Origin of the sequence: Gordonia sp. LUNF6 (assembly GCF_047041125.1) — a bacterium.
GTDB classification, from domain to species: Bacteria; Actinomycetota; Actinomycetes; order Mycobacteriales; family Mycobacteriaceae; genus Gordonia; species Gordonia sihwensis.
This window is the reverse complement of the sequence record NZ_CP178181.1, coordinates 967,014-1,082,356: the sequence shown is the minus strand read 5'-3', so window position 1 is coordinate 1,082,356 and position 115,343 is coordinate 967,014. Positions and strand designations below refer to the sequence as shown.

The window sequence follows — 115,343 nt, the reverse complement described above, 5'->3', positions numbered from 1 at the left end:
GCACCGCCAGGTTCCGCGAGTTGACGACGAGTGCCGGCAGCAGCACCGCCATCGCGGCGGCCAGCGGCACCAGTTGCGGCCAGGAGGCGTCGGCGAGGCTTCCGGTGAGCCACTGCAACGCGGCCGCCACATCCCACTGCGATGCCTTGGCCAGCACGTACGAGACGAGGCTGCTGAGCATCGCCGCCACGCCGATGCCGATGAGGATCAGGCGTGTTCCGGCGAACCCTCCGGCGATCGACAACCCGTACACCGCCCCCACGGTGAGCAGTGCACCGACCAGCGCGGCCACCGACACCGCCGGTCCGGTGAGTCCGAAGACCACGATCGCGCCGACCGCCGACGCCGACGCACCCCAGGAGATCCCGATGATGTCGGGCGAGGCGAGCGGATTGCGCAGCAGAGACTGAAAAGTCACCCCGGCCAGACCGAAGGCGGCGCCGGTGAGCAACGCCGTCGCCGCTCGGGGAAGTCGCAGCTCGCCGACGGTGAACGAGGCGCCCGGAACCGTCTGCCCGCTCAGCACGCGCAGGACGTCGCCGAGCGGATAGAAGGTCTTGCCGACCATCAGACTGACGAACAACAGCCCGATCACAGTAAGAGCCAACACCCCGGTCACGAGCCGGGCGCGCCGAACCCGTGCACGACGGCCGGCGAAGAGGTCGAAGGCGGGAGATTCCGTCGCGGCGGTCACAGCGCACGCACCCGCTGACGACGAACTATCCAGATGAACACGGGCGCTCCGATGAGCGCCGTCACCACGCCGACGTCCACCTCGCTCGGTCGGGCCACGAGCCGGCCGACGACGTCCGACAGCACCAGCAGCCCGGCGCCGGCGAGTGCGGAGAAGGGCAACAGCCATCGGTGGTCGGCGCCGATTGACGCGCGGCATGCGTGAGGCACGAGCAGGCCGACGAATGCGATCGGACCGGCGATGGCGGTGGCCGCACCCGCGAGCACGACCGCCGCGATCCCGGTCACCAGACGAGTGCGGAACACGTTCTCCCCCAACGCTGTCGCGACATCGTCGCCGAGTGACAGAGAATTCATCCCGCGAGCGCATCCGAGCATCACGATCGCCCCCGCCGCGAGGAAGGGCGCGACCACACCGATGCGGTGCCAGTCCGCGCCTCCGACGCCGCCGACCTGCCAGTGCTGGAACTTCTGCATCACGTCGACGCGAGGGAGCAGGACTGCGCTGATGAGGCAGGTCAGCGCGGCGGCGGTGGCCGCGCCGGAGAGGGCGAGCTTCAGCGGCGTCGCACCGCCGAAGCCCATGGAACCGACCGCGTAGACGAAGACCGCGGTGGCGAACGCTCCCGCGATCGCCACGGCGATGTACCAGTAGGGGTCGGACATCCCGAAGGCCACGATGCCGGTGACGACGGCGAGCGAGGCGCCCGTGGAGATCCCGAGGATGCCGGGATCGGCCACCGGATTGCGAGTCACGGCCTGCATACCCGCGCCCGAGAGAGCGAGGGCCGCGCCGACCAGCATCGCCAATACGGTGCGCGGAATCCGTTTGAGCACCGCGGCTTCGGCGATGCCGTCCGATCCGCCGGTGAGCGCGCCCCAGATCTCTGCTGGACTCACCGCGCGTACACCGAAGGCCACCGAGACACCGAACAGGATGACGAGGAGGAGCGCGCCCGCGATCAGACTCCCGATTCGCACCCCGACGCCGCGAGCCGCCGATCGGTCCGGGACAGTGTCCCGTCGGGTGGGCGCGACCGCGGTCACTTGTCGGTCAGTCCCGCGGCCAGAGTGGAGAAGTAGTCGTCGATGCCCCACGGGATCGACAGCGGCGACGGATTCGCCATGGCGGCCAGCGGGGTCGCGTCCTTCAAGATCGCGACGTGCCCGGCAGCGATCGCGGGGATCTTCGACAGCAGCGGGTCGGCCTTCAGCCGCGCGACCGTGGAGTCGTCGCCGTAAGTCACGACCAAATCGACGTCACGGAACCGTTCGGCCTGCTCGGCACTCTCCTCGACGTAGAACTCGTCGGTCCCCGCGCTCTTCGCGGCCACCTCCGCCGGCGGCGCCATTCCGACGCTGTCGAGGAAGCCCTGCCGAGTGTCGTGCGTCGTGTAGAAGCCGATCTTGCTCAGATCGGTCGGGTCGAGGTACGCGAACATCACCTTGCGCCCCTTGAGCTCGGGATGCTTGTCGAGGGAGCCGATCACCTGACCGGTGAGCTTCTCGATCAACCGATCCCCCTCTGCTTGGAGCCCGATCGCTTTGGAGTTCATGCGGACCATGTCCTGCCAGGACGTGCCCCACGCGGTCTTCGGGTAGGCCACCACGGGTGCGATCTTCGAGAGCTTGTCGTACTCCTCCTTCGAGAGCCCCGAGTACGAGGCGAGGATGACGTCGGGCCGCGTGTCGGCGACCGCCTCGTAGTCGATGCCGTCGGTTTCGTCGAACAATTCCGGCGTCGGTGCACCGAGTCGCTTGAGTTCGTCCTCCACCCACGGCAGCACACCGTTGCCGTTATCGTCGCCCCACGCCGCCTTGCTCATGCCTACCGGGACCACGCCCAGCGCCAACGGCACCTCGTGATTGGCCCACGCGACGGTCGCCACACGCTCCGGCTTGCTCTCGATGGTCGTGGTTCCGTACACGTGCTCCACCGTCACCGGGAATCCTGCGCCCCCGGCACCCGATGATCCCGCCCCGTCGCCGGAGGAAGAACAGGCCGCCAGCGAGACGGTGAGGGCGGTCGCGAGAACGAGGCCGAGCAGTCGGCGAGGTGACATCAGCAGCACTTCCGAATTGTCGAATTAGGTCAGCCTATTATTGGCTAGGCTTCCCTAATGTAACAGGCCCGGTCGTTGGCTCAGAACAGGCCCGTGACCCGCGACACTCGGGTTAAGGTCCATCCGAACGCCCCGTCAATTCGCATGTCTCACGACCGAATGGGAGCCCACCGAGATGATGAAATTCCTGCAGAACCTCGGCAAATCGATCATGCTGCCGGTGGCCGTCCTGCCGGTGGCGGCGATCCTCGTCGGTATCGCCAACTGGATCATCGGTATCAACGACGACAAGCCGAACGTCGTCACCTCGTTCCTGCAGACCGCGGGCCTTGCGGTGCTTTCGAACATGGCTCTGCTGTTCGCGGTCGGCGTGTCGATCGGTATGGCCCGCAAGTCCGACGGCACGTCGGCGCTCGCCGGTCTGGTGTCGTGGCTGGTCGTCACCAGTCTGCTGGCGCCCACGTCGGTGATGACACTCCTCGGCCGCGGGTACACGACGTCGATCGCCGAAGAGGGCGCGACCATCACCGAGGGCCAGAAGCTCATCATGGAGAACGGCCATCTGGCGATCCAGACCCCGGACGTCAACGAGGCCTTCGCACCCGGAGCGTTCCAGAACGCGTTCATCGGCATCCTGTGCGGCATCATCGGTGCGCTCTGTTACAACCGCTTCAAGGACGTCAAGCTGCCCGACGCGCTGTCGTTCTTCTCCGGCCGCCGGTCGGTGGCCATCGTGACGGCGGGAGTCTCCCTGATCGTCGCGCTCATCCTGCTGTTCATCTGGCCGCTCGTCTACAGCGGCCTCGTCTGGTTCGGTGAGCACATCGTCGATCTCGGCGCCGTCGGCACCGGGCTCTACGGCTTCTTCAACCGGTTGCTGATTCCGTTCGGACTGCACCACGCTCTGAACTCGGTGTTCTGGTTCGACGTAGCGGGGATCAACGACCTGAACAACTTCCTCTCGGGTGAGGGCACGTTCGGCGTGACCGGTCAGTACATGACCGGGTTCTTCCCGATCATGATGTTCGGCCTTCCGGGCGCCGCGCTCGCGATGTACACCACCGCGAAGACGACGCGGAAGAAGATCGCCTACGGCATCCTGCTCTCCGGCGCGGTCTCGTCGTTCTTCGTCGGCGTCACCGAACCGCTCGAGTTCGCCTTCATGTTCCTGGCTCCCTTCCTCTTCGTGATCCATGCGGTCTTCATGGGCATCTCGATGGCGATCTGCCAGCTTCTTCCGGTCCGAATGGGCTTCGGCTTCTCCGGCGGCTTCGTCGACTTGGTGCTGAACTGGAAGAACCCGATGGCCGAGAATCCCTGGATCATCATCGTGCTGGGCATCGGTTGGTTCTTCGTCTACTTCCTGGTGTTCCGGTGGGTGATCCTCAAGTTCCAGCTCAAGACGCCTGGGCGCGAGGACGACGAACCCGTCGACGCCGATGACGAGGGAGGCGTCTCAGCCGGGTTCATCGGCACCGCGGCCAAGTTCATCGACGCTCTCGGCGGCAAGGCCAACATCCTCGAACTCGACAACTGCGCCACCCGTCTGCGCATGGAGATCGACGACACGGGCAAGGTCGACGATTCCGCGCTCAAACGGGCCGGAGCTGCCGGCACCATGAAGCCCGGCGGCCATTCGGTGCAGGTCATCTATGGACTCAACGTCCAGTTCGTCAAGGACGCGATGGAGAAGATCATGTCCGGCGAGGTGGATCCGACGGCGGTCGAAGCCGCGGTGGACGCAGTGGACGAGGCCGAGGCTGCCGTCGCCGAGGCGGAGGCCGAGGAGGGTGCCGCGCACGACGGCTCGACCGCCGTCCTGACGAAACCGGCAGCGAAGGTCATCACTCTGCAGCGCCCGCTCCAGGGGTACGCGGTCGACCTCTCGGAGGTCCCGGACAAGACCTTCTCCAGCGGCATGATGGGGCCGGGCGCGGCCGTCGTCCCCACGTCGGGCGAAGTGGTGGCCCCCGCAGATGCGACCGTCGTGACGGTGTTTCCCACCGGTCATGCCATCGGACTCCGACTAGAGGACGGCACGGAGGTGCTGATTCACGTCGGCCTCGACACCGTGAAACTCAAAGGCGACGGGTTCGAACCACTCGTGAAGGCCGGCGACACGGTCAGCGCCGGACAGCCGATTCTCAACGTCGATCTGGCCAAGATCCAAGCCGCGGGCTTCGCCACCGTGACCCCGGTGGTCGTCATGAACGACAAGTCCGCGACCGTCGAACTGACCTGACGGAGACCGCCGCGCGTGCTGGAATCATGCGCGGCGGCGGGTGCAGGTTCTGAGCTTGTCCGGCGTGGTGGATGGTGTTCAGGCGCCAGGGGTGGTCGGTGGTGGCTGGTCGCCAGGCCATGCGTCCGGCATCGGGCCCATCCGGGAGGATGATGGTCTCCCACTGTCCGCGTTTGGTGCCGACGGCGCGGTTGTGGCGCCCGCACGCGGCGCCGAGAGCATCGATGTCGGTGCGCCCGGCCGGGGTGACCCAGTCCGGTGCGTGATGGGCCTGGGTTTGCGCGAACGGGCGGTCGCAGCCGGGTGCGGTGCAGCCGCGGTCGCGGGCGAACAACGCCAACCGCTGCGCCTTACTCGCACACCGCGCACCGCGGCCTTGGTAGAGGACTTCGCTGGTGTGATTCCGGAAGACGGCCAGGTGCGGCACGGCGTCGGCGGCGAGCCGGACGAGTTCGCCGATCGGGATGCGGGTGCCGGTGGCAGTCAGGGCGATTCCGGCGTGGGCGGCGAGTTCTTGATCGGTAACGGTGATGACCAACTCGGCTGGTATCCGGTTCGGTGCTCCGAGTCCGCCGTGGGCGAGAACGTAATCACACAGGGCCAGCAACGCATCGTGTGTGCGCTGAGCGGCACTGCGCAGATCCCGACCCCGCGCCGCCGCCAAAGCCTCGGCGTCAATGCCGTCGGCGTCAATGGTTCCAGTGGGTGAGTCGGGGTCGGCGGGATTGTTCATCCCGGGCGCGGCCCAGGCGGTCAAGATCACCTCGAACTTCGCCCGCAACTCCGGAGTAATCGCGCCACGGACTCTGCTCATCAACTGGCGGTCTTGCGGGAGGATGGTGATTCCGCGTTGGCGTTGCCGGTCGACGTGATCACTCTCCTGCCCGTCCGGATCCAGATGGGCGAGCAGGCGGTCACCGACCTTGCCCAGATCATCGGGGTTCAGTCCGGCCGCTGCGTCGGCCAACTCCGCCTCGGCACGCGCTTTGACCTCCGGCGAGATGCAGCCCGGTACTTTCGCCAGCACCGCGGAGATCACCAACGCGTGTTCGGCGCCGACAGTCCCGGCCGCCACCGCTGCGGCGGTCGCAGGCTTCCGCGGAGGCAGAGTCTGCCCTTGAAAGTTGGAGAACTCACCGATCGCCTCGGCCATCCGCAGCCGTCGGCCCGCCTCGCGGGTTCCCAGCCGCAGCCCTTGCGAGAGGTACTGGTGCGGATTCAGATAGCCCGCGGTGCGGTGCGCGTTGCGATCGGAGACCTCCACCAGCAGCGCAGCGGAGACGCCGTCCCAGCGGCGCCGAATCCGTTCGGCGATCTGCGTGTGCGCCAACAGGTCCGGTTCGGTCTCCGGCGACAGGGAGGTCTCGGCGAGTTTGACCGCCGCGGCATCGATCAACGCCAACAACTCTGAAGGCCGGTCCGGCAGCGCGAGACCAGTGACACCTGTAACGATCGAAGCGCTCATCGCTGCCACCTCCCCCGAGTGTTTCAGCTGGTCAAGCCGTCTTTACCTGACTAACTGAAAGCTATCACCCGGGCGTGACAGAGATCACTGACGGCCGGCACGACTCACCTTCGCGACTTCGCCGCCTCGACGAACCTGCTGATCGCGGCCAGATCCTTGACGCCCGGCGCGGACTCGACGCCACTGGACACATCGACACCCCACGGGTGCGCTTGAGCGATCGCGTCCGCGACGTTGTCCGGAGTGAGTCCGCCCGCGAGCAGCCACTGGCCCGACAGTCCGCGGTCAGTGAGCATCGACAGATCCCAGCGCTCCCCCGACCCCGGCTTCGGCGCATCGAGAAGCAGCCGCTCCTCCCCGTACGCTCCGACCGTCAACGGCGGCTCGTGCACCAGCGATGTCGCGCGCCAGATCCGGCCGATCCCTTCCGCCGCCGCACGAAAGTCCGCTTCTCCGTAGCGACGCCCGTGCAGTTGCAGAACGTCGAAGCCGAGGTCGACGGCCAGGGCCGCGGCATCGACCGCGGGCTTGTCGTTGACGACGAGAACGATGTCCAGGCCGGGCCCTCCCGCGCTTCGTCCAGCGCGCACCACCGCGCGCGCCCGGTCGCGATCGACGGCACGGGGACTCGTCTCGTTCATCACCACACCGATCGCATCGGCTCCGGCCGAGACCGCCGCACCGACAGCATCCTCCGACGTCAGGCCGCACACCTTCACGTACATGCCGTCCATGCTAGCCACCGGGCGATTAGGTGACCGGCCGGTAACCCGTGCTACAGTGCGATAGAAATAAGCGATCGCTTAGAAATTTCCCGGCGGAGCGGAGGTCAACCATGGCGAAGCACTCGGCCGTCGACCCCGACGAACCGACGACCAAGTCCGAGCAGACGCGCAAGCGTCTCCGCGAGGGCGCGATGGCGTCCTTCTCCGAACTCGGTTTCCACGGCACGGGAACCCGGCACATCGCGACTGCCGCGGGAATGAGTCCCGCCGCGGTCTACGTGCACTACAGCTCGAAAGAGGAACTGCTCTTCGAGATCTCGCTCGCCGGCCACGAGGCGATCCTCCGGATAGTGCGCGATGCCGCGGCGGGCACGGACGATCCCGTCGAGCAGTTGCGCCGCTTCATTCGCGAGTTCGCGATGTACCACGCCGACCGGCACGTGAGCGCCCGCGTGGTGAACTACGAGCTCCGCGCACTCGAGCCCGACCACCGTGCGCAGATCGTCGACCTGCGCAAGCAGATCGAAGACGTGCTCGCGGCGATCCTCCACCGCGGCATCGACCAGGGAGTCTTCGACACTCCCGATCCGCGGATGGCGGCAGTTGCGATCGTCGGCAGCAGCGTCGACGTGGCCCGTTGGTTCCGCGACGGCGGCACCTGGTCGACGACCCAGGTGGCCGACTTCTACGCGGACGCCGCACTCCGCATAGCCGGAGCCAAGTCCTGAAACACCCGCAGCCCTACCCGCTGTGACCCATCGAAGAAGGAGGTGGCGCGATGCGCCGCGAAATCTACACCGAGGACCATGAAGCTTTCCGGGAGACGATCCGGGCGTTCATCGAATCCGAGATCGTGCCCGTCTACGACGAGTGGCTCGAGAACGGCATCGTGCCGCGCGACTTCTACCTGAAGATCGGCGAGCTCGGCGTCTTCGGCATCGAGGTGCCCGAGGAGTACGGCGGCGCGGGCGTGGACTCGTACAAGTACGAGGCCGTCCTGACCGAGGAGATGGCCCGCGCCGGCGTCAGCCTCGGCGGCTCCGCGGCACACATCCCGCTGTGTCTCCCTTACCTCCTCAAGCACGCCAACGAGGAGCAGAAGAAGCGCTGGCTGCCCGGCATGGCGTCCGGCGAGACCATGTTCGCCATCGCGATGACCGAGCCCGGCACCGGCTCCGACCTCGCGGGTATGCGCACCACCGCGAAGCTCTCCGAGGACGGCAGCCACTACGTCCTCAACGGCGCCAAGACCTTCATCACCGGCGGCGTCAACGCCGACCGCGTGATCGTCTGCGCACGCACCTCGGCTCCGAGCGAGACCGATCGCCGCTTCGGCATCACCCTCCTGGTCGTCGACACCAAGTCGGAGGGCTACGCCGTCGGACGCAAGCTCGACAAGCTGGGTCTGCGCACCTCCGACACCGCGGAGCTGTCGTTCACCGACGTCAAGGTCCCCGTGGAGGACCTCCTCGGCGAGGAGAACCAGGGCTTCTACTACCTCGGACAGCACCTGCCGCGCGAGCGCCTCTCGATCGCCGTCGGCGCGTACGCGCAGGGTGCGGCGGCGATCCGCTTCGCCAAGGAGTACACGCAGGAGCGTCAGGTGTTCGGCAAGCCCGTCGCCGCGTTCCAGAACACCAAGTTCGAGCTGGCCGCGTGCAAAGCGAAGGTCGACGCGATGGAAGCGGTCGTCGACCGCGCACTCGAGGCCTACGACAAGAACGAGCTGACCGCCGCCGATGCCGCGTCCGCGAAGCTGTTCTGCACCGAAGCCGCGGCCGACGTGATCGACCGCTGCCTGCAGCTGCACGGCGGCTACGGCTACATGAACGAGTACCCGATCGCCCGCCTGTACGCCGACAACCGAGTCAACCGGATCTACGGCGGTACGAGCGAGGTCATGCGCTCGATCATCGCCAAGGACATGGGTCTGTAAGGGGACATCCGACCTCCGACGCTCTAGTCTCGGGCGCGTGAGCCATCGACTGCCCGAGCCGGAGCCGAGAGACGACCCACCGCCGCGTGCGGAGCGACGCCGAAAGGCCGACGTTCCGCACGCGGCGGCGCATTCCGGCCATTCGCACGGCCATCATCACGGCGGCGGCGACCTCCCGGGCCAGCTGACTCGCTACGCGAAACCGGTGGTGATCGGACTGCTGTCCGTCGCCGCACTCGCCGTCGGCATCGGGATGATCGTGCTGTGGCCGGGCCACGCCGACCGCCCGATTCCCATGCAGTTCCGATCCGCCACGGGCGGTCCGATCCAGGTGTCCGATGCCGAGGTGATCTCGCAGATCAAGGCCGACTGCTCGTCACCGGCGACGGGCGTGGCGTCCGCGGAGTTCCCCACCGTCCCGACCACCGGTGGCCCGTGCCGGGCGTCGATCCTCAAGCTGACGTCGGGCCCTGACTCCGGGCGCTACACGGTCCTGATGATCGCGACGAACGCCGCTCAGTCTGCGGACGTCCCCGGTGCGCCGGCGGCCGACCCAGCCACCGCAGACGAACCACAGCCCGGGCAGCCCACGCTTGAGAAGGGCGACGCGATCCGCGTCAGTGCGATGCCTGGCCCGGACGGCCGCGCCCGCTACGGCTTCTACGACTACCAGCGGGGAACCGGCATCATCGTCTGGGCCATCGCCTTCGTGCTCGCGATCATCGCCGTCGCGACGTGGCGCGGCGCCCGCGCGATCGTCGGTCTGATCGTGGCCTTCGTGGTCCTCGGCTTCTTCACTCTGCCATCGATCCTCGACGGGCATTCCGTGGTCGGCGTGGCGGTGGTCTCGGCGGCCGCGATCCTGTTCGCCGTCCTCTATCTCGCGCACGGCTTCAATCTGCGGACCAGTTCGGCTCTGCTCGGCACGCTGGCCTCACTCGTCCTCGCGACCGTCCTGAGCCGTCTGGCGATATCGACGATGAGTCTCACCGGACTGTCTGCCGAATCAACCGCCAATCTGCAGTTCTACCAGGGCACCATCTCCCTCAACGGACTGCTGCTGGCCGGATTCGTGATCGGCACCATCGGAGTCCTCAACGACGTGACGATCACCCAGGCGTCGGCGACCTTCGAGCTCGCCGCGATTCCGGGACAGACCCGCCTCGGCGCATTCCGCTCGGCGATGCGCGTCGGGCGGGACCACATCGCCTCGACGGTGTACACGCTCGTCTTCGCCTATGCGGGCAGCGCCCTGCCCCTGCTCCTGTTGTTCTCGGTGGCGGCTCAGCCCTTCAGCTCACTGATCACCAGCGAGGAAGTCGCGATCGAACTGGCGCGCGCCTTCGTCGGCGGCATCGCTCTCGCGGGCAGCGTGCCGCTCACCACCGCGATCGCCGCCGCACTTGTGAGGCCGGGCGCACAGGCAACGGAGAAGTGAACGAGTTCACCTTGCACGGAAAGTGGTACTGACTAACAATCGTTAGCATGTCATCGATTCTCTACCGCGTCGGACGGTTCTCATTCCGGCACAAATGGTGGGTGCTCGCCACCTGGGTGGCCGCGCTTGTGATCGTCGCGGGAGCCGTCGGCGCACTGCAGCCGAAGTTCGCGCAGGACTTCGACCTGCCGGGCACGGACGGCGGCGTCGCGATGGAGCAGCTGCAGGAGAACTTCCCCGCGCAGAACAAGCAGCAGGAGGAACCGTCGACGATCGTCGTCGTCGCGGCGGACGACGGTCTCGCCCGCCATGCCGACGAGATTCAGTCGCTGGTCGCCGACCTCAAGACGCTCGACGAGGTTGACGCCGGGACGGTCTTCGACCCGCTCGCCGTCGCGGCCGCTAAACCGGAGATGGCCTCCGCCGTCATCGGCGACGGCGGCAAGATCGGGCTGATCAGCGTTCACCAGAAGATCAATCTGATGGACGTGGACGTCGCGACCAAGAATCAGCTGCTCGACGTGCTGGAGAAGCATCGCGGCGACGGCCTGAAGGTCGAGGCCACCGGCGGCGTCATGTCGGCGCAGGAGCCCGCGGGCAAGGCCGAGCTGATCGGCTTCGCCATCGCCTTCGTCATCATGATCATCGCCTTCGGCGCGCTCATCGCGGCCTTCATCCCGTTGGTGACCGGCATCGTCGGCGTCGGACTCACGATGATGCTGGTGACTCTCTCAGCCGAGGTCCTCTCCATCAATCAGGCCGCCACGGCGATCATCACCATGCTCGGAATCGCGGTCTCGATCGACTACGCACTGTTCATCGTCTCGCGCTACCGGTCCGAAGCCGCGCGAGGCGGTGACCGAGCCGACGCCGCGGGCCGCGCCGTCGGCACCGCCGGATCTGCGGTCGTCTTCGCCGGCCTGACGGTGATCATCGCGGTGGCCGCCCTGATGGTCATCGGTATCCCGATCATCACCCAGATGGGCCTCGGCGCGGCCGTGGCCATCCTCGTCGCCGTCCTGGCCGCGCTGACCTTCATTCCGGCGCTGCTGGGCGCCTTCGGTCGCTTCGCCTTCACACCCCGGATTCCGTGGATCAGGCACGCCGAGGAATCGAAGGACTCCGACTCCCTCGGAGTCAAGTTCGGCCGGACTCTGGTCAACAAGCCGATTCCGTTCGTCGTCGCCGGCCTCGCGATTCTGATCGTCGCGGCCATCCCGATCAAGAACATGACCCTCGGTATGGACACCGTCACCGACGACCAGGTGGCCGGACAGGAGTTGATGGCGAAGGGCTTCGGCGCCGGTGTCGCAGGTCCGCTGGTGGTGGTGATGCACACCGACGAGGGCACCATCGACGCGGCGGCGAACACCGCCGTCGCCAAGATCAAGGCGCTGCCCGGCGTCGCGGCGCCGGAAATGGTGTCCTGGACCGGCAATGGCCCGTCCCCGCAGAACCCGAACGCGGGCGCGGATTCGGCGATGATCATCGTCACGCCGCTCAGTTCGCCGTCCTCGCCGCAGACCCACGACCTGGTCGAGGCCATCCGCGACACCTCCGGGGCGGTCGAGGCACAGGGAGCGGAGATTCATGTCGGCGGCCAGACGGCGATCATGTCCGATCTCTCGGCGAAGCTCGACAAGGCACTGATCCCCTACCTCGTCGTCGTGGTGGGTCTGGCCTTCCTGATCATGATCGGGGTCTTCCGCTCCATCTGGGTTCCGCTGATCGGCACCATCGGTTTCGTGTTCTCGATGCTGGCGACGTTCGGCATCACCACGGCCATCTTCACCGACGGCACCTTCGGCCTGATCGACCACACCAAGCCGCTGCTGTCGTTCCTGCCGATCTTCCTGATCGGCGTCGTCTTCGGCCTCGCGATGGACTACCAGGTGTTCCTGGTGACCCGCATGCGTGAAGAGTTCATTCACGGCATGAGCGCGAAGGACGCGATCGTCGCCGGCTACCGCCACGGCGCCCGCGTGGTGGTGTCCGCCGCAGTCATCATGATCAGCGTCTTCGCCGCGTTCATGCTGTCGCCGGACACGACCGCCAAGATGATGGGCTTCGCCCTCGCGATCGCCGTCTTCTTCGACGCCTTCCTCGTCCGAATGGTCATCGTTCCGGGCCTGCTGGCGTTGCTCGGCAACCGCGCGTGGGGTCTGCCCCGCTGGCTCGACAAGCTGGTCCTCAACTTCGACATCGAAGGCGAGAAGGTCCGCGACCGCGGCCTGCCCTCGACCGAGACACCGGTGGCGGTGGGCGGCAACAGCCCCGAGCCGAGCCCGAGCGGGACGGCATAGAGTACGGACATGAACGACAATCCGACCGCCGCGGCCCCGAGGACCTCCTCGGGGCCGCGGCCCGGTTTACGCGAACGCCAGAAGGCCCGGACTCGGGCCGACATCCGGGCGGCAGCACTCGAGCTCTTCGACCGGAACGGCTACGAGGCGACCACCGTCGCGCAGATCGCCGAGGCGGCTAATGTCTCGCACACCACGTTCTTCCGCTACTTCCAGTCGAAGGAACAGGTCATCATCAGCGACGACCTGGATGACGAGCGCGACGCGATCCTCCAGGAGATCCCCGCCGGTCTGAGCCACTTCGGTCTCGTCCGCGAACTCATCACGCGGATGTACCGGATCGCGGAGAAGGACGAGTGGGCGGCCAATCTCGAACGGCTCCGGATTCTGCACAGCGAGCCGAGCCTGCGCGCGACGTACCAGTTCGAGTCCGACCGCGTGATCTCAGCGGCGACCGACTACTTCGCCGACTATCTCGGCGTCGCGCACGACGATTTCCGGCTCCGCGTGTTCGTCTCCGCAGTCTCCGGAGTGATGTTCCATCTCACCGACATCACCCGCACCGGCCTGGCCTCACTCGACGAATGCCTCGCAGCCCTCGACCTGATGGAGCAGGGGCTGCCGGTCTGACGGGTCGGCTGTGGGTCGGCTGATGGGGCACCGGCTACCCGGTGCGGTCGGCGCCCCGCTCGAGACCGGTATCTCGGCCGCGTCCGCAGTACGCTGAATCCGTGGGTGGCGTGATGGGTGCGATCGGACACTACTGGTGGTTGATCTTCGTCTTCGGCGGAACGATCGGCGGTGCCGTACGTGCGCTCGGGGCATGGAACGAGCGTCGCGCCGAGCGACGGCTCGAGCGCTACCGCCTGCGGCAGGAGGCCAAGGTCGCGCTCGCCCGGGCCCAGAGCCGGGCCCGGGTGGATGCCGAATCGCTCGAGCGCGATCTGCGTCGCGCGGTCACCGAGCACCAGACCACCGACGATCGATGGTTCGGGTACGAGACGGATCTGGCGACCATCCTCGACTACCCGATGCTCGTCGACCTGCGCGAACCGCTGACCGCGGAGTTCCATCGCGCGCGCAGCCGCGCCGAACTGCTGCGTCCGTCTCCCGACGACACCTCACCCGAGGCCGTCGAACGCTATCGCGACGCCGTCCACGATTACGCGACAGCACTCGACGTGGCCGAGAAGGAGGCGCGCAGGCGCAGGCGCGGCGATTTCAATCCGGCCGAGCAGGAACGTCTCGCCCGTGCCCAGCGGCTGCTGAATCTGGCGGGCGACGAGGCTGCGAGTCCGCAGGAACGACAGCAGGCTTATGCTCGGGCGCGGCGGGAACTCGACGGGCTGATCGACCTCCCCGCGGCCGGCGCCGCGGAATTGGAGCAGCGGCTGCGCGTCGCATTGGAGGGACCGGCCCGCCCCGACAGTTGAGGACGCCGATGACCAGTGCTGACCGATCCGATTCGACCATCGGGCCGTATCGGCTCGTCCGACTCCTCGGCCGCGGCGGGATGGGCGAGGTGTACGAGGCGATCGACACTGTCAAGGACCGGACGGTGGCACTCAAACTCCTACCTCCCGGCCTCGCCGGCGACGACGCCTTCCGAGCGCGCTTCATGCGCGAATCACAGACCGTCGCCAGGCTGAACGACCCGCACATCATTCCGATCCACGACTTCGGTGAGATCGACGGTCGGCTCTTCCTCGACATGCGGATCGTGCACGGTCGCCACCTCCGCGCGCGGATCGACGACGGTCTGCGCGATCCCGGCCTGGCCGTCCATGTGATCGAACAGGTCGCTGCGGCGCTCGACGCCGCACACGCCTCCGGTCTGCTGCATCGAGACGTGAAGCCCGAGAACATCCTGCTCGACGGCCGGGACTTCGCGTACCTCGCCGATTTCGGACTCGCCCAAGCCGCCGGTCAGACTCGTCTCACGTCGACGGGAATGGCGATCGGTTCGTTCGCATACATGGCGCCCGAACGGTTCGGCTCCGAGACTCCGGTCAGCCCGCGCAGCGACGTGTACGCCTTGGCATGTGTCCTGTACGAGTGCCTCACCGGTTCCACGCCCTATCCGTCGACGAGCATCGAACAGGTCATCGCCGGCCACCTGAGCCGTCCGGTGCCACCGACGGGCACACCGTTCGACGCCGTCATCGCCGCGGGCACCGCCAAAGACCCGGCCGACCGAATCGCGTCCGCGGGTGCGTTCGCCGCTGCCGCCCGAGCGGCCCTGACCGGGCAGCGCCCCGCGGCGCCGATCCCCGCGGCACCGATTCCCGCGGCACCCATTCCCGCGCACGCGCCGACAATGGTCGCTCCGAAACCGGTGCCGACACCGACGACCGCACCGCGATCGAACCGCGCCCGAAACGGCGTCATCGCCGCCGGCGTGGCCGCCGTGGTCCTCCTCGCCGCTGGGACGATCGCCTGGCTCTACTCGTCTGGAACCGGCGGTCCCGATACGGCCGCGGCGACCAGCACCCTCAAGCCCGCGCCGGTCACCCAGACTGCGACGGTCGGAGGCACGGGGACGGTCGGAGGCACGGGGACGGTCGACGGCACGGGCGATCGATCGGAGTCCACACTGACCGAATCGGCTCACGCGGAGCCGACGCCGGTCGACGAAGTCAGTCCCGTCCCCGGCCTCGGCGCCGGAGATCTGGGCCTGCCGACACCCATCAGCCGGCCGTCGTGCAACGGGCAGGCCGTCACCGTCGTCTACAACGCGGTCACGCCGGGTGCATATGCGGCTGAGATCGCCGCGGCGCTCGCCCGGTACCCGGGTGCCTCCTATCTGCGTACCGATCACTCCTGCGCATCGCTCAAACAGTCAGAGAACGGGAACCCCGTCTACGCCGTCTACTACCCCGGTTCGTCACCGGCCGCCGCATGCGCCACCACCTCGCGCCTGCGCGGCGGAGCATACACGCGACGTCTCGATGACGTGACGCCCGTCGGTACCGACATCTGCTGAGGAGTCAGCGCGTCACCGATTCACCGGAACCCGCCACGACCTGCGGCGATGCACACCGGCCCGACTCGAGTCGCCGACCGGTCGAAGGCGTTCACCTTGAGGCGTTACCATCCTGCTGTGCTGGAAGATCTCAACAAGAAGGCCAAGAAGGCCGGACTCCACGTCGCCGACGCGAAGAAACGTGACCGTTACAGCATCCGAAAGGTCAAGAACGGCAAGCTCGTGGCCAAGAATGTCGACGCCGAGGAAGCTCTCCGAGTCATCAAGCAGTACAAGTGAATCCGATGTTGCACGCCGTCCGTAGCGCCCTGTTGAATCCGCCGCAGACCCTCGATGAACTCCGGCACATGCTCGGTGGGCGGCAGCGCGACCTGCACGGCGCCACCGTCGTCATCACCGGCGCTTCCTCCGGGATCGGTGAATCCGCGGCGCGGCTGTTCGCAGCGCGCGGCGCCACGGTGATCACCGTCGCACGACGGCCCGATGCTCTCGACGCGGTATGCGACTCCATCACCGTCGACGGCGGCACGGCCTTCCCGGTCACCGCGGACCTCTCGGATCCCGACGACGCCAAACGCCTCGCCGACGAGATCCTCGCGCGGTTCGGCGTCCCCGACATCCTCATCAACAACGCGGGGCGCTCCATCCGCCGATCAGCCCTCGACACGGTGGAGCGCTTCCACGACTACCAGCGCACGATGGCCCTCAACTACTTCGGGCCGGTCCAACTCGTTCTCGGTCTGCTGCCCGCGATGGTCGAGGCCGGGCGCGGACACATCATCAACGTCGTCACCTGGGGTGTCAGTGCCGGCGCGATGCCCAAGTTCAGCGCGTACCACGCGTCGAAGGCCGCGCTGGCCGCCTTCGGCCGGTCGCTCGACGCCGAGTGCCGGGGCACCGGAGTGGCTGTCACCAATGCCGGTTTCCCGCTCGTCCGCACTCCGATGATCGCACCGACCGCCGACTACGCCGACGCCCCCGCTCTGACCAGCGATGAGGCAGCGGCCTGGCTGATCCGCGCCGCCGACACCCGGCCCGCGGAACTCTATCCCCGGTACGCCCTGGTGCTGCGCGCCGTGGCCGCCGTGTCACCGCGGCTGGCCGGTCGGCTGACCGCCGGTCTCGGAATCTGACGGCTCGCGCGGCCCGCGTCGGTCAGTCGGGCGGCGTCCGGCCCTCGGGACGGTGCGCTGCGATCCACTCGGTCACATCGCGCAGAACGGCGTCGTGCTCGGGCTCGTTGAAGATCTCGTGTGCGAGTCCGTCGTAGATCTTCACTGTGACGTCGCCGCCGGCGAGCCTCCCGACCATTCGGGTACCCTCCGGATTCGCGAGCCTGTCGCCGCCGCCGTGCAGCGCGAGCGTCGGCGTCGTCAGACTCGGCAACCGATCCGGGAATGTGGCCATCGTCGAGATGAGGGCGCCCCCGAGACCCGCCGGGATCTTCCCGTGCCATACCAGCGGATCGGCCTCATACGCTGCGACCACATTCGGATCGCGGCTGACCGCCGACGCGGGCAGTGCGGTAGCCGGCAGTCGCGGCACCAGCCTGCCGATCACCGGGGCCAGCCTGACCATGAAGCCGGGGAGATCGTCGCCCGGCACGAGTGCGGCCCCCGACAGCACCAGCCCGTCCAGAACGCCGGGATGCTCGAGCGCGTAGTCGAGTGCGATCGCGCCGCCCATGCTGTGCCCGATCAGGAAGGTGGGGCCGTCGCCGCGGTCGGTCTGCTCGATGACCGTGTGCAGGTCGCTGGTGAAGTCGCGGAAGTCCGTCACCCCGAGCCGTCTCCCGCCCGATCTGCCGTGTCCCGCATGATCGGGAGCGACGACCACGTAGCCGAGGTCGGTGAGCCTTTGCGCGACGTGCCGATAACGTCCGGCGTGCTCCCCGAGACCGTGCGAGATGATGACGACGCCCACCGCCCCGGACTCGGGACGATGGACGTCGTAGACGATCGAGACGCCGTGGACGCCTGCCACGGACAGCGTTTGAGATCTCACTCCATCATTCTGCGTTACGCCGAGTGCCGACCGCGAGCTTTCCGTTCTCGAACAGCAGCGGATACAGCACGCCGCCGATCAGGCCGCCGATCAGCGGAAACACGAAGAACGCCCACAGCTGGCCGGGCGCGCCGTCGCCGTTGAAGAACGCCACACCCATCGACCGCGCGGGATTCACCGAGGTATTCGAGATCGGGATCGAGATCAAGTGGATCAGGGTCAGCGTGAGGCCGATCGCCAACGGGCCGAAGCCCTTCGGCGCGCGACCGTCGGTGGCGCCCAGGATGACGATGATGAAGAAGGCGGTGAGCAGCACCTCCGCGATCGCGACCGCGGCCAGAGAGTAGCCGCCGGGAGAGTGATCGCCGAAGCCGTTCGCCGCCATGTTTCCGGTCGCGTCCCAGCCGGGCTTGCCCTGTGCGATACCGAATATCGCGGCACCCGCGATCAGACCGCCGACGAGCTGCGAGATCCAGTATCCGGGGACGTCGCGCCACGGAAGTCGCCCGCCGACTGCGGCCCCGAGAGTGACGGCGGGGTTGAAGTGCCCGCCGGAGATGTGACCCACCGCGTACGCCATGGTGACGACCGTGAGACCGAAGGCCAGTGCGACGCCGAGGAAGCCGACGCCGACCTGGATCTGCATCACGTCGCCGCTGTCGTTGGTGGCGTCCGCGACCTGTTTTGCGGCGAATACCGCGGTACCCGCGCCGCCGAATACGAGCCAGAATGTTCCGAACAGTTCAGCCAGCCATTTGGCCGGAGTGGAGACGGATTCCGTCATAGGGCCCTCCTCGTTCGATGTCCCCTTGTCGGGCGACACTACGAGATCTCGGCCACAATCGGACGAATCGTGTTTCAGCTGAGACCAATTCGCGATGCGATGCCCCGGCCCATCGCCTCGATCGTGTGCCCCGCGTTCTCGATCATCTCGATCGGCCGGAACGCCGGTTCCGCCACGGCGACGATGGTCTCGACACGTCCGACGACCTTCTCCAATCGCACCACCACGGCGGCCATCCGGCCGACGGTCTCGTCGACCTTCGAGAGGGTGGTGTTGAGCTCGTCGAGGGTCACGTTGAGCTTCTCGATCGTGGAGTCCAGACCGTCGATCGTCTTGCCCATCGAGCCGAGCACCGGCCCGACATCGCCGAGGATGCCCTCTACCTGATCCACCGTCTGATCTGCGTTGAGAGCGGCCTGAGCCAACTTCCGCAGGCGCTGACGATCTCCGCCGCGGGACGGGCGGTCGACGATCGGATTGATAGCCATGACTGCGAGTATGACGGGTTCTTCGCGGAGATGGAACAAATCTCGGCACGATGGCGTTTCAGATGAGTGAAGTCGTTCAAATCTGAACTACTCATCCGATCAGGAGGACGCCATGCCCGCCGTCACCGCAGACACCTCGACCCTGCCTCGACTCTCGGAGACCACACCGACCAGCACCGACCGCACCGTCACCGGCATCACCACCGGCCCCCGCGGCTACGAGGGCGAGGGCTTCCCGGTGGTCCGCGCCTTCGCCGGAGTGCCCGCGCATCGCCTCGACCCGTTCGTTCACATGGACCAGATGGGCGAGGTGGAGTACGAGCCGGGCGAGCCGCGCGGCACCGACTGGCATCCGCATCGGGGATTCGAGACGGTCACCTACATGATCGACGGCCGTTTCCAGCACCAGGATTCCACCGGTGGCGGCGGGCTGATCGAGAACGGCGCCACCCAGTGGATGACGGCGGGCTCGGGCATCCTTCACATCGAGACCCCACCGGCGGAGCTGGTCGAGTCCGGCGGTGCCTTCCACGGCATCCAGCTCTGGGTGAACCTACCCGCAGCCGACAAGTTCCTGACCCCGCAATACCAGAACCTCGAGGGCGGACAAGTCGAGTTGCTCGCCTCCTCGGACGGCGGCGCACTGGTGCGCATCATCGCCGGCGAGATCGACGGCCACCACGGTCCCGGGTCCACCCACACACCGATCACCTTCGCCCACGCAACCGTCCAGCCCGGGGCTCGGCTGTCGGTGCCCTGGCGCACCGACTTCAACGCGCTCGTCTATGTTCTCTCCGGGCGCGGTCGGGTCGGCGCCGAACAACGCCCCATCGAGGGCGGACAACTCGCGGTGCTCGGCGCCGGCGATCGGATCGCCGTCTCAGCGGACGCCGCTCAGGACTCGAACCGCCCCGCTCTGGAGGTCCTGCTGCTCGGCGGTCGCCCCATCCGCGAACCCGTCGTCCAATACGGACCGTTCGTCATGAACACCCGGCAGCAACTGATCGAGGCGATGGAGGACTACCGGGCCGGACGATTCGGCCTCATTCCGCCGAACGCCCTGATGCCGCACGTCGCACGATGACCGATCCAGCCGCCCGGGCGGCGTGGCGACTGTTCATCGAGAACTCCGCTCGACTGCAGACCGAACTCGACCGGCGACTGCGATCGTCCGCGGGCATGTGTCTGGCCGACTATCACGTGCTGCTCCTGCTGCACGAATCTCCCGACCGCCGACTGCGGATGAACGAACTCGGTCGGCGCATGGTGTTCTCCGCGTCGCGGCTGTCGTATCAGGTGGACGTCCTCTGCCGTCGCGGCTGGCTGCGCCGGGAGAACGCCGCCGAAGACCGTCGCGGCAGCTATGCGGTCCTCACCGAGGACGGTGCCGCGGTATTCGAGGCCGCGGCCCGCGTCCACGCGGCCGACGTCGACGAACTGTTCTTCCATGCCATCGGCGACGGCGACGCCGCCGCGCTCGCCGGTGTGATGCGCCGTCTCGCCGACCACCTCGACCGAAATGAGAACCGATGACTGTCACCGTGATCCCCGCCGCCGATCGCCATTTCTGGTCCAACGAATGGCTCAGCTCCCGGCAGTCGTTCCCGGGAACGGGCAACTTCGACATCTTCGCGAACGCACACGGCGTGCTCGCGATGCACAACGACGACGTCGTGGATCCCGGCGAAGGGCTCGACGCCCATCATCACCAGAACATGGAGATCGTGACCTGGGTGGTCGAAGGCTCGCTCATCCATCGGGATTCGCACGGTCACACGGTCACTCTCGAAGCGGGTCAGGCCGGAGCCATGACGGCCGGGCGGGGCATCACCCACTCCGAGCGCAACGCCGCCTCGCGCGCGTCGGGGCGACGCCTGCGGGTGATCCAGATGTGGGTGCCACCGCATGCCGCTGAACTGGAACCCGACCACGGCTACCGCGACTTCGGCTCCCGGCTTGCCGCGGGCGACCCGGTGGTCGTGGCGTCCGGACGACCGCAGCACGCCGGATCCGACGCGTTGACGATCGCCAACAGGTACGCCGCCCTGCACGTCGCGCGCCCGCGTCCGGGACGGGCGATCACCCTGCCGGCCGCCCCGTTCGCCCACCTGTTCGTCGTGCGCGGCGAGGTCTCCACGAGCAGCCGCGAGCTCCCCCGGGCCCCGATCGCCGAAGGCGACGCCGTGCGGTTCACCGACGGCGGCGAGGTCACGCTGGAAGCGAGCACCGACGCCGAGATCCTGTACTGGGAGATGCACGCGAGCTTCGACGCGGCTCGTCCGGCGTGAGAACGGCCCGCGTGCCATCCTGGAGGACATGAGCCTCGTGGACCTCACCCCGGAAACTCTGGCCTCCCGCGTCGACGACCTGATGGATCGCGCTCGCGCCGACCTGGCGCAACTGGTCGCGTTCCCCTCGATCCACATCGATCCCGCTCGCGCCGATGCGAGCCGGGCCAGCGCCGAATGGGTGGCGCGGGCTTTCTCCGAGCTCGGCTTCGACACCGAGGTCATTGTGACCTCCGACGGCTCGCCCGCCATCGTCGGTCATCGCGCCGGCCCCGCAGGCAGTCCCACGGTAGCCCTCTACAGCCATCACGACGTCCAGCCCGCGGGCGATGAATCCTTGTGGCGGACAAAGCCTTTCGAACTCGTCGAGGACGGTGGACGGTGGTACGGGCGCGGCAGCGCCGATTGCAAGGGAAACGTGGTGGCTCACCTCACCGCGCTGCGCGCCCTCGGCGACGGGGCCGCGTGCAACGTGCGGTTGATCATCGAGGGCTCGGAGGAGGCCGGGGGCGAGGGACTCGATGAACTCGTCCGCACCCGCCCGGACCTGTTCGACGCCGACCTGATTCTGATCGGCGACACCGGGAACATCGCTGTCGGTGTCCCGACCCTCACCACCAGCCTGCGCGGCGTCGTGAACGTGAAGGTGACCGTCTCCGCCCTGGAGAACGGCGTCCACTCCGGAGCTGCGGGCGGCCCCGCGCCCGACGCGATGGCGGCGCTCGTCGCCGGACTCGCGTCGCTGCGCAACGCTGCGGGCGACACCACGATCGACGGTCTGCGCAGCGACCAGAAGTGGGAGGGCTTCGCATTCACTCCCGAGCAGTTCCAGGAGACCGTCGGCGCACTGCCCGGCACCGAGGTCCTCGGCAGCGGCACGCCTGCCGACATGGCGTGGGCCCGCCCCGCGGTCACCGTGATCGGGCTCGACGCTCCGAGCACGGACGAGTGCGCTGCGGCGATCATGCCGACCGCCGCGGCGATGCTCAACCTGCGCGTGCCGCCCGGCACCGATCCGCGGGAGTCGTACGAGTTGCTCGTCGCTCATCTGCGCAAGCACATCCCGTGGGGTGTGCGCGTGGAGTTCGAACCGGACGCCTTCGGGGGTCCGTTCTCCGCCGATCCGACCGGTCCGGGCTACCGGCAACTCATCGATGCGATGTCGACCGCGTACGACGGTCTGCCGGTGCAGTTCTCCGGTCAGGGCGGATCGATTCCGCTGTGCACGGTGCTCGCCGAAACGGTGCCGCGCGCAGAGATCGCGCTGCTCGGAGTCGAGGAACCGATGTGTGCGATCCACGCTCCCAACGAGAGCGTCGACCCCGGCGAGATCCGTCGCACGGCCCTCACTGAGGCGATTCTCTTGAGTTCGTTCGGTCGCTGAGCCGCCCGGGGACACGCCGGGGACGCAGCCGGGTTCAGCGCACCGGATTCGCAGCCGGCGGGCACTGCCCGGCCGGCATGTTCTTCAGGTTTCGCTGCACCCAGTCGCCCAGGCGAGTCAGCATGGCGGCACCGTCCTCGAAACGTCCGCTCGCGGGGACGGCCACCAGGCTCACGCCGACCCGGCCACGAGGCGTGGTCGCGACCGCGAGTTGCCGCACGACGTACTTGCCGGTCGCGTCCGACACCGGGCCCCAGCCGCCCTTCACTGCCGTCTGAACGCCCTTCTTCCCGTTCGCCAGCCCCCACCGCTGATTCGGTCCCACCGAACTCATATAGGCGAGGAGCGGATCTGATCCGGCCAGGCAGGGCAGATTCGCCGCGAACACCGATTGATCGGTGGTCGCCCACTGGGTGGCGCCGGGATAGCTCGCGGGGCGGCTCAGCTCGGACGAGATCCGCGTCCGAGAGTCACCGCCCTCGCGCAAGACCGCACTGACGGCGTCGATCGCCTGTCGCGTCGAGCCGAGTGAGTCCCAGATCGCCTCGGCCGAAGCGTTATCCGAGTCTCGGATCGACTTGGTCTCCATCGGCTCGAGGCCGGCGACGTGGGCCCGTTCCGCGGCCACCGCAACCGGCGCCTTCAGCGTCGACCACGCCCGCGCCGTCCGCACCGTTCCGAAGAACAGCGGCTCACCGGTTCCCGTCGCGGTGACGGCGAGACCCACGCGCCCAGGATTCGCCTTGACGATGCTCTTGCTGAGCTTGTCGAAGCTCTTACCCAGGTCGACCGGCGGCGGCGGACTCGGAATCCCCGGAATCGCGGGCAACGGCGGAAGCACATTCGGCAACGGCAGCGGCGGTGCGGCCTGCGCCACCCCGCTACCCGCGGCCGTCACCGCAACCGCCGCGCAGACTGCCGCACACCATCGAACCATTCGCAACACAAGCACCTCTTGCAACATTGACAACTTCAGTCACATTAGTGCAGGGCAATCGCCACCGACAGCGTCGTACCGCAGACGCAATCGCAGCGTTGCGGACGTGTTACCGGGGCGGCGGTGTCAGACGGCGGAAGTCACGAGGGGCACCGTCCACCGGGCAGCGCCCCGAGGTGCTTCGAGAGCCACTGGGCGACACCGTCGAGCACCTGGGTTCCGGGCTCCATCGATCCCGCCGACGTCTGGGTGCTCATCGCGACCCCGACCTGCCGGCCGTCGCGCAGCGTGAGCAGACCGATCTGGCGGACCAGGTAGCCGCCGGAGACACTCGGTCCCCAGCCGCCCTTCACCGCGGTCTGGCGGCCCGGTACGGACTCGAGCCCCCATTGCTGGTTACCGGCGACGTTCCGCATCAACGAGACGATCCGCCCGGTGTCGGGCAGGCACGGCAGATGCGCCGAGAACACCGCCGCATCCGCCAGACGCCACGTGGTCTGCCCGAAGACCGTGAACTCCGGGCGCAACCGGCGCGAGGGCACCGTGGTGTGTTCGTCGCCCCCTTCGCGCAGTACGCGCGTCACGGCCGCCGCGGCCTCCGCCGGCGACCCCAGCGACGCCCACAGGGATTCAGCGGCGGCGTTGTCGGAGGCCACGATCGCGGCCGTCTCGGCGTCACTCGGCCCGTTCTTCCGCTGCGCGGCAACAGCCAGAGGCACCTTGATCGTCGACCACGCGACCTGCGGTGACTGGTCACCGAAGGTCATCGCCGCACCGCCGCCGACCGGAACGAGAGCGAGCCCCACGGGAGCGGCCAGCGTCTTGGCCATCGCGTCGAAGCTCGCGGTCAACGCCGCATCGGTCGTCGCCGCCTCGGTGCGCGACGCCGGGCCGACCGGGTCGGACGACGCAACCGGTGAGCCCGCGGTCTCGGTCACCACGACGGTGGCCACCGCGTGTCCGTCGCCGTCGGACGTCCCGCACGCCGCGGTCGGGACCAGGCACGCCACCGCAGCCGCCACCGCGGCCGCCCGGCGTACCGCGGTCCGCCTCGTCACCGTGATCCGCCGAGTCAGAAGATCACCACCACTGCGTTGTTGCCTCCGCGGCACACCACTACTCCATCCTCTGGATTGCACGACATCGTGTAGCTGCGACCGGTCACCGGGCTGTCCGCCACCACGGTGCGAGCCTGTCCCTTCGGCCCGGCCGCGAGATAGGCCGACTTCACGTTGAACGCGAACTCACAGCTGGTGACGCTCGAGGCGACGCCCACCTCCGAATCGCAGTTCGTGGTACCCGGCGGAGGGGTGGCCGCGACAGTGGTCGGCGGCACGGTGGTGGTGATGGTGGTCGACGACGGTGTCGCGGTCGTGCCGGCGCCGCCGGAGTCACGGAAACCGAACCAGTAGACACCCAGACCGATCAACGCCAGCACCAGCAGACCGATCAGCGCCCCGAGCACGACGGGCAGCGCGCGACCGTCGCCGTTCGGCTGCGGCGGATAGTACTGCTGGGGTTGGGAGAACTGGGGCTGCGCGAACTGGGGCTGGGAGAACTGGGGCTCCGGGTAGGCCTGCGATTCCGGCAGCGGCGCCGTCTGCGGGCGGGCCCCGAGGACCGTCGGATCGTAGGCTCGAGGACCCGTCTGCACGGACGTGGTCGGCGCGGACGCACTGTCCGGCCAATGCCCCTCGAGCGCGGCCCGAGCGGCCGCGGCCATCTGTCCCGCCGAACCGAATCGCGCTGCGGGATCCTTCGCCAGACCCCGAACCACCACGGCGTCGAGCTGCGGCGACACCGAAGGCGCCGACTGCCGGGGCGAGGGCACCTCGTTCATCACGGTGGCCCGCACGATCTGGCTGACCGTGGCCCCCGGGAACGGCGGCTTGCCGGTGAGTGTCTCGAAGAGCACCGCGGCGAGCGAGTACACATCCGACATCGCACCGGACGGAACACCGTCGAGTTGCTCCGGCGCCATGTACGCGAGCGATCCGATCGCGGTCCCGGCCTGAGTGAGCCGCGTGTCCGCCGCCTGATGCGCGATGCCGAAGTCGACGAGGTAGGCGAAGTCGGTGGCCGTGACGAGGATGTTCTCCGGCTTCACATCGCGGTGCACCAGTCCGACCGAGTGAGCGGCGTCGAGCGCCTCGGCGATCTGCGAGATCAGCCCCACCGCGTCGGCGGGCGCCATCGGGCCGGTCCGACGCAGCCGTGACCGCAGATCCTCGCCGTCGACGAGCCGCATGTCCAGGTAGAGGACGCCGTCGATGGCACCGTAGTCGTGAATCGGAATGATGTGCGGCTCGCCGAGCCGTGCGACGGCCTGCGCCTCACGCCGGAAGCGCTCCTCGTACGTCTCGTCGCCCGCGAAACGCTCGTGCAGCAGCTTCACCGCCACCTCGCGGTCACGCACCGTGTCGTACGCCCGGTACACCTCGCCCATGCCGCCGTACCCGAGAAGAGCGTCGAGCCGGTAGGGCCCGAACTGCGTGCCGACCCGAGAACCCTGTTGTGCCATGCGGACCATCCTTCCTCATCCCTCCGACAGGGCGTGCCGGGAAGGTCCGGATCTCAGTGAGAGGGCCTCCACGCCGACATGCCGAGGAAGACCATCACCAGTTGTTTCTCGGCGCGTTCGACCAGCGCGCGCTCGGTGGACTCCCGGCCGTCGCCGTCGAGAAGCTCGGCCACCGTGGTCATCATGATCGTGACGATCAGATCGGCGGCGACTTCGAGATCGTCCACGCCCCAATCGGCGAGCGCGGGAACACGGGCCAGGTCGATCGCCAGTTCACGCGAGAACAAGCGCAGCTCGGTCGCGATCGCCCGGCGCACCTCGGCGACGCCGCCGTGGCGTTCACGCACCAGGAAGCGGAACTGCGCCTCGTCGCCGTGGACCTTCTTCAGCAGGGTCGACAGCGACTCGCGCGCGGTCGGCATGCCTCGCCCGGCCAGATCCCGTCTCGCCTCCCGCAAGGCGCCGCGCAGCACCCGCATGGCGTCTTCGACGAGTGTCACGCCGAGGTCTTCCATCGACGCGAAATGCCGATAGAACGCGGTGGGGACGATGCCCGCCCCGCGCGCCACCTCGCGCAGGCTGATGCTTCCGAAAGAACGGTCGTCCACCAAGTCGATCGTGGTGTCGAGCAGCGCCTGCCTGGTCTGCTCCTTCTTCTCCGCACGACTGCCCCCGGACCCCGGCCGCGACCGCTTCGCGCGCACCTTGCGCGGCGTCGTGCCTGGTGAGTCGGGAGAGGAAGTCACAAACCCGAGTCTAGGCGGTCGGGATCGGCGCCCGGTCCCGCGGTGGGCGAGCGCACGTGACGGCAGACACACCGGCAATGCCTTGACACCCCGGCGCGGTCATATGTCATGCTCGTTTGTGTACAGACGTTCACTGAAAGTGAACGACGATCCTCAAAGGAGGAACGATGGCCAGCAAGATCGCCCGCCTCGTCGAGACGATTGTCGAGGCGACCGCCACCCCGTACCCCGTCGATCGTTACCTGGAACTGATCGATCCGATGATCACCTGGCGCGACACACGCGCCAAGGTCACCGACGTCCGCCTGCAGACCGACCGATCGGTCACCCTCACCCTGCGCCCCACCCGCCAGTGGTCAGGCCATCGCGCAGGGCAGTACATCGAGGTCAGCGTCGTAGTCGACGGCGTCCGCCACCGTCGGTTCTTCTCCCCGGCCAACGCCGAGCAGAAGGCCTCGGAGATCGAGTTGACCGTGACCGCGCACTCCGGCGGCTTCATCTCCCGCTACCTGCGCGAGCAGACCCGCCCCGGGACGGTCCTCACCCTGAGTTCGGCCACCGGAGAGTTCGTCCTCCCCGACGTCCGCCCCGACCGGACCGTGCTCGTCAGCGGCGGCAGCGGGATTACACCTGTCCTCTCAATGCTGCGCACACTGATTGTCGAAGGACACGACCGCCCGGTCACCTTCGTGCACTATGCGCGCACACCGGAGGACGTTCCCTACCGCGCGGAACTCGACGCGCTCGATCGCACCCTGAACCACGTTGACGTGCGACTTCACTACACCCGCACGGATACTCCCGAGCACTTCCACGACGACCACTTGGACGGCGTCGCCGACGTCGACGGTGCACAGGTGTTCCTGTGCGGACCCCCGGCCCTGATGAACGCGGTTCGCGAGTACGCGGACCGGCGCGACCTGGCCGACCGACTGCACACCGAAGCATTCACCGTCGACACCTCGCCGGTGCTCGACCCCGACCAGCCGATCACCGGCGACGTCACTTACACCGCGTCGGACGTCACCACACCGAACGACGGTCGCACGCTGCTCGAACAGGCCGAAGCGGCCGGGCTGCGTCCCGAATACGGATGCCGCATGGGCATCTGCTTCTCCTGCACCAAGGTCCGCAAGACCGGGTGCACCCGAAACATCCTGACCGGAGAGCTCGACTCCGAGCCCGATCAGCACATCCAGATCTGTGTCAACGCCCCCGTCGGCGACGTGGAAATCGAGGTTTAGCAGCAATGGCCATCAATATCAGCGACTACTTCCGCACCGAGACCGCCCCGGCGGCGGGCACCCGAGTCGACCTCAGCTACGAGCAGGTGGAGCAGTTGGGCCGGGAGCTCGACGAACTCCGCGCACGTATCGTGGCCGACCTCGGCGAGTCCGACCGCGAGTACATCTACTCGATCATTCGCGCGCAGCGGAAGCTCGAGTTCGCCGGCCGCGCGGCGATGTTCGTTCCGTTCCTTCCGCCGGTATGGCTCGCCGGCGTCGCGTCGCTCGGGATCGCGAAGATCCTGGACAACATGGAGATCGGCCACAACGTGATGCACGGCCAGTACGACTGGATGCGGGAGGACACCTACAACTCGCGCGAATTCGACTGGGACAACGTCTGCCCCGGTGACCAGTGGAAGCACAGCCACAACTACCTGCACCACACCTTCACCAATGTGCTCGGCGAGGACCGCGACATCGGCTACGGAATCCTCCGCATGGCACGCGACCAGAAGTGGCACCCGTACTTCCTCGGGAACCTCGCCTACGCCACCGCGCTGATGGTGCTGTTCGAGTGGGGTGTGATGCTCCACGATCTCGAGGCCGAGAACGTCATCCAGGGCAAACGCAAGTGGAGCGACGTCAAGGGGCTGCTGGGCGGAATGTGGCGCAAGGCACGCAAGCAGGTCGCCAAGGACTACATTCTCTGGCCCGCGCTCACCGGACCGTTCTTCGTCTCCACCCTGGTCGGCAACGCCGGCGCCAACCTGGTCCGCAACATCTGGGCGTACTCGATCATCTTCTGCGGTCACTTCCCCACCGGCGCTCAGACCTTCACCGCTGAGGAATGCGTCGACGAGACCAAGGGCCAGTGGTACGTGCGGCAGATGCTCGGGTCGGCCAACATCACCGGCGGCCGGCTCTTCCACATCATGAGCGGCAACCTCTCCCACCAGATCGAGCACCACCTGTTCCCCGACGTCCCGGCCAACCGCTACCCGGAGATGGCGGTCGAGGTCCGCGCGATCTGCGAGAAGTACGGTCTGCCGTACAACACCGGTCCGCTCCGCAAGCAGCTCGGCTCCACGTGGATGAAGATCGCGAAGCTGTCGCTGCCGAACTGGATGACCCGCGACGACAACGACATCGTGGTCAACATCGAGCGTTCGAAGGCCGTCGACGCCGCCTGAGGGTCGGACACGCCTAAGATCGTCCCGTCGACGGTGCACCGAGGGCAATATGCCCTCGGTGCACCGTCTGCCGGACGTTTTCGGTCGCCGGCGGATACATTCGGCGCATCCCCACCGGCCGTGACCGGTGTCCTCCGACAGTCAGGACTCTCCCGTGGCACTCACCGAATTGACCTTCACCTCCCACAACGGGCGCGACACCGTGCACGGCTGGATGTACCGGCCCACCAGACCGGCCCGGGCCGTCGTCCAGCTGATCCACGGTCTCGGTGAGCACTCCCGCCGGTATCTGCATCTGATCGGCCGGCTCCTCGATGCCGGATTCGCAGTGGTCGCCGACGACCACGCCGGACACGGCAAGACCGCGATGGAGTCGGGGTTCTGGGTCGACACCGGCGACGACGGGGCCGCGACCGCCGTCGCCGACGAGCTCACGCTCATGGACATCGCACGCGCCGAGTATCCGGACCTGCCGCACGCGGTGTTCGGCCATTCGTGGGGATCGATGATCGCCCGCGGTCTGGCCGCACAGCGCGGCGACGATCTCGACGCCCTGATCCTCTGCGGCATCGCCGCGCAGATCAGGGGTATCGAGACCGTGGTCGATCGCGGGGCGCTCGCCGCCGAGCCCGACCGCAGCGCCGCCGCCTCCCCGGAGATCGTCGGCGCCGTGTTCGACGGATTCGTCTCCCGTTACGGCGACGGAGCCGGTCCCACCGACTGGGTGGCCCGCGACCCCGACGTGGTGCGCGATCACTCGGTGGACCCGTTCAACAATTTCGGCGCGCCCATGAGTGTCCGGTTCCTGCAGGGATTCATCGACCTCTACGACCAGGTGAACAGCGACGAGTGGTATCCGCAGATCCGCCGCGACCTCCCCGTCTTGATCCTCGCGGGCGACCAGGACCCCGTCACCGACTACGGTGAGGGCGCCTATCACGTCGCCAACCGGCTCGTCGCGACCGGCCACGCCGACGTGCGCACCCGCGTCTACACCGGCTTCCGCCACGAGGTGCACAACGAGCCGGAGATCCGCGACGAGGTCGAAGGCGAGATCGTGGCATTCGTCGAGAAGTCGCTTCGGCGGTGAGGCTTACCATTGGTCTTCAGCAGGGCACCGGCAGGAGGGACGAGAAGTGGTCGGACGTGCAGAACGGAACAAGGATCTGATCCAGGAGGTGGTCGAGAGCGCCGCGCATCGGGTCGGCAACATCACGTCGATCATCACCACCGCCGTCGCCGACGTCGCGCGAGAGATCGGCGAGTTGGTCACCGACGGGTTCGAGATGCGCGAGGCGGCCAAAACCGCACGGAACGACTCCGAACCGGAGGCGAAGCCGAAGACCCCACCGGAGGAACTCGACTCGCTGAACGGCTACGACGACGACACGGACGAGGATGCGGACGCCGACGACGGCGGCTCCGGTCGAGAGGACCACTGAGCGACATCGTGCCCGACCAGTATCAAGTGCTCCGGGACGTCTTCGGCTACTCGGAGTTCCGCGGCGACCAGGAGCAGATCGTCTCGCACGTGATCGGCGGAGGCGACGCCGTCGTGCTCATGCCGACCGGCGGCGGCAAGAGCCTCTGCTATCAGGTGCCCGCGCTCGTCCGTGAGGGATGCGCCGTCGTCGTCTCGCCGTTGATCGCGCTCATGGCCGACCAGGTGGGAGCTCTGCGCCAACTGGGCGTCCGCGCCGCCTACCTGAACTCCACTCAGCTCCCCGAAGAGCGAGCGGAAGTCGAAAGAGCATTCCTCGCAGGCGAACTCGACCTGATCTACGTCGCCCCCGAACGGCTGAGCCAACGGGGGACTCGCGAGTTCCTGGCGCGCGGCACGCTGTCGCTGATCGCGATCGACGAGGCGCACTGCGTCTCGCAGTGGGGCCACGACTTCCGGCCGGACTATCTGGCGCTGGGAGAGCTGGCGGACATCTGGCCGGACGTTCCGCGAATCGCGCTCACCGCGACCGCCACCCGCCGCACGCACGAAGAGCTCACCGCTCGGCTGCACCTGGAGGGCGCTCGCCACTTCGTCTCGAGCTTCGACCGGCCCAACATCACCTACCGCATCGAGCCCAAGGCGCAAGCCAACAGGCAACTGCTGGAGTTCATCCGAACGGAAGGCGTCGTCGACGGCGAGCCCGCGACCGGCATCGTCTACGCGCTGAGCCGCAACAGCGTGGAGAAGATCGCCGAGTTCCTCCGCGCGAACGGCGTCGACGCGGTGCCGTACCACGCGGGACTCGACCGCCGGGTGCGCGAGGACACGCTGCACCGGTTCCTGCGCGAGGACGGGATCGTGGTGGTCGCGACGATCGCGTTCGGCATGGGCATCGACAAACCCGATGTGCGCTTCGTGGCGCACGTCGATCTTCCGAAGAGCATCGAGGGTTACTACCAGGAGACCGGACGCGCCGGCCGCGACGGCCTGCCGTCGGTGGCGTGGATGGCCTACGGGCTCGCCGACGTCATGAACCAGCGGCGCCTGATCGACCAGTCCGACGGCGACGCCGCACGGCGCCGGGTGCAGTCGCAGCTGCTCGACGCGATGCTGGCTCTGTGCGAGACGGCGACGTGCCGGAGGCAGCAGTTGCTGGGGTACTTCGACCAGCGGATCGAACCCTGCGGCAACTGCGACACCTGTCTGAACCCGCCGAAGACCTGGGACGGCACGGTGCCGGCGCAGAAGCTCCTGTCGACCATCTTCCGGCTCGACCGCGACTTCAACCGGTCGGCCTATGGCGCCGGTCATCTCATCGACATCCTGCTGGGTGTGGACAACGCTCGTATCCAGCAGCAGGGCCACGATCGCCTCACCACCTACGGCATCGGCACCGAACTCGACGCCGGCGGATGGCGAAGCGTGGTCCGCCAGCTGGTGGCTCTCGGAATCATCGCTCCGCAGGGCGATTACGGAGTGCTGCGCCTCACCGAGAAGGCCGCCCCCGTTCTGCGCGGCGAGACCACGGTGATGCTCCGCGAGGACACGAAGGCTCCGGCACGCTCCCGGAAAGCCGCACGCTCGAGCGCACCGGACCTGCCGGACGCCGATCGCGGACTCTTCGAGGCACTGCGCCGCTGGCGCTCGTCCGTCGCGAAGGACGCGGGGCTGCCCGCCTACACGGTGCTCGGAAACAAGACCCTCGAAGAGCTCGCACGTGCGAAACCGTCCAATCACGAAGAGCTGCTGGCGATCTCCGGTATCGGGCAGAGCAAGCTCGAGAAGTACGGCGACCAGGTCCTGGAGGTCCTGGTCGATTTCGAGTCCGCGTAGCGGTCAGTTGACCGCAGTGCTGAGATCAGTACCGTCACTGCCGTCCTCCGGCGATGTTCCCTCGCCGGTCGACATACGTACTGATCTTTGCAGCATCGCGCGGTGCTTCGCCGAGCATGCCCGGTGCCGGTCCCTGGCGGTGACGGCTTTGATGTCGGCGAGGACCGCGTCCCAGCCGTAGAGCACGTCGTCGTAGGTCAGGCGCAGCGTGAGCCACCCGTCCACCAGAGCGCGGCGGTCGCGGCGGCGGTCGTTCGCGTACCCAGTCCGCGTGGTGTGGTGCAACACGCTGTCGCACTCGATCAACAGTCTCCCGATCCGCAGATCCGCCCATCCGACGCTCTCCACGTACGGCTGGACCGTCACATCGAACCCCGCCGACCGCAGCCGGACGCGGGCGATGCTCTCCGTCCCGGACTGCGCCCGCCGATCAGTCTTCGCTATCCGCCGTTCCACCGTCCGCCCGGCTCCGCGCAGCTCGGATCGAAGATCCGCACGCGTCTTACCCGTGAGATTCAGGTACGAGTCACCGACCGCGATCCATTCCTCGTCGGAGAGGCAGCGTGCGGCGTACGCCAACGCGACGGGAACCGGATCGACAGCCCGCGTCGCCGTCCGCAGTGAGCCACCGAAAGGCCGGCAGGCGAGCACTCCACCGTCACGGACCGCCGCAGCCGCCCTCTCGTCGTGAGCCGGGAGCGCGAACCACCCAGCCCGCAGACGCACCAGCGATCCCCCGCGTACCGGTTCCGGCACGCGCCGTCGTCGAGCCACGACCGCGCCGCAGGCCTTCGGCTCACGGTGAGTCAAAATCTTGGATCCGAAGTCCACCGGTCTTATCGTGAAGCGTCATCGCTTGATTGGAGTACCCGTGACCGACTCAGACGTCTTCACCCAGGTCGATTCGTCGATCGCCGTCGCGGAGACGCCGTCGTGGCACCGCGGTGTGTTCGACTTCCCCAACCCGGTCAACGACTACGCGGCACGCTCGACCGCCGGTCTCGTCATCGCGCTCGCGATCGTGGCCATCGCCGTCGATAAGCCTTGGCTGTACGGGCTCCTGGCCCTCGGTTTCGCCCTGCGGGTCGCGGGCGGCCCGCGGTACTCGCCGTTCGGCAGGCTCGCCGTGCATGTCATCGTGCCGCGCATCTGGAAACGCACGAAGATGGTTCCCGGACCGCCCAAGCGGTTCGCTCAGACCATCGGCCTGGTCTTCTCCGGCTGCGCGTTCGTACTGTCAGCGGCCGGTTTCGGTCTCGCGGCACAGATCGTCGTCGGGCTGTTGATCGTGGCGGCGTTCCTCGAGTTCGCCTTCGGTCTCTGCCTCGGCTGCATCGGATTCGGACTGCTCCAGCGCGCCGGAATCATTCCGGACAGCGTCTGCGAGGCCTGCAACGACTTCGGCCGCAATCGGGCCTAGAGGCGGGGTTCTGGAGCCGCCTCCCTCAGCGAGCGGCCAGACCCAACGCGATCCCGTCCAGGATGTCGTGCTCCGAGACCACCATCTCGGTGATGGCGGCACGGTCGGCCAACTGTCGCGCCAGCTCACGGGTCACGAGCGCGCCGCCGCCGATGACGTCGGCACGCCCCGGATGCATCGGTCCGAGCGCCAGCCGCTCCTCGCGTGTCATCGCGACGATGCGTCCGCAGAGAACGTGAAGTTCCGCCAGCGGGATCCGCGAGTGGTGGATCACCTCGGGGTCGTACTCGGTGAGACCGGCGTGAAGAGCCGCGAACGTCGTCAACGTTCCGGCGACCCCCACCCACGTGCGCGCGGGGCCGACATCGACCGCGGCGAACGCCTTTGAGAGTTCCTCCGCCGCGATCGCCGCGGCACGGGCGCGCTCGTCCAGGGTCGGCGGATCGGACGCGAGTGCTCGTTCGGTGAGTCGCACGCAGCCGATGTCGGCGGAGTATGCGCCGGCCACGACCGCCTGCCCTCGCGACACCGAGCCGACGACGACTTCGGTGCTGCCCCCGCCGAGGTCGGTGACCACGAAGGGTCCGTCCGCCGGGTCCAGACCGCCGACGGCGCCCCGGAACGACAGCCGTGCCTCCTCGTCACCGGAGATCACTTCGGCCACCGCGCCCTGCTGCACCTTGCCGAGCAGTTCGGCCGTCATCGCGAAGAACTCGTCGCGGTTGCCCGCGTCCCGCGTCGCGGACGTCGCGACCATGCGGACTCGCTCCACCCCGGCCGCGACCATCGCCTCGACGTAACCCGCCAGCGCCGCGCGGGTGCGCTCGATCGCCTCGTCGGCGAACTGGCCGGTCGCGTCGACGCCCTGCCCCAACCGCACCACCAGCATGTCGCGCCGGACGTCGGAGAGCGCTCCGTTCTCGTCGACGTCGGCGATCAGCAGCCGGATCGAGTTGGTGCCGCAGTCGACGGCGGCCACCCGGGTCACGCGCCGGCCTCGTCGGAATCCGGTGCGTGCAACGGCCAGTCGGCGGGCACGGCGATGCCGCGGAGCTTCTCGATGTCGGCGAGCAGTGCGACGGCCTCGTCGCCCAGCGGGTTGACGCCCGGCCCCTTGGCCAGTGAATGCGCCACCAGCACGTGCAGGCACTTCACCCGATCGGGCATGCCGCCGCCGGCGAAGTCGGTGCCGAGCGATTCGATCGCGTCACGCTCGGCGAGGTAGCTCTCGTACGCCGCGCGGTAACCGGCAGCGAGGTCGGCGTCCTCGGCCAGCCGCGAGGTCATCTCGCGCATCACGCCACCCGACTCCAGACGGCTGCAGGCCCCCGTCAACCGCGGGTCGGTCAGATAGTAGAGCGTCGGAAAGGGGGTGCCGTCGGGCAACCGGGGTGCCGTCTTCACGACCGCGGGCTGACCGTCCGGAGTGCGGTAACTGATCTCCAGCACCCCGCGCGGCTCACGTCCCAACTGCTTCGCGACCAGTTGCAGGTCGGCTTCGGTGATGCTCACTTACCCTCGGGTCTCCGGCGGCGTCGACACCGCATCCATCAGATTCTCGTACCACGGCGTGGCTTTGCGTTGACGCTCCGCCGCCTGCTCCGCCTCTTGCTGCTGGCGCGTCGGGTTGATGATGACGATCGGCTTCTCGCCCTTCGGCACGTACTGCAGACGCTGCCGCGCCTGCGCCTCGATGTACGCCGGATCGCTCTGCTGCGCCAGCTTGTCCTTGTACTGCTGGGTCTCCCGCCGCAGCTGCGCATTCGACTCCTGCAGCTGGTTGAACTCGTTGCGCTGGGCGATGTAGGTCCGCACCGGGACGGCGAGCGTCAGCATCAGGAAGATCGCCATGCCGACTGCGATGCCGACTGTCGTCACGCTGACGCCGCGACGCTGCGCGAACAGGACGAGCCGGGACGGCGACGCCGGGAGGTCCCCGGACGCATTGCCGCGAGGACGCTCCGAGGTGCGACGACGGCGAGCGCCGGCATGGGAGGCGCCTACCGACGCGCCGCCGAGATCAGCACGCGGATCGCCGTCACCGGCCGACTCGCGGGGCGCGGTCGGCCGGGGCGGAACAGCAGAGTCGCGAGACCGGGTGCGCCGCTGGTCGGGACGCGATCGACGCGACGAACTCGCCGGCCGATCGGATCGCCCGCGACTGCTGCGCCGGCGGGCGGCGCCACCGCTCCCCCCGCTCCCGGTCTCGCCTTCTGCCATACCTACTAGCTAATCACGCACCGAACGAAAAGCGCGGGAACGCCAGGTCACCGGCGTAGCGCGCGGCGTCGCCGAGGCCCTCTTCGATACGCAGCAACTGGTTGTACTTGGCGACGCGCTCGCTGCGTGCCGGCGCACCGGTCTTGATCTGGCCCGAGCTGCACGCGACCGCCAGATCGGCGATGGTGGTGTCCTCGGTCTCGCCCGATCGGTGGCTCATCATGGTCTTGTAGCCGCTGTTGTGCGCCAGCGCGACCGCGTCGAGAGTCTCGGTGAGCGTGCCGATCTGGTTGACCTTCACCAGGAGTGCGTTGGCGATCCCCTTGCTGATGCCCTCTTCGAGGCGCTCCGGGTTGGTGACGAACAGATCGTCGCCCACCAGCTGCACCTTGTCGCCGATGGACTCGGTGAGCGACGCCCATCCGGTCCAGTCGTCCTCGGCGAGGCCGTCTTCGATGGACACGATCGGGAAGTCGGTGACCAGCTTCTCGTAGAACGCGATCATCTCGTCGGCGGACTGCGCCTTGCCCTGGAACTGGTAGGCACCGTCGCGGTAGAACTCGGTCGACGCCGAGTCGAGCGCGATGACGATGTCGCTGCCGAACTTGTAGCCGGCCTTCTCGACGGCCTCGGCGATCACGCTGATCGCGGCCTCGGTGTTGGGCAGATCCGGAGCGAAGCCGCCCTCGTCGCCCAGCGCGGTGCTCATGCCCTGCTTGTGCAGGACCGACTTGAGCGAGTGGTACACCTCGGCACCCCAGCGGAGCGACTCGGCGAACGTGGCCGCACCCGTCGGCGCGATCATGAACTCCTGGAAGTCGATGCCGTTGTCGGCGTGCGCACCGCCGTTGATGATGTTCATCATCGGGACCGGCAGGATGTGAGCGTTCGGCCCGCCGACGTAGCGGAACAGCGGCAGACCGGCCGACTCGGCCGCGGCCTTGGCGACCGCCAGCGACACGCCGAGCAGAGCGTTGGCGCCGAGGCGCGACTTGTCGGGGGTGCCGTCCAGATCGACGAGGGTCTGGTCGAGGACACGCTGATCGTCGGCCTCGATACCGATGACCTCGGGGGCGATATCGCCCAGGACTGCCTCGACGGCCTTCTTGACGCCCTTGCCGAGGTAGCGGTCGCCACCATCGCGCAGCTCGACGGCCTCGTGCTCACCGGTCGAGGCACCCGAGGGAACCGCTGCCCGCGAGAAGGTGCCGTCGTCCAGGACGACCTCGACCTCGACGGTCGGGTTGCCGCGGGAGTCGAGGATCTCGCGCGCGCCTACCTGCTCGATAATTGCCACTTGTCAGCCCCAATTCGATGTTCGATGTCGTCGGGTCGGCGGAGACGCCGACAGATTCCGAGGTCCAGGATAAACGCAGATCAGTAGCGGATGTTCACGGAGTACGCGTTCGCGTAGTTGCGCACCTTCAACACGTACTCGTCGTGATTGTTATAGGCGTGCACGGCCGCTTCCCAGCCTTCGGGCGTGGTCATGTCGCCGCCCGCGTACACGCAGAGATACCGCGCCGCCGACAGCGCCGCGTCGTCGATGTTGTCCGGGTCGGCCGCGCCGTCGCCATTCGCGTCCACTCCGTAGCGCATCCACGTCTCGGGAATGAACTGGAACGGTCCCATCGCGCGGTCGTAGGTCGTGTCTCCGTCGAGCCGCCCTTTGTCGGTGTCACGGATCACCCGGTTGCCCTTGGTGCCGTCGAGAGCGGGACCGCGGATCTCCGGGCGGACGTCGCCGTTGGGTGCGACGGTGGCGCCCCCGTGCCTGCCGTGCTTGGTCTCCACCGCGGCGATCCCGGCAAGCGTGGTCCAGCCGATCCCGCACTCGGGATGCTGTTGACGCTGGATTTCGGCGGCGTTGCCGTACGCCTCCAGAGCGGTCAGCGGAATGGCCGTCGCATCGGAGATGGGTGTGGCCCACTCACGCATCTTGTCCGCGGTGCGGCCGGGCGAGTTGATGTCGATGTAGGGCTGCTGGGTTCCGACCCCGGGCGGCAGCCCGTCGGGGATGTCCGGACGGTCCCACGGCATCCGGATCCCGCACGACGACAGCGAGACCGCGACGGCGACCGCGATGGGAGCGACCCACCACCGGCGCCGATTGGTCGTCACCGATCGCACAACTCGGGTCACAGGTCCTCATCTCTCGTCACTGCACTGGATCTCTCGTCACTGCACTCGATCGCACCGGCTCGCCGGAACGGCCGGGGTCACGGCGCGCACAAGCCTCGCACACCACCAGACCAACTCCGAAAACGCCGCGGGAGTTCCCGCCGCTGATCCGGTTTACGCATTTCCGGCGTCGATGCAGCTAGAGGACGAATCCGATTAGGAGAGGCTCACCCAACGTGGGTTATCCTTACCGGGTTGTCCGGCCAACCTGACCGGCGGCGCACGGCGGAAGGAAAAGACGGTGACGATGCTCATCGCACAGGGCGCCCCCTCGGTGGTGACCCAGATGGTCGGGAGCGGTCTGATCGGTGTGCGCGAGGGGCTGGAAGCCGGGATCGTCGTCATGGTCCTCATCGCTTTCGCGGTGAAGTCCGATCGCCGCGACTCGCTCAAGTGGATCTGGCTCGGCGTCGCCGCGGCGCTCACGATGATGATCGCCACGTTCCTCATCATTCAGTTCGGTTCGTCGACGATCTCCTCCCTGGGCGCCGAACTGCTCGCGGGGATCGCGTCCCTGGTCGCCGTCGCCATCGTCACGTTCATGGTTCTGTGGATGCGCAAAGCCGCCGCACATATATCGGGCGATCTGAAGTCGGGGCTGACCAACGCTCTGGCGGTCGGCGGCGCCGCTGTCTTCGGACTGGCCTTCCTGGCCGTCGGACGCGAGGGCTTCGAGACCGCCCTGCTGATGGTCGGGTACGCCGAGAGCGTCTCCGGCGGGGTGTGGCCGCTTGTCGGTCTGTTGCTCGGCATGCTCGTCGCGGTGGTTCTGACGTGGCTGTTGTACAAGGGCGCCATCGCGATCGACTTCGCCAGATTCTTCACCTACACCGGCTACTTCCTGATCGTCGTCGCCGCGGGCATCCTCGCCTACGGTGTCGGTGCGCTTCAGGTGTACGGCTGGCTGCCCGGCCTCGGCGAAATCGCCTTCGACATCTCGTCCTGGTACGACCAGAGCGCCTGGTACGGCGTGATCCTGGCCGGCATCTTCAACTTCCGTCCGGAGCCCACCGTCCTGCAGGTCATCGCCTGGGCCGGATACATCATCGTCGTGGGCGGGCTGTTCTACGCCCGCGGACGGTCGTCGACGCGCAGACCCGAGGCTGCCCCCGCCACGCTGGAAGAGGCCTCATAAGCCGCATCGCCCGGGCGCACTCCCGTCTTCCCCACCACGCCGACTCCGACTCACCGCGTGGACACCGTGAAAGGAACACCATGGTCAAGCTCTCCCCCGTTCTGCGGAACGTCGTCGTGCTCGGCGCTGTGGCCGCCACGCCACTGGCACTGGCCGCATGCGAGGCGAAATCGTCCGGCGACGGCGCGGTGACTGTGACCTCGTCCAACGACGGCTGCGAACTGTCGACCACCGATCTGCAGACCGGCACCGCGAACTTCGAGATCAGCAACGCCGGATCCAAGGTCACCGAGTTCTACGTCTACGGCAAGAACAATCGCGTCCTCGCCGAGGTGGAGAACATCGGTCCGGGCCTCAAGGGCAAGCTCAGCGTGGAGTTCAGCGAGCCGGGGACCTACACCGTCGCGTGCAAACCGGGCATGGTCGGAACCGGCATCCGACAGAAGATCGAAGTGACCGGCGAGACCAAGCAGAAGAGCCAGGCTCCGGCCGATGTCGAGGCCGCCAAGCAGCGCTACCTCGAGTACGTCCGCGGCCAGCTCAACGGATTGGTCGCACAGGTGCAGACCTTCACCGGCGACGTCAAGAGCGGCGATCTGGATGCGGCTCGCAACGGCTTCGGCCTGGTTCGCACGTTCTACGAGCGCATCGAGCCGGTCGCCGAGTCGTTCCCCGACCTCGACCCCAAGATCGACATGCGCTGGGACGACACCGAGGACGGCAAGCAGGAGTTCACCGGATTCCACCGCATCGAGCGCTTCCTCTTCCCTCCGAAGGCCGATGAGGTCGGCGAAGCCGAGGGTCAGGTGGCGCCCGCGGACGCCGCCGCCGCGAAGACCGCCGATTCCAAGGCCGCCATCGACAAGGCCGCCGATCAGCTCCTGACCGACGTGACACAACTGCGCGACGAGGTCTCCGCCCCCGGTTTCGAGTTCGAGACGCAGATGTTCGTCCACGGCCCGCAGGCGCTGATCGACGAGATCGCCAAGACAAAGGTGGCCGGCGAGGAGGATCGCTACAGCCACACCGACCTGTGGGACATCGCCGCCAACATCGACGGCTCCGAGACGCTGATCGCGGAACTGCAGCCGATGATCTCGGCGCGCGACCCGAAGCTGATGGACAAGATCACCGCTCAGTTCGCCGACGTCCGGTCGTTCATCGACCAGTTCCGCGAGGGCGACGGCTACGCCTCGTACGACAAGGTGTCGCCGGCACAGCGCAAGGAGTTGTCGGACAAGGTGGACGCCCTCTCGGCGACTCTGTCGCAGGTGCCCGGCCTGGTTCTGCAGAAGTGAGCGGGAATACGAAGTGAGTGACAGCGAAGCGCAGCCGACCGGAGACCCTGAGGCTGGTCGAGTGCCCGATGCGAGCGAAGCGAGCAACGGGCGTATCGAGACCCCCGCACCCGACGCACCCAAGCCCGGTGTGTCCCGCCGCACCGTGCTCGGTGCCGCGGGGGTCGGCATCGCAGCCGGTCTCGCCGGCGGAGCCGCGATCGGCGCGACCGTCGGAGGTCGTGGCGACTCCGAGCCCGACCGCGTCGTCGCATTCCGCGGCGAGAGGCAGGCCGGCATCGTCACCGAGGCTCAGGACCGCCTGCACTTCGCCGCCTTCGACGTCATCACCGACTCGCGTGAAGCGCTGGTCGACATGTTGAAGAAGTGGACTGTCGCGGCCGAGCGGATGACGCGCGGTGAGGAGACCGTTCCCGGCGGTGCCACCGGCATGGGCGAGTATCACCCGCCCGCCGACACCGGCGAGGCACTGGGCCTGTCGCCCGCACACCTCACCCTCACCATCGGCTTCGGCCCCGGACTGTTCGGGCCGAGCGCCTCCGACCCCGGCCGCAAGGACCGGTTCGGCATCGCCGACCGCAAGCCCGCGGCCCTCGCCGACCTGCCGGCGTTCGCGCAGGAGAAGATCGAGCCCTCGCGCTCGTTCGGCGACATCTGCATCCAGGCGTGCGCCGACGATCCGCAGGTCGCGGTCCATGCCGTCCGCAACCTCGCGCGTATCGGCGTCGGCGTCGTCTCCGTCCGGTGGTCGCAGCTCGGTTTCGGTCGCACGTCGTCCACGACCCGCTCGCAGGAGACGCCGCGCAACATGTTCGGTTTCAAGGACGGCACCGCCAACATCCGGGCCGAGGACACCGAGACCCTCGATAAATGGGTGTGGGTGGCTCCCGGCGACAACCCGCCGGCGGCACAGTGGATGACCGGCGGCACCTATCTCGTCGCACGGCGCATCCGGATGGACATCGAACCCTGGGACCGAGCGAATCTGAAGGAGCAGGAGGACATCATCGGCCGGACCAAGCAGTCCGGCGCGCCGCTCAGCGGCGAGGACGAGTTCGACGAGCCCGATTTCCAGATCACCTCATACGGCACGCCGATCATTCCGCTGACCTCCCACGTCCGTCTCGCTCACCCCGACATGAACAACGGTGCGCAGATCCTGCGGCGCGGATACAACTTCACCGACGGCTCGGACGGTTTCGGCCATCTCGACGCGGGACTCTTCTTCGTCGCCTTCAACCGCGACAGCTTCAAGCAGTTCGTGCCGATGCAGCACCAGTTGTCACGCAAGGACGCGATGACCGAATATCTGATACCGAACGGTTCGGCGATCTTCGCCGTCCCGCCGGGGCTGCGTCCCGGTGAATACTGGGGACAACGTCTGTTCGAGAAGTAGCAGCGTCCCCGGACAATCGTAAGGACCTCACCGCCGTGCCCACGACCATGGACCGGATCAGATCACTCGGAACCGCGTACACGCGCGTCCGTCGGACGTCTCGATTCGGCTGGGTGCTGCGGTACCTCACCATCGCGGTCGGCTTTCTGGTCACCGCCGCCGGGGTCATCACGATCCCGTATCCGGGGCCCGGATGGGCCATCGTCTTCCTCGGACTGCTCATTCTGTCGCAGGAACTGGAATGGGCGGCACGCCTGCGCAAGTGGATCATGTCCAGACTCAACTCGATGTACTCCGATTACATCGACGGCAATCGGCTGGCGCAGTTCGCGCTCGCCGTCGGTACGTGCGCCATCGTCTTGCTGACACTGTGGGTGACGGGGGCACTCGACTTGGCGCAGGGCTGGGTCGGCCTCGACTACGGCTGGCTCGACTCGCCGCTGGGCTGACGGGTTGAGCTGACGGGTTGCGCTCACGGGTTGAGCCGCCGGTCGTGTGATCGATCGACGCCTCGCCCGGCCGGGGCGACTTCGATCATCGGTGGCCCTCCCGGGTGCGAGGATCGACGGGTGAACGAGACCTCACCCGCCGCCGGCCGATCGACCTCCAGGCTGCGCGCCGTGGTCAGCGCACTCATGATCGTCGTCGCCTTGATCCTCGCGCCCGTCGCCTCCGTCGGGACATGGGTACGCCTGCAGCTCGTCGACAGCGACCAGTTCGTCGCGACCTTCGCCCCGCTCGCGGACGATCCGGCGGTCCAGAACTTCGTCGCCGACCAGATCACCGATCAGATCAACCAGCAGGTCGATTTCGACCAGATCATCGGTCAGGCCTTCGACGGAATCTCCGAGTCCGGACTTCCGCCGCGGGCCGCTGCTGCCATCTCGTCTCTCCGGGGGCCCGCCGTCGCCGGCATCCAGTCGCTCGTCGCGTCGACGGCCCAGCGGCTGGTGGCCTCCGATCAGTTCGCCGATCTCTGGGCGCAGAGTCTGCGCGTCACCCACAGACAGGCGACGGCGCTGCTCAAGGATCAGCCCGACGCGGCGCTGGCGCTCTCCGACAGCGGCACCCTGAGCCTGCAGCTCGCCCCGCTGGTCGACGCGGTGAAGCAGCGTCTATCCGCCCGCGGCCTCGACTTCGTGAACCGGATCCCGGTGACGAACCGATCAGTCACGATCCTCCACTCGGACTCGTTGGGTCTGGCGCGCGTCTCGTACCGGGTGGCCGTGATCGGCGGACTCTGGCTGTCGTGGGTGGCGGTCGGACTGCTCGTCGGCGGGATCCTGGTAGCCAACCGCCGGCGACGGGCGACGGTCGCGTCGTCGTTGGCCGCGGCCGTCATCTTCGCACTGATGTCGATTGGCGTCTGGATCGGTGGAAACGTCTTCGTCTTCTCGATGAGCCCGAATCCGTTGCCGAGCGCTGTCGCGCACGCGATCTTCGACCAGGTGACCGCGATGATGGCGTCGACGCTGCGGGCCCTCACCTTCCTCGGGCTGCTGATCGCGGTGGTCGGCTGGTTCGCCGGCCCGGCGCGGCCCGCCCGCGCCGTGCGGTCGGTCCTCGACTCGGGGTTCACTGGTCTGCGTGGCGCGCTGGACCGCGCCGGCGGCGACACCCGTGGCTTCGGCCGAGCCGTCGACAAGTACCGCGCCGTGATCTACTGGATCGCCCTCGCACTCGGCATGGCCGCCTTGTTCGCCTCGCGGCCGGTGACATTCACCGCGATGGCCTGGCTGGTAGTCGCGCTGGTCGTCGTGGCAGTGGGTGTCGAGGTGGTCCGGAGACCGGAGGTGGGTGAGGGCGGCGTCACGTCTGAGCCGCCAGAAACCAGTTTGCCCGCAGCGACTCCTTCACCGACCGACCTCGGGTAGTCGCTAACAGCGCAAACCGGGGTGTTCGTGAGAAATGTCGGTGGCGGATGCAACACTGTGCGAGTGGAAGAAGGCATCTACGAACAGCTGGTAACCCAAGAGCTCCACGCTGAACTCGAGTCCAGCGGACGGCGTTACGAAACAGCCCGCATCGATGCTGTCGACGAACCGCATCTACTCGCTCGGCACGTGAGCGACGTAGTCTACCGGCATCTCACCGCGATCAAAGATCGATCGGACCGGTTGAATGCCGCCAACGACGTCATCCGTCGTCTCGACTCCGAGAGCGCCGCTGTTGAGGAGCCTGCACGTCAGCTCCTCCGCATTTACCAATCAGAGCATCCCGGCCTAACAAACCGAGCTTCAATTCGCCCCACAACTCCTTTGTCCGAAGCTGCGCTCCTCACCAACGCTAGCGGCGAGCCTTCGATCGGGCATGAGCTCCCAGCCGAACTTGCGTCGGCAGATTCGGTCGACCTAGTCTGCGCGTTCATCCGTTGGAGCGGCGTCCGTTTGCTCGAAGCTCAACTCGCGACGCTCGCTGACACTGGTAAACCATTCCGGGTCATCACAACGACGTATCTGGGTTCCACCGAAAGAGAGACCCTCGACCGACTCGTGCGCAATTACGGGGCGCAAGTCCGCGTGCAATATGACAATCTCCGAACCCGCCTCCACGCGAAAGCGTGGTTGTTCCGCCGCCATTCGGGTTACGATACCGCATACATCGGTTCTTCGAATCTCTCCAATGCCGCGATGATTGACGGCGTCGAATGGAACGTGCGACTGTCGCGAGTCACCACCCCTGCCTTAATCGACAAGTTCACATCGACATTCGAGACCTATTGGAACAGTGACCCTTCGTTCGAATCCTATGATCCGGATCGAGACAGAGATCGCCTAGACGACGCCCTCGCAGTGGCTTCGGGTAATCGAAGGCACCGTTCGCTAACTCTGAGTACTTCAAGACTCGAAGTGAGGCCGTACCCATACCAGCAAATCATGCTCGAGGAGTTGCAGGCGGAGCGTGACGTACATGGCCGACACCGAAATCTGATTGTAGCGGCGACAGGAACCGGCAAGACCGTTCTTGCAGCTCTGGACTATCGCCGCATCGCTCACGCAGCCGAACACCGCCCACGGCTACTATTCGTAGCGCACCGTGAGGAGATTCTCAATCAGGCACTCAGGACCTTCCAAGAGGTGTTAACCGACCCAAATTTCGGCGAGTTGTATGTCGCCGGAGCTCGCCCAGAGCGATGGGATCACGTTTTCGCGAGCGTACAGTCGCTCAGTAGTTACGTCACCGAAATTCCTGCGAACCACTTCGAAGTGGTAATTATAGATGAGTTTCATCACGCTTCGGCACGTACATATCGACAGATAGTCGATCACCTGCAGCCCAATGAGATGGTGGCACTCACTGCTACCCCAGAGCGCGCCGACGGTATCGATGTTCGCCAGTTCTTCGATGGTCGCATCGCATCTGAACTTCGATTGTGGGATGCACTCGAGGCCGAGCTGCTGTGCCCATTTCACTACTTTGGAATTGCCGACGGTACCGACCTATCCCGACTCAGCTGGAAGAGAGGAGGTTACGAAACAGCAGAACTTGAGACGTTGTATACCGGGGATGATGCGCGTGCACGGATCGTGCTCAACGCAGTACGCGATAAGATCGTCGCACCGCTCAACATGCGTGCACTGGGATTTTGCGTGAGGCGGTGTCAACTCGTGGAAGCAACGTTGTCCTTCAGTAGGCGTTCGAAGACTTCCCGTGGAGTGTAGAAGCCCAGGCACTGCCGTGGCCGCTCGTTGAGCTCGCGGGCGATCGCTTCGAGGTACAGCTGATCGGATGGGATTTCGGTGCCCTTGGGCAGGTACTCGCGGATCAGGCCGTTGGTGTTCTCATTCGTCGGGCGTTCCCATGGCGAGCGGGGATGAGCGAAGTAGATCGGCAACTCGGCGGCCACGGTGACGCTGGCGTGCTCGGCCATCTCGGTGCCTTGATCCCACGTCAGGCCCTGTCGCATGAACTCCGGCAGTCCTCGCAGGTGATCGATCAGCACATCAGCAACGCCGGGTGCTTTCTTCCCGTCCGGCAGACCCAGGATCAGCGTGTACCGGCTGGTGCGCTCGACCAAGGTCACCGCCGCGGACTGGCCGGCCTTCCCGACGATCAGATCTCCTTCCCACCAGCCCGGCACCCGCCGATCGGCCGCGGTCTCGGGGCGGTCGTCGATGCTGACCATGCCCACGATCCGCGCCGACCGCTCACCGACTGACTTGCGGGGTTTACGCGCGGTGCGCTTGGACTGCAACAGGATGCCCTGAGCAGCCAACTCTCCCTTCGGAAGAGCATAAATCCACCGATAGATCGACTCGTGTGACACGCGGCGGCCCTGCGCGTTCGGTGAACCCGTCATGGGATCCACTGTGGGGTCTTGGGCCTCGAGCTTCAACCTCCCCGCGATCTGGCGCGGCGTCCGCGACCTGCGCAGGTCGGACCGTACCCGGTCGGCGAGCACCGAGTCAGCATCGATCGCCCTCGTCTGCGGACGGGCCCGCCGTGCGCGGGCGTGCTTGTCGGCGTGCACCACCTGATACGCGCCCGTCTTGGTGGCATTGCGTTTGATCTCGCGAGACACCACCGACTTGTCGCGCCCGATCTGCTCGGCGATCGCCGTGACCGTCATCCCCGCACGCCGTCCGACCGCGATCTCCGTCCGGTCCGCCACCGTCAACATCATCCGTCCCAGCCCCACCCAGGGTCTCCTACCGCGCTACCCGCAACCCCTCGTGGCCTGCAGTGTTGCTACGACGGTATGACACCGCCTGAGCGTTCGCCATGCCGAGTACATGGCGCGAGTATTCACAGAAGCCGGAATCCCCTCTGCATCGGTGTCTGGCAAAATCCGGGGCGCCGAGCGGACCGAACTCCTCGCTAGCCCCGGTGTTTCATGGGGATCTGCGGATCGCTGGGCGCAAATAGACCGAAGTGCTCCCTGAACAGGGGAAACTGGGACTTGTTTAAGGTTCCTGATCCTCAAGCAGAAAGCACTCGGTAGGTGAAGCGTACTTCGTGGTCGTCTGGTCTGTCGTTCTCCGTCGAGGATGTCGGGGTGATTGCTCATGCCGGGGTCATCGCGCCGCGTCTTCTGGCTGATCGCGTCGGCCTGACCGCCGAGCTGTCGGGGGCCATGGCGCAGCGCCGATCCATCCCGATCCATGACCGTGGCAGGGTGTTGACCGATGTCGCGGTGATGCTCACAGGTGGCGGCACGTCCATCGCCGACATCCGCGTCCTGCGCCACCAATCCACTGTCCTGGGTCCGGTCGCCTCCTCTCCGACGGTGTGGCGCGCCCTGGACGAGGTCACCGCTGGTAAACGCAAAAAGATCCAGGTCGCGCGGGCCCGTACGCGGCGGCATGTGTGGTCCCAGCTGCCCGGCGGGGTGCCGGCCTCCAAGTGCGCGGGCCGGGATCTGGGGGACACGGTCGTGCTCGATGTGGACGCCACCATCGTGGTCACCCACAGCGAGAAAGAACAGAGCGCGCCGACCTACAAGCGCACCTTCGGCTACCACCCGATCGGCGTGTGGTGCGACAACACAGAAGAGTTCCTCGCTGCGAGCTTGCGGCCGGGCAACGCGGGGTCGAACACCGCGGCCGACCACATCGACGTCCTGGGGCAAGCCATCGCCCAGATTCCCGCCGCCCATCGGCGTGATGTGCTGATCCGATCCGACGGCGCCGGCGCCTCCCATGACCTGTTGGAGTGGATCTCCGAGCAGAATCGGATCCGTGGTCGGCGGGTGGAGTACTCGGTCGGCTTCTCGATCACCGCCGGAATCCGCCGGGCCATCGCGATCGCCCCCGACACCGCGTGGGGGCCAGCGTTGAACCAGGGCGGGGACCTGCGGCCCGGGGCTGAGGTCGCCGAGCTGACCGGGTTCCTCTCCCCACGGATGCTCGCCAAGTGGCCAGACGGGATGCGGGTCATCGTCCGCCGCGAACGACCCCACCCCGGCGCCCAACTGTCGATGTTCGAGGAACTCGACGGGTGGCGCTACCAGGCATTTGTGACCAACACCGCCGTCGGTCAACTGCAGTTCCTCGAAGCGCGGCATCGGGCGCACGCCCGCGTGGAGGACCGGATCCGACACGCCAAAGACACCGGACTCGGCCGCCTTCCTTCGCGGGAATTCGCGGTCAACCAGGCCTGGCTCGTCGCGGTCATGATCGCCGCAGACCTCATCGCGTGGACGCGGCTGCTGGCCTGCATCGGCGAGGCCGCCGTTCTCGCCTTGTGCGAGCCCAAAGCGATGCGCTACCGATTCCTGCACGTCGCGGCCCTGCTGACCCGCAGCAGCCGCCGACGACGCGTGAAAATCCCCGAAACCTGGCCGTGGGCCGTCGCCATCGAGGCGGTGTTCCACACGATCGCCGCGATCCCCAAACCCGCCTGACCTCACCTGCCCGCCCACGACAGCACCACCCGGAGACCCGCCCACCGGCAGCGCTAGCCGGAGCTTCCGCACGCCTACTCGCCAATCAGGACGCGACATCCGTAGAGAACCGAATCTCCCACACCCCATGAATCAGGGGGGCTAGTCTGGGCAATCGCTCCATCAATGCAATATTTTCGGTTGACGTATTTAACGAAGGCGTCGACATTAAGGAAGTCGACACGATCTTCATGCTCCGGCCAACAGAGAGCGCAACCGTATTCCTGCAGCAACTGGGGCGTGGACTTCGCCGCACTGAATCGAAACCTATTCTCACTATTCTCGATTTTGTCGGCAACCAACGCGAAGAGTTTCGCTGGGATCTCCGGCTCCGAGCACTAACGGGAGGCAGTCGACGGTCACAGAAACAGAAGGTCATCGATCAATTCCCAACGCTACCGTCCGGGTGTCGGATCGTGTTCGATAAGACCTCCCAAGAAATTGTTCTGGCCAGCCTTCAACGGCAGCTCACGATGCGATGGAAAGACATGGTCCGCGAACTACAATCGGTGGGCGATATCACCTTTGGAGAATTCCTGGACGAAACCGAATTGCCACTTGCGAACCTTGTCAAGGACGGCAACAAGTCATGGACTCGGCGGTGTCAACTCGTGGAAGCAACGTTGTCCTTCAGTAGGCGTTCGAAGACTTCCCGTGGAGTGTAGAAGCCCAGGCACTGCCGTGGCCGCTCGTTGAGCTCGCGGGCGATCGCTTCGAGGTACAGCTGATCGGATGGGATTTCGGTGCCCTTGGGCAGGTACTCGCGGATCAGGCCGTTGGTGTTCTCATTCGTCGGGCGTTCCCATGGCGAGCGGGGATGAGCGAAGTAGATCGGCAACTCGGCGGCCACGGTGACGCTGGCGTGCTCGGCCATCTCGGTGCCTTGATCCCACGTCAGGCCCTGTCGCATGAACTCCGGCAGTCCTCGCAGGTGATCGATCAGCACATCAGCAACGCCGGGTGCTTTCTTCCCGTCCGGCAGACCCAGGATCAGCGTGTACCGGCTGGTGCGCTCGACCAAGGTCACCGCCGCGGACTGGCCGGCCTTCCCGACGATCAGATCTCCTTCCCACCAGCCCGGCACCCGCCGATCGGCCGCGGTCTCGGGGCGGTCGTCGATGCTGACCATGCCCACGATCCGCGCCGACCGCTCACCGACTGACTTGCGGGGTTTACGCGCGGTGCGCTTGGACTGCAACAGGATGCCCTGAGCAGCCAACTCTCCCTTCGGAAGAGCATAAATCCACCGATAGATCGACTCGTGTGACACGCGGCGGCCCTGCGCGTTCGGTGAACCCGTCATGGGATCCACTGTGGGGTCTTGGGCCTCGAGCTTCAACCTCCCCGCGATCTGGCGCGGCGTCCGCGACCTGCGCAGGTCGGACCGTACCCGGTCGGCGAGCACCGAGTCAGCATCGATCGCCCTCGTCTGCGGACGGGCCCGCCGTGCGCGGGCGTGCTTGTCGGCGTGCACCACCTGATACGCGCCCGTCTTGGTGGCATTGCGTTTGATCTCGCGAGACACCACCGACTTGTCGCGCCCGATCTGCTCGGCGATCGCCGTGACCGTCATCCCCGCACGCCGTCCGACCGCGATCTCCGTCCGGTCCGCCACCGTCAACATCATCCGTCCCAGCCCCACCCAGGGTCTCCTACCGCGCTACCCGCAACCCCTCGTGGCCTGCAGTGTTGCTACGACGGTATGACACCGCCCTCGCCTGCGCCGAGATGCCGGCCATCTCTCCGCGTCAGGTTCGGTGCTGGAATCTGAGATCCTCAAGCGAAACCGAGCATTTTCACATGTTGACGATCCCGTCCGCGCGATAGCGTATCGGCGCTTACTCTCCGACACGAAGACCTACAGCGAACTATCCGATCGAGACAGGCGACTCGCGGATATGTTGATATTTTCCGTCTGGCCGACAGGCGGAGATTTCGCTTCCCTCCGTGAAGCTCTAGAACTTCTGCGATCAGAGCCTGAGGCATGCAAAGAACTGATCGCGATTACGGACTACGGATTTGAGAATTCTCGACAGCAAACAAGACCACTGGCGGGATCACTGCGTGATCTACCGCTGCAGCTCCACGCACATTACCAGCGCGAGGAGATTCTTGCTGCTCTCGGTGTTGCGGCACTACAATCCAAGCCAGGGAATTTTCGCGAAGGTGTAAAGTATATCGACGACCTCAATGTCGACGCATTCTTTGTGACGTTGACGAAGTCTGACACCGGATTCTCGCCGACGACAATGTATCGGGACTATCCGATAAGCCGTAGGTTGTTCCATTGGGAAAGTCAGTCGACAACGACACTTGCTTCAAGGACTGGTCAACGTTATGTGAACGGGACCAGCACTGGGCGGTGTCATACCGTCGTAGCAACACTGCAGGCCACGAGGGGTTGCGGGTAGCGCGGTAGGAGACCCTGGGTGGGGCTGGGACGGATGATGTTGACGGTGGCGGACCGGACGGAGATCGCGGTCGGACGGCGTGCGGGGATGACGGTCACGGCGATCGCCGAGCAGATCGGGCGCGACAAGTCGGTGGTGTCTCGCGAGATCAAACGCAATGCCACCAAGACGGGCGCGTATCAGGTGGTGCACGCCGACAAGCACGCCCGCGCACGGCGGGCCCGTCCGCAGACGAGGGCGATCGATGCTGACTCGGTGCTCGCCGACCGGGTACGGTCCGACCTGCGCAGGTCGCGGACGCCGCGCCAGATCGCGGGGAGGTTGAAGCTCGAGGCCCAAGACCCCACAGTGGATCCCATGACGGGTTCACCGAACGCGCAGGGCCGCCGCGTGTCACACGAGTCGATCTATCGGTGGATTTATGCTCTTCCGAAGGGAGAGTTGGCTGCTCAGGGCATCCTGTTGCAGTCCAAGCGCACCGCGCGTAAACCCCGCAAGTCAGTCGGTGAGCGGTCGGCGCGGATCGTGGGCATGGTCAGCATCGACGACCGCCCCGAGACCGCGGCCGATCGGCGGGTGCCGGGCTGGTGGGAAGGAGATCTGATCGTCGGGAAGGCCGGCCAGTCCGCGGCGGTGACCTTGGTCGAGCGCACCAGCCGGTACACGCTGATCCTGGGTCTGCCGGACGGGAAGAAAGCACCCGGCGTTGCTGATGTGCTGATCGATCACCTGCGAGGACTGCCGGAGTTCATGCGACAGGGCCTGACGTGGGATCAAGGCACCGAGATGGCCGAGCACGCCAGCGTCACCGTGGCCGCCGAGTTGCCGATCTACTTCGCTCATCCCCGCTCGCCATGGGAACGCCCGACGAATGAGAACACCAACGGCCTGATCCGCGAGTACCTGCCCAAGGGCACCGAAATCCCATCCGATCAGCTGTACCTCGAAGCGATCGCCCGCGAGCTCAACGAGCGGCCACGGCAGTGCCTGGGCTTCTACACTCCACGGGAAGTCTTCGAACGCCTACTGAAGGACAACGTTGCTTCCACGAGTTGACACCGCCCTGTGCTGTTGTTCGTCCGACATCGGAAGGTGGGCGAGTTTGGCCCCATGCCGTACATGTTCATCGGCCCAGCAACGATGGCAGATCACCGAGGCGAGCGACCGATCGCCGTCACCTGGAGACTTTCATACGAGATGCCCGCCGAGTTCTTCCACGAAGCCAAGGTGGCTGCGGGGTAGATTCGCCGCCCCCGCGCTCCCGTGGTTTCGACACGCTCGTCGCTCCGCTCCTCGCGGCTCAACCAGCGGGCAGGGCTCAACCAGCCGACGGGTCGCCTACTCCCCCTCGGCGCTCCACTTCTCCACCACGACCATGCCGGGGACCTTCGGGACCTTCAGATCCTTGACCTTGTGAGTCTTGCCCTTCTTGTTCCGGGCGATCGGGTCTTCGTCGACGACCAGTTCCTCGTAATCCTCGTCAGCAGGGTCCTCAGCGGTGTCCTCGATGCCGGCTTCCTCGACGTCCGCGCCGGAGTCTGCGTCCGCGTCGGGCTCCGCCGATTCCTCGACATACGTCATTCCCAGGTACTTGCGCCACGTGTTGTCGTCCCGGGGCACCACACCGTCCTCGGCGGCGGCGCCCTCGGCGGTACGGACCTGGTTCATCAATGCGATCGCGCGACGACGGAGGTCGTCCTCGACGCTGCCGACGGCATGCTTGCGGAAGGGGATATCGACTCGATAGAGCGAGGGGCTCACGGCCGCGACGGGGAAACCTGCGCCGGCGAGACGCTCGAACACCTTCTGCACCAAGGCCAGCGCCGGCTGGGTGGTGACGATGCCGTCGAGCACACTGCCGCGTTCGCGCTCGGCGGCTTTCGCTGCCTCCCACTCGTTGATCTGACGATGCAGATCGGCGTGCTCACCGCCCAGAACGCCGGGTGTTCGATTCGACACTTTGTCGATGAAGCTCTGCGCCACGTCGTCGATGTCGAACGCCCCGACCGCCGAATCAGCGGCGATGCGCGCGTGGAACAGCACTTGCAGGAGGAGATCGCCGAGCTCAGAGCAGAGTTCCTCGGACGTACCGTGGTCGATCGAGTCGAGCAGCTCGTACACCTCTTCGAGAAGGTACTTGCGCAGCGAGTCGTGCGTCTGCAACCGCTCCCACGGGCCCATGCGACGAAGCCGGTCCATCAGCTCGACAGCCCGCAGCAGCTTGCCGCCCGGGAGATTACTGCCTTCGATGACCGGCTCGCCCCACTTCAACCGCTCGACGACAGCCGGATGATCACGATCAGAACTCACCAGGGTCTTAGTACCGTCGTCCTCGACCAGACCGACGAGCTCGTACGACGGCAACTGCCACAACAGCGACGGGTGCACCTCTTCGGTGACGGCCACGGTCTCCGCGAGCAGCGCCACCGCACCGGCAGGAACGAGATCGGGTCGCGACGCGTCGAGCAGGACCACGGTCATGGAAGCTCCTCCTCGCAAATCAGTGTCAACCTCGACATTAACGCGTCACAAGGCTTCGCTCCGGTCACACGCGCGGGAAGGAATCGTGTCGCGCATTACTGCCGGGATGGCGGCCTGACACCGAGCCATCCTCACTGCCGTCTTCACTCGGCACGCCCCTGATCTCCGTCAGTACTGCCCGCAATGCCGGGTCGGCCTCCGCGCTGTGCCTCCACACGGTATGGACCTCACGCCGCGGCGAATTCTGCAACTCGCGCACCGCCACCCCCTCCGGCACGCGAGGCCGGGCGAGGCGCGGGATCAGCGCGACCACGTCGCCCGCCTCGACCAACGCCATCTGCGTGCCGAAGTCGTCCACCGAGTGGATCACGTCCGGCTGCTGCTCCGACTCGGCGAACAACCGCTCGAACCACCGATGACAGACCGTGCCGACGGGACTGGTCACCCATCCGCAGTCGCGGAGCTCGGCCCGCCGGATCGGCCGGTCGGCCTCAGCCAGCGGATGCCCCAGCGGCACCGCGAGGTCGCCGATGTCGGTGTGCAGATGCGACCGCTCCAGCCCCGCCGGCACCGCGACCGTCACGCCGTCGGCGTCGTGAACCATCGCGAGATCGGCGTTGCCCGACTCGACCGCGTACACGGCGGGCACCGGATCGAGTTCCGTCACCTCGACTCGCACCTCCGGATGGAGGCGTCGCACACGCTTCAATGCGGGCGCGACGATGCCGCGGACACCGGTCGAGAACGCTGCGATCCTCACCACACCGCGCGGCGAACCGGCATCCACCGACCGTGCCGCCGCCACCGACTTCTCAAGCGCGTTCAGCACTTCCGGCGCGGTCTCGACGAGCGCATGTGCGGCCGGAGTCAGCACCACCCGGCGCCCGGCCGGCGCCACCAGACGCACCCCGACCTGCGACTCGAGCCTCTTGATCTGCTGAGAGATGGCCGAGGGCGTGAACCCGAGCTCGTCGGCGGCCCGCGCCATCGTCCCCAAATCGGCGACGGCCCGCAGAGCTCTCAATGCTCCGACATCGATCATGAAGTACTCCTAACGATTACTCACGATAACTCCTCGCTTGTGGTGAACTATTTCCGTGGCGACGATGAATGCATGACTTCGACCTCGCATCCCGCGCGCGCGATCTTCGGATCGAACCTCGTCGCCATGCCGACGCCGATGAACCCCGACGGCTCGCTCGACGAGGTCGGCATCGGCGCGGTGGCGAAGCATCTCGTCGACACCGGCTGCGACGGGATCGTGGTGGCCGGCACCACCGGGGAGGCTCCGACCCTCGAACTCGTCGAATTGCTTCGCGTACTGGAACTGGTCCGCGCCGCGGCGGGTTCGGCGACCCGCCTCGTCGTCGGCGTGGGCACCAATCACACGGCTAAGAGCGTCCAGACCGCCAGAGCAGTCGCCGCGGCAGGCGCCGCCGACGCTCTGCTGGTCGTGACGCCCTACTACTCGAAGCCGTCTCAGGCCGGAGTGATCGCTCACACGGTGGCGATCGCCGACGCCACCGAACTCCCGGTGATGCTCTACGACATCCCCGGCCGCACCGGCCTCGCTCTCACCCGGGAGACGCTCGTCGAACTCTCGCACCACCCGCGCATCGCCGCGGTGAAGGATGCGAAGGGGGATCTGTTCGAGGTGATGTCGGTGATGGCCGAGACCGGGATGGCGTACTACTGCGGCATCGACGAGCTGAACCTGCCGTACCTGGCGGCCGGAGCCTCGGGTCTGGTCAGCGTGATGGGAGTGGTCGGCGCAGACCGCAACAGGGACCTCATCACGGCGATCGATGCGGGCGATCTGCCGCGGGCCCGCGCGATCAATGACGCCGTCCTCCCCCTGACGATCGCACTGATGCGCACAGCACCGGGTGTGGTGACCGCGAAGGCCGCGCTCCGCGAGATCGGCGTCATCTCCCATGCCGCCGTACGCGCGCCACTGCTCGAGGCGACCGCCTCTGAGGTCGCCGTCATCCGCGCCGCCCTCGCGGCCGACGGTCAGCCGACCGGCGATCGGTTGCTGACGGCATAGCCGACGCGCGCTATCACCCTCAGAACGGCGGTTCGCCGTCGCCAACCAGCATCGCCTCTCGGCGTCGGCGGTTAGCCGCGCGCCGCTGCATCCGATAGCGGTGTTTGGCCTGGGTGCGGGTCCGTGCCCTCTCGGGCTCCCCCTCGGCGTGTCGTGGCGGTTCGCGCGACTGGCCGATCGACACGCCGTGACGGCACTGGAAGCGGCCCAGCTCCGGCAGCAACCAGAGGTTCAGCGCCTGCTGACGCACCGAGACTCCGTCCGGGGTCGTCACCTCCGACCAGAGAACACCGGCCGCATCGACGACCTGGTCGTCGACCCACCCGCTGCCGAAGGTCTTCAGACCGTGATGGAAGCGGCATTTCGGGTTCAGATTGCACAAGCAGGTCGGGCCGCCCGCGGCGGGGTCCACGTGATCGAACTCGACGACGTGATCGAGATCGGATTTCCACGCGGGACGATCGCAGCCCGGCCAGGTGCACGTGCCGAACAGGGCACGCACCGCGGTGGCTACAGCGGCGGACGGCCGGTATCGATCCGCATGGGCGGCGCAGTCGGCGATGACCTTGTCGATGTCGAGTTCCCGTACCACCGCGTCGGGCCGAGCCATGAGTTCACGCGCACGCCTGGCCGAGATCGGACCGACCCCGTCTTCGTACGCCGGAGTCTCCGACGTCCCGTCGAGGGCGTCTTTGCGGACCACGACGTGAACCACGATCTGACCGCGCCGCGATTCGACCTGCTCCGGCGACAGGGCCGAAGCGCAGTCGTCGCGATCGCATCGGCAGGTGAACTCGGCGCGATGCAGCAGCGCGGTCGCGGCATCGGACCGACGGGCCTGCTTCGTGCGGGGATCGAAGGGACAGACGCCGTCGGCGAGGGCGTCGATGGTACCGAGCGCGATCATCGCATCCTCGGACGAACCGGTGATGACCATCTCCGACATGCCGTCGGACACCGGGGACACGACCACGTTCTTTCCCGCTGCGATCTGCTCGCGCGTCATGGTCACCGCATCGGGATCGTACTCGGCGACCACCGCGGAGACGATCGACTCGACGCGGGCGGCCGATAGCCCGCCCGCCTCGGAGAGACGGTGCGCGATCTCCGCGTCGATGAACTCCAGGAGCTCCAGGTCGTCCACGAGCGCCGTCTGCTCGACGGCCCGCGTGAACCACGCGACCGTGATCCGACCGTCGCGCAGCAGCCTGCCCACTGCCGGGATCCGCTCCACGCACGCGATCGCGCGATCGACGAACATCTCAGCGGTGTGCGGCCGTACTCCGGCTGCGACCGCGTAGGCCGCGGCCGTCTGGCATTGCGGGTCGTAGAGCCGCGAGTACGCGTCCACCGCCGAATCGGCCTCCAACTCAGCCCTTCTCGCCTGATACAGGCGGTACACGGCGGCGTAGCGATGCCACATCACCGCGCCCTGATAGCAGTCCGATCGAGCGGCGAATTGCAACAGCGCGGCTCGATCGCCCTTCGCGCCGTCCGGGATTCCGATCCGGATGACGATCGCATCGTCGTCGATCCGGACCGTCGAACCCTGAAAACGGTCGATTCGAGTACTCATGCCGCCCCCTTCATCGAACTCACATTCGAGACTATCGGAGGGGTCTGACATCGACCGGACGCTACGACTCCAGCGGCGCGATCGTCTGAAGGAACGTGACGAGATAGTCGACGAGCTCTGTGTCCCGGAGTCGGGGGGAACCGACGCCGCCGGTACGCGGGATCGGCAGTGTCACCATGTGGGTCGCGGCACGGTAGCTCGCCGACGAGTACATGCGCGCGAGCCGGACCTGCTGGCTGTCGAGCAGAAGCATCGGTGAGATCCGGATGGATTGACCGGCCAGACCGACCTCCGCGATACCGCGTTCGCGGCACCGGAGCCGCAGACGTGCGATCGCCGCGAGACGCTGCGTCTCGACGGGCGGCTCACCGTAGCGGTCGGTCAGTTCGCTCATCACCTCGTCGACGTCATCGTCACTGGTGGCCGACGCCAGCTTGCGGTATGCCTCCAGCCTGAGCCGGTCCGCCTCCACGTACTCGACGGGGATGTGCGCGTCCACCGGAAGGTCGATGCGCACCTCGACGTTCTCCTCGGTCGCCACTGCCTTGCCGTCGGCCGCGGCTCGGTACGCCTCGACCGCTTCGCCGACCAACCGCACGTAGAGGTCGAAGCCGACACCCGCGACGTGCCCGGACTGCTCGGCGCCGAGGACGTTGCCGGCACCGCGCAGCTCGAGATCCTTGAGCGCCACCGCCATGCCGGCACCGAGTTCGTTGTTCTGGGCGATAGTCGCGAGCCGGTCGTAGGCCGTCTCGGTCAGCGGCTTGTCCGGGCTGTACAGCAGGTACGCGTACCCGCGCTCCCGGCTTCGCCCGACGCGCCCGCGCAGCTGGTGCAGCTGCGAGAGCCCGAAGTTCTCCGCACGGTCGACGATCAGGGTGTTGGCGTTCGAGATGTCGAGCCCGGTCTCGATGATCGTGGTGCACACGAGGACGTCGTACTCGCGGTCCCAGAAGCCCTGGACGGTTCGTTCCAGTTGCTCCTCGCCCATCTGCCCGTGCGCGACCACCACCCGGGCCTCGGGAATCATGTTCGCGAGATGCTTGGCGGTCTTGTCGATGGTCGAGACGCGATTGTGCACGTAGAACACCTGACCGTCGCGCAGCAGCTCGCGCCGGATGGCCGCCGCGACCTGCTTGTCGGAGTAAGCGCCGACATACGTCAGGACCGGGTGCCGTTCCTCGGGCGGAGTGAGGATGGTCGACATCTCGCGGATACCCGCCATCGACATCTCGAGGGTGCGCGGGATCGGCGTCGCCGACATGGTGAGCACGTCCACGTGGGTGCGCAGCGCCTTGATGTGCTCCTTATGCTCCACACCGAAGCGCTGCTCCTCGTCCACGATCACCAGACCGAGGTCTTTCCATCGGACGCCGGTCTGCAGCAGCCGATGCGTGCCGATGACGACGTCGACCTCACCGGAGGCCATCTGCGCGATGATCTCCTTCGACTCGGCCGGATCGGTGAACCGCGACAACCCGCGCACGGTGACCGGGAAGCCCGCCATCCGCTCGGTGAAGGTCTGCAGGTGCTGCCCGGCGAGAATCGTCGTCGGTACCAGGACCGCGACCTGCTTCCCGTCCTGAACGGCCTTGAACGCGGCGCGGACTGCGATCTCGGTCTTGCCGTAACCGACGTCGCCGACCACCACCCGGTCCATCGGGACCGGCTTCTCCATATCGGCCTTGACCTCGCCGATCACCGTCATCTGGTCGACGGTCTCGGTGTAGTCGAAGGCGTCCTCCATCTCCCGCTGCCACGGGGTGTCGGGGCTGAACGCGAAACCCGGTGCCGCATGCCGCGCGGCGTACAGCTGCACCAGTTCGCCCGCGATCTCCCGGACCGCCTTGCGCGCCTTGCGCTTGGTATTGGCCCAGTCGGAACCGCCGAGCTTGCTGAGCCCCGGCTGCTCGCCGCCGACGTAGCGCGACAACTGGTCGAGCGCGTCCATCGGAACGTACAGGCGGTCGCCCGGCTGTCCCCGCTTGCCGGGCGCGTACTCGATCACGAGGTACTCGCGCCGGGCACCGGAGACCGTGCGTTCGATCATCTCGACGAACTTGCCGATGCCGTGTTGGTCGTGCACCACCAGGTCACCGGCGCTCAACGCCAACGGGTCGACCTGATTGCGCCGCTTGGCCGGCAGTCGCCGGCCGTCCTTCACACCGACGACGCGAGCGCCGGTGACGTCCGCCTCGGTGGCGATCACCAGACGCGCCGACGGGCAGACCAGTCCGCGCCGCAGCGTGCCGTGGAACACGCCGACCGCGTCGGCCGGCAACTCATCGCCCGGCTCCACGAGCCGGGCCGGGACCTCGGCCTCACCGAGACGGTCGACGAATCGCATCGCAGTGCCCCGGCCGGCGGCGATCAACGCCGCACGACCGCCCGAGGCGACCTGAGCGCGCAACGACGTCATGAACTCGTCGAGCTCGGCGGGGTCGCCGTGCGGCGCCGGCCCGGGCTGCAGATCGAGTTCGAGCTCCTCGCCCGATCCCGCCGAGAGCGGACTCATCGTCCACCACGGTTTGCCCGCCTCCACGGTCGCACGTTCGACGTCACCGACGCTGCGGTAGGCACTCGCCGACAGGTCGATGGAGGGTTCGCCCGCGGCCACGGGCGCCGCTGCCCCCAGCGCCGCGGCGTTCCACGACGCCTCCAAGAACTCCTCGCCGGTCCTCGCCAGATCGGCGGCACGGGTGCGCACCTTCTCCGGATCGAGGACCAGTACCCGAGTGCCGTCGGGCATCACCTCGGTGAGCATCTGCATCCGGCCGTCGACGAGTGCCGGGATCAGCGCTTCCATTCCCTCGACGGGAATGCCCTCCGACAGTTTGGTCAGGATCTCGCGCAGCGACTCGTCCTCGACTGTCGACGCGAGTTCGGCGGCCCGGTCCCGGACCTCCGCGGTCAGCACCAGTTCTCGGCACGGATGAATCTGGACCACCGACGTGTCGATCTCCGGCTGCGTCCGCTGGTCGGCGACGGAGAACGCGCGGATGTCGGTCACCTCGTCGCCCCAGAACTCCACTCGCACCGGGTAGTCGGCGGTGGTCGGGAAGATGTCGAGGATGCCGCCGCGCACCGCGAACTCGCCGCGGGCACCGACCATGTCGACGCGCTCGTAGGCCATCTCGACGAGCTTCTCGATCAGACCGTCGAACTGCACCTCCGTGCCTTCGGTGAGCGTGACCGCGCGCATCGCACCGAGCCCGGGAGCCATCGGCTGCACAAGGGAACGGACGGTCGCGACGACGACGCGCAACGGGGACACCGCCGGGTCGGCCAGTCGACTGAGCACCGCGAGCCGGGCACCGACCGTGTCGGCGCTGGGCGATAGCCGCTCGTGCGGCAGCGTCTCCCACGACGGGAATTGAGCGACGACCGACGTCCCGTTGGGCCCCGACGGCAGCAGTTCCGACAGTTCGGTCGTGAGGTCGTCGGCCTCCCGACCGTTGGCGGTCACGACCAGGACGGGGTTCTCGGAGATCTCGGCCAGGCGCGCAACCACCAGCGGCCGGGCCGCGTCCGGTGCCGTGATGTCGAGGCGAGTCTCGCCCACTCGTTCCCGCAGCAAACCGAAGGCCGCATCACGAAACGCGAAGGAGGTCAGCCCGGACAGGGAGGGACGCGGCGCAGAGGGGGTCGACACTGTGTCAAGTGTAGAAGACCACCGCGTCCTGTCGCCCCCAGGCTCGTCGGTCCCCAGGCTCGTCGGTCCCGGGCTTGTCGGTCCCCCAGGCTCGTCGAGTAAGTCGAGGAGCGGAGCGACGAGGCGCATCGAGACCGCGCAGGCCGCCTGACACGGTCTCGATACGCCGCGGCGCTGCGCGCCGAGGCTACTCGACGAGCCTGGGGAGGGCACCGCGCGCCGAGGCTACTCGACGAACCTGGGGAGGGCACCGCGCGCCGAGGCTACTCGACGAACCTGGGGAGGGCACTGCGCGCCGGGCCCTCTCGACGAGCCTGGGGAGGGCACCGCTCCCCCTCCTTCACCCCGACCGACCGGCGGCCGCGAGCAGCGATGCGCCGAGCGGGCGCGAAGGAGCGGCGCCGGGCAGAATCGCGTACACCGAGGAGCCGATGGGCGTCGTCCACTCATTCAGGTCGTCGTGTTCGTCCAGGCGCCGCTGAACCGGAATGTACTGCTTGACCGGATCCCGCTGATACGCGGCGAAGATCAGCCCGCTGTTGGACGTGTCCGCCGAGCCCGCCTCGGGCGGGTCGTCGTAATTGAACCCGCGACGGATGAACTGCTCGTCCGGCGCCCGACGATGCGCCCGCGCGATGTGCGACGACGGCGGGATCACCGGGATGCCGCCGCGTGAGGCTTCGAAATCAGGATCGTCGGACTCGTAGCGCCCGGTCAGCGGTGCGCCGTTGTCGAGGGTGCGACCTGTGGAGAGCTCCCGCCCCCGGCGATCGAGCGCCTCCCAGGTGTCCATGTGCATCGCGATGCGCCGCAACACCAGGCTCGTCCCGCCGGCCATCCAGGGCTGTTCGCGCCCGTCGTCCCAGAGAAGGGAGCCGTAGTCGTCGGGGCTCGGCTGGACGGTGCCGTCCACCTGTCCGAACAGGTTGCGCATCGTGCCCGGCGCCATTCCCGGACTGTTGCGAAACCCCCGCTGCACCCACCGGACCCGCACACTGCGGCGGACCGACGAGGTCAGCATGCGCGTCGCATGTGCGAGGGCCACGGGGTCGTCGGCGCCGATCTGCAGAAGCAGATCAGTCTGTCCCCACCGCGGATCCAGCCGGTCGATCGAGAAGGGCGGGAGCGGCGCGAGCCATGACGGCCGCAGAGGCGCGAGAGCCGGCGCCCGGAACACCCGGTCACCGAGACCGACGGTGACCGTCAGGTTGCACGGCAGCACCGCGAGTTCGGGCTCGGTGTCGGACAGGCTCGGCTCGGCACGGGTGAGCCTCGACGCGTCCTGCGTCCACAGGCGAAGGACCCCCGCGAAAGTGTCGACGTCGGTCGGGTCGACGAGATCCAGGCCGACGAATTGAGCGTGCGACTGAGCCGGGGTCACGATGCCGGACTGATGCGTGCCGTAGAACGGCGTCAGGCCGGAACCCGCGGCGGGGTCGGGCGAGGAGAACTCTCGCCCGACGCCCACCGCGGCCGCCCCGATGCCGATGCCCGCCAGGCCCGCTCCGCCGGCGAGGAGGGTACGGCGCGAGACGCGACCAGTCCGCTGCTCAGTCACTGATGCGAGTCGGCGTGCGCCGACTCGGACTGCTGCATGTCGTGCCCGGCCGTACCGTGGTCCATGTCCGGGTGGTCAGTGTCCCCGCCGGGCGCGTAATTCTCCTGATTGCCGTCGAAGTCTCGGGCGAGAGCGTCGAAGGTCTTGGTGGAGCCGTCCTCGAAGCGGATCGTGAACGCGACGTTCTGTCCGGTCGTGATCGGCCTGGTGACATCCATGAGCATGAAGTGCTCAGCGCCCGGCGACAGCGTGATCGACGACTTCGCCGGGACGAGGAAGCCGCCGTCCTTCTGGCGCATCGTGGTGCCGCCGGAGCCGTTGTCGACCACTTCGTGCATCTCGGTGGTGCGGGCGAGGTCGGTGTGCGCCGACACGATGCGGATGTCGTGGTCGGACGAGTTGGCGATGGTCCCGAAGGCGGCGGTCATTCCCGATTCGGCGGCCTTGACCCATTGGTCGGAGACGGTGATCGAATCGGAGGCCGGTGCGGAGGAGTCGTCGCTGCCGCAGGCCACGACGACGAAGGACAGCAGGGCTGCGGCGGTGAGGCCGAGCGAACGGATGAGGGTACGGCTTATCGCCATGAGTGATGTCTCTTTCGTGCAGAGTCTGATACCCCGCGATCGGATGAGACCGCCGGGGTGGTGTCGGATGGGGTTCAGACCAGCGAAGGAGGACCGCGGACCGCGGCGGAGGCGACCATCGGCGCGGGCCGGAGCGCGGCAGCGTGCCGGTCGGCGCGGATGACGACGAAAGCGGGGTCGAGACACACCCGCGTGCTCACCAACCGCCAGACATGGGACACGCTGTTGCCGTACGCCCGGCTCAGTTGCTCGGCGACGAAGAGCACGGCAGCCGCGGCGGGGACGGCGAGTGCGTGCCAGAACAGCATCAACGGCCCGGGCGTCACGCCGGTTCCGTGTCCCGCGTGCCCTGCCATCAGCGACAGCACTCCGTGAGCGGTCGCCTGGCCCGCGGACAGCGCGACCAACGCGCCGGTCGCAGAGATGCCGATCCGGCCGCGAGCCCGTGCTCGCTCCACCGATCGCACCTGAGCGGCGCGGACCAGTCCGACCCCGAGCGCCAGGCCGAGGAGCACCGCGGACTGCGCCGTCGTGGGAAGGTGCCCACCGCCGATCGAGTGGGCCGCGACACCCAGGATGAGCGAGACCACCGATGCCAGGAACCCGTGCGCGGTCGCGGGGACCTGCGCACCGGTCGGCGTCGGGCGAATCAGCACGTCGTCAAGGGTACTACCGGAGGTCGTACCGGCCGAGTCGGCCGCCCTTCGCGGCTCTTGCGCGCGACTGCTCGTCGTCGACGCGCTCGTCGACCGGACCGTCGTCGACCCGGCCGTCGGACACGCTGCCTGACCTCGGCGATCGCCGCCTCGGTTTGAATCATCGGCGTTCGCCACCGATCGTGGAGTGCATGTCTGACGAACGGGAGAATGCTGACAGCGAACCACGGGGGACGGACACAGAGCACGGGACGGACACAGAGCACGGGACGGACACTGAGCACGGGACGGACACAGCCGCCGTGCTCTTGGACGGCGCAGTCTTGATCGACCCGTACACAAAAGAGGCGACATCCGTATCTCCGGGCGTTGCACCGGTGCCCCACCACTGGCACGTCGGCGAGAACGACACCGATGAGGAGATCACCGAGAAGCTCAAGCGCCAGGGAGTCCGGCTCGGCCGCGGTGGAATCGCTCCGGCGGTGTTCTGGCCGGCACTGATCGTGATCGTCGCGGTGAGCGCTCTCGCCGTCGCGTTCCCCGACCAGACGAGCGAAGTCTTCACCGATGTCCAGAACTGGATCGTCTCGAACCTGGGCTGGTACTACATGCTGATCATCGCGTGTTTCGTGGTGTTCGCGGTCGCGCTGTGCTTCTCCAGGCTCGGCCGCATCCGGCTGGGCAGACCCGATGAGGCTCCCGAGTTCGGCAGGGTGAGCTGGTTCTGCATGCTGTTCGCCGCCGGAATGGGCATCGGACTGGTCTTCTACGGCGTCGGTGAGCCACTCACATATGCGACCGTGCAACCGAAACCCGGCTGGAGCGGTAGCCAGGAGGACATCGCCGGTCTGGCGATGGCCCAGACATTCATTCACTGGGGTCTGCACCCGTGGGCGGTGTACGCGGTGATCGGGCTCGCGCTGGCATACGCGATCCACCGCCGCGGGCGACCGGTGTCGATCCGGTGGGCGCTCGAACCGCTGCTCGGCGATCGGGTGAAGGGCTGGGCAGGCGACCTCATCGACATTCTCGCCATCTTCGGCACGGTCTTCGGCGTCGCCACGTCGCTGGGGCTCGGCGTGCAGCAGATCTCAGCGGGCATGCAGTCGATCGGCGTCATCGACTCCGTCGACAACACCCTCCTGGTGATCCTCATCGTCGCCATCACCTTCCTGGCGACCCTGTCGGTGGTGAGCGGTCTGGGCACCGGAATCAAGTGGTTGTCGAACATCAACCTGTCGATCGCCGGACTGCTGGTGATCGCGATGCTGCTGATCGGTCCCACTCTCTTTCTTCTGCGCAACTTCGTGCAGTCGATCGGCGTCTACTTCGCCAACCTGTTCAACATGACGCTCGACGTCGGAGCGTTCCAGGGCCAGGAGGCACAGGACTGGCTCAGCGACTGGACGATCTTCTATTGGGGCTGGTGGATCGCCTGGGCGCCTTTCGTCGGCGTGTTCATCGCCCGGATCTCGCGCGGGCGGACAGTGCGCGAGTTCATCGCCGGATGCCTGATCGTGCCGACTCTGGTCGGATTCGTCTGGTTCTCGGTGCTCGGTGGTACGGGCCTGCACCGGCAGTTCTTCGGCGAGGGTGACCTGGTGGAGGACGGCAAGGTCTCGCCCGAGGGATCGCTGTTCCACGTGCTGTCGGACATGCCGCTCGGCACGGTCTTCTCGATCCTCGGGATCGTCCTGGTGGCCGTCTTCTTCATCACCTCCTCCGATTCCGGCTCACTGGTCGTCGACATGCTCGCCTCGGGCGGCCACCCCAATCCGCCGGTGTGGTCCCGCGTGCTCTGGGCGTCGCTCGAGGGCGTCGTCGCGATCGCTCTCCTGCTCGCGGGCGGACTGCGGTCGCTGCAGGCCGCGTCGCTGGCCACGGCCCTGCCGTTCAGCGTGATCCTCGCGATGATGTGCTTTGCGACCGTGCGGGGTCTGCGATTCGAGCACGACAAACTGCGGCGGGCCGCTCAGGCACAGCGGTTGGAGGCCGCGACGTCGCACATCGCGGGCGAGGTCTTCAGCACGATGCCGGACGAGCCGGCCCTGCGCGATTATGTCGACGACCGCATCGACTACCGCCTGAGCCGGACCCGGGGCGGGTGGCGACCCGAGCGTTTCGGCCCGAAGCACCGCGAGTAGACCGTACTGGGCCTTCGGGCGATCTATGGCCCGATCGTGTACTGCAGGTAGACGCAGCCGATCCAGCGGTCGAACTTGCGCCCGACACCGGGTGTGCGACCCACTTCGACGAAACCGACCTTCGTGTGCAGCGCGATCGAGTCCGGAACGTCCTCGGAGACCACGGCCATGATGGTGCGCGTCACCGCCGGGTCCGCCGCGTTGATCAACGCGCGCAGCAGGTGCTTGCCCGTCCCCCGGCCCGCCGCCTCGGGCCGAAGGTAGATGCTGTCCTCGGCGGTCCAACTCCAGCCCGCCTTTCCCCGATACACGCCGAGACAGGCGTAACCGACCACCTCGCCGGGTGCGCCGGCCACGAGGAACGGGCGTCCCGCGGCAACACTCGTCTCGAGTCTGGTCCGCCACTGCGCGACGGAGGGCGCCTCGAGGTCGAACGTCGCAGTGGAGTTCTCGACGTAATACCGGTAGATGTCGGCAACGGCCTCGCAGTCGTCGGACGTCGCCGGGCGAACGGTCAGCATGTGCTGATCTTGCCGCACCGCCGGGCAACTACGCTCGACTGGTGGGCGATAACGAGTCAGAACCTATCGAGGTCCGCGAGGAGGACGTCGAGGACCACGGAGCCGACCGCCTCAAGACGGGGCTGAAGCCACGCCACCTCGTGATGATGAGCCTCGGATCCGCCATCGGCGCGGGACTGTTCGTCGGGTCCGGAGAAGGCATCGCGCTCGCCGGACCCGCGGCACTCGTCTCGTACGCCATCGTCGGCGTCATCATCGTCTCGGTGATGCGGATGCTGGGCGAACTCGCGGCGGCCGATCCGAATCCCGGCGCGTTCTCCTACTACGTCGGCAAAGCTCTCGGACCCGGAGCCGGCTTCATGATGGGCTGGCTGTGGTGGGTCCAGATGACAATCGTGGTCGCAGCCGAGTCGCTCGCGGCGGCGGAAGGACTCAACGCACTCGTCGGTCTGCTGCCCGTCTGGGCGTGGGCGCTGGTCTTCATGACCGTATTCAGCGTGCTCAATCTGACCGGAGTGTCGAACTTCGGCGAGCTGGAGTTCTGGCTGTCGTTGATCAAGGTGACGTTCATCGTGCTCTTCCTGGTGATCGGAGCGGCCTACCTCTTCGGCTGGATGTCCGAGCCGTCTCCTGGACTCGCCAACGCCGGCGACTTCCTCCCGCACGGCATCGGCGGTGTCACGGCCGCACTTCTGGTGATCGCGTTCGCTTTCGGCGGAATCGAGATCATCGCCGTCGCCGCCGCGGAGACCGACGATCCCGGTCCGAGCGTCACGAAAGCCATCCGGACCATCGTCTGGCGCATCCTGGTCTTCTACGTGGGATCGGTGGCGGTGATCATGCTCGTCCTGCCGGCAGACGACCCGCGCATCCGCGAATCGCCGTTCGTCGGCGTACTCGAACAGACCGGCCTTCCGGCGGTCGCCGCCACGATGGGCGCCATCATCGTCGTCGCGCTGCTGTCGTCGATGAACGTCAACCTCTACGGCGCGTCGCGGATGCTGTTCTCCCTGTCGGTGCGACGGATGGCGCCGCGGTCGGCGCGGCGGGTCTCCTCCCGTGCGGTTCCCGTCCCCGCGCTGCTCGCCAGCACCGTGTTCGGCTTCCTCGCAGTGCCCGCGACCTACTTCTGGGGCGATCAGGTTCTCGACCGTCTCCTATCGGTGGTCGGCTCGACGCTGCTCGTCACGTGGCTCGCGATCACCTGCGCCCAGATCGTGCTGCGCAGACGCGCCGAGCGAGACGGAACGCCGCTGCCGCTGAAGATGTGGGGGTATCCGTACCTGTCGTGGCTCACGCTGATAGCTCTGGTCGCTATCACGGTGCTGGCAATCGTGACCCCGTCGGTTCGCGGTCAGGTGATCTCGACCGCCGTTCTGGTGACCGTTCTCTGGACTGCCGGAGCAGTCACTTATCGTCGTCGTTCGACGCAGCCGAGTCGGCGAGCGCCGGGTGCACGGTAGGCTGCGTCGGCTCTTTGTACTCCGCGTCGACGAGCATCGGCTCGGGATCGAGCCGCGTGAGGCCGTTCCAGCACAGATTCACCAGATGCGCGGCCACCACCTCCTTCTCCGGCTGCCGGACGTCGAGCCACCACTGTGCGGTCACTGAGACCATGCCCACCAGCGCCTGCGCGTAGAGAGGCGCCAGCGCGGGATCGAATCCGCGCCGCTCGAAGTCCCCGGCGAGAATGTGTTCCACCTGGCTGATCGCGTCGTTCAGCAGGCTCGAATAGCGAGTGTCCTCGCCCCCGCTGGTCGACTCTCCTCGGACCAGGATGCGGAACCCGTCGGTCCGCTCCTCCATGTAGGTCAGCAACGCCAGCGCGACCTGCTGAATCCGATACAGCGACCGATTCTTCGTGAGCGAGGACGTGACCATTTCCAGCAGGGTCTCCATCTCGCGGTCGACGACGACGGCGTAGAGACCTTCCTTGCCGCCGAAATGCTCGTAGACGATGGGCTTCGACACACCGGCACGCTGCGCGATCTCCTCGATCGACGTTCCCTCGAAGCCACGTTCGGCGAACAGCCCCCGCGCCACCTCGATGAGCTGCAGTCGACGCTGAGCCCCGGTCATCCGGGCCCGGGGTGCCTTCGTGACGACTTCTGCTCCGCTCTCCGCGGGCCTGCTGATGGCCATGCCACCAATGGTAGTGTCGGCCTCAGACTCCGAAAGCCACCGAGCACGGAGAGAGGGAGTCGCGCTGTGCCCGGTCTCCCGAGGTTGGTCGAGTAGGCGGGTGAGCGTAGCGAGCACGCCGTATCGAGACCACTCTCCCGTCGTGTGCGGTGGTTTCGACTCGCTTCGCTCGCTCAACCAGCCTGCGGGAAGACGGTCCCTCGAGGTTTGTCGAGTAGGCGGGCGAGCGTAGCGAGCACGTCGTATCGACACGACTCTGCCCGTCGTGTGGTGGTTTCGACTCGCTTCGCTCGCTCAACCAGCCTAAGGGGGTGCTCGCTCAGCCGGCCTGGAAAAGACGGTCCCTCGAGGTTTGTCGAGTAGGTGGGTGAGCGTAGCGAGCACGCCGTATCGAGACCACTCTGCTCGCGTGTGGTGGTTTCGACTCGCTTCGCTCGCTCAACCAGCCTAAGAGGGGTGCGCGCTCGACCGGACTGGAAAAGACGGCCCCTCGAGGTTTGTCGAGTAGGTGGGTGAGCGTAGCGAGCACGGCGTATCGAGACCAGCCTGCCCGTCGTGTGGTGGTTTCGACTCGCTTCGCTCGCTCAACCAGCCTGAAGAGTGCGCGTTCGCGGTCTGTCAGGCGCGCCGTACCCCAGACAACACTCGCCGGGGGGCACGTCCCGGGAAATGGGTTGAGCCCCGATCAGACGGTGTCTGATCGGGGCTCAACAAGTTGTGTTCGGCGGTGTCCTACTCTCCCACACCCATTACAGTGCAGTACCATCGGCGCAGGTGGGCTTAGCTTCCGGGTTCGGAATGGGACCGGGCGTTTCCCCACCGCTATAGCCGCCGTAACAATATGAAACCATCCACACCACAATCCCTCACCAGGGTTGTGGTTTGTGTGTTGTTTCAGAAGTACATAGTGGATGAACGAGCAAACATTCTGTGTGCGTGTAACAATCACCGAAACCGACTCACACAACCTCGTGATTCGTTGAATCCGAAAAAAGACTTGTTGGTGAGTGTTGTTGGTAAGTCCTCGGCCGATTAGTACCGGTCACCTGAACACATTACTGTGCGTACAGTTCCGGCCTATCAACCCCATCATCTGTAGGGGGCCTTACCCCACCCGAAGGTGGGTGAGAAACCTCATCTTGGAACAGGCTTCCCGCTTAGATGCTTTCAGCGGTTATCCCTTCCGAACGTAGCTAACCAGCAGTGCTCCTGGCGGAACAACTGGCACACCAGAGGTTCGTCCGTCCCGGTCCTCTCGTACTAGGGACAGGTTTCCTCAAGTTTCTACACGCGCGCGGCGGATAGAGACCGAACTGTCTCACGACGTTCTAAACCCAGCTCGCGTGCCGCTTTAATGGGCGAACAGCCCAACCCTTGGGACCTACTCCAGCCCCAGGATGCGACGAGCCGACATCGAGGTGCCAAACCATCCCGTCGATATGGACTCTTGGGGAAGATCAGCCTGTTATCCCCGGGGTACCTTTTATCCGTTGAGCGACACCGCTTCCACACGCCGGTGCCGGATCACTAGTCCCGACTTTCGTCCCTGCTCGACATGTACGTCTCACAGTCAAGCTCCCTTGTGCACTTACACTCAACACCTGATTGCCATCCAGGCTGAGGGAACCTTTGGGCGCCTCCGTTACACTTTAGGAGGCAACCGCCCCAGTTAAACTACCCACCAGGCACTGTCCCTGAACCCGATCAGGGTCCGAGGTTAGAAGCCCAATACGATCAGAGTGGTATTTCAACAACGACTCCACCCACACTAGCGTGCCGGCTTCACAGTCTCCCACCTATCCTACACAAACCGCACCGAACACCAATACCAAGCTATAGTGAAGGTCCCGGGGTCTTTTCGTCCTGCCGCGCGTAACGAGCATCTTTACTCGTACTGCAATTTCGCCGAGCCTGTGGTTGAGACAGCAGAGAAGTCGTTACGCCATTCGTGCAGGTCGGAACTTACCCGACAAGGAATTTCGCTACCTTAGGATGGTTATAGTTACCACCGCCGTTTACTGGGGCTTAAATTCTCAGCTTCACCACCCCGAAAGATGATTAACCGGTCCTCTTAACCTTCCAGCACCGGGCAGGCGTCAGTCCGTATACATCGTCTTACGACTTCGCACGGACCTGTGTTTTTAGTAAACAGTCGCTTCTCTCTGGTCTCTGCGACCACCACCAGCTCACACCGAAAAAGTGATCACCGGTCGTGGTCCCCCTTCTCCCGAAGTTACGGGGGCAATTTGCCGAGTTCCTTAACCACAGTTCACTCGATCGCCTTAGTATTCTCTACCTGACCACCTGTGTCGGTTTGGGGTACGGGCCGTGTACCAACTCACTAGAGGCTTTTCTCGACAGCATAGGATCACCGAATTCACCACAACGGCTACGCATCACCTCTCAGGCTCAAAAAGACACGGATTTGCCTATGTCTCACCCTACAGGCTTACACCAACTATTCCACCAGTTGGCCCGGCTACCTTCCTGCGTCACCCCATCGCTTGACTACTACACCCAAGGTCCCACGCAGCCACCATCAGAGAAATCCGAAGAAATCAACGACAGCTTTTGGATGGTTAGTACAGATGATTCATCACTGGGCGCGGATACACGGGTACGGGAATATCAACCCGTTGTCCATCGACTACGCCTGTCGGCCTCGCCTTAGGTCCCGACTCACCCTGGGCGGATTAACCTGGCCCAGGAACCCTTGGTCATCCGGCGGACAAGTTTCTCACTTGTCTTTCGCTACTCATGCCTGCATTCTCACTCCCACACCCTCCACAACTGGATCACTCCGCTGCTTCCACGGATGCAGGACGCTCCCCTACCCACCCACACCACTACACACCCACCCGCAGGCAGGCATGGATGAAATGTGTGAGTGCCGCGGCTTCGGCGGTGTACTTGAGCCCCGCTAAATTGTCGGCGCAGAATCACTTGACCAGTGAGCTATTACGCACTCTTTCAAGGGTGGCTGCTTCTAAGCCAACCTCCTGGTTGTCTCAGCGACCCCACATCCTTTTCCACTTAGTACACGCTTAGGGGCCTTAGCCGGCGATCTGGGCTGTTTCCCTCTCGACTACGAAGCTTATCCCCCGCAGTCTCACTGCCACGCTCTCACTTACCGGCATTCGGAGTTTGGCTGACGTCAGTAACCTGATAGGGCCCATCGGCCATCCAGTAGCTCTACCTCCAGTAAGAAACACGCAACGCTGCACCTAAATGCATTTCGGGGAGAACCAGCTATCACGGAGTTTGATTGGCCTTTCACCCCTACCCACAACTCATCCCCTCCATTTTCAACTGAAGTGGGTTCGGGCCTCCACAACCTCTTACAGCTGCTTCACCCTGGCCATGGGTAGATCACTCCGCTTCGGGTCTAGACCCAGCGACTCACACGCCCTATTCAGACTCGCTTTCGCTACGGCTACCCCACACGGGTTAACCTCGCCACTGAGCACTAACTCGCAGGCTCATTCTTCAAAAGGCACGCCATCACCCACCACCCAAAGGTGCGCAGGCTCTGACGGATTGTAAGCGTCCGGTTTCAGGTACTATTTCACTCCCCTCCCGGGGTACTTTTCACCTTTCCCTCACGGTACTAGTCCGCTATCGGTCACCAGAAAGTATTTAGGCTTACCGGGTGGTCCCGGCAGATTCACAGCAGATTCCACGAGCCCGCTGCTACTTGGGAACAATCGAAGCCAGTCAACACGCTTTCAGCTACGGGACTCTCACCCACTACGGCAGACCATTCCAGGCCACTTCACCTAACATGTCGATTTATCACTGACCCACCGCACGGCAGCACGATGAACGATCACCCCACAACCCCACACGCACAACCCCTGCCGAGTATCACATACGCATGGTTTAGCCTCCTCCGCTTTCGCTCGCCACTACTCACGGAATCACACTTGTTTTCTCTTCCTGTGGGTACTGAGATGTTTCACTTCCCCACGTTCCCTCCACACCCGCTATACATTCACGAGTGGGTAACACCACATCACTGGTGCTGGGTTTCCCCATTCGGACACCCTCGGATCACAGCTCGTTTGACAACTCCCCGAGGACTATCGCGGCCTACCACGTCCTTCATCGGCTCCTGGTACCAAGGCATCCACCGAACGCCCTCAAACACTTACAACAACACCCACAAACACACCCCACACACCAAACAGTGCCCGAGGCGCGAATGCGGACAACAAACAAAAACAACGATCACAACACGCGATCGCACAAACCAGAATCGAAATTGCAGAACACACAAACCCAACAACAACAAATGCTGCCGGGCTAGATGCTCGCATCCACTATGCACTTCTCAAACAACACACACCCACCACCCCCAACACCCCACACTCGAGGCGGAAAACAGTGAGCACCAAGACAACCCGCGCAGAACGCGTGTTCCCTCAGAACCCCGATAGTGTGCTTCGTCCACAACCGCAATCACTCACGGTCGACCACCCGCCGGCCCGCCCGCATCTCGCAGGCCACCGACAAACAAATGATGGTTTCTTGTGTTTCACCCATGAACAAACACCGACCCGATACACATTCGGCACCAGCATCGACGTGTTGTTTGCTCCTTAGAAAGGAGGTGATCCAGCCGCACCTTCCGGTACGGCTACCTTGTTACGACTTCGTCCCAATCGCCGATCCCACCTTCGACAGCTCCCTCCACAAGGGTTAGGCCACCGGCTTCGGGTGTTACCGACTTTCATGACGTGACGGGCGGTGTGTACAAGGCCCGGGAACGTATTCACCGCAGCGTTGCTGATCTGCGATTACTAGCGACTCCGACTTCATGGGGTCGAGTTGCAGACCCCAATCCGAACTGAGACGCGCTTTAAGGGATTCGCTCCACCTCACGGTCTCGCAGCCCTCTGTACGCGCCATTGTAGCATGTGTGAAGCCCTGGACATAAGGGGCATGATGACTTGACGTCATCCCCACCTTCCTCCGAGTTGACCCCGGCAGTCTCCTGCAAGTCCCCGGCATAACCCGCTGGCAATACAGGACAAGGGTTGCGCTCGTTGCGGGACTTAACCCAACATCTCACGACACGAGCTGACGACAGCCATGCACCACCTGTACACCAACCACAAAGGGGGGCCGTATCTCTACGGCTTTCTGGTGTATGTCAAACCCAGGTAAGGTTCTTCGCGTTGCATCGAATTAATCCACATGCTCCGCCGCTTGTGCGGGCCCCCGTCAATTCCTTTGAGTTTTAGCCTTGCGGCCGTACTCCCCAGGCGGGGTACTTAATGCGTTAGCTACGGCACGGAACTCGTGAAATGAGCCCCACACCTAGTACCCACCGTTTACGGCGTGGACTACCAGGGTATCTAATCCTGTTCGCTCCCCACGCTTTCGCTCCTCAGCGTCAGTTACTACCCAGAGACCCGCCTTCGCCACCGGTGTTCCTCCTGATATCTGCGCATTTCACCGCTACACCAGGAATTCCAGTCTCCCCTGTAGTACTCAAGTCTGCCCGTATCGCCTGCACGCCTGCAATTGAGTTGCAGAATTTCACAGACGACGCGACAAACCGCCTACGAGCTCTTTACGCCCAGTAATTCCGGACAACGCTCGCACCCTACGTATTACCGCGGCTGCTGGCACGTAGTTGGCCGGTGCTTCTTCTCCAGGTACCGTCACTTACGCTTCGTCCCTAGCGAAAGAGGTTTACAACCCGAAGGCCGTCATCCCTCACGCGGCGTCGCTGCATCAGGCTTGCGCCCATTGTGCAATATTCCCCACTGCTGCCTCCCGTAGGAGTCTGGGCCGTGTCTCAGTCCCAGTGTGGCCGATCACCCTCTCAGGTCGGCTACCCGTCGTCGCCTTGGTAGGCCATTACCCCACCAACAAGCTGATAGGCCGCGGGCCCATCCTGAACCGCAAAAGCTTTCCACCACCAACCATGCAATCAGTGGTCCTATCCGGTATTAGACCCAGTTTCCCAGGCTTATCCCAGAGTCCAGGGCAGATCACCCACGTGTTACTCACCCGTTCGCCACTCGAGTACCCAGCAAGCTGGGCCTTTCCGTTCGACTTGCATGTGTTAAGCACGCCGCCAGCGTTCGTCCTGAGCCAGGATCAAACTCTCCAACAAAAAATGCAGAAACCACAAGATTTCAACACAAAGCCAGAAAACAGAACCTGACCAAATCCAAAAAACTGACATGGTAAAAAATTCATCCAAAACACTCACCAACCCCCAAAAGGGCCGGCAAGCACAATCTGTCCAAAAATCTCCCACGCCACAAAACAAAAAAAATTAGTGGCACAAGAAATCCAAAACACACTATCGAGTTCTCAAAGAACACACACCCACCAGAACCAACCCCCACAAACAAGGGCCGAACACCAGCAGACATCTGCAATTATCTGTCAGCCACCCCGTCTCCGGAGCAACCTCACCAGCCTAACACAATCCTCCAGACACCCACCAATCAGTGATCCCTCACAGGACTCACCGAATAGTCGAAGCTTTCAGACCCGATTCGGCCGACCCCGCACAAGAACACCGCGACCGAAATCGCGGCGATCAGAGTAAGGGGACGTCATCGCGGCCTCGCCGCTCTGACTCCGAATAAGTTACGCAATCGGCGCCCTTGAGGTCAAATCGGCTGGTCAGCGGCCCGCGATCCTTGCTCATCGCGACGATGAGGCCGGTCGACCAGACGGTCGGGCATCGAATCCGCATGAGTCACAGTGACGAAACTGGAGCCGCAGGTTTGCTATGGCGCGGATTGGCGTCGATTCTTCGACCTACTCCTCAGGCGATGCCTCAGAGGTAGAGCGTCCGGTACTTCACACTGCCGGCGATCCTGCCGACGAGGTTCCCGGTGATCCACACCCACTCGCCCCGTCGACTCCGAGACCACGCCCACGGCCAGACCGGACACATCCCCACCACCACGCCGGCGTGCAGAAGCGGCCACCACCACTGCCTGCCCGGAGCCCCGTAGTCTCGGGCCACCCGGGCCTCCTCACGGCCGTAGTCGATCACCTGGTCCCACGATTCGCGCATTCCGGTGCGGTACCGGTAGGCGACCAAAGCGTCACGCGCATAGCCGAACTCGTAGCCGCGCGTCTGCACGCGCCAGCAGAACTCGACGTCACTGCCGGCCGTCGGATAGCTCTCGTCCCACCCACCGACCGCGTCGAAGACCGAGCGACGGACGCCGAGGTTGCATCCGAACGTCATCGGCAGAAAGCGCCCCAGCACAACGGGTTCGGCCGGATCCGGCAAGGCGCGCCATGCTGCGACCACCGGGTCGTTGAGCGTCTCGCGCTCCAACGGTCCGCCGACGATGTCCGCGGAACCGAGGGCCTGGACGATTGCACGCAGCCAGGTGGGATGGACGGCGTCGTCCTGGTCGCAGTACGCGATCAACGGATACCGAGCAGCTCGGGTCCCCACATTGCGTGCGTGGGACGTGCCCGCAGTTCCCGAGGCGTCGACCCAGCGCAGGTCGAGCCGTCCACGCAGTGGGTGGTTCAGTGCGAACCATTCCAGGTCGGCCGAGCCCTCGTTGTCACTCAGGATCACCTCGAACGGCTCCGTGAAGTCCTGGGCGGCAAGGGCCTGCAGCTGGACGTCGAGTTCGGGCAGCCCGCGGTAGCACGCGATGACGACGGAGGCGCCGATAGCGGCACTCATGACGTCTCCTTCCGGTTCGATGACGCGATCTGTGCTCGTATCCGTCCGGCTGTCAGGCCGTCGTCGGCTGCCGCCATCGATCGCAGCACCGACAACAGGTCGTCGACGACGGCGGCGGCGGTCGCGGCGTCCAGGAGCGCAACCGGGTACAGCAGAGTGCCGCGCAGCCCGGCCGGCCGGCCGTCTTCGCGCAGTTCGAGCAGCGTGACCTCGAGTTCGTGCTTGGCCACGACTGCCGCGATCGGTTCCTGCGCCACGGTCACCGTGCCCAGATCGAGTTCCGTCAAGGCAGTATCCGAGACTTCGGCCTGCTGGAGGATGAGCGTCGCCGGGAACACCGGATGACCGGTGGCCCCGCCCGGGCCCCGGGTCACACCGAGGTGGTCGAGCAGATCGGGCACCGTGACGTCCGCGTGCGCGAATCCGTCGACGAGTTGCCCGTGCACGTCGGCGATCATGTCGGCCACCCGGTGATCATCGGACGCGTCGATCCGCATCGGAACATCGTCGGCGAAGTTCCCGATCACGCCGTCGACGGCAGCATGGACTCGATTCGCGTTGGCCGTCGCCAGATGGACCGCGCGGTCGGCTCCGGCTGACGAATCGATCCGTGTGGACAGGACCAGCGCGAATGCCGCCTGCAGCACGGGGAACAAGCCACCGCCTCGACTGCGGGCGAGACGATCGAGCTCTCGGTGCAACTCGGGTTCGACGCTGATCCCGACGGAGTCGCCGCGGGAGTCCCACACCTGTGGTCTGGGCCGGTCGGTCAACAGCTGCGGCCCGGGTAGCGCGTTCTCCCCGAACCTGCTCGTCCAGTGATCGAGCGAACGCCGGAAGTGCTCGGTCCGCGCATCGGGTGCGCCGACGATGCCGGATCGCCAGCGCGCGTAGTCGCGGTACCGCACCGGCGGTGAAGTCAGTTCGGGGGCGATGCCGGTCGCACGCGCGGTGAACGCGGTCAGCACGTCGCGCGCCAGCAGCGGCATGGACCGGCCGTCGAAGTTGAGGTGATGAAGCACCAGGAGCAGCACCGCAGTGTTGTTCCCGCTGTCGTCTGCACTCGTGAACAGTCTGGCGCGCAGCGGGATCCGGTCGAGGTGGAGTGGCTCCCAGGCGGCTGCGGAGACCGCGTCGGCGAGCCGGCCTGCGTCCACCTCGACGGGTACCAGCCCGTCGCGAAGCGCGGCGTCCACCTCTGGCATGCCGAGGACCTCCCCCACGGGCAGCAGTCCGTCGTCCTCACCCGATTCCGCCGACCGGTAGCGCGTGCGCAGTGCCTCGTGCGTGTCGAAGACATCGCGAAGTGCAGCGTGCAGCGCCGTGCGGTCGAGCTCGCCGGTGAAGCGCAGGGCGATCGGTACATTCCAGTCGGCGCCCTGCCCGGCTCGGACCGCCTCCCATATCCGGCGCTGCGCCGGAGCGAGCGGGATCGGCCCGTCGTCGTCGATCCGAACCAGTTCGGGAGTCTCTGTCGGCGCCGCACGCTCGATGCGCGCCGCCAGATCTCCGAGGTCGGCCGCGTCGAAGACGGTCCGCACGGGCACAGAGCGGCCCGAGAGCGCCGCCAGCCGGGCCGCGACACGTGTCGCCGTCAGCGAGTTGCCGCCGAGCTCGAAGAAGTCGTCCGACATGCCGACTACCGGCGCCCCGGTCACCTCCGAGACCACCTCGGCGACGGCGCGTTCGACCTCGGACTCGGCAGGCCGGTGGTCGCGCCGACGTCGTTCGGGGCGAGGAAGCCGTGCGCGATCGACCTTTCCGTTGGCGTTGTACGGCAACGCTTCGATCCGGTGCACGTCGGGTCGCAGGTAGGCGGGAAGCCGGTCCGCCAGCGCGCCGGTCAGTTCCTCCGTGTCCGCATCGCCGGTGCCGAAGGCGACCAGCCGCGCGCCGCCGGGACCGTCGACCGCGGTGACAGCGGCGTCACCGACGCCGGGGCATCGACGCAGCACGGCCTCGATCTCGCCGGGTTCGACTCGGAAGCCGCGTATCTGGAGTTGGAAGTCGGCGCGACCCACGTATTCGAGCAGTCCGCCGCGCGTTCGACGCACGAGATCACCGGTCCGGTACATGCGGCCACCGCCGGCCGGGTCGGCGACGAACGACGCGGCGGTACGCGCCGGGTCGGCGTGATAACCGCGCGCGAGTTGCGGTCCGGCCAGGTACAGTTCGCCGACCACTCCGACCGGCACCGGATGAAGACGCGCGTCGAGCACTCGCGCGCGGACCGTCGGCTGTTCTACTCCGATCGGGATCCGCACACACTCGTTCTCGGTTCCGGGGGCGACCTCGTGCCCGGTGGCACTGACGGCGAATTCCGTCGGCCCGTAGAGGTTGTGCACGTCGGCGGTGCTGCCGGAGGCGCGCAGCCGGGCCACGAGTTCGGGCGGCAATTCTTCGCCGATGCACAGCACCGTGCGCACCGAGCCGGGCAGCTCGCCCGCGTCGAGGATCATGGACAGGGACGAGGGCACAGTCGGGAGGACGCTGACTCGGTGCTGAGCGATCTGCCTGCGCAGCGCGGTCCCGTCACGCTCACTGCCGGGCTCGGCGATCACGATGCGCGCACCCGCCTGCAGGGCCCACCAGTACTCCCACACCGACAGATCGAAACCGGCCGCGGTCCGCAACAGGACGGTGTCGCCGCGTCCCAGTCGATAGCGCTCCTGCATCCACGCCAGCTGGGTGCTCACGGCCGCGTGCGGCACGCTCACTCCCTTCGGGGTGCCCGACGACCCCGACGTGAACAGGACGTATGCCGCCGATTCGGGATGAGGCGCCCGATCGGGACGATCCGCTGCCCGCCACTCGGACGCCGCGTCACCGCACGCGACATCGGCGAGGTCGGCGACACCGGCGAGGTCGGCGAGGTCCAGATACGCGCGGTCGCCGGCCGGCGACGGCCCCACACCCAGCACCAGTGCCGGGTCGGCGACCTCGAGGATCATGGACGCGCGCTGCGGCGCCGACGGATCCACTGGGACGTAGGCGGCGCCGCATGCGACGACCGCGTACATGGCGACCAGTTGATGCAGGCCCCGCGGCGCGGTGATCGCGACACGCTCCTCGCTCCCGACGCCGCCCCCGACACCGCTCCCGATACCGTGGTCGCGCAGCGCGGCGGCGAGGAGCCCGACACGCTCCGACAGTTCGCCGTAGGTGACCTGTTCGGTACCGTCGACCACCGCGACCGCGTCCGGGTGCTGCTCGGCGCACCGCACGAATCCGTCCACGAGACCGCGGGTCTGCGAGCCGGGGCACGGGTGGTCCGGCGGTGCCGCCGAGCCCGCATCGGGCTCATCGTCGCCGAGCACGGGCAGGTCGCCCACCGGGAGGTCGGGGTCGTCGAGCAATCCGGCCAGGATCCGTACGTACCGCGCGGCGAACTCGGCGGCGGTGGCTTCGTCGAACAGGTCGGTGGCGAAGACCAGTTGGCCGGTCAGGCCGGGTTCGCCGCGTTCGGCCAGGGTGAGGTGAAGATCGAACTCCGCGACGTCGGGACTGTCGTCGACCACGGTCACGTCCAGTCCGGGCAGTTCCATCGACAGGCCACCGATGTTCTGGTACGAGAGCGCCACCTGGAACACCGGATGGTGATCGACGGATCGGGTGAGGTCGAGCCCGGCGACCACGGTGTCGAACGGGACTCCGGCGTTCGCGAAGGCGTGGAGCGCGGCCTCTCGACTGATCGCGAGGGCCGTGGCGCCGGTGGCCGCCCCGTGAATGTCGGTGCGGAGTGCGAGCATGTTGACGAACATGCCCACGGCTCCCTGCAGCCGGGCGTGCACCCGGCCGGCGCTCGGCGTGCCGATGACGACGTCGCGGTTGTTCCCCAGCCGGCCGAGCAGGACGGCGAGTGCGGTGTGCGCCACCATGAACACCGTCGCGCGGTTGCGCGCTGCGAAGTCGACCATCCGTGCGTGCAGGGCCGGCTCGACGGCGAACTCCACGCGCGCCCCGCGTCCGCTCGGCCGCACCGGGCGGGGCCGGTCGGTGGGCAGGTCGATCACCGGGGATGCACCGCGCAGCCGCTCGTGCCAGCTCGCGAGCGCCGCGGCGGCCGTCCCGTCGGGTTCGTTGAGCCAGGAGTGCTGCCAGACTGCGAAGTCCGCGAACTGCAGTGGCGTCGGCGCGCAACCCGTCGTGCAATCCACAGCGTTGTCCTGTCCCGTGTCCGAATCGCCGGTGAGCCGGGTCCGGTATTCGGCCGCCAGCTCGCCGGCCAGTGTCGCCACCGACAGTCCATCGGCGCTGATGTGGTGCAGGACGAGAACGAACGTGTGCCGGCCGGTCCCCTCCTCCGCGGACAGCAGCGCCGCGCGGACGGGCGGGCGGGCGGTCACGTCGAATCCACGGCCGGTCACCGACCGCACGGCCTCGTCGATCCGGGTCTCCGGCACCGCCCGAAGTTCCACCTCGAGCCCGTGGTCGTGACCCGGCCGAATCAGCTGGCGGGGTCCGTCCGGGGAGTCGGGATACGCGGTGCGCAGTACCTCGTGCCTGCGCACCAGCGCGTCGACCGCGCCCAGGAACGCCGGCACGTTCAGGTCACCGGTCATCCGCAGCACCAGCGGGATGTTCTCGGTGCGCGCGTCGGGGTCGAATCGGTTGAGGAACCACATGCCCTGCTGGGCCGGGGCGAGCGGAATGTGCTCGGGCCGTTCGAGATCGCCCGGGCCGGGACCGGAGACGGGAGAACCGGCGTCGAGCCGGGCGGCGAGACCGGCGACGGTGGGCGCGTCGAAGAGGTCGGCTACAGCCAGTTCCCTGCCCGTGCGTGCCCGCAGCAGCGCGACGGTCTGGGCGGCCATCAGCGAGTTGCCGCCGAGGTCGAAGAAGTGCCCGTCGCGTCCGAGTTCGGTCCGGCCCAACGCCTGTGCGAAGGCTTCCGCCACCATCACTTCGGAGGTTCCGGCCACGGCCACCGGACCGGTGGACGCGAACTCCGGCTCGGGCAGTCGGCGGTGGTCGACCTTTCCCGACGGGGTCAGCGGCAGCTCGGCGAGTTCGACGAATGCGGTGGGCACCGCGTACGACGGCAGGGTGGCGCGCAGGCGGTCTCGCAGTGCGTCGGCGACATCGGCACCGTCGGCCGGCACGACGTATGCGACCAGAGTGGTTCGACCGTCGGGGCCCGGCCTGCCGGCAGCGACCGCGGCGCGAACCTCGGGGCAGCCGTGGAGCGCGGACTCGACCTCGCCCAGTTCAACGCGGTGTCCGCGGATCTTGAGCTGCGCGTCGAGCCGGCCGAGATGCCGCAACTGCCACTGCTCCTCGCCGACGGATGCGGCCGCCACCAGATCGCCGGTCCGGTAGCGCCGCGACCCCGGCGGCCCGTCGGGATCGGCGACGAAGGTGACGGCGGTGAGGCCCGGGCGGCCGTGATAGCCGCGAGCGAGTCCCGGTCCGCTCACGTAGGCTTCGCCCGCGGCGCCGGGCAGCACGGGCCGCAGGTCGGCGCCCAGTACGCGGACGGTGGAGCCGGTGATGGCTTCGCCGATGGGAAGTCCGTCGCGTGTAGCCCGGATCGGCCCGGCGAGCGTGGCCATCACCGTGGTCTCCGTGGGGCCGTAGGCGTTGAAGAACCGCGTGCCGCGACCGATCCAGCGGTCGGCGGTAGCCGTCGAGCACGCGTCGCCGCCGACGATCACGGTGGTCAGCTCGGGCAGTTCCTCGTCGATCGTGTCGAGAACCGCCGGAGTCAGGAAGGCGTGAGTCACGGCCGCTTCGCGAAGGATCGACGAGAGGTCGTCGGCACCGTAGACCGACCGGGGAACGACGACCGCCGTCGCCCCGGCATCGGCCGCGAGCAGCAGTTCCAGGACCGAGGCGTCGAAGCTCGGCGACGCGAAATGCAAGACGCGCGAATGCTTCTCGACACCGTAGCGGCGCTGCTCGGCCACGAACGATGCGATGCCCCGGTGCGTGACGGCGACGGCTTTCGGCCGTCCGGAGGTTCCGGAGGTGTAGATCAGGTACGCGGTCTGGTCCGGGTGGGGCGCGGCGCGCAGTTCGTGACGCCCGAGAGGTGAGACGTCGTATCGGGCGAGTTCGGCCTCGATCGCGGGATCGTCGAGTACGAGTGCACCGCCCAGCGCGGCAACGCCTGCCGCGGTCAGGTCGCGGTCGGCCACCGTGGTCACGATCAGCGCGGCAGTCGAGTCCTCGAGCATGAACGCGACCCGGTCGGCGGGATGACGCGGATCCACCGGGACGAATGCCGCGCCGGTCGCGGCCACCGCGCGGGTGGCGATCACCGAGAGATAGGAGCGCGACAGGCACAGCGCCACCGCCGTCTCCGGCCCGGCCCCGCGGGCGATCAACAGACGGGCGAGACGGTTGGTGTGCGCGGCGATCTGCTCGGATTCGTGGTGTCGGAGCCGACCGTCGGCGTCGACGGTGATCATCCGCTGGCCCGGGGTGGTCAGCACGTCGCCGAGGTAGCGGTCGGCCGGAGCCGGTCCGCCGCGGGTGATCTCGGTCAGCGCCGCCCGTTCCGCCGGTGTGGTGAGGTCGATGGCTCCCAGCGCGCCTTCGGTGGCTTCGACCCGCTCACCGGCCATCGCCAGGATGACGCGTTCCCAGCGATTCAGCAGGGTCGCAGCAGTCCTGGCCCGGTACGCCTCTCCCCGATGAACCACGGCCAGCTGCAGACCGCCCGATGCGTCGGGAGTCGCCGTGAACTCGATGTCGAATCGCGCGACGGGCACGTCGACGTGGAGCATGTTCGTGGCGAGCGCTGCGCCCTCGCCGCGGGCGGCCGGATGCGTTCCGTCGACGGTGAGAGTCGCATGGATCAGCGGATGGCTGTCGCGGTGGCGCGGGAGGTCGAGTAGGTCGACTATCTCCTCGATGTCCAGGTCACCGTGGTCGAGGGCGCCGAGCACGGTCTGCTGCGACTGCTCGATGATGTCGCGGACCGAACTCTCCGGCTCGACGGTCGTGCGCAGCGGAACGGTGGTGACGAACATGCCGACGGTCTCAGCGACCCCGGGTGCTTCGCGGCCGGACAGCGGGGTGCCGATGATGACGTCGGTGCCTCCGGCGCTGCGCGCCAGCGCCACGGCCAGAGCCGCGTGCAACACGCTGAACAGCGTGGCGCCGGATCGCTCGGCGAGGGCGGCGAGCGCTTCCCCGGCGGCGGAGTCCACCGCCGCGCGATGCACCCGCGCCACCTCCTCGGGCGCTCCGTCCGGCCGGGGACGAGCGGCGTCCTCGACGTCGGCGAGCCGGTCGCGCCAGTACCTCAGATGCGCGGCGGCGCTGGAGGACGGATCGTCGACCGACCCTCTCCGTGCGGCGCGATGGCGCAGATGATCGGCGTACGAGACGGAGGGAACGTCGAAATCCGGTGCGCCTCCGAGGACTCGGGCACGGTAGGCGGTGGATGTGTCGGCGGCGAGGATCCGCATCGACCACCCGTCGGCGGCCACATGATGCACGGCGAGCACGACCACCGTGTGATCGCCGTCGGGCCGGACCACCACGCGCAGCGGCAGATCGACGGTCAGGTCCATCGCGGCTGCCAATGCCGCGGTCACCGCCGGTTCGCCGGCTGAGCCGGCGTCGGTGCCCGGACCGAGGACCGTCACCAGTGCCTCCGAGCTGTACTCCCCCGGCGCCAGTACCTGCGGGCGGGGCCCGTCGACGCTCTCCGGGTAGACGGTCCGGAGAACCTCGTGCCGGTCGAGGACGTCGGCGATCGCGGCGGTCAGCGCCGGGACGTCGATCCGGCCCGGGATGCGGAGCGGAGCCAGGATCAGGTAGGCGCTGGAGGCGGGATCGATGCGGTTGTGCAACCACATCTGCCGCTGCGCCGCGGCCAGCGGCATCGGATCGCCCGGCTCGCCCGGCTCGGCCTCAGCGGCCGCCTGCGAAGCGTCCCGCTGGTCGGCGAGCGCGGCGAGGGCGGCGGCGGTGCGGTGGTCGAAGACCTCACGCACCGCCAGCCGCGCGCCGAGCCGTTCCCCGACGGCCGCGACCACGCGAGTCGCGGTGAGCGAGTTTCCTCCGTGCTCGAAGAAGTCGTCGTCCACACCGACGCCGTCGCCCAGCAGTTCCCGGAAGATCCCGAGCATCGCCGTCTCCGTCGCGGTGGCGGGTTCCCTGACGACGTGGTCTCCGCGGACGGGGGTCGCGGGCAACGGCAGCGCCGCCCTGTCGACCTTGCCGCTGGCCGACAGCGGCAGCGCGTCGGTGGTCAGAATGTGGGCGGGCACCATGTGCTCGGGCACCCGATCCGCGAGATGTGCCCGAAGCGTCCGTGCATCGGCTGCGGAGCCCGCGGCGGGGACCACGTGCGCGACCAGCTGCGGTCCGGACCGCGGATCGTCGTAGGGCACCACGACGACGGCCGAAACGTCGGGATGCGCCGCGAGAGCGGCTTCGATCTCACCCGGCTCCACACGCTGTCCGCGCAGTTTGATCTGGAAGTCGCTGCGACCGCAGAACTCCAGTTCCACGTTCTGGCGCCCCACACCGCCTCGCCGCTCGACACCCGCGGCACCGGCAGCAGCCCCCGTGCGCCGCCAGCGCACGAGGTCGCCGGTGCGGTAGAGCCGCTCGCCCGGACCGAACGGTGAGGCCACGAATCGTCCGGCGGTGAGCGCCGGACGGCCGTGGTAGCCGCGGGCGAGCTGGACGCCGCCGAGATAGAGCTCCCCGGTGACGCCGATCGGCACCGGTCGCAACCGGCGGTCGAGGACGTGCACGGTATTGCCCTCGGTGGGGTTGCCGATCGAGACCGGCCGGCCGTCCAGCGAGCCCGGCGTGACGTGCGCTGCCGTCACGTCGACCGCGGCCTCGGTCGGTCCGTACAGGTTGTGCAGTCGGGCTCCGGTCCGCGACAGGACCGCCGCGGCCGATGCGCTGCCGAGAGCCTCACCGCTGGTGAACACGAGCCGCAGCGAGTCGAGACGGGCCCGCGTGCCGCAGGCGAGGAAGACGTCGAGCATCGCGGGCACGAAGTGGATCACCGAGATCCGCTCGGCGTCGATCAGCTCGGCCAGTGCCGACGGCTCACGGTGCAGCCCGGGCTCGGCGAGGACGGTTCGCGCCCCGGCGACGGTGGGCCAGAACAGTTCCCACACCGAGACGTCGAACGTGGTCGGCGTCTTCTGGAGGACCGTGTCGCCGGCGGAGATCCGGTAGCGCACCTGCATCCAGTCGAGCCGGTTCACGATCGCCGCGTGCGTGATCGTGACGGCCTTCGGTTCGCCGGTCGATCCCGAGGTGAACAGAACGTACGCCGGATGTGCAGCGCGCAGCCGACCGTTACGGTCCGCGTCGGTGATCTCCTCGTCGGACCGATCGAGATGCAGCAGTCGCGGATCGGTCACCGGTATGCGGCAGCCCGCGGGCAGCCTGGCGGCCGACTCCGGATCGGCGACCACCGCGACCGGCGCGGCGACGTCGAGCATCGCCGCCACACGCGCGGGCGGTTGCGCCGTGTCGATCGGCAGGTAGGCGCCACCGGCGAGGACCGTCGCATGGATCGCGACCAGCATGTCGACGGACCGGTCGACGGCGATCGCCACCGTCCGCTCCGGACCGACGCCCGCGGCGATCAACTCCCGTGCGGTGCGGTTGACGCGGCGGCGGAACTGTCCGGCCGACAGCGCCGCGGTGCCGCCCACCAGGAGCGGCCCGGTGACGGGGCCGCCCGCGCCCGCGAGCAGATCCGCCAGCGTGGCGTCGTTCGCCCGTACGACTGCCGCGGGCGAGGCGGGCGCCGGGTGGTGCTCCGGTGAGAGGATCTCGACGCGGTGCAGCGGCAGGTCCGGCTCGGCCACCAGTGCGCTCAGCACTCGTGCGAACATCCCGGCGAGGGCCGCGACGGTGGTCTCGTCGAACAGTTCGGTCGCGTAGGTCCAGCGGGTGCGCACCGGATGATCGCCCACGCCCGTCGGCGGCACGTCGAGCGTCACATGCAGGTCGAAGCGCGCCAGCGGCACCTCGATCTCGATGGGGACGGCGGTGAGGTCGCCGGTCGTCATCGGCGCCGGAACCGGGTCGCCGAAGGCGAGCATGACCTGGAACAGCGGATGGTGAGCGCCGCCGCGGTCGGGTTCGAAGGCGTCGACGAGCTCGTCGAACGGGACCTCCGACGCAGCGAGCGCGCTCAGGTCCGCGTCGCGGACCAGGTCGACGAAGTCGCGCGCGGGCTGCGTCTCGTCGATGCGGGTCCGCAGCACTGCGGTCTCGACGAACATGCCGACGACCTCGTCGAGAACGGCGGAGCTCCGGCCGGCCACCGGGGTGCCGACGAGGACGTCGTCGGCACCGCTCACCCGCGACAGCACCAGTGCCAGTGCGGCGTGGGCGACGTGGAAGAAGCTCGCTCGCCGTGTCGCCGCGAACGCGCCCGCGGCTGCGGCGAGTCCGGCGTCGAGCACCAGCTCGTGAGTGGCGCCCGCGCGAGTCGGCTGGACCGGGCGGGAGCGGTCGGTCGGGAGTTGCAGCGGTTCCGGCAGATCCGCCAGCATGCGTTCCCACTGACGGAACTGCGCCTCGATGCTCGGGTGCCGATCGGCGGGCGCGGAGCCGCGGGCGTTTCCATCGGTGTCCCCGAGCATCGCGGCCTGCCACAGGGCGAAGTCGGCGTACTGGACCGGAAGCGGGTCCGGCCGGCGACCGGTGTAAGCGGAGAGCAGGTCGGCCGCGAGCACCCGCAGCGACCAGCCGTCCGCGGCGATGTGATGGACCACGGTCACCAGAACGTGCACCGGAGGCCCGCCTGCGGCAGGCTCTCCGGCGGCGCCGGCGGCGACACGCAACAGTCGCATCCGAAGCGGGATCTCTTCGACCAGCGCGAATCCGGCGGAGGCGACCGCGGCGATCCGGTGGTCGAGCGCGTCGGCGGCCACCGTTTCGACCTCCATGGCGTCGAGCCCGGCCCCGGCGAGCGCCGTCGCGGTTGGCAGAATCTCCTGAACGCCGACACCGTCCCGGTCCGGGAACACCGTCCGCAGAGCCTCGTGCCGGTCGATCACCGCGGCGACGGCACGGTGCAGCGCCGCCAGGTCGAGCGGTCCCTCCAGACGCAGGGCGAACGGGAGATTGTAGGCCGCCGAACCCGGATCGATCCGGTCGAGAAGCCACATGCGGCGCTGTGCGCGCGAGAGCGGAATCGGGTCGGGTCGGGAAGCCGTGGTCAGCGTCGGGCGATCGACGGCGACCGCGGCGTCGACCGCCCGCGCCAGATCGGCGATCCGCGGACTGTCGAACACGGTCCGGACGGGGAGCGCCGCTCCCAGATCGTCGGCGATGCGAGCCGACAACCGGGCTGCGAGCAGCGAGTTGCCGCCGAGGTCGAAGAAGTCGTCGGTCACGCCGATCGGGCGGTCGGCGGCCGGCTCGCCGAGCAGGTCCCCGAGCAGGGCGATCAGCGCGTGTTCGGTCGCCGTCTCCGGCGCCCGGTAGTCGCGGCGCTCGCGTGGCGGCTCCGGCAGCGCCCCGCGATCGAGCTTGCCGTTGCGGTTGCGCGGCAGGTCGTCGAGCACCACGATCGCGGTCGGCACCAGGTACGCCGGAACCCGCTTGCGGAGTCCGGCCAGGACCGCGGCTACGTCGAGCCGGTCGGAGGACTCCGGCACCGCGTACGCGACGATCCGCTGATCGTGGACCGCCGCGGCCGCCGCGCGCACTCGCTCGTCGAGCACGAGGGCGTGCTCTATCTCCCCCAGTTCGATCCGCTGTCCGCGGATCTTCACCTGGAAGTCGTTGCGGCCGACGTACTCCAGTTCACCGTCGGCGCTCCGCCGCGCGAGATCGCCGGTGCGGTAGAGCCGGCCGCCGGTGCCCGCCGGATCGGCGACGAATCGGGCCGCGGTGAGGTCGGCCCGCCCCTCGTAGCCCGTGGCGAGCTGGATGCCGCGCAGGTAGATCTCTCCGACCACGCCGGGGTGCACCGGGTGCAGACGACGGTCGAGTACCAGCACCTCGGACCCGTCGACCGCGCCGCCGATCGGAACGGTGACCGCGGCGTCCGACGGCGACCACGTGTGCCGGGTGATGCCGACCGCCGCCTCGGTGGGCCCGTACAGATTCTCGATCCGCGCACCGAGCATCTCGTGCGCACGGCGCGCGGTGGAACCGGTCAGTGCCTCGCCGATGCAGAGCAGGCTCTCGGGCCGGTGGAACGGTTCGCGTGCGTCGTCGAGCGCGTCGAGATGGGCTTCGAGCAGCGACGGGACGAAGTGGACCGCCGTCGGCTCGGTGCGCCGGATCAGGTCGGCGATGTACCGGGGATCGGTGTGGCCGCCGGCGGCGGCCAGGACCAGCCGTGCCCCACTGATCAACGGCCAGAACAGCTCCCACACCGAGAGATCGAAGGTGGCGGGGGTCTTGAGGAGCAGGGTGTCGCCGGGCCCGACGGGGAATGCCGCCGACTTCCATCTCAGCTGCGCCGCGATCGCCCGGTGCGGCACCGAGACGCCTTTCGGGACCCCGGTGGATCCGGAGGTGTAGATCACGTAGGCCGGGTGGTCCGGCAGCAGCGGGAGGGTTCGCTCGGCGTCGAGGATCGGACCGGCGGGCGCCTCGGCGGTGTCCGTGACGTCGAGCACCGGGAGTCCGGACCTCGAGAGCACGGTTCCGGCCCGTGCGCCCGCGACCAGGATCGCCGACGGCGACGCGGACCCGAGGATCAGTTCGACGCGGTGCGACGGCCCGTTCGGGTCGATCGGGACATACGCCGCCCCCGCACCCAGGACGGCCAGGACGGCCTCGACCAGTTCGTACGACCGGTCGACGGCGACCGCCACGCGGTCGCCGGGCCCGACGCCGAGTGCGATGAGCCGCCGCGCCAGCCGCCGCGAACGTTCGGCGAGCGTCCGATAGTCGACGGCCGTGGCGGAATCGGCGCCGTCGGCCCAGAGCGCGACCTCGTCGGCGTACCGCGAGCAGGCCGCGTCGAGCAGTCCGGTGAGGGTGGTCCCGGTGTCTCCAGTGGTCCCGGTGTCCCCGGTCGGCACGGCGACCCGGGCCGCCGGTTGCGGCACGGACTCGACCGCCAGATCGCCCACCGGAGTGGCCGGGCTGTCGAGTGCGGCGTCGAGCAGTGCGATCCACAACGTATGCCATCGCGCGACGGTGCTGTGATCGAAGAGATCCGCGTCGTAGTCCCACTGCACCGCGATGGCGCCCGGGCGGCCGGGCGCGGCGTCGTCGGTCAGGGTCAGGTGCAGATCCGATTTCGCGATGGACGTGTCGGGCTCGGCGATCTCGACGTCGAGTCCGTCGAGGTCGACGCGGGTGGCGGCCATGTTCTGATACGAGAAGCCGACCTGGAACACGGGATGGTAGGCCGCCGAGCGACGCGGTGCGAGCGCGTCGACGACGACGTCGAACGGCAGGTCGGCGTTCTCGAAGGCGCCCAGATCCGTCTCCCGGACCTGCGCGAGCAAACGGTCGAAGCCCTGCTCGGGGCGCACGCGGCAACGCAGTGCCACGGTGCCCGCGAACATGCCCACCAGGCCCGCGAGGTCGCGATGTCCGCGACCGGCCACCGGCGTGCCGACCACGATGTCGTCAGTGCCCGACAGTCTCGCCAATAGCACCGCGAGCGCGGCGTGGTTGACCATGAAGGCGGTGGTCCCGGTGGTCGCCGCGAGCGCTCTGATCCGCCGCACCGATGCCGCCGGGAGCTCGGCGCGCAGCGAAGCGCCGCGCCCGCGCGCGACGGCCGGGCGTGGCCGATCGGTCGGCAGTGCGAGGAGTTCCGGCGCTCCTGCCAGCTTGCTGCGCCAGTGGTCGAGCTGACGGGCCGCGGTCGACGCCGAGTCGTCCGGCTCGCCCATCAGGCCGCGGTGCCACGCGGTGTAGTCGCGGTACGTGACCGGCAGGGGCGGCCAGTCGGGCGCCGCACCGCGGCGGCGCGCGCGGTACGCGACGCCCAGGTCGTGGGCGAGCGGAGCCGTCGACGAGCCGTCCAGGACGATGTGGTGAACCACGCACACCAAGACGTGGTCGTCGTCGGCCAGGCGCAACAGCGTCGGCTCCACCGGAACCCGGGACGCGACGTCGAACCCGATCGCGCACGCCTGCGCGATGCGCTCGTCGAGACGGTCGGCGTCCACCGGTTCCGGCAAGAGCGCACGCCGCGGCGGGTCGGAGAGCACCCGCTGGATCGGCCCGGCCGGGCTGTCGGGGTAGTACGTGCGCAGCGGTTCGTGACGCTCCACCACATCGGCGAAGGCGGACTCGAGCGCTGCCGCGTCCAGCGCGCCGCGCAGACGGAGGGTGAGCGGGATGTTGAATACCGCGGAGCCGGTGTCGAGCTGATTGACCACGCACATGCGCCGCTGCTGCGGCGAGACCGGGATCCGGTCGTCACCGGAGACCGTCGGACGCAGTTCGGGAACCGGCCGATTCAGGGGATCGTCCAGTCGCTCCGCGAGCGCCGACACGGTGGGCGCTTCGAAGATCCAGCGGACCGGCACCTGTGCGGCGAAGCGGACCCCGAGGTCGGCCGCGAGGCGGGTCGCCGACAGCGAATCGCCGCCGAGCGCGAAGAAGTCGTCGTCCGCGCCGGGAGCGGCGACGCCGAGGCAGTCGGCGAAGGCCTCCGCGACCGACTGCTCCGAGGCGGTCCGCGGCGCCCGGTAAGCGGCTCGGGTCACCTCCGGGACCGGCAGCGCCGCCCGGTCGATCTTGCCCGAGGCCGTGAGCGGCATGGTCTCGACACGCATCAGGGCGGCGGGCACGGCATGGGCGGGCAGTACCGTGCGCAGATGCCCGATCACGGCTGCGGCGTCCGCGGCCCCGGCGTAGTAGCCGGCGAGGGCCGGGCGGCCGGAGGGCGTGGTCGCGAGCGCGGCCGCCGCCGCGTCCACCCCGGGCACCGCCGCGAGTGCCGCCTCGATCTCACCGAGTTCAACGCGGAAACCGCGGATCTTGATCTGGTGATCGGCGCGCCCGCGATACTCCAGCGCACCGTCGGCGCGCCAGCGCGCCAGATCGCCGGTGCGGTACAGGCGCGCGCCCGGGGCACCGAACGGATCGGCGACGAAACGTTGAGCGGTTCTCGCCGGTGACCGGTGGTAGCCGCGGGCGACCCCGACGCCCCCGACGTAGAGTTCGCCCGTCGCTCCGACCGGCACCGGCGCCAGACGGCGGTCGAGCACCACCGCGTGGGTACCGGTGATCGGCGTGCCGATGGGTACGTCCGCGCCCGGCACGAGCGGGCCGGCGACGGTCGCCATGATCGTCGACTCGGTGGGCCCGTACGCGTTGAACATCGACCGGCCCGGCGCCCAGCGCGCCACCAGATCCGCGGTGCACGCCTCACCGCCGACGACGACGGTCCGCAGATCGGTCAGTGCGTCCTCGGGCACCGAGGCGAGCGCCGCGGGAGTCAGAAAGGCGTGGCAGATCCGTTCGCGGCGCAGCAGTTCGGCGAGCTCTCGACCGCCGTAGAGACCACCGGGCGCCACCACCGCAGTGGCGCCGGAGGCCAGCGCGAGCAGCAGTTCCAGAATCGACGCGTCGAAGCTCAGCGACGCGAACTGCAGGACCCGGTCTCCCGGCCGGACGCCGTGGCGTCGACGCTGCTCGGCGACGAAAGCGGCGCCGCCGAGGTGGGTCACCACCACGCCCTTCGGCCTGCCGGTGGAACCCGACGTGTAGATCAGGTACGCCGCGTCGTCCACTCGCAGCGGACGCGGGCGGTCGGCGTCGGTGACCGGTTCGTCGGGCATCGCGACGAGACTCGCCAGCACCCGTGGATCGTCGAGACGAACCCAGTCGGTTCGCCCGGCGGCCGTGGGTACCACCGTTCCCGGCCCGGCGATCCCGAGAGCGGCACCGCTGTCGTCGAGCAGGTACGCGATCCGCTCCGCGGGCAAGGCGGTGTCGATCGGGACGAACGCCCCGCCGGCGACGAGCACCGCGAGCTCGGCGACGACGGCGTCGGCGCCGCGCGTACCCAGCACCGCGACCACCGCGCCGGGCCCGGCTCCGCGTCCGATGAGCAGTCGAGCCAGCCGGTTGATCCGGCGCCAGAGTTCGCGGTGGGTCCACTCGACGCCGGCGGCGCGGAGCGCGGGCTCGTCCGCGTGGGGTCGCGCCGCCGCGGTCAGGATGTCGGGCAGCAGCCGTGCGGTCGGCGCCGCCGGGCCGCGCGCGGGCACCAGCGCCGCCCGTTCGTCGGCCGACAGGGCCCGCAGAGACGCCACCGCGGTGTCGGGTGCCGCACCGACGATCTCGTCGAGCAAGTGGAGGAACCGCCGGCGATGTCGCTGCAACACGGTGTCCGGATACGCGGAGGCGGCGCCCTCCAGGTCGATCCGAAGGTCGTCGCCGTCGCCGTAGACGGTGAAGGCCAGATCCTGGATGGGGCCGGTGCTCAGAATCCGGCTGCGGCCGAGACACTCGCCCAGCCGCACCTCGTCACGGAACATCATCACGTTGATCGCGGGTCCGAAGAACGAGCGGCCGACCGCGGACTCGTCCTGCTGCTGCGCGCGGTCGCGCATCATGTCCTCGAAGCGGTACCGCTGATGCCGGAGGGCACCGCCGAACTCCGCGGTGACGGCCCGAACCAGGTCGGCGACGGTGGTGTCGCCGTCCACCGTGGCCCGGATCGGCACCACGTTTGAGACCATTCCGCCCGAGCGCCGCAGCAGGGCGTTGGTACGAGCCGACACCGGAAGGCTGAGCACCACGTCGTCAGTGCCGGCCATCTGGGCGAGATAGGCGGCGGCCGCCGCCGCGACCACTGCCGCGACCGTGCTCGTGTGCTCGTCGGCGAACCGGGAGATCGCCGCCGCGGCGGCCGAGTCCACCTCACCGCCCGCGACGCGGGACATCCCGCCCGCGGCGCTGGAGACGTCGGCCAGCCGGATCGGGTCGGGCAGGTCTTCGAGCCGTTTCGCCCAATGCGCGCGGTCGCGCTCGAAGCGAGTGGAGGACCGGTACTTCTCATCGTCGGCGACGAGGTCCGCGAGCGTTCCGGCCCGTGTCGGGGATACCTCTTCGCCTGCGGCCAACGCCGAATACACCTCCGCGACGCGCTGTGTGAGCGCCGCTGCGCCGTAGCCGTCGAGCAGGATGTGATGCACCCGCATGTACCAGAAGTAGCGCCGGTCGCCGACGCGGAGGGTCACCGATTCGATCAGTCGGTCGGAGAACAGGTCGACGGGGGCCCGGAACTCGGCATCCATCCACGCACGGGCGGCCGCTTCCGGGTCCGGGCGGTCGCGGAAGTCGAGATGGCTCATCTCGTCGGGCGCGTCGTCGTCCCACCGCTGCGACGGGGCGTCTCCGGGGCGCTCAGCGGGAACGAGGCGGATCATCGTGACGCCGAACTCTCGCACCACTCGCCGGCCGGCCCGGGTCAGCAGGTCGAGGTCCAGCTCGCCGGTGACGTCGACGAACTGGGCGATCGATATCGGGGTGGTCGGGTCGAGTTGCTGGGAGAACCAGATACTGCGCTGCGCCGACGAGAGCGGGACGATCAAATCGTCGGATGCGGGTGCGTCGCGTACCGCGGCGCGCATGTCGTCAAGCGTCACTGTTCAATCTGCTTCTTCTCGGGTCCGACGGTGGTCGGGTATCGTCCGGGGTCCGGACGATCGTCCATATTTAGCGCAGGCTAACCTGCTTAGTGGAGGCTAACCTTAACACCGGTCGAGGACGATGACGCGCCCGGTACGTTCCATCGATGTCAGGCAGGTGATCGGATGCTCGGACCTCACGAACCGGCGGTCGAAGCGGCGATTCGCGTCGACGGTTTGACGAAGTCGTTCGGCGACGTCCGGGCCCTCGACGGGGTCACGTTCAACGCTCCGCGCGGATCGGTCCTCGGCGTCCTCGGCCCCAACGGCGCAGGCAAGACGACGGTCGTCGACATCCTGTGCACCCTGACCGAACCCGATGCGGGCTCCGCCACCGTCGCCGGACGCGATGTGGTCGCCGATCCCGCCGGCGTCCGCGAGGCCATCTCGATGACCGGTCAGTACGCCGCCCTCGACGAGACGCTCGGTGGCCGCGACAACCTCGTCTTCTTCGGTCGGATGCTCGGCCTCCGGCGGGCGGCCGCACGTGAACGCGCCGATTTCCTGCTCGAACGATTCGACCTCACCTACGCGGCCAAGCGACCCGTGTTCGCGTACTCGGGCGGCATGCGTCGGCGCCTCGACATCGCCTGCGGCCTCATCGTGGAACCCTCGGTCGTCTTCCTCGACGAACCGACGACCGGTCTGGATCCACGCAGCCGACAGGCGGTGTGGTCGTTGGTGGAGGCGCTCAAGCAGGACGGCGTCACCACCCTGCTGACCACTCAGTACCTCGAGGAGGCGGATCGGCTCAGCGACGCCATCGTCGTCCTCGACCGCGGTCGGGTGGTCGCCGAGGGCACGGCCGCCGAACTCAAGGAACGCGTCGGCGGCACGTTCTGCGAGGCGATCCCCGCCGACCCCGACGACGCACCCCGCCTGCGCTCGCTGCTCCGGGACCGGCTGAGCGCCGATCATCACGTCGCGTCCGGCGCCGACAGTGCCGACAGTGCCGAGGGGGCCGACAGTGCCGAGGGGGCCGACAGTGCCGAGGGGGCCGTCACGCTCAACGCGCCGAACGGGGTCGACACCATGGCGGAGGTGATCGCGGCCGCCGCCGGCGCCGGCGTCGCCCTGCGTGACATCGGACTGCGCAGCCCCTCGCTGGACGACGTATTCCTGCGCCTCACCGGCGGCCCGCCGGCCGCCGCACCGGAACCGATCCGATGACCCGATCCGGGACTCGATCCGGGACTCGATCGCCTTCGCTCCGCTGGCCCGACCGACGCGACCCGACGGTGATCGCGCACGACCACCGGTTCGTCCGGCAGTGGCTGACGATGACCGTCCGAGGCGTCCGTTCGGCCTACGGCGAAGGAGAGTTCGCCGTCGCAATCGCGATGCCGATCGTCTTCGCACTCGGCTTCTACCTGCCGCTCCGGGTGGTGATGAGTGAACAGGGCGTCGACTACGCACAGTTCCTGATGCCGATCATCGTGCTGCAGGCGGTCGCGTTCACCGCCATCGCCGCGGCCCAGCGCTCGGCATTGGACAAGCTCCGCGGAATGAACCGCAGACTGTCGTCGATGCCGGTCGCCGCTCTGGTTCCGTTCACCGCCCGCATGACCACCTCGTTGGTCCGCTCGGCGGTGTCGATCGCGACGGCGCTGCTGTTCGGCGCTCTGCTGGGCTTCGGCTTCTCCGGCGGTGTGGCGGGCGCTGTCGGCTTCGTGCTGTTCGCGCTCGCCGTGGGCGGAGTTCTCGCCATGGCCGCGGACTCGCTCGGCATCCTGGCGCGCGGCCCCGAGGCGACCTCTCAGCTTCTTATTCTTCCGCAGTTGGTCCTCGGTCTGCTCTCCACCGGCTTCGTACCCGAGTCGAGTTTTCCGGAGTGGGCGCGACTCTTCGCACGCAACCAGCCGATCTCCCATTTCGCGGCGACGATGCGCGATCTGGCCGACGGCTCACTCACCGCCGAGACCGCAGCGCCGGCGCTGATCTGGCTGGCGGCGCTGGCCGTCGTCTTCTCCGGGCTCGCCTACCTCGCCCAGCAGAGACGGCGGTCGTATCCGTGACCGACCGAAGCCCGATCCCCGACGCCAGCGATATCACCGACATCACCGACATAAATATCACCGACATAGTCCACTTCCCTCCGAGAGCGGCATGGGCACCCGAGCGCAGCGGATACGCGCTGTGGCGGGGTTCGGCGATCCAGGCTGAGCGGATCCTCCGCAAAGCAGCCGCCGATCCCGCGACCCTGCTTCAGTCGCTGCTCTTTCCGGCCTTGATGGTTCTGCTGTTCTGGGTGGTGCTGGACCGCCCGGTCAGCGCACACTCCGGCGAATCGAACGCCTTCGGCATGGTCCCGATGTTCGCGCTGATCGGTGCGATGTCCGGGGCGTCGATCAGCGGGCTCGGTCTGCGCCGGGAGCGCACCTCCGGCCTGCTCGCGCGCACCTGGGTGCTTCCGGTGCACCGGGCGTCGGCCATGATCGGCCGGCTGCTGTCGGAGGCGGTGCGGATTCTCATCACCGTGGCCGCCGTCCTGGCTGTGGGTGCCGTCATCGGTTTCCGGATCCACACCGGCCTCCCCGGCGCACTGGGGATCCTGGCCGTCGCACTCGGATTCGGCCTGTCGTTCTCGGTGATGGTCACCGCCCTCGCACTGCTCCGGCCGGAGTCCCGCCTGGTGGAGTGGATCGCCGGCGGAACCAATCTGGCGATGTTCTTCAACACCGGCTTCGTGCCCGCCGACGCCTACCCGGCGTGGCTGCGGCCGGTGGTCGAGTATCAGCCGCTGAGCTGCGCGGTGGAGGCCATCCGCGGGATCTCGACCGGCGGCCAGGTGCTCGGCCCCGCGCTGACGACGGCGGCGTGGTCGGTGGGCCTGCTCGCCGCGTTCAGCGGGCCCGCAGTGGCCGGTTATCGTCGCGCGTCGACCACGCGTTAATCTCTTCAAAATAGGTTAGCCTAGCCATATTTGCGCAAGGAGAGTTCGATGCCCAAGAAGACCGGAACCACCGACGCACCCGTCGAGGTGCCGCCCGTCCACGTCACCGACCGGGTGACGCCGCTGCGCGCGGTCGGCGACGCGACCCGGACCGGCGAGCACTTCGCCTGGGTGGACGTGCGCGCACTGTCGGGGCAGCAGCGCGACGCCGTGGTGGCCGCGGCGCTCAACTACAACATCGACGGAATCCTCACCGACGACGCCGCGTTCCTCGCCACCCTGCCGCCGACCGTCCGCAAGATCCTCATCGCGGGCGATACCGTGCCCCCCGAGGGCACCGAAGGCGCCCGAACCGAGGGCATCGACCTGACCCTCGTCGAGCGCGCGACGCCCGAGACGCTGCCGAGCCACGCCGACGGCGTACACGTCGTGGTCCGCGATTCCGACACGCTCAGCGAGGCCTGCGAATGGGTCCGGCGCATCGGATGGACGCTGCTGACCTTCACCGACCCCACCAAGATCCCCCTCGAGATCGTGATCGCCGCGGCGGAGAACTCCGGCGGTCGCACCGTGACCGTGGTCGACGACATCACCGACGCGGAGATCGTGAAGTTGGTGCTCGAACACGGCTCCGACGGACTGCTGCTGGCTCCCCGCCACGCGGACGACGTCGTGGCCCTGGCCGCGGTCCTCGAACCGTCCGCGGCGCGCGTCGAACTGGCCGAGCTGACGATCACCGGTGTCGAGCACATCGGGATGGGCGAGCGTGCCTGCATCGACACCTGCTCGCTCCTGGAACTCGACGAGGGATGCCTGATCGGCTCGTTCGCCAGCGGAATGTTCCTGTCGTGCAGCGAGACCCATCCGCTGCCGTACATGCCGACCCGGCCCTTCCGATGGAATGCGGGCGCGGTGCACTCGTACGTGCTGGCGCCCGAGAACCGGACCCGCTACGTAAGCGAACTGCGCGCCGGACAGCCGATTCTCGCGGTCCGCAGCGACGGCTCCGCTCGCGAGGTGCTGATCGGGCGCGTCAAGATCGAACGGCGACCGCTGATCTCGATCAACGCGCGGTCGGCCGACGGCCGGACCATCAACGTGATCGCGCAGGACGACTGGCACGTCCGGCTGCTGGGTCCGGGCGGTTCGGTGAACAACGTCACCGAACTCAAGCCCGGCGACGTGCTGCTCGGTTACGTGCCACCGGAGGCGCGGCACGTCGGACTGCCGATCACGGAGTTCTGCGAGGAGCGCTGAGGTACGGGGGCGGTCGGGGGCACGGGGGCGGTCGAGCCGAAACCGGTCCGACCGCGTCGACCTCAGCCCAGCAGGGGAAGCACCTGTTCGGCGAAGCGTTCGGCCTCCTCCGCGAGCGGCCATCCGGACAGGATCCAGGTGTCCGCGCCGAGCTCGGCCGACAGCTTGCGCAGCGTGGCCGCCACCGTCTCCGGACTGCCGACCAGATAGTTTCCCGAGCCCTTCCCGGCGATGTCGAAGGGAGGCTCCCCCGACGTCCACGTCGTCAGCCCTGCGGCCAGACCCGGCAGGAACTCCAGTTCGTCGCGGCCGGGGATCCGGCCGGCCCGCAGCGCGTCGATCCGCGCCTGCACCTGAGCGTCGTCCGAGGCGATCTCGTCGAGTCCGGGAAAGCCGAACGAGCGGAGATTCCGATCGGCCAGCCGCGCCATCTCCGCGGCGTCGGTCTGCGCCAACTGCCACTCGAAACGTTCCCAGGCCGCGTCGTCGGTGTCGCGGACCACCACGCTGGCCAGCACGCCGCAGGGCAGCTCGCGGCCGCGCTCGCGCGCCGCGGCACGAGCCGCGTCGAAGGTCCGGACCAGCGCGTCGGGGTGCGCCAGAAAGCTCAAGTACACATCGAGCACCTGCGCCGCGTGCTCGAGCCCGGCCGCCGACGCGCCGGTGCCCCAGATGGGCAGCCGTTCCTGCCTCGGCCCCGGAATCGACGGTTTGTACTGCGGACCGGCGCGGAAGTACTGGCCGTCGACCGCCGAGGGATCGTCGGAGTACATGCGCCGCACGGTCTCCCAGTACTCGGCCGACACCCGGTACCGCTCGTCCTTGCCTTCGAAACGCCCGTATCGAGCAAGGACCGGATCGGCGCCGTTGACCTGGTTCACGATCATCCGGCCACCCGAGTAGTGGTCGAAGACCTGGGCCTGCTCGGCCATGAGCGCAGGCGGCTTGGCGCCCGGATACTCCGGAACGAGGAATCGCAGCCGCTCGGTGGCCGACACGAGGGCGATGGGTTCACGAGCCGTGCAGAGCACCCCGTAGTAGCCGAGCCGGTCGAGGGTCGCCGCCACCGAACGCAGATGCTCCAGCGAGGGCTCCGAGCGATACTCCGGCTGCCACGGCACCTCGCCGTCCATCCCGTTCAGGTACCAGAGGATGCGAGGCGTTCCGGGGCCGTGAGGGCTGCCGGGCATGGGGGGACTCCTGTCGTTTCGTCGGGCACGGGTGCAACCGGTCGGTGCGGTCATGTGCGGCCGGCGGCGTCGTTCCGACCCCGCATGAACAACCCGACCCCGCATGAACACCGACACGGCCGTCTGAAAAGATAGGTTAGCCTAGCCAACTTAACGAAGGATCCACGGTGCACACTCCTCCCCCGCAGCGCATCCGCACCCGAGTCGCCGTCATCGGCGCCGGCCCCGCCGGATTGAGCCTGGCGCACATGCTGGCGCTCCAGGGTGTCGACGCCGTGGTGCTGGAGCGGAGTTCCGAGGAACACGTCCGTTCGCGCGTCCGCGCCGGCGTGCTGGAGCAGTCCACCGTCGACGTCTTCGACCAGCTCGGCGTCAGCGCCGACCTCCACCGGGAGGCATTGCGACACAAGGGCTTCTACCTGCGATTCGACCGCGCCACACACCACCTGGACTTCCACGCCGACACCGGCCGCAACGCCTTCGTCTACGGACAGGCGAAGGTGGTCGGCGATCTGATCGATGCGCTCCCCGGCCGCGCCGCGCCGGTGATCTTCGACGCCGAGGCCGTCGCCGTCGAAGGCATCGGCACCGACCGGCCCGAGGTCCATTTCCGGACTCCGAACTCGACGGGCGTGGTCGAAGCCGACTTCGTCGCCGGCTGCGACGGCTTCCACGGGGTGGCGCGAGCCACCGCGGAACCGCACGTTCGGACGGTGCAGCGCGTGTACCCGTTCGCCTGGCTCGGCATTCTCGCGCACAGCACGCCGGTCACCGAGGAGGGCATGTACAGCGCGCACCCCGACGGCCTGTCGTTGCACAGCATGCGCGGCCCGCAGTTGTCGAGGCAGTACCTGCAGGTCCCGCACGACACCGACCTCGCCCACTGGTCGGACGAACGGATCTGGAAGGAGCTCCGCCACCGGAGCGCCGCAGACGACGCCGACGAGCTCGAGACCGGGGAGATCATCGAGCGCAGCCTCACCCGCCTGCGCAGCGCGGTCACCGAACCGATGCGGGTCGGTTCCTTGTTCCTCCTGGGCGACGCCGCCCACATCCTGCCGCCGACCGGAGCGAAGGGCCTCAACCTCGCGGTGTCGGATGCGTGCGTCCTCTCCAACGCGCTGGGCGGCTACTACGCGGACCGGCGCACCGACCTGCTCGACGCGTATTCGGTCACCGCACTGGAGCGGATCTGGCAGACACAGGCGTTCTCCTGGCGGCTCACCAGCGCGCTGCACCGACACGACGACGAATTCGACTGGCCGCTGCGCCGCGCCAGGCTGCAGCGCTGGGTGGCGTCGGAGACCGCGCGCCGCGAACTCGGCGAGGTGTATCTCGGCCTTCCGTTCCCGACCGACTGGCGCTACCGGTGACCTCCGACCGCACTGCGCATCGGCGGCCGCGGGTCGTCGATACCGAAGACGTCCGACAGCCGCCCGGGCACGTCCGCCGCCGCGACCTCGTATTCCCGGCGAGAGTCGCCGTCGACCTCGATCATCCGGTAATCGATCCGGCCGGACTCGGGGTCGATGCGGCCGGTCATCGTGCGCCGGCCGGCGTCGACCGGCAGCGTGCAGATCACCGAGCCGGTGAACCTCGACTGCCCGGAGGTGCTGTGCCAACGGGCCATCCCGGCGAACTCATCCAACTCTCGGACCGCAGGGTCGATCCGGTAGCGGGCCGCGCCGGCCGACACGTCGCGGCCGGCCGGGTCGGCGAGATCGATCGGCCGCAGGATCATGTCGCCGCCGAAGCCGACGTCCACCAGCATCGCGGGATCGCCCGGCACCACGACTGCCACGTGACCGTCGGCCGGACCGAATCCCGCTCCCGAATCCACTCGCGCACCGTGCAGAACGGCGGGCACGCCCAGCGCCCGCAGGGCGTACAGCAGCAGTCCGTTGAGTTCGTAACAGATGCCGCCGCGACGGTCGTCCACGAGGCGCTGCGCGATCCGCGCCGGCTCGACACCGACCACGCGCCCGGCGTGGATCCCGAGGTTCTCGAACGGCACCCGCGCGTGCTGAGCCGTGGCCACCGCGCTCACCAGCGCTTCGATCCCGTTCGGCAGGTCGGCCTCGTCCAGGCCGATCCGGTCCAGATAGCGAGCGATTCCGCCCCTCGCGCACAGATCCATGCAACACAGGATAGGCTACCCTCATTCACTCTCGAGAGGAGCACCGATGAGGCACTCGGCACCACCGCGCACAGCGTCGCTGTCCGGTAAGACGCTGCGGCTGCGCCGGATCTTCTCCGCGCCGACCGGACGTGCGCTGATCGTCCCGATCGACCATTCGGTGACGGTCGGCCCACTGGGTCGCAAGAACCACGCCGACTGGACCGCCGCGATGCTCGCCGAGGCGGGCGCCGACGCACTCGTGGTCCACAAGGGCCGGGCGCGCCACATCGATCCGGCTCATTTCCGCGAACTGAGTCTGATCGTGCATCTGTCCGCGGGCACCTCGCTGTCGGTGGACACCACCTCGAAAGTCCTGGTCGGTTCGGTCGAGGAGGCGATGGCTCTCGGAGCGGACGCGGTGAGCATCCACGTCAACATCGGATCGCCCACGGAGGCGCAGCAACTCAACGATCTCGGCGTGGTCAGCGACGAGTGCGCCCGGCTCGGCATTCCGCTCCTGGCCATGATGTACAACCGGGGAATGGCCGAGACTCCGGGAACCCAGTCGGTCGCGACGCTGTCGCATCTGGCTGCCATCGCCACCGATCTCGGCGCCGACATCGTCAAGCTCGACTACGCGGGCGATCGCGCATCCATGGACGCGGTCGCGGACTCCTGCCCGCTGCCGATCGTTGTGGCCGGCGGCGCCTATCACGACGACGAGTCGGCGATCGAGTTCGGCACCCGGGTGGCCGAGTCGTCGGTGGCCGGCCTGAGTTTCGGCAGGCACGTCTTCGGTGCCCGGAATCCGGCCCGTGTGGCCGCCGCCCTCGCCCACGTGCTGCACACCGGCGACCCCGCCCGTCCTCTCGAAAACTTTGGCTCCCGCACCGGCCTGTGAGACCGTTGCGGGAGCCAAAATATTTCGACTGCGGGCTACACGTACCAGCAGCGGTGGCGGAGGCTGCCGCGGACGCGGCCGAGGAGGTTTCCTGCGTGGAATAGCCACCTGCCGGTCGACACACCCGTGATCGCGGTGGGCAGCAACGGATTCCGCAGCACCACGTACGCCACCTCATCGAGTGTCCCGTACCACTTCCGCCGCGGCAGCCCGTACGAGCGGTAATCGGAGTACAGACGGACATCGCCCTCGCCGCACATCACCGACTGCTTCCACAGGCCACTGAGCGTGTCGCGGAGCCGATAGGCGACCAGTGCCCGCGGCGCATGGCCCAGCACACCGCCCGCCAACTGGACCCGAATGGTGAAATCCGAGTCCTCGGCCCCTCGGTCGTACGCGGTGTCGAATCCGCCCACCGCGGCGAAGACGTCCTTCCAGACACCGAGGTTGCACGTCGGCGACACCCGCAGGAAACCGGGGAACTCATACGGAGTCTCCGGCGGCAGCATGCCGCGCCAGCGTTGCACGTGCGGGGCGTTGAGGCTGTCGGTCTCCACCGCGCCGCCGACCGCCGAATGCGTCCGCGCGACCGCCGTCAGCTCGGTCAGCCACTGCGGATGCGCGCGGTCGTCGGCGTCGCAGAAGGCGATGAAGTCGCCGCGCGCGGACTCCACCCCGATGTTCCGGGCCACGGACGCACCGCGTCCGGCCGAGGCGTCCACCCGGCGCAACTGCAGGCGGTCGGCGAGCGGGTGGTCCGCGAGATGGTCGGCGAGACCGTCGGTGGACCCGTTGTCGGCGACGATCACCTCGAAGTCGCCGGCGTAGTCCTGCCCGGCGAGCGCCGCCAACTGTTCGTCGATGACCGCGGCCGCGTTGCGCACCGGGATCACCACCGAGACCAGCCGGGGCAGGCCGCGGTCGGGTTCGGCGGGGCGCTCCCCGATCGCCCGCGCGCGGTCGGCGGGCCGCATCGATCGCAGCAGTGTCCGCTTCGGAATCTTTCCCGTCTCCCCGCGCAACGCGGCGCGGGTCCCGGCCGCGGTCAGGTACGCGCGCGCCGGTCGATGGCTGCCGATCAACATCGCGCGGCCTCGGACGAATGTGTCCTTGGCGATCGACACCGCGCACCACAGCGGCTCGCGCCGGCCGTAGCGGCGATACAGGGCGAGCCGGTTCCGCGCGATGTAGTAGTGGCGGAACGGCGCGTCCTGCGAGAACTCGATCGCCTCGCCGTCTGTGCCGCCGCGCGCGCCTTCCCGCATCAACGGGCGCATGAGCGGGCGCAGCGGACGCGGCGGCGTCCACCGGGCTCGGTGGCCCAGGCTGTGTTCGATCCGACCGCCGGGAACGATGAGCGCCGGTGCCCCGCGCTCCCGTGCGCGCAGATAGAACTCGGTCTCGACGCAGTCGATGAACAGGTCCTCATCGAACAGGCCGATCGCGGCGAAGAGTTCCGCGGTCACGACCAGGCCGGACTGCAGCGGTTCGAAGGCGAGCGTCAAGCCTCGCTCGGCGAACCAGAAGGGCGCGACGTCGTCGTTGATGAGTGCGGGCGAGACCATCACCTCGGTGAGTCCGAGCGAGGCCGCCAGATGCAGATGGGCGCGGGCACGGCTGAGGTAGTCGCCGTCGATCAGCGTGTCCTGGTCGAGGGTCAGGACGGCGTCGGCCCCGGCGTCCAGTGCCCGCCGCACACCGATGTTCAGCGCGCTGGCGATGCCGGCGTTGCGCGGAGCGCACACCACATGCGCGCCTGCCTCGGCGCACCGGTCCAGGATCGTCCGCACAGCGGATTCCTCAAGGTCGCCACGGTCGGCACGGTCGGTCAGGGACGGGGAGCCGTCGTCGACCACGACCACGGATTCGGCCTGCTCAACCGCCCGCCGGACGACGTCCACCAGTCGGTCGGTCGGCTCGAAGGACGTGACGACCGCGGCCACGGTCAGATCAGTCTTGGGGACCGGTGAATCACTCGTCATCTGAATACTCGTCATCACCGGTTCCTTCCTCCGCTCCCGTGTTCGCGGCGAGCGCGGCATGCACGGCCGCAGCCGTGCCGGCCGCGAAGGGCGCACGCATCATCGAATGGTGATCTCCCGGCACACGCACCTCGGTGACGCCCCCGGTCGCCAGAAGTGACCAGGTCGCGGGGTCGTCGGGGTTCGATTCCGCGGCGATCATCGTGACCGACCCGGGGTACGGCGTGGGCCGGTGCTGTCGGATCAACGCTCGTCCCAGATCCCAGAAGACCGTCCACTGCAATGTCGCCGGCAGCCGCCACAGTCCGGCGGTGGCGACCAGGAATCTCATCGCGGCGCGATTCCAGGCACGGTTCCAGGCGGAGAGCCTCCGGGCCCCGGTACCGCGCGCCGGCGGCACAGCAGACGCAGTGACAGTCGCAGCGCCAGTGACAGTGCCGGTGGTCCGCCGATCCGGCAGCGGCAGCGTGTCGCCGGTGTCCGCAGTACCTGCGACCGCATCACCGTCCCGGCCGGCGGCGAGACGAGCGCGCAGTTCCGGCTCGAACAGCGTGTCGATGAGAACGACGTTCGCGCGCTCACCCCGTCCGTGGAGGATCGCGGCCGCCTCGAGCATGACGAAGCCGCCGTACGAGTAGCCCGCGAACCGGTACGGTCCGGCGGGCTGCACGGCACGGATCTCCCGGATGGCGCGGCGGGCCGCGGCGCGGATCGAACGGTCGGCGCGGCCGCGTTGTTCGAGACCGTGTGCCTGCAGCCCGTAGACGGGACCGTCGCCGGGCAGTTCGCGAACCACCGGAAGCAACGCGGCCGCCGGGCTGCCCGCACCCGCCGCGAAGAACAGCGGCACCCCGGTGCCGTCGCGCAACCGGCTCAGCGTGCCGCGCGCCGCGGTCTGCGCGCGGTCGCGGTGCGCGTCGTCGAGCAGCACCGCCAGGCCCGCGACCGTCGGTGTCTCGGCGAACTCGGCCGTCGAGAGGTCGACGAGCCAGCGGTCGCGAAGATCGGCGAGCATGCGTGCGGCGGCGAGCGAATCACCGCCGAGCGCGGTGAAGTCCTCCGACCGGCCCACTTCGTCGAGCCCGAGCACTGTGCACCACAGCGCGGCCAGTGCGGCTTCGGTGGGACCGCGGACGGGCTCGATCACTCGTTCGGGAGGCGGCGGCAGAGCGGCGCGGTCCACCTTGCCTCGTTCGGTGCGCGGGAACTCGGTGAGCACCACGATGTGCCGCGGCGCCATCCACTCCGGCAGCGAGTCTCGCAGCGCCGCACGTACTTCCGACGGCGCGGGCGCCCACGTCGCCGGATCCACGGCGAGGTAGCCGGTGAGTTCGCCGGCGTCGCGATCGGCGACCACCGCGGCGTCCACCGCCCACGGCAGTTGCCGCAGCGCGAACTCCACTTCGGCGGGCTCGACTCGGTAGCCGCGCACTTTGATCGCGTCATCGAGCCGGCCGAGAAGGAGGAGGTCGCCGGTCTCGTCGAATCGGCCCAGGTCGCCGGTGTAGAAGCGGGTGCGACCGTCGTCGAGGCGGACGAAGCGATCGGCGGTCAGCGCCCGATCGCGGTGGTAGCCGGCAGCCAGATACCGGGACTCGACGACGATCTCGCCGGTCTGACCCACCGGCACATCGTCGCCGTCGTCGCCGACGATCCGGATGCGCTTGCCCGCTGCCGGCGTGCCTGCGGCCAGCGGCCCGGGCACCACCGCCCGATCGCGCGGGAACAGGTTGAAGGCGAGGTCGCCGGTCTCCGACGACCCCGACCAACAGCAGAAGGTGCCTCTCGACAGGACGGTGCGGCGTGCGAGTTCGACGTCGCTGTGGTGCGACGGCTCGCCGCACACCGACAACAGCCGGAGGTCGTTGAGCCCGCCCGTCCTGCCGGCGCCATCAGCGCCGGGGCTTCCGGCGAGCCAGGCGCGCAACAGCGACGGAGTGGCGTGCGCGGTGGTGGCCGCTTCGCGATCGAGCCAGTCGCGCAGATCGGCGGCGCTGCGCCTCCGCACGTCCCAGAGCAGCATCGTCGCACCGTTGATCAGTGTCATCACCAGGCAGTCGAATCCGGCCCCGAAGCTCAACGGCAGAAGCACTGCGGCTCGGTCGTCGGGGCGAAGACCCATGAACTCCCGTCCGTCGCGCGCCTGGTTGGTCCAGCCCCGCTGCGTGTGGGCGACGCCCTTCGGCCGCCCCGTCGATCCCGACGTGAAGATGAGCACCGCGATGTCGCCCGGTGCGGGCTCGGGAACCGGTTCGGGCGCGGCCGGGAGCGCTCGGATCTCGGCCGGGCTGAGTTCCCGCGCGCCGGAGAGTTCCAGAATGTGGCCTCGTCGGTCGTCCGGCAGAAAGGGATCGAGCAGCACCAGTGGCCGGCCCGAGCACAACACCGCCAGGATGGCGGCGACCGAATCGATGTCGGACTCCGTCTCGACCGCGACCGGGCGATCGCGGTCGGGTACCGCGGCGGCGATGGCGCGGCCGCGGTCCTGCGCCCGAGCCGCCAGTTCGGCATAGGTGATCGAGCCGTCCGGGGTGCGGACCGCCACCGCCTCCGCGCGGGCCGCGGCCACGGCCAGCCACTGCGCGACCACCGTCTCGCCGGCCGCATCCCGCACCGCCTGCAGGTGCGACTCCGCACGCCTCGGCTGGATCGCGGTCTCTGCCGAGGTCATCGGTCCAGCCCGGCGGCGATCGTCGGCCAGGACCGGTGCAGCTCGTCCTGCCAGTAGTTCCAGGAGTGGGTTCCAGTGGGGCGCAGATGCACGGTCGCCGGGATGTTCAGCGACCGCAAGCGCTGCGCCATCGCGGCCGTGCATGCCGACGTGGCGGCCTCGAGGGCACCGCCCACCAGGATCTGATCGGCGATCGGCGGCGCCCCGGGTGCTTGATGTTCGGGAGTGTCGTAGCGTCCCGGCAGCCCGCTGCCGCTCGACAGATACAGCGTGAGCCCGCGCAGGCCGGCCGCGTTGACATACGGGTCGTTGCGAGTCCACCCGGGCGAACCGGCCGGTCCCCACATGTTGGTCGCGTCGGCGCCCGCCGCGGTGTACACGATGCCGCGCACGGCGGCTTCGCCTTCCGGTGTGCTCGTGCGCGCGCAGCCGCTGTACGACGCGACCGACCGATACAGCCCCGGTCGCGCGATCGCGAGGTTGAAGACCGATGTGGCCGACATCGACAGTCCGGCCACGGCGCGACGGCCGTCGGAGGCCAGGGCGTCGTCGACGACGGGCGGCAGCTCGCGGGTCAGGAACGTCTCCCATTGCGGCCGGCCGATCTTCGGGTCTCGTGACACCCAGTCCGTGTAGTAGCTGCCGATCCCCTTCTCGGGGATCACGACGTTGACGTGCTTGCGGGAGAAGAACTCGAGCGCATCGGTCTGCGCCAGCCAATTGGCCCCGTCCTCGCCTCCGCCGGCACCGTTGAGCAGGTACAGCGTCGGCGCATGCTCCTCATTCACCGGCGGTCGGAGCACCAGCAGCGGGATGTCGCGATTCATCGACTCCGAGTGGACGGTCATCCGCCACAGCGTCTTGTCCAGACGTTCCAATGCAACGAGCGATCCCGTCGTCTGCACTGGCGCCGCCATAGCTGTCGGCGCTACCGCGAAAACCGCTGTCACCAGCCCCGTCACGGCCGCGGTCGCCATCGCGGCGACTCGGATTCGGCCGGACCGGCCCCGCTTGATCTTCCTCATAGCTAGGTAAGACTAACCTAATAGAGAGCGCAGGACGCATGCGGCGTCCCAAGAACAACAGGGCGAGCACGAGCAGGCGAAGAGAAGTCGGAGTTCGACGCAGTTGACGTTCGACACGGTTGGTCCGACGCGGGTCCGACGCCGTTGGAGTCCGCCGAAGAACCCGGCGACGGGAAAGATACGGGCCGCCGTCGGCGCGATCACTGCCGCCGGCGTTGCTCCGCCACCAGGACTCGAACCTGGAATGCCTGAACCAAAATCAGGAGTGTTGCCATTACACCATGGCGGATTGCCGCGGAGACGATTCTGCCACAGGGCCCACCGCACACCACCACGCCGGGCACCACGCCGCCACCAACGCTGACCCCACGGGCTCTCGCACCTCTCCGCCACTCGCCCCGGGGTGCCGGAGAACCACCCCTCGCCGCACTCCGGCACCCGACCGCACCGATCGATGCGACCCAACCGGATGGTACATCCGGCAGAAAGTCGTACCACCGGAATCACCGATCCGCGACACTGACCCACCCTCCGGCGCGCACCGGGCGACGGCTACTTGAGACCCAGCACCGGAAGAAGGAACTCGCGCGCGAAATCCGAGAGCTCGCCGATGTCGTCGTAGTCCATGAGGTCACTGGGGATGGTGAGGAACGACCCCGCGATCCGGACCACCAGGTCGGCAGCCGGTATGGTCCGCACCCGCTTGGGGATGTTCCCTGCGGTCTGTTCGCGAAGGATCTGGTGCGCTACGAAGTCGCGCACCACGGTGAGAGTACGACCGTCGCCGACGAAGCCGGGCACCATCGCCGGCTCGGTCTCGAGCAGCTTTCGGATCAGCGGATTGCCGCCGATGGTCCGCAACGACGTCACGAAGGCCTGGACCACACGGTCGGCCGGGGTCGGCGCCTGCGCCATGACGTCGAGAAACTCGATGAAGTAGTTCTGGAACTCGCGGACCATGACCGCGTCGACGAGCGCGTCCTTGGTGGCGAACTTGCGGTAGATCGTGATCCGAGCCGTCCCGGCACGTCGGGCTACCTCTTCCATCGACGTGCGCCCGATCCCCGTTTCACAGAACTGCTCATACGCAGCGTCGAGCAGTCTGGTCCGCGTCCGGTCGGTCTCGACGGTGTCGGTCTGCACCGCCTGCTGCATCGCACGCTCGAAGAGCGTGGCCTCGACCCGCCCGGCCGCAGGGATCACCACTGGCCTTCAACTCCTCTCCAGTACCTACCCGACTCCTTCACGCTACGGCATCGGACGACCGCCCCATGCTCCGAATCCCGAGGCGTCCGACCCCGGCGACGCCGTGTTGCAAGTGTCGCTCCGTTGTTTCATATGGGCCGATGGGCGACCGCGCACCGTCAGTCGTCCACCCACTGCAGGACATCCCCGGGCTGACAGTCGAGAACACGGCAGATCGCGTCCAGCGTCGAGAATCGCACCGCTTTGGCGCGGCCGTTCTTGAGAACCGCGACGTTGGCCGGCGTGAGGCCGACGCGTTCGGCGAACTCGCCCACGCTCATCTTGCGACGCGCCAACTCCACATCCAGGCGCACGACGATGGCCAATTCAGATCACCGCGTCCATGTCCGCACGCAGCGTCGTCGCCTGGCGCAGCAGCGATCTCATCACCACCATCAGCAGCACGAGCAGCAGGCAACCGAGTCCGACAACGGTCAGCAGGAAAGGCAGGCCGGGATCGTCGAGCTCTCCGAACAGCGCCAACGCCGCCAACAGCCCGGCGGGTACGAGACCCGCGGCGGCGACCGCACAGATGATCGTGTCCACCCACCGGAACGACGATCGGTCGAAGATCCGGTCGCGACGGACGTGACCGAGGAGCATCCATGTCGCAACGAGGACGACCTGCAGGCACAGGAACTCGTAGCCGACCAGGAAGGTCGCCGACCATCGTTCGCCTCCGGTCATCTCGCCGATGCTCTCGCGATAGCGGAACTGTCCGGGAAACGAGAGCGTCTGCAGAACGGTGACCCCCGCGAACAGCAGCACCAAGGTCGCCCGCAAGGGCCAGTAAGCGAGTGTGACAGCACCGTCCATGTGTCGATTATCGACGGAAATCTATCGAAATTCAATAGCTAATGACGGCGCACCGCACTGTCGCGCACGCCACTGCGCACCTCGCCGAATAACACCTGACCGCACCGGCTGCGTAGGATTTGCCCCGGCGTACCTCCGCGGGATGGAAAGCTCTGCAGGAGTGCGTCGACGCTCGCGACCTTGAGATGCGGAGGGACTCGGATGACCGGACGACCGGCCCAGTCGAACGAAGAAGTCGCCGTCATTGTGCTGGCGGCGGGTGCCGGTACCCGGATGAAGTCGAAGACCCCGAAGATCCTTCACGAGATCGGCGGACGCAGCCTGCTCGGCCACGCACTGCACGGCGCCGCCGAACTCGACCCCGATCACCTCGTCGCCGTCGTCAGTCACGAACGCGAGCGGGTCACCGCCGCCATCGGAGAGATCGCCGAGGAACTCGGGAGGCCGGTGACCGTCGCCGTTCAGGATGAGCCGTTGGGCACCGGCGACGCCGCCCGCGCCGGAATGACCGGACTCCCCGACGACTTCTCCGGAACCGTCTTGGTCACGGTCGCCGACGCCCCGCTGCTCGACGGCTCCACGTTGTCCGCGCTCGTCGCCGAACACTTGCGCGACGACGCGGGCGAACCGGCCGCCGTCACGCTGACCAGCTTCATCGCCGACGACCCCACCGGCTACGGACGAATCGTCCGGGCGGGCGGTCCCGGCCTGGACATCGCGTCGTCGGACGTCCTGGCGATCACCGAGCACAAGGACGCGACCGAGACCGAACGTGCGATCACCGAGGTGAACGCGGGGATCTACGCGTTCGCCGCCGACATGCTGCGGACCGGCCTGACCAGTCTGTCCACCGACAACGTGCAGGGCGAGTACTACATCACCGATCTCGTCGGCATCGCGCGCGAGGCCGGCCGGGCCGTGCACGCACTCACCGTCTCCGATCCGAGCGTGGTCGCCGGCTGCAACGACCGCGCGCAGTTGGCCGATCTCGGAGCCGAACTGAATCGCCGGATCGTCCGCAAGCACATGCTCGCCGGCGTCACCGTCGTCGACCCCGCGACCACCTGGATCGACGTCGACGTCACGCTGGGCCGGGACGTGCGCGTCGAGCCGGGCACCCAGCTCCGCGGCCGGACCTCCGTCGCCGACGACGCGGTGATCGGCCCCGACACGACGCTCACCGACGTGACCGTCGGCGAGGGAGCTGCGGTGATCCGCACCCACGGTTCCGACGCGCAGATCGGGCCCGGCGCCGCCGTCGGCCCGTTCGCGTATCTGCGACCCGGCACGGTCCTCGGCGCAGACGGAAAGATCGGTACGTTCGTCGAGACCAAGAACGCCCAGATCGGCGCGGGCACCAAGGTCCCGCACCTAACGTACGTCGGCGATGCGGAGATCGGCGAGAAGACCAACATCGGCGCGTCGAGCGTCTTCGTCAACTACGACGGCGTGGCCAAGCACAAGACGGTCATCGGCTCGCACTGCCGCACCGGCAGCGACAACATGTTCGTCGCCCCTCTCACGATCGGCGACGGTGTCTACACGGGCGCGGGCACCGTGCTGCGCGACGACGTGCCGCCGGGAGCCCTCGCGGTGTCGGCGGGCGCCCAGCGCAACATCGCCGATTGGGTGATCGCCAAGCGCCCCGGCACCCCTGCCGCCGACGCCGCCCGCGCCGCCCAGCAGAATCACACCCAGCACGATCACACCCAGCAGAATCACACCCAGCACGATCACACCCAGCAGACCGAATAGCGTCACCCTGCGCCGACGGCGGCCACGAACCGCCCCGGCGCTCACACTCCGAGTACAGAAGCCGACCGCCTAGGAGAGAATGAGTCACCCATGACTTGGACGACCGACAATCAGAAGAACCTCATGCTGTTCGCCGGACGGGCACATCCCGAACTGGCGCAGGCCGTGTCGGACGAGCTGGGCGTTCACATCACCCCGCAGACGGCGCGCGACTTCGCGAACGGCGAGATCTTCGTCCGCTTCGAGGAGTCGGTCCGCGGCAGCGACGCCTTCGTGCTCCAGAGCTGCCCGTACCCGATGAACCAGTGGGTCATGGAGACCCTCATCATGATCGACGCGCTCAAGCGCGGCTCGGCCAAGCGCATCACGGCGATCATCCCGTTCTACCCGTACGCACGCCAGGACAAGAAGCACCGCGGCCGCGAGCCGATCTCGGCGCGCCTGATCGCCGATCTGCTCAAGACCGCGGGCGCCGACCGCATCGTGACGGTGGATCTGCACACCGACCAGATCCAGGGCTTCTTCGACGGCCCCGTCGACCACATGCACGCCCAGGGTCAGCTGGCCGAGTACGTGCGCAACAAGTACGGCACCGACAACATCTGCGTGGTGTCTCCGGACGCCGGCCGTGTGAAGGTCGGCGAGAAGTGGGCCGACTCGCTCGACGGAGCTCCGATGGCGTTCGTCCACAAGACGCGCGACCCCGACGTCCCCAACCAGATCAAGTCGAACCGCGTCGTCGGTGAGGTCGCGGGCAAGACCTGCGTGCTGATCGACGACATGATCGATACCGGCGGCACCATCGCGGGCGCCGTGTCGGTTCTCAAGGAGGCCGGCGCCGGCGACGTCATCATCGCCACCACGCACGGCGTGTTCTCGCATCCCGCCGCCGAGCGCCTCGCCACCTGCGGCGCCAAGGAGGTCATCGCGACCGACACGCTGCCGATCCCCGAGGACAAGCGTTTCGACAACCTGACGGTCCTGTCGATCGCACCGCTGCTCGCGCAGACCATCCTCGAGGTGTTCAAGAACGGCTCGGTCACCAGCCTGTTCAACGGGAACGCCTGACCAGTACCGCATACGACGCGAAAGACACGACGCGAGACGCCATGGCCCGGGAAACCGGCCATGGCGTCTCGCGTTCGTCTAAGCGGCGTGACCCGCCCGTTCAGACGGTCTGTTCGATTCCCTCGATCGCGACGTCGACGGTCTCCTCCGATCCGGTCGCCGCGCCACCCGGAGCGTCGGACCGTCCGGGGATGAAGAACGCCAGCACCAGCGCGGCCACGGCGGCGCCGGCGGCCAGCGCCATGATCCAGCGGAACGCGCTCTCCGACGGCACTGCCACGCCACCGAGCGTCATGGTCATCTGCGCGACGATCACACCCGCCAGCGCACTGGCGAAGGACGTGCCGAGCGAACGCATGAGCGTGTTGAAGCTGTTCGCCGCACCGGTCTGCGACGGCGGAACCGCTCCCATGATGAGCGCGGGCATCGCACCGTAGGCGAGTCCGGTTCCGAATCCGATGATGATGCCGATGACGATGAGCTGCCAGATCGAGTGCAGGGCGAAGACGCCGAGCAGGTAGCCCAACGCCACCACGATCGCGCCCACCATCAGGGTGATCCTCGGTCCGAAGGTGTTGGTCAGCCACGACGAGAGCGGTGCCGCGAGCAGGAGCATGATGCCGAACGGCGCCATCACCAGGCCCGCCACCATCATCGACCCGCCGAGACCGTAGCCGGTGGCCTCCGGCATCTGGACCACCTGGGGGAAGACCATGCTCGCCGCGAACATCGCGAAACCGAAGACGATCGAGGCGATGTTGGTGAACAGCACCTGCGGGCGGACGGCGACGCGGACATCGACGATCGGCTGCGAGCTGCGCAGCTCCCAGCTCACCCACAGGATGAAGAGCACGATCGCTGCGGCGAAGCAGCCGAGGGTGGTGCCGCTCGACCAGCCCCAATCGGCGCCCTTCGAGACTGCGAGCAACAGCGCGAGCAGACCGCCCGACAGCGTCACGGCGCCGACGTAGTCGAAGCCGCCGCCCGACTTCTCCGGCGACTCCGGAACCACGATCACGACAGCGATCGCGCCTACGACACCCATGATCGCCGACACCCAGAAGAGCCAGTGCCAATCGGCGTACTCGGCGATCAGTGCCGCCAGCGGAAGCCCGAAGGCACCGCCGACGCCCAGCGATGCACTCATGGTCGCGACCGCGCCGGCCAACTTCTCCTTCGGCAGCACGTCGCGCATCACGCTGATGCCGAGCGGAATCACACCCGCCGCGAGACCCTGCAGAGCTCGTCCAACGATCATCGGCACCACCGACGTGCTCAGCGCACCGATCACCGAACCGACGATCATGATGCCCATGCTCACCAGCATCATGCGCCGCTTGCCGAACATGTCACCCAGCCGTCCCATCACCGGCGTCGCGACCGCCGCTGCCAGCAGTGTCGCGGTGATCACCCACGCGGTATTGGACGCCGGCGCGTTCAAGTACTCCGGCAGGTGCGGAATGATCGGGATCACCAGCGTCTGCATCAAGGAGACGACGATGCCGGCCAACGCCAGGACCGCTACGACGGCGCCGGTGGCCGGCGCTTTCTCCAGGGCCTCCGGGCCCGTCTTCTGTTCAACCATCTAAGAACGACCTCATCCGATACGAATGCGAGCGGGTCGGTGCCCGCTCGCGAGGAGTGTGTCCACACACTATCCGGAGGGTCCTCCGGATAGCAATGCGAGAGCGGCTACTGTCGTATCTGCAACACCGGCGACGACGAGAACGAGGAACGGGGGACACCGACGTGCCTGCCGCACCCGAGCCCGGGACCCGCCTGCGTTCAGACGCGCAGGCCAACTACAACCGTCTTGTCGCAGCGGCGACGACGGTGATCGATCGTGAGGGCGCAGACGCCCCGCTCACCCTCATCGCGGCGGAAGCCGACGTCGGGATCGGCACGCTCTACCGCCGCTTCCCCACACGCGCGCACCTGATCGAGGCCGTCTATCGGCACCGGATCACCACCCTCTGCGACACCACCGAGGACTTCCTCACCGACGAGCCGACGCCCCACGCCGCATTGCAGGGCTGGATGACCAGGTTCGTCGACATGCTGATCACCCATCGCGCCGTCCCCGACGCGATCCGCCCGCTGTTGGCCTCGGATACCGACTTCCGGACCGAGACACGCAACAATCTGATCGCGGCACTCGTCCGGTTCCTCAGCGAAGGACGGCGAACGGGCACCATCCGCGAGGACGTGGATCCGGTCGACATCCTGCGCGTACTGACCGGCATCGCCTTTCTCAGCGAGACCTCCGACCACGCCCGCGGCTCGATCGCCCTGGTGGCCGACGGGCTCAGGCCCCAGCAGAGCTGATCGCAGCAAGCCGGCACCCAGTAACCTGGACCACGTGGACGCCACGATCTATCACAACCCCCGCTGCACCACCTCCCGTAACGCACTCACCCGGCTGCGCGAGGCGGGCGTCGAGCCCGAGGTCGTCAAGTACCTCGACACCGGTTGGACGCGCGAACAGCTCACGGCCATGTTCGACGCCGCCGGGCTGACGCCCGCTCAGGCGGTCCGCAGACGCGAGAAGCTGTACAAGGAACTCGGGCTCGCCGACGCCTCGGACGACGAGCTGCTCGATGCGATGGTCGACCATCCGGTTCTGGTGGAGCGGCCCTTCGTCGTCACCGAGAAAGGCACCCGGCTCGCCCGGCCGATGGACCGACT

General features: G+C 67.6%; 82 protein-coding genes, 1 tRNA gene, 3 rRNA genes and 1 pseudogene (2 of these 87 cut by a window edge). 43 read left to right on the top strand and 44 right to left on the bottom strand.

Annotation, left to right across the window (positions count from 1 at the left end):
• From ACK8HH_RS05070 to ACK8HH_RS05060, 3 genes are all read right to left on the bottom strand, one after another.
• On the bottom strand, positions 1-694 hold the 5' portion of the coding sequence (locus ACK8HH_RS05070; protein ID WP_006897540.1) for a FecCD family ABC transporter permease. Its footprint begins 350 nt before the window's first position; the window shows 694 of its 1,044 coding nt (coding positions 1-694); the start codon lies at positions 692-694; its stop codon lies off the left edge, out of view.
• On the bottom strand, positions 691-1,674 hold the full coding sequence (locus ACK8HH_RS05065; protein WP_231650041.1) for a FecCD family ABC transporter permease: 984 nt from the start codon (positions 1,672-1,674) through the stop codon (positions 691-693). Before ACK8HH_RS05065 ends, ACK8HH_RS05070 begins: the two co-directional genes overlap by 4 nt.
• Before the next feature lie 62 nt (positions 1,675-1,736).
• Positions 1,737-2,756 carry an iron-siderophore ABC transporter substrate-binding protein gene (locus ACK8HH_RS05060; RefSeq protein ID WP_039867848.1) on the bottom strand — a complete coding sequence of 340 codons (1,020 nt, stop codon included), beginning with the start codon at positions 2,754-2,756 and terminating at the stop codon, positions 1,737-1,739.
• A 175-nt stretch (positions 2,757-2,931) separates the two neighbouring features.
• Between ACK8HH_RS05060 and nagE the strand changes: the two genes are divergently transcribed.
• Positions 2,932-4,998 (top strand): N-acetylglucosamine-specific PTS transporter subunit IIBC, encoded by a 2,067-nt coding sequence (nagE, locus tag ACK8HH_RS05055; protein WP_346075893.1) that lies wholly within the window; start codon positions 2,932-2,934, stop codon positions 4,996-4,998.
• Here nagE and ACK8HH_RS05050 read toward each other — a convergent pair.
• Positions 4,961-6,463, bottom strand: a complete 1,503-nt coding sequence (locus tag ACK8HH_RS05050; protein WP_260868608.1) for an HNH endonuclease signature motif containing protein — start codon at positions 6,461-6,463, stop codon at positions 4,961-4,963. The genes nagE and ACK8HH_RS05050 overlap by 38 nt on opposite strands.
• 104 nt (positions 6,464-6,567) lie before the next feature.
• The gene (locus tag ACK8HH_RS05045; protein ID WP_039867849.1) at positions 6,568-7,188 is read right to left on the bottom strand and encodes a phosphoribosylanthranilate isomerase; all 621 of its coding nucleotides are present in this window, start codon (positions 7,186-7,188) and stop codon (positions 6,568-6,570) included.
• A 110-nt stretch (positions 7,189-7,298) separates the two neighbouring features.
• On the opposite strand from ACK8HH_RS05045, the gene ACK8HH_RS05040 reads away from it, so the two are divergent.
• From ACK8HH_RS05040 to ACK8HH_RS05000, 9 genes are all read left to right on the top strand, one after another.
• Positions 7,299-7,916 carry a TetR/AcrR family transcriptional regulator gene (locus tag ACK8HH_RS05040; RefSeq protein ID WP_006897545.1) on the top strand — a complete coding sequence of 206 codons (618 nt, stop codon included), beginning with the start codon at positions 7,299-7,301 and terminating at the stop codon, positions 7,914-7,916.
• Positions 7,917-7,966: 50 nt separating this feature from the next.
• A complete protein-coding gene (locus ACK8HH_RS05035) occupies positions 7,967-9,124 on the top strand; it encodes an acyl-CoA dehydrogenase family protein (RefSeq protein ID WP_006897546.1) in 1,158 nt (385 codons plus the stop codon).
• A 37-nt stretch (positions 9,125-9,161) separates the two neighbouring features.
• Positions 9,162-10,562, top strand: a complete 1,401-nt coding sequence (locus tag ACK8HH_RS05030) for a YibE/F family protein (protein WP_006897547.1) — start codon at positions 9,162-9,164, stop codon at positions 10,560-10,562.
• Between the two features lie 47 nt (positions 10,563-10,609).
• The gene (locus ACK8HH_RS05025) at positions 10,610-12,865 is read left to right on the top strand and encodes an MMPL family transporter (RefSeq protein WP_006897548.1); all 2,256 of its coding nucleotides are present in this window, start codon (positions 10,610-10,612) and stop codon (positions 12,863-12,865) included.
• Positions 12,866-12,874: 9 nt separating this feature from the next.
• Entirely contained in the window at positions 12,875-13,495 is a 621-nt protein-coding gene (locus ACK8HH_RS05020) for a TetR/AcrR family transcriptional regulator (protein WP_346075889.1), read from the top strand.
• Positions 13,496-13,608: 113 nt separating this feature from the next.
• Positions 13,609-14,298, top strand: a complete 690-nt coding sequence (locus ACK8HH_RS05015; protein WP_006897550.1) for a hypothetical protein — start codon at positions 13,609-13,611, stop codon at positions 14,296-14,298.
• Positions 14,299-14,306: 8 nt separating this feature from the next.
• Positions 14,307-15,848 (top strand): serine/threonine-protein kinase, encoded by a 1,542-nt coding sequence (locus ACK8HH_RS05010; RefSeq protein ID WP_346075887.1) that lies wholly within the window; start codon positions 14,307-14,309, stop codon positions 15,846-15,848.
• 117 nt (positions 15,849-15,965) lie between these two features.
• Entirely contained in the window at positions 15,966-16,127 is a 162-nt protein-coding gene (locus ACK8HH_RS05005) for a hypothetical protein (protein ID WP_006897552.1), read from the top strand.
• Complete coding sequence (locus ACK8HH_RS05000) at positions 16,124-16,981, top strand: SDR family NAD(P)-dependent oxidoreductase (protein ID WP_082781352.1); 858 nt, start codon at positions 16,124-16,126, stop codon at positions 16,979-16,981. Before ACK8HH_RS05005 ends, ACK8HH_RS05000 begins: the two co-directional genes overlap by 4 nt.
• Before the next feature lie 22 nt (positions 16,982-17,003).
• Here the strand turns inward: ACK8HH_RS05000 and ACK8HH_RS04995 are convergent, their stop codons facing one another.
• From ACK8HH_RS04995 to ACK8HH_RS04985, 3 genes are all read right to left on the bottom strand, one after another.
• The gene (locus ACK8HH_RS04995) at positions 17,004-17,852 is read right to left on the bottom strand and encodes an alpha/beta hydrolase (protein ID WP_006897554.1); all 849 of its coding nucleotides are present in this window, start codon (positions 17,850-17,852) and stop codon (positions 17,004-17,006) included.
• 4 nt (positions 17,853-17,856) lie between these two features.
• Positions 17,857-18,636, bottom strand: coding sequence for an aquaporin Z (gene aqpZ, locus ACK8HH_RS04990; RefSeq protein WP_006897555.1), 780 nt, complete (start codon positions 18,634-18,636; stop codon positions 17,857-17,859).
• Between the two features lie 74 nt (positions 18,637-18,710).
• Entirely contained in the window at positions 18,711-19,124 is a 414-nt protein-coding gene (locus ACK8HH_RS04985; protein WP_006897557.1) for a hypothetical protein, read from the bottom strand.
• A gap of 112 nt (positions 19,125-19,236) precedes the next feature.
• Here ACK8HH_RS04985 and ACK8HH_RS04980 point away from each other — a divergent pair, with 112 nt between their 5' ends.
• Genes ACK8HH_RS04980 through ACK8HH_RS04965 form a run of 4 tightly spaced genes read left to right on the top strand, consistent with a single transcriptional unit; the run spans position 19,237 to position 22,796 of the window.
• A complete protein-coding gene (locus ACK8HH_RS04980; protein ID WP_006897558.1) occupies positions 19,237-20,208 on the top strand; it encodes a pirin family protein in 972 nt (323 codons plus the stop codon).
• The gene (locus ACK8HH_RS04975) at positions 20,205-20,657 is read left to right on the top strand and encodes a MarR family winged helix-turn-helix transcriptional regulator (protein ID WP_346075873.1); all 453 of its coding nucleotides are present in this window, start codon (positions 20,205-20,207) and stop codon (positions 20,655-20,657) included. Before ACK8HH_RS04980 ends, ACK8HH_RS04975 begins: the two co-directional genes overlap by 4 nt.
• Entirely contained in the window at positions 20,654-21,412 is a 759-nt protein-coding gene (locus ACK8HH_RS04970) for a pirin family protein (protein ID WP_346075871.1), read from the top strand. Before ACK8HH_RS04975 ends, ACK8HH_RS04970 begins: the two co-directional genes overlap by 4 nt.
• A 28-nt stretch (positions 21,413-21,440) precedes the next feature.
• Complete coding sequence (locus ACK8HH_RS04965) at positions 21,441-22,796, top strand: dipeptidase (protein ID WP_346075869.1); 1,356 nt, start codon at positions 21,441-21,443, stop codon at positions 22,794-22,796.
• A gap of 34 nt (positions 22,797-22,830) precedes the next feature.
• On the opposite strand, the gene ACK8HH_RS04960 is transcribed toward ACK8HH_RS04965, so the two are convergent.
• The 4 genes from ACK8HH_RS04960 to ACK8HH_RS04945 form a co-directional block, all read right to left on the bottom strand.
• Positions 22,831-23,694, bottom strand: a complete 864-nt coding sequence (locus tag ACK8HH_RS04960) for a hypothetical protein (RefSeq protein ID WP_006897562.1) — start codon at positions 23,692-23,694, stop codon at positions 22,831-22,833.
• A 179-nt stretch (positions 23,695-23,873) separates the two neighbouring features.
• On the bottom strand, positions 23,874-24,791 hold the full coding sequence (locus ACK8HH_RS04955) for a hypothetical protein (protein ID WP_222111297.1): 918 nt from the start codon (positions 24,789-24,791) through the stop codon (positions 23,874-23,876).
• A 14-nt stretch (positions 24,792-24,805) separates the two neighbouring features.
• Positions 24,806-26,254, bottom strand: coding sequence for a serine/threonine-protein kinase (locus ACK8HH_RS04950; protein WP_039867852.1), 1,449 nt, complete (start codon positions 26,252-26,254; stop codon positions 24,806-24,808).
• Positions 26,255-26,307: 53 nt separating this feature from the next.
• Positions 26,308-27,000, bottom strand: coding sequence for a TetR family transcriptional regulator (locus ACK8HH_RS04945; RefSeq protein WP_006897565.1), 693 nt, complete (start codon positions 26,998-27,000; stop codon positions 26,308-26,310).
• Between the two features lie 167 nt (positions 27,001-27,167).
• Between ACK8HH_RS04945 and ACK8HH_RS04940 the strand changes: the two genes are divergently transcribed.
• From ACK8HH_RS04940 to recQ, 5 genes are all read left to right on the top strand, one after another.
• Complete coding sequence (locus tag ACK8HH_RS04940; protein WP_062368026.1) at positions 27,168-28,244, top strand: ferredoxin reductase; 1,077 nt, start codon at positions 27,168-27,170, stop codon at positions 28,242-28,244.
• Between the two features lie 5 nt (positions 28,245-28,249).
• Positions 28,250-29,419 (top strand): fatty acid desaturase family protein, encoded by a 1,170-nt coding sequence (locus tag ACK8HH_RS04935; protein ID WP_006897567.1) that lies wholly within the window; start codon positions 28,250-28,252, stop codon positions 29,417-29,419.
• Between the two features lie 154 nt (positions 29,420-29,573).
• A complete protein-coding gene (locus ACK8HH_RS04930; protein WP_006897568.1) occupies positions 29,574-30,509 on the top strand; it encodes an alpha/beta fold hydrolase in 936 nt (311 codons plus the stop codon).
• 46 nt (positions 30,510-30,555) lie between these two features.
• Positions 30,556-30,861 (top strand): hypothetical protein, encoded by a 306-nt coding sequence (locus ACK8HH_RS04925; protein ID WP_006897569.1) that lies wholly within the window; start codon positions 30,556-30,558, stop codon positions 30,859-30,861.
• A gap of 8 nt (positions 30,862-30,869) precedes the next feature.
• Entirely contained in the window at positions 30,870-32,696 is a 1,827-nt protein-coding gene (recQ, locus tag ACK8HH_RS04920; RefSeq protein ID WP_412475590.1) for a DNA helicase RecQ, read from the top strand.
• Positions 32,697-32,699: 3 nt separating this feature from the next.
• Here recQ and ACK8HH_RS04915 read toward each other — a convergent pair whose 3' ends face one another.
• Positions 32,700-33,452 carry a hypothetical protein gene (locus ACK8HH_RS04915; RefSeq protein WP_412475589.1) on the bottom strand — a complete coding sequence of 251 codons (753 nt, stop codon included), beginning with the start codon at positions 33,450-33,452 and terminating at the stop codon, positions 32,700-32,702.
• 154 nt (positions 33,453-33,606) lie between these two features.
• On the opposite strand from ACK8HH_RS04915, the gene ACK8HH_RS04910 reads away from it, so the two are divergent.
• Positions 33,607-34,116: a DUF4395 domain-containing protein gene (locus ACK8HH_RS04910; RefSeq protein WP_346076008.1), complete on the top strand. Its 510-nt coding sequence runs from the start codon at positions 33,607-33,609 to the stop codon at positions 34,114-34,116.
• 25 nt (positions 34,117-34,141) lie between these two features.
• On the opposite strand, the gene ACK8HH_RS04905 is transcribed toward ACK8HH_RS04910, so the two are convergent.
• The 5 genes from ACK8HH_RS04905 to ACK8HH_RS04885 all read right to left on the bottom strand — a co-directional run bounded on the left by ACK8HH_RS04905 (position 34,142) and on the right by ACK8HH_RS04885 (position 38,457).
• Positions 34,142-35,104: a Ppx/GppA phosphatase family protein gene (locus ACK8HH_RS04905; RefSeq protein ID WP_006897573.1), complete on the bottom strand. Its 963-nt coding sequence runs from the start codon at positions 35,102-35,104 to the stop codon at positions 34,142-34,144.
• Entirely contained in the window at positions 35,101-35,628 is a 528-nt protein-coding gene (locus tag ACK8HH_RS04900) for a DUF501 domain-containing protein (RefSeq protein WP_006897574.1), read from the bottom strand. The genes ACK8HH_RS04905 and ACK8HH_RS04900 overlap by 4 nt, the downstream gene beginning before the upstream one ends.
• The gene (locus ACK8HH_RS04895; protein WP_006897575.1) at positions 35,629-35,994 is read right to left on the bottom strand and encodes an FtsB family cell division protein; all 366 of its coding nucleotides are present in this window, start codon (positions 35,992-35,994) and stop codon (positions 35,629-35,631) included.
• A 355-nt stretch (positions 35,995-36,349) separates the two neighbouring features.
• Positions 36,350-37,633: a phosphopyruvate hydratase gene (gene eno / locus ACK8HH_RS04890; protein WP_045536925.1), complete on the bottom strand. Its 1,284-nt coding sequence runs from the start codon at positions 37,631-37,633 to the stop codon at positions 36,350-36,352.
• 80 nt (positions 37,634-37,713) lie between these two features.
• A complete protein-coding gene (locus ACK8HH_RS04885) occupies positions 37,714-38,457 on the bottom strand; it encodes a lytic transglycosylase domain-containing protein (protein WP_062368088.1) in 744 nt (247 codons plus the stop codon).
• A gap of 301 nt (positions 38,458-38,758) precedes the next feature.
• On the opposite strand from ACK8HH_RS04885, the gene efeU reads away from it, so the two are divergent.
• The 6 genes and pseudogenes from efeU to ACK8HH_RS04855 form a co-directional block, all read left to right on the top strand.
• Positions 38,759-39,652 (top strand): iron uptake transporter permease EfeU, encoded by an 894-nt coding sequence (efeU, locus tag ACK8HH_RS04880; protein ID WP_412475588.1) that lies wholly within the window; start codon positions 38,759-38,761, stop codon positions 39,650-39,652.
• An 80-nt stretch (positions 39,653-39,732) separates the two neighbouring features.
• On the top strand, positions 39,733-40,950 hold the full coding sequence (efeO, locus tag ACK8HH_RS04875) for an iron uptake system protein EfeO (protein WP_045536930.1): 1,218 nt from the start codon (positions 39,733-39,735) through the stop codon (positions 40,948-40,950).
• Positions 40,951-41,044: 94 nt separating this feature from the next.
• Positions 41,045-42,346, top strand: a complete 1,302-nt coding sequence (gene efeB / locus ACK8HH_RS04870; RefSeq protein WP_372452502.1) for an iron uptake transporter deferrochelatase/peroxidase subunit — start codon at positions 41,045-41,047, stop codon at positions 42,344-42,346.
• A 35-nt stretch (positions 42,347-42,381) separates the two neighbouring features.
• Positions 42,382-42,795 (top strand): TIGR02611 family protein, encoded by a 414-nt coding sequence (locus ACK8HH_RS04865; protein ID WP_006897581.1) that lies wholly within the window; start codon positions 42,382-42,384, stop codon positions 42,793-42,795.
• A gap of 120 nt (positions 42,796-42,915) precedes the next feature.
• Positions 42,916-44,220, top strand: coding sequence for a hypothetical protein (locus ACK8HH_RS04860; protein WP_346075856.1), 1,305 nt, complete (start codon positions 42,916-42,918; stop codon positions 44,218-44,220).
• Positions 44,221-44,283: 63 nt separating this feature from the next.
• Positions 44,284-45,939: pseudogene (locus ACK8HH_RS04855) on the top strand (DEAD/DEAH box helicase family protein); the annotation flags it as partial.
• Between the two features lie 8 nt (positions 45,940-45,947).
• Here ACK8HH_RS04855 and ACK8HH_RS04850 read toward each other — a convergent pair.
• Positions 45,948-46,970 (bottom strand): IS30 family transposase, encoded by a 1,023-nt coding sequence (locus tag ACK8HH_RS04850; RefSeq protein WP_412475205.1) that lies wholly within the window; start codon positions 46,968-46,970, stop codon positions 45,948-45,950.
• A 372-nt stretch (positions 46,971-47,342) separates the two neighbouring features.
• On the opposite strand from ACK8HH_RS04850, the gene ACK8HH_RS04845 reads away from it, so the two are divergent.
• Entirely contained in the window at positions 47,343-48,689 is a 1,347-nt protein-coding gene (locus ACK8HH_RS04845) for an IS1380 family transposase (RefSeq protein WP_278126588.1), read from the top strand.
• Between the two features lie 131 nt (positions 48,690-48,820).
• Positions 48,821-49,393 carry a helicase-related protein gene (locus ACK8HH_RS04840; protein ID WP_412475715.1) on the top strand — a complete coding sequence of 191 codons (573 nt, stop codon included), beginning with the start codon at positions 48,821-48,823 and terminating at the stop codon, positions 49,391-49,393.
• On the opposite strand, the gene ACK8HH_RS04835 is transcribed toward ACK8HH_RS04840, so the two are convergent.
• Entirely contained in the window at positions 49,333-50,355 is a 1,023-nt protein-coding gene (locus ACK8HH_RS04835; RefSeq protein WP_412475205.1) for an IS30 family transposase, read from the bottom strand. The two genes, ACK8HH_RS04840 and ACK8HH_RS04835, sit on opposite strands and share 61 nt — an antisense overlap.
• A gap of 271 nt (positions 50,356-50,626) precedes the next feature.
• Here ACK8HH_RS04835 and ACK8HH_RS04830 point away from each other — a divergent pair, with 271 nt between their 5' ends.
• A complete protein-coding gene (locus tag ACK8HH_RS04830) occupies positions 50,627-51,139 on the top strand; it encodes a DUF3427 domain-containing protein (protein WP_412475714.1) in 513 nt (170 codons plus the stop codon).
• Between the two features lie 33 nt (positions 51,140-51,172).
• On the top strand, positions 51,173-52,195 hold the full coding sequence (locus tag ACK8HH_RS04825; RefSeq protein ID WP_412475205.1) for an IS30 family transposase: 1,023 nt from the start codon (positions 51,173-51,175) through the stop codon (positions 52,193-52,195).
• Positions 52,196-52,477: 282 nt separating this feature from the next.
• Here ACK8HH_RS04825 and ACK8HH_RS04820 read toward each other — a convergent pair whose 3' ends face one another.
• On the bottom strand, positions 52,478-53,620 hold the full coding sequence (locus ACK8HH_RS04820; protein ID WP_006897584.1) for a MazG family protein: 1,143 nt from the start codon (positions 53,618-53,620) through the stop codon (positions 52,478-52,480).
• A 64-nt stretch (positions 53,621-53,684) separates the two neighbouring features.
• Positions 53,685-54,662 (bottom strand): LysR family transcriptional regulator, encoded by a 978-nt coding sequence (locus tag ACK8HH_RS04815; protein ID WP_346077664.1) that lies wholly within the window; start codon positions 54,660-54,662, stop codon positions 53,685-53,687.
• 72 nt (positions 54,663-54,734) lie between these two features.
• Here ACK8HH_RS04815 and dapA point away from each other — a divergent pair, with 72 nt between their 5' ends.
• Entirely contained in the window at positions 54,735-55,667 is a 933-nt protein-coding gene (gene dapA / locus ACK8HH_RS04810; RefSeq protein ID WP_006897586.1) for a 4-hydroxy-tetrahydrodipicolinate synthase, read from the top strand.
• Between the two features lie 19 nt (positions 55,668-55,686).
• On the opposite strand, the gene ACK8HH_RS04805 is transcribed toward dapA, so the two are convergent.
• The 5 genes from ACK8HH_RS04805 to ACK8HH_RS04785 form a co-directional block, all read right to left on the bottom strand.
• Positions 55,687-57,243, bottom strand: a complete 1,557-nt coding sequence (locus ACK8HH_RS04805; protein ID WP_346077666.1) for an HNH endonuclease signature motif containing protein — start codon at positions 57,241-57,243, stop codon at positions 55,687-55,689.
• A gap of 61 nt (positions 57,244-57,304) precedes the next feature.
• Positions 57,305-60,895: a transcription-repair coupling factor gene (gene mfd, locus ACK8HH_RS04800; protein ID WP_346077668.1), complete on the bottom strand. Its 3,591-nt coding sequence runs from the start codon at positions 60,893-60,895 to the stop codon at positions 57,305-57,307.
• A gap of 340 nt (positions 60,896-61,235) precedes the next feature.
• Positions 61,236-62,453 (bottom strand): Dyp-type peroxidase, encoded by a 1,218-nt coding sequence (locus tag ACK8HH_RS04795; protein ID WP_278126442.1) that lies wholly within the window; start codon positions 62,451-62,453, stop codon positions 61,236-61,238.
• The gene (locus tag ACK8HH_RS04790; protein ID WP_006897590.1) at positions 62,450-63,037 is read right to left on the bottom strand and encodes a copper chaperone PCu(A)C; all 588 of its coding nucleotides are present in this window, start codon (positions 63,035-63,037) and stop codon (positions 62,450-62,452) included. The genes ACK8HH_RS04795 and ACK8HH_RS04790 overlap by 4 nt, the downstream gene beginning before the upstream one ends.
• 74 nt (positions 63,038-63,111) lie before the next feature.
• Positions 63,112-63,693 carry a hypothetical protein gene (locus ACK8HH_RS04785; RefSeq protein ID WP_231875779.1) on the bottom strand — a complete coding sequence of 194 codons (582 nt, stop codon included), beginning with the start codon at positions 63,691-63,693 and terminating at the stop codon, positions 63,112-63,114.
• A gap of 377 nt (positions 63,694-64,070) precedes the next feature.
• Between ACK8HH_RS04785 and ACK8HH_RS04780 the strand changes: the two genes are divergently transcribed.
• Positions 64,071-65,837, top strand: coding sequence for a BCCT family transporter (locus ACK8HH_RS04780; protein WP_006897592.1), 1,767 nt, complete (start codon positions 64,071-64,073; stop codon positions 65,835-65,837).
• Positions 65,838-65,860: 23 nt separating this feature from the next.
• Here the strand turns inward: ACK8HH_RS04780 and ACK8HH_RS04775 are convergent, their stop codons facing one another.
• Positions 65,861-66,358 (bottom strand): GNAT family N-acetyltransferase, encoded by a 498-nt coding sequence (locus ACK8HH_RS04775; RefSeq protein ID WP_062368117.1) that lies wholly within the window; start codon positions 66,356-66,358, stop codon positions 65,861-65,863.
• 41 nt (positions 66,359-66,399) lie between these two features.
• Here ACK8HH_RS04775 and ACK8HH_RS04770 point away from each other — a divergent pair, with 41 nt between their 5' ends.
• Entirely contained in the window at positions 66,400-67,821 is a 1,422-nt protein-coding gene (locus tag ACK8HH_RS04770; protein WP_006897594.1) for an amino acid permease, read from the top strand.
• Here the strand turns inward: ACK8HH_RS04770 and ACK8HH_RS04765 are convergent.
• From ACK8HH_RS04765 to ACK8HH_RS04740, 6 genes are all read right to left on the bottom strand, one after another.
• Positions 67,766-68,500 carry a TetR/AcrR family transcriptional regulator gene (locus tag ACK8HH_RS04765; protein WP_006897595.1) on the bottom strand — a complete coding sequence of 245 codons (735 nt, stop codon included), beginning with the start codon at positions 68,498-68,500 and terminating at the stop codon, positions 67,766-67,768. The two genes, ACK8HH_RS04770 and ACK8HH_RS04765, sit on opposite strands and share 56 nt — an antisense overlap.
• A gap of 719 nt (positions 68,501-69,219) precedes the next feature.
• Positions 69,220-69,336 (bottom strand): 5S ribosomal RNA (rrf, locus tag ACK8HH_RS04760).
• Between the two features lie 176 nt (positions 69,337-69,512).
• Positions 69,513-72,653, bottom strand: a 23S ribosomal RNA gene (locus tag ACK8HH_RS04755).
• Between the two features lie 449 nt (positions 72,654-73,102).
• Positions 73,103-74,624: ribosomal RNA gene (locus ACK8HH_RS04750) — 16S ribosomal RNA — on the bottom strand.
• Together the 16S, 23S and 5S rRNA genes form the textbook arrangement of a ribosomal RNA operon.
• 678 nt (positions 74,625-75,302) lie before the next feature.
• Positions 75,303-76,178, bottom strand: a complete 876-nt coding sequence (locus ACK8HH_RS04745; protein WP_045540436.1) for a glycosyltransferase family 2 protein — start codon at positions 76,176-76,178, stop codon at positions 75,303-75,305.
• Positions 76,175-93,694, bottom strand: a complete 17,520-nt coding sequence (locus tag ACK8HH_RS04740) for an amino acid adenylation domain-containing protein (RefSeq protein ID WP_412475587.1) — start codon at positions 93,692-93,694, stop codon at positions 76,175-76,177. The genes ACK8HH_RS04745 and ACK8HH_RS04740 overlap by 4 nt, the downstream gene beginning before the upstream one ends.
• 168 nt (positions 93,695-93,862) lie before the next feature.
• Between ACK8HH_RS04740 and ACK8HH_RS04735 the strand changes: the two genes are divergently transcribed.
• From ACK8HH_RS04735 to ACK8HH_RS04720, 4 genes are read left to right on the top strand one after another with little or no spacing between them, the layout of a single operon-like run.
• Positions 93,863-94,906, top strand: a complete 1,044-nt coding sequence (locus ACK8HH_RS04735; protein WP_045539504.1) for a daunorubicin resistance protein DrrA family ABC transporter ATP-binding protein — start codon at positions 93,863-93,865, stop codon at positions 94,904-94,906.
• Positions 94,903-95,751, top strand: coding sequence for an ABC transporter permease (locus ACK8HH_RS04730; protein ID WP_412475586.1), 849 nt, complete (start codon positions 94,903-94,905; stop codon positions 95,749-95,751). Before ACK8HH_RS04735 ends, ACK8HH_RS04730 begins: the two co-directional genes overlap by 4 nt.
• Positions 95,748-96,629 carry an ABC transporter permease gene (locus ACK8HH_RS04725; RefSeq protein WP_412475585.1) on the top strand — a complete coding sequence of 294 codons (882 nt, stop codon included), beginning with the start codon at positions 95,748-95,750 and terminating at the stop codon, positions 96,627-96,629. The genes ACK8HH_RS04730 and ACK8HH_RS04725 overlap by 4 nt, the downstream gene beginning before the upstream one ends.
• A gap of 48 nt (positions 96,630-96,677) precedes the next feature.
• Positions 96,678-97,886, top strand: a complete 1,209-nt coding sequence (locus tag ACK8HH_RS04720; protein ID WP_006897715.1) for a 3-dehydroquinate synthase II family protein — start codon at positions 96,678-96,680, stop codon at positions 97,884-97,886.
• Positions 97,887-97,948: 62 nt separating this feature from the next.
• Here the strand turns inward: ACK8HH_RS04720 and ACK8HH_RS04715 are convergent, their stop codons facing one another.
• Positions 97,949-99,076 carry an LLM class flavin-dependent oxidoreductase gene (locus ACK8HH_RS04715; protein WP_412475584.1) on the bottom strand — a complete coding sequence of 376 codons (1,128 nt, stop codon included), beginning with the start codon at positions 99,074-99,076 and terminating at the stop codon, positions 97,949-97,951.
• Between the two features lie 167 nt (positions 99,077-99,243).
• Between ACK8HH_RS04715 and ACK8HH_RS04710 the strand changes: the two genes are divergently transcribed.
• Complete coding sequence (locus ACK8HH_RS04710) at positions 99,244-100,449, top strand: 4-hydroxybenzoate 3-monooxygenase (RefSeq protein WP_412475583.1); 1,206 nt, start codon at positions 99,244-99,246, stop codon at positions 100,447-100,449.
• On the opposite strand, the gene ACK8HH_RS04705 is transcribed toward ACK8HH_RS04710, so the two are convergent.
• Complete coding sequence (locus ACK8HH_RS04705) at positions 100,440-101,213, bottom strand: arylamine N-acetyltransferase family protein (protein WP_412475582.1); 774 nt, start codon at positions 101,211-101,213, stop codon at positions 100,440-100,442. The two genes, ACK8HH_RS04710 and ACK8HH_RS04705, sit on opposite strands and share 10 nt — an antisense overlap.
• Positions 101,214-101,259: 46 nt before the next feature.
• On the opposite strand from ACK8HH_RS04705, the gene ACK8HH_RS04700 reads away from it, so the two are divergent.
• Positions 101,260-102,096 carry a 2-amino-3,7-dideoxy-D-threo-hept-6-ulosonate synthase gene (locus ACK8HH_RS04700; RefSeq protein ID WP_006897711.1) on the top strand — a complete coding sequence of 279 codons (837 nt, stop codon included), beginning with the start codon at positions 101,260-101,262 and terminating at the stop codon, positions 102,094-102,096.
• Positions 102,097-102,131: 35 nt separating this feature from the next.
• Here the strand turns inward: ACK8HH_RS04700 and ACK8HH_RS04695 are convergent, their stop codons facing one another.
• From ACK8HH_RS04695 to ACK8HH_RS04665, 7 genes are all read right to left on the bottom strand, one after another.
• Entirely contained in the window at positions 102,132-104,093 is a 1,962-nt protein-coding gene (locus tag ACK8HH_RS04695) for a glycosyltransferase family 2 protein (protein WP_231650287.1), read from the bottom strand.
• Positions 104,068-106,749 (bottom strand): AMP-binding protein, encoded by a 2,682-nt coding sequence (locus tag ACK8HH_RS04690; RefSeq protein ID WP_278126422.1) that lies wholly within the window; start codon positions 106,747-106,749, stop codon positions 104,068-104,070. The genes ACK8HH_RS04695 and ACK8HH_RS04690 overlap by 26 nt, the downstream gene beginning before the upstream one ends.
• On the bottom strand, positions 106,746-107,774 hold the full coding sequence (locus tag ACK8HH_RS04685) for an alpha/beta hydrolase (RefSeq protein ID WP_412475581.1): 1,029 nt from the start codon (positions 107,772-107,774) through the stop codon (positions 106,746-106,748). The genes ACK8HH_RS04690 and ACK8HH_RS04685 overlap by 4 nt, the downstream gene beginning before the upstream one ends.
• A gap of 218 nt (positions 107,775-107,992) precedes the next feature.
• Positions 107,993-108,063, bottom strand: a tRNA-Gln gene (locus tag ACK8HH_RS04680).
• Positions 108,064-108,326: 263 nt separating this feature from the next.
• Positions 108,327-108,980, bottom strand: a complete 654-nt coding sequence (locus ACK8HH_RS04675) for a TetR/AcrR family transcriptional regulator (protein WP_412475580.1) — start codon at positions 108,978-108,980, stop codon at positions 108,327-108,329.
• A 158-nt stretch (positions 108,981-109,138) separates the two neighbouring features.
• A complete protein-coding gene (locus tag ACK8HH_RS04670; RefSeq protein ID WP_006897706.1) occupies positions 109,139-109,345 on the bottom strand; it encodes a helix-turn-helix domain-containing protein in 207 nt (68 codons plus the stop codon).
• 1 nt (position 109,346) lies between these two features.
• Positions 109,347-109,835, bottom strand: coding sequence for a DUF2975 domain-containing protein (locus ACK8HH_RS04665; protein ID WP_006897705.1), 489 nt, complete (start codon positions 109,833-109,835; stop codon positions 109,347-109,349).
• Positions 109,836-110,036: 201 nt separating this feature from the next.
• Here ACK8HH_RS04665 and glmU point away from each other — a divergent pair, with 201 nt between their 5' ends.
• Together glmU and ACK8HH_RS04655 are read left to right on the top strand one after the other, a co-directional pair.
• Entirely contained in the window at positions 110,037-111,590 is a 1,554-nt protein-coding gene (glmU, locus tag ACK8HH_RS04660; RefSeq protein WP_412475579.1) for a bifunctional UDP-N-acetylglucosamine diphosphorylase/glucosamine-1-phosphate N-acetyltransferase GlmU, read from the top strand.
• Positions 111,591-111,680: 90 nt separating this feature from the next.
• Entirely contained in the window at positions 111,681-112,658 is a 978-nt protein-coding gene (locus ACK8HH_RS04655) for a ribose-phosphate diphosphokinase (protein ID WP_006897703.1), read from the top strand.
• 100 nt (positions 112,659-112,758) lie between these two features.
• On the opposite strand, the gene ACK8HH_RS04650 is transcribed toward ACK8HH_RS04655, so the two are convergent.
• A complete protein-coding gene (locus tag ACK8HH_RS04650) occupies positions 112,759-114,243 on the bottom strand; it encodes an MFS transporter (RefSeq protein WP_062368021.1) in 1,485 nt (494 codons plus the stop codon).
• Between the two features lie 164 nt (positions 114,244-114,407).
• Here ACK8HH_RS04650 and ACK8HH_RS04645 point away from each other — a divergent pair, with 164 nt between their 5' ends.
• Positions 114,408-114,983: a TetR/AcrR family transcriptional regulator gene (locus ACK8HH_RS04645; RefSeq protein WP_006897701.1), complete on the top strand. Its 576-nt coding sequence runs from the start codon at positions 114,408-114,410 to the stop codon at positions 114,981-114,983.
• 34 nt (positions 114,984-115,017) lie between these two features.
• On the top strand, positions 115,018-115,343 hold the 5' portion of the coding sequence (arsC, locus tag ACK8HH_RS04640; RefSeq protein WP_006897700.1) for an arsenate reductase (glutaredoxin). Its footprint extends 19 nt past the window's final position; the window shows 326 of its 345 coding nt (coding positions 1-326); the start codon lies at positions 115,018-115,020; its stop codon lies beyond the right edge, outside the window.

Excerpts from the sequence above, each read along its gene's own strand:
- ACK8HH_RS04745 (WP_045540436.1), bottom strand. The coding sequence starts at position 76,178 with ATGAGTGCCGCTATCGGCGCCTCCGTCGTCATCGCGTGCTACCGCGGG.
- ACK8HH_RS04985 (WP_006897557.1), bottom strand. The coding sequence starts at position 19,124 with ATGGCTATCAATCCGATCGTCGACCGCCCGTCCCGCGGCGGAGATCGT.
- ACK8HH_RS05060 (WP_039867848.1), bottom strand. The coding sequence starts at position 2,756 with ATGTCACCTCGCCGACTGCTCGGCCTCGTTCTCGCGACCGCCCTCACC.
- ACK8HH_RS04825 (WP_412475205.1), top strand. The coding sequence starts at position 51,173 with ATGATGTTGACGGTGGCGGACCGGACGGAGATCGCGGTCGGACGGCGT.
- ACK8HH_RS04730 (WP_412475586.1), top strand. The coding sequence starts at position 94,903 with ATGACCCGATCCGGGACTCGATCCGGGACTCGATCGCCTTCGCTCCGC.
- ACK8HH_RS05040 (WP_006897545.1), top strand. The coding sequence starts at position 7,299 with ATGGCGAAGCACTCGGCCGTCGACCCCGACGAACCGACGACCAAGTCC.
- ACK8HH_RS04965 (WP_346075869.1), top strand. The coding sequence starts at position 21,441 with ATGAGCCTCGTGGACCTCACCCCGGAAACTCTGGCCTCCCGCGTCGAC.
- ACK8HH_RS04655 (WP_006897703.1), top strand. The coding sequence starts at position 111,681 with ATGACTTGGACGACCGACAATCAGAAGAACCTCATGCTGTTCGCCGGA.
- ACK8HH_RS04705 (WP_412475582.1), bottom strand. The coding sequence starts at position 101,213 with ATGGATCTGTGCGCGAGGGGCGGAATCGCTCGCTATCTGGACCGGATC.
- ACK8HH_RS04935 (WP_006897567.1), top strand. The coding sequence starts at position 28,250 with ATGGCCATCAATATCAGCGACTACTTCCGCACCGAGACCGCCCCGGCG.
- ACK8HH_RS05010 (WP_346075887.1), top strand. The coding sequence starts at position 14,307 with ATGACCAGTGCTGACCGATCCGATTCGACCATCGGGCCGTATCGGCTC.
- ACK8HH_RS04850 (WP_412475205.1), bottom strand. The coding sequence starts at position 46,970 with ATGATGTTGACGGTGGCGGACCGGACGGAGATCGCGGTCGGACGGCGT.
- ACK8HH_RS04690 (WP_278126422.1), bottom strand. The coding sequence starts at position 106,749 with ATGACCTCGGCAGAGACCGCGATCCAGCCGAGGCGTGCGGAGTCGCAC.
- nagE (WP_346075893.1), top strand. The coding sequence starts at position 2,932 with ATGATGAAATTCCTGCAGAACCTCGGCAAATCGATCATGCTGCCGGTG.
- efeO (WP_045536930.1), top strand. The coding sequence starts at position 39,733 with ATGGTCAAGCTCTCCCCCGTTCTGCGGAACGTCGTCGTGCTCGGCGCT.
- ACK8HH_RS04940 (WP_062368026.1), top strand. The coding sequence starts at position 27,168 with ATGGCCAGCAAGATCGCCCGCCTCGTCGAGACGATTGTCGAGGCGACC.
- ACK8HH_RS05025 (WP_006897548.1), top strand. The coding sequence starts at position 10,610 with ATGTCATCGATTCTCTACCGCGTCGGACGGTTCTCATTCCGGCACAAA.
- ACK8HH_RS04695 (WP_231650287.1), bottom strand. The coding sequence starts at position 104,093 with ATGACGAGTATTCAGATGACGAGTGATTCACCGGTCCCCAAGACTGAT.
- ACK8HH_RS04790 (WP_006897590.1), bottom strand. The coding sequence starts at position 63,037 with ATGGCGATAAGCCGTACCCTCATCCGTTCGCTCGGCCTCACCGCCGCA.
- aqpZ (WP_006897555.1), bottom strand. The coding sequence starts at position 18,636 with ATGACGGAATCCGTCTCCACTCCGGCCAAATGGCTGGCTGAACTGTTC.
- ACK8HH_RS04700 (WP_006897711.1), top strand. The coding sequence starts at position 101,260 with ATGAGGCACTCGGCACCACCGCGCACAGCGTCGCTGTCCGGTAAGACG.
- ACK8HH_RS04820 (WP_006897584.1), bottom strand. The coding sequence starts at position 53,620 with ATGACCGTGGTCCTGCTCGACGCGTCGCGACCCGATCTCGTTCCTGCC.
- ACK8HH_RS05045 (WP_039867849.1), bottom strand. The coding sequence starts at position 7,188 with ATGTACGTGAAGGTGTGCGGCCTGACGTCGGAGGATGCTGTCGGTGCG.
- glmU (WP_412475579.1), top strand. The coding sequence starts at position 110,037 with ATGACCGGACGACCGGCCCAGTCGAACGAAGAAGTCGCCGTCATTGTG.
- ACK8HH_RS04775 (WP_062368117.1), bottom strand. The coding sequence starts at position 66,358 with ATGCTGACCGTTCGCCCGGCGACGTCCGACGACTGCGAGGCCGTTGCC.
- ACK8HH_RS04835 (WP_412475205.1), bottom strand. The coding sequence starts at position 50,355 with ATGATGTTGACGGTGGCGGACCGGACGGAGATCGCGGTCGGACGGCGT.
- ACK8HH_RS04805 (WP_346077666.1), bottom strand. The coding sequence starts at position 57,243 with ATGAGTACTCGAATCGACCGTTTTCAGGGTTCGACGGTCCGGATCGAC.
- ACK8HH_RS04735 (WP_045539504.1), top strand. The coding sequence starts at position 93,863 with ATGCTCGGACCTCACGAACCGGCGGTCGAAGCGGCGATTCGCGTCGAC.
- ACK8HH_RS05035 (WP_006897546.1), top strand. The coding sequence starts at position 7,967 with ATGCGCCGCGAAATCTACACCGAGGACCATGAAGCTTTCCGGGAGACG.
- ACK8HH_RS04715 (WP_412475584.1), bottom strand. The coding sequence starts at position 99,076 with ATGCCCGGCAGCCCTCACGGCCCCGGAACGCCTCGCATCCTCTGGTAC.
- ACK8HH_RS04720 (WP_006897715.1), top strand. The coding sequence starts at position 96,678 with ATGCCCAAGAAGACCGGAACCACCGACGCACCCGTCGAGGTGCCGCCC.
- ACK8HH_RS05015 (WP_006897550.1), top strand. The coding sequence starts at position 13,609 with ATGGGTGCGATCGGACACTACTGGTGGTTGATCTTCGTCTTCGGCGGA.
- ACK8HH_RS04830 (WP_412475714.1), top strand. The coding sequence starts at position 50,627 with ATGTTGATATTTTCCGTCTGGCCGACAGGCGGAGATTTCGCTTCCCTC.
- dapA (WP_006897586.1), top strand. The coding sequence starts at position 54,735 with ATGACTTCGACCTCGCATCCCGCGCGCGCGATCTTCGGATCGAACCTC.
- ACK8HH_RS04950 (WP_039867852.1), bottom strand. The coding sequence starts at position 26,254 with ATGGCACAACAGGGTTCTCGGGTCGGCACGCAGTTCGGGCCCTACCGG.
- ACK8HH_RS04685 (WP_412475581.1), bottom strand. The coding sequence starts at position 107,774 with ATGAGGAAGATCAAGCGGGGCCGGTCCGGCCGAATCCGAGTCGCCGCG.
- ACK8HH_RS04650 (WP_062368021.1), bottom strand. The coding sequence starts at position 114,243 with ATGGTTGAACAGAAGACGGGCCCGGAGGCCCTGGAGAAAGCGCCGGCC.
- ACK8HH_RS04980 (WP_006897558.1), top strand. The coding sequence starts at position 19,237 with ATGCCCGCCGTCACCGCAGACACCTCGACCCTGCCTCGACTCTCGGAG.
- ACK8HH_RS05050 (WP_260868608.1), bottom strand. The coding sequence starts at position 6,463 with ATGAGCGCTTCGATCGTTACAGGTGTCACTGGTCTCGCGCTGCCGGAC.
- ACK8HH_RS04665 (WP_006897705.1), bottom strand. The coding sequence starts at position 109,835 with ATGGACGGTGCTGTCACACTCGCTTACTGGCCCTTGCGGGCGACCTTG.
- ACK8HH_RS04815 (WP_346077664.1), bottom strand. The coding sequence starts at position 54,662 with ATGATCGATGTCGGAGCATTGAGAGCTCTGCGGGCCGTCGCCGATTTG.
- ACK8HH_RS04765 (WP_006897595.1), bottom strand. The coding sequence starts at position 68,500 with ATGGCCATCAGCAGGCCCGCGGAGAGCGGAGCAGAAGTCGTCACGAAG.
- ACK8HH_RS04975 (WP_346075873.1), top strand. The coding sequence starts at position 20,205 with ATGACCGATCCAGCCGCCCGGGCGGCGTGGCGACTGTTCATCGAGAAC.
- ACK8HH_RS05020 (WP_346075889.1), top strand. The coding sequence starts at position 12,875 with ATGAACGACAATCCGACCGCCGCGGCCCCGAGGACCTCCTCGGGGCCG.
- ACK8HH_RS04970 (WP_346075871.1), top strand. The coding sequence starts at position 20,654 with ATGACTGTCACCGTGATCCCCGCCGCCGATCGCCATTTCTGGTCCAAC.